The organism is Cupriavidus laharis (assembly GCF_914271435.1).
Lineage (GTDB): Bacteria > Pseudomonadota > Gammaproteobacteria > Burkholderiales > Burkholderiaceae > Cupriavidus > Cupriavidus laharis.
Genome location: NZ_CAJZAI010000007.1, coordinates 168,567 through 281,393, shown reverse-complemented (window position 1 = coordinate 281,393; position 112,827 = coordinate 168,567). Strand labels below are relative to the sequence as shown.

The 112,827-nt window shown below is 65.3% G+C and carries 104 protein-coding genes and 1 pseudogene (2 of these 105 running past the window's edge); 55 read left to right on the top strand and 50 right to left on the bottom strand.

The window, feature by feature from the left end:
- From LDO29_RS16535 to LDO29_RS16525, 3 genes are all read left to right on the top strand, one after another.
- Positions 1 to 1,048 carry the 3' portion of a vWA domain-containing protein gene (locus LDO29_RS16535; RefSeq protein ID WP_224080901.1) on the top strand. 590 nt of this gene lie to the left of the window's left edge, so the window shows 1,048 of its 1,638 coding nt (coding positions 591–1,638); its start codon lies beyond the left edge, outside the window; the stop codon is at positions 1,046 to 1,048.
- Positions 1,045 to 2,400, top strand: a complete 1,356-nt coding sequence (locus tag LDO29_RS16530; RefSeq protein ID WP_224080865.1) for a BatD family protein — start codon at positions 1,045 to 1,047, stop codon at positions 2,398 to 2,400. The genes LDO29_RS16535 and LDO29_RS16530 overlap by 4 nt, the downstream gene beginning before the upstream one ends.
- A gap of 122 nt (positions 2,401 to 2,522) precedes the next feature.
- Positions 2,523 to 2,966, top strand: coding sequence for a thioesterase family protein (locus LDO29_RS16525; RefSeq protein WP_224080864.1), 444 nt, complete (start codon positions 2,523 to 2,525; stop codon positions 2,964 to 2,966).
- A gap of 3 nt (positions 2,967 to 2,969) precedes the next feature.
- On the opposite strand, the gene LDO29_RS16520 is transcribed toward LDO29_RS16525, so the two are convergent.
- From LDO29_RS16520 to LDO29_RS16510, 3 genes are all read right to left on the bottom strand, one after another.
- Positions 2,970 to 4,589: an MFS transporter gene (locus LDO29_RS16520; protein ID WP_224080863.1), complete on the bottom strand. Its 1,620-nt coding sequence runs from the start codon at positions 4,587 to 4,589 to the stop codon at positions 2,970 to 2,972.
- Between the two features lie 110 nt (positions 4,590 to 4,699).
- Complete coding sequence (locus LDO29_RS16515; RefSeq protein WP_224080862.1) at positions 4,700 to 5,599, bottom strand: recombination-associated protein RdgC; 900 nt, start codon at positions 5,597 to 5,599, stop codon at positions 4,700 to 4,702.
- An 82-nt stretch (positions 5,600 to 5,681) separates the two neighbouring features.
- Positions 5,682 to 6,260 carry a BPSL1445 family SYLF domain-containing lipoprotein gene (locus LDO29_RS16510; RefSeq protein WP_224080861.1) on the bottom strand — a complete coding sequence of 193 codons (579 nt, stop codon included), beginning with the start codon at positions 6,258 to 6,260 and terminating at the stop codon, positions 5,682 to 5,684.
- Between the two features lie 169 nt (positions 6,261 to 6,429).
- Between LDO29_RS16510 and LDO29_RS16505 the strand changes: the two genes are divergently transcribed.
- A complete protein-coding gene (locus LDO29_RS16505) occupies positions 6,430 to 6,858 on the top strand; it encodes a hypothetical protein (protein WP_224080860.1) in 429 nt (142 codons plus the stop codon).
- A 12-nt stretch (positions 6,859 to 6,870) separates the two neighbouring features.
- Here LDO29_RS16505 and LDO29_RS16500 read toward each other — a convergent pair whose 3' ends face one another.
- Complete coding sequence (locus tag LDO29_RS16500; RefSeq protein ID WP_224080859.1) at positions 6,871 to 7,704, bottom strand: aldo/keto reductase; 834 nt, start codon at positions 7,702 to 7,704, stop codon at positions 6,871 to 6,873.
- Between the two features lie 212 nt (positions 7,705 to 7,916).
- The gene (locus LDO29_RS16495) at positions 7,917 to 8,309 is read right to left on the bottom strand and encodes a tautomerase family protein (protein WP_224080858.1); all 393 of its coding nucleotides are present in this window, start codon (positions 8,307 to 8,309) and stop codon (positions 7,917 to 7,919) included.
- Between the two features lie 124 nt (positions 8,310 to 8,433).
- On the opposite strand from LDO29_RS16495, the gene LDO29_RS16490 reads away from it, so the two are divergent.
- Both LDO29_RS16490 and LDO29_RS16485 read left to right on the top strand, forming a co-directional pair.
- The gene (locus LDO29_RS16490) at positions 8,434 to 9,312 is read left to right on the top strand and encodes a LysR family transcriptional regulator (RefSeq protein WP_224080857.1); all 879 of its coding nucleotides are present in this window, start codon (positions 8,434 to 8,436) and stop codon (positions 9,310 to 9,312) included.
- A 160-nt stretch (positions 9,313 to 9,472) separates the two neighbouring features.
- Positions 9,473 to 11,614, top strand: a complete 2,142-nt coding sequence (locus LDO29_RS16485) for a TonB-dependent receptor (protein WP_224080856.1) — start codon at positions 9,473 to 9,475, stop codon at positions 11,612 to 11,614.
- 87 nt (positions 11,615 to 11,701) lie between these two features.
- Here LDO29_RS16485 and LDO29_RS16480 read toward each other — a convergent pair whose 3' ends face one another.
- From LDO29_RS16480 to LDO29_RS16465, 4 genes are all read right to left on the bottom strand, one after another.
- On the bottom strand, positions 11,702 to 12,388 hold the full coding sequence (locus LDO29_RS16480) for a Fe2+-dependent dioxygenase (protein WP_224080855.1): 687 nt from the start codon (positions 12,386 to 12,388) through the stop codon (positions 11,702 to 11,704).
- 11 nt (positions 12,389 to 12,399) lie between these two features.
- Entirely contained in the window at positions 12,400 to 14,610 is a 2,211-nt protein-coding gene (locus LDO29_RS16475) for a TonB-dependent receptor (RefSeq protein WP_224080854.1), read from the bottom strand.
- A 359-nt stretch (positions 14,611 to 14,969) separates the two neighbouring features.
- Positions 14,970 to 15,968 (bottom strand): Bug family tripartite tricarboxylate transporter substrate binding protein, encoded by a 999-nt coding sequence (locus LDO29_RS16470; RefSeq protein ID WP_224080853.1) that lies wholly within the window; start codon positions 15,966 to 15,968, stop codon positions 14,970 to 14,972.
- A gap of 279 nt (positions 15,969 to 16,247) precedes the next feature.
- Complete coding sequence (locus LDO29_RS16465) at positions 16,248 to 16,721, bottom strand: DUF2147 domain-containing protein (RefSeq protein WP_224080852.1); 474 nt, start codon at positions 16,719 to 16,721, stop codon at positions 16,248 to 16,250.
- A gap of 1,541 nt (positions 16,722 to 18,262) precedes the next feature.
- Here LDO29_RS16465 and LDO29_RS16460 point away from each other — a divergent pair.
- Positions 18,263 to 18,460, top strand: coding sequence for a hypothetical protein (locus LDO29_RS16460; protein WP_224080851.1), 198 nt, complete (start codon positions 18,263 to 18,265; stop codon positions 18,458 to 18,460).
- Positions 18,461 to 18,735: 275 nt separating this feature from the next.
- Here LDO29_RS16460 and LDO29_RS16455 read toward each other — a convergent pair whose 3' ends face one another.
- The 10 genes from LDO29_RS16455 to LDO29_RS16410 form a co-directional block, all read right to left on the bottom strand.
- Positions 18,736 to 19,203, bottom strand: a complete 468-nt coding sequence (locus tag LDO29_RS16455; RefSeq protein ID WP_224080850.1) for an outer membrane lipoprotein — start codon at positions 19,201 to 19,203, stop codon at positions 18,736 to 18,738.
- 37 nt (positions 19,204 to 19,240) lie between these two features.
- Positions 19,241 to 20,188 carry a carbohydrate kinase family protein gene (locus LDO29_RS16450; protein WP_224080849.1) on the bottom strand — a complete coding sequence of 316 codons (948 nt, stop codon included), beginning with the start codon at positions 20,186 to 20,188 and terminating at the stop codon, positions 19,241 to 19,243.
- Positions 20,189 to 20,297: 109 nt separating this feature from the next.
- Positions 20,298 to 20,798 carry a thiol peroxidase gene (gene tpx, locus LDO29_RS16445; RefSeq protein WP_224080848.1) on the bottom strand — a complete coding sequence of 167 codons (501 nt, stop codon included), beginning with the start codon at positions 20,796 to 20,798 and terminating at the stop codon, positions 20,298 to 20,300.
- An 84-nt stretch (positions 20,799 to 20,882) separates the two neighbouring features.
- Entirely contained in the window at positions 20,883 to 22,523 is a 1,641-nt protein-coding gene (locus LDO29_RS16440; RefSeq protein WP_224080847.1) for a zinc-ribbon and DUF3426 domain-containing protein, read from the bottom strand.
- 9 nt (positions 22,524 to 22,532) lie between these two features.
- Complete coding sequence (prmA, locus tag LDO29_RS16435; protein WP_224080846.1) at positions 22,533 to 23,426, bottom strand: 50S ribosomal protein L11 methyltransferase; 894 nt, start codon at positions 23,424 to 23,426, stop codon at positions 22,533 to 22,535.
- Positions 23,427 to 23,464: 38 nt separating this feature from the next.
- On the bottom strand, positions 23,465 to 24,817 hold the full coding sequence (gene accC / locus LDO29_RS16430) for an acetyl-CoA carboxylase biotin carboxylase subunit (protein ID WP_224080845.1): 1,353 nt from the start codon (positions 24,815 to 24,817) through the stop codon (positions 23,465 to 23,467).
- Between the two features lie 199 nt (positions 24,818 to 25,016).
- The gene (gene accB, locus LDO29_RS16425) at positions 25,017 to 25,481 is read right to left on the bottom strand and encodes an acetyl-CoA carboxylase biotin carboxyl carrier protein (protein ID WP_224080844.1); all 465 of its coding nucleotides are present in this window, start codon (positions 25,479 to 25,481) and stop codon (positions 25,017 to 25,019) included.
- A 175-nt stretch (positions 25,482 to 25,656) separates the two neighbouring features.
- On the bottom strand, positions 25,657 to 26,145 hold the full coding sequence (aroQ, locus tag LDO29_RS16420) for a type II 3-dehydroquinate dehydratase (protein ID WP_224080843.1): 489 nt from the start codon (positions 26,143 to 26,145) through the stop codon (positions 25,657 to 25,659).
- A gap of 215 nt (positions 26,146 to 26,360) precedes the next feature.
- Positions 26,361 to 26,909 carry a TlpA family protein disulfide reductase gene (locus tag LDO29_RS16415; RefSeq protein ID WP_224080842.1) on the bottom strand — a complete coding sequence of 183 codons (549 nt, stop codon included), beginning with the start codon at positions 26,907 to 26,909 and terminating at the stop codon, positions 26,361 to 26,363.
- Positions 26,910 to 26,992: 83 nt separating this feature from the next.
- A complete protein-coding gene (locus LDO29_RS16410) occupies positions 26,993 to 27,700 on the bottom strand; it encodes a UDP-N-acetylmuramate--alanine ligase (protein WP_224080841.1) in 708 nt (235 codons plus the stop codon).
- A 184-nt stretch (positions 27,701 to 27,884) separates the two neighbouring features.
- Between LDO29_RS16410 and mpl the strand changes: the two genes are divergently transcribed.
- The 15 genes and pseudogenes from mpl to LDO29_RS16335 all read left to right on the top strand — a co-directional run bounded on the left by mpl (position 27,885) and on the right by LDO29_RS16335 (position 47,515).
- Positions 27,885 to 29,258 (top strand): UDP-N-acetylmuramate:L-alanyl-gamma-D-glutamyl-meso-diaminopimelate ligase, encoded by a 1,374-nt coding sequence (gene mpl / locus LDO29_RS16405; RefSeq protein ID WP_224080840.1) that lies wholly within the window; start codon positions 27,885 to 27,887, stop codon positions 29,256 to 29,258.
- 10 nt (positions 29,259 to 29,268) lie between these two features.
- Complete coding sequence (locus tag LDO29_RS16400) at positions 29,269 to 29,877, top strand: YqiA/YcfP family alpha/beta fold hydrolase (protein ID WP_224080839.1); 609 nt, start codon at positions 29,269 to 29,271, stop codon at positions 29,875 to 29,877.
- Positions 29,874 to 30,479: a chorismate--pyruvate lyase family protein gene (locus tag LDO29_RS16395; protein ID WP_224080838.1), complete on the top strand. Its 606-nt coding sequence runs from the start codon at positions 29,874 to 29,876 to the stop codon at positions 30,477 to 30,479. Before LDO29_RS16400 ends, LDO29_RS16395 begins: the two co-directional genes overlap by 4 nt.
- A 37-nt stretch (positions 30,480 to 30,516) precedes the next feature.
- The gene (gene fabG, locus LDO29_RS16390; RefSeq protein WP_224080837.1) at positions 30,517 to 31,257 is read left to right on the top strand and encodes a 3-oxoacyl-ACP reductase FabG; all 741 of its coding nucleotides are present in this window, start codon (positions 30,517 to 30,519) and stop codon (positions 31,255 to 31,257) included.
- A 182-nt stretch (positions 31,258 to 31,439) separates the two neighbouring features.
- Positions 31,440 to 33,542, top strand: a complete 2,103-nt coding sequence (locus tag LDO29_RS16385) for a ribonuclease catalytic domain-containing protein (protein WP_224080836.1) — start codon at positions 31,440 to 31,442, stop codon at positions 33,540 to 33,542.
- 194 nt (positions 33,543 to 33,736) lie between these two features.
- The gene (locus LDO29_RS16380) at positions 33,737 to 34,606 is read left to right on the top strand and encodes an energy transducer TonB (protein WP_396022677.1); all 870 of its coding nucleotides are present in this window, start codon (positions 33,737 to 33,739) and stop codon (positions 34,604 to 34,606) included.
- Positions 34,606 to 35,493 (top strand): shikimate dehydrogenase, encoded by an 888-nt coding sequence (aroE, locus tag LDO29_RS16375; protein ID WP_224080834.1) that lies wholly within the window; start codon positions 34,606 to 34,608, stop codon positions 35,491 to 35,493. The genes LDO29_RS16380 and aroE overlap by 1 nt, the downstream gene beginning before the upstream one ends.
- Positions 35,494 to 35,559: 66 nt before the next feature.
- Complete coding sequence (mtgA, locus tag LDO29_RS16370; protein WP_224080900.1) at positions 35,560 to 36,261, top strand: monofunctional biosynthetic peptidoglycan transglycosylase; 702 nt, start codon at positions 35,560 to 35,562, stop codon at positions 36,259 to 36,261.
- Positions 36,262 to 36,611: 350 nt separating this feature from the next.
- Positions 36,612 to 38,931 (top strand): annotated as a pseudogene (locus tag LDO29_RS16365) (type VI secretion system Vgr family protein).
- Between the two features lie 9 nt (positions 38,932 to 38,940).
- The gene (locus tag LDO29_RS16360; protein ID WP_224080833.1) at positions 38,941 to 41,475 is read left to right on the top strand and encodes a glycoside hydrolase family 19 protein; all 2,535 of its coding nucleotides are present in this window, start codon (positions 38,941 to 38,943) and stop codon (positions 41,473 to 41,475) included.
- Positions 41,427 to 42,008, top strand: a complete 582-nt coding sequence (locus LDO29_RS16355; protein WP_224080832.1) for a hypothetical protein — start codon at positions 41,427 to 41,429, stop codon at positions 42,006 to 42,008. Before LDO29_RS16360 ends, LDO29_RS16355 begins: the two co-directional genes overlap by 49 nt.
- Positions 42,009 to 42,056: 48 nt before the next feature.
- Positions 42,057 to 42,299 carry a hypothetical protein gene (locus LDO29_RS16350; RefSeq protein ID WP_224080831.1) on the top strand — a complete coding sequence of 81 codons (243 nt, stop codon included), beginning with the start codon at positions 42,057 to 42,059 and terminating at the stop codon, positions 42,297 to 42,299.
- A gap of 213 nt (positions 42,300 to 42,512) precedes the next feature.
- Positions 42,513 to 42,833, top strand: coding sequence for a PAAR domain-containing protein (locus LDO29_RS16345; protein WP_318035505.1), 321 nt, complete (start codon positions 42,513 to 42,515; stop codon positions 42,831 to 42,833).
- Entirely contained in the window at positions 42,834 to 44,072 is a 1,239-nt protein-coding gene (locus LDO29_RS16340; RefSeq protein ID WP_224080830.1) for a hypothetical protein, read from the top strand.
- Complete coding sequence (locus LDO29_RS16335; RefSeq protein WP_224080829.1) at positions 44,069 to 47,515, top strand: ImcF-related family protein; 3,447 nt, start codon at positions 44,069 to 44,071, stop codon at positions 47,513 to 47,515. The genes LDO29_RS16340 and LDO29_RS16335 overlap by 4 nt, the downstream gene beginning before the upstream one ends.
- A 50-nt stretch (positions 47,516 to 47,565) precedes the next feature.
- Here LDO29_RS16335 and corA read toward each other — a convergent pair whose 3' ends face one another.
- Together corA and LDO29_RS16325 are read right to left on the bottom strand one after the other, a co-directional pair.
- Complete coding sequence (gene corA, locus LDO29_RS16330; RefSeq protein ID WP_224080828.1) at positions 47,566 to 48,528, bottom strand: magnesium/cobalt transporter CorA; 963 nt, start codon at positions 48,526 to 48,528, stop codon at positions 47,566 to 47,568.
- 476 nt (positions 48,529 to 49,004) lie between these two features.
- Positions 49,005 to 49,919: a DMT family transporter gene (locus LDO29_RS16325; RefSeq protein ID WP_224080827.1), complete on the bottom strand. Its 915-nt coding sequence runs from the start codon at positions 49,917 to 49,919 to the stop codon at positions 49,005 to 49,007.
- Positions 49,920 to 50,113: 194 nt separating this feature from the next.
- Between LDO29_RS16325 and pyrF the strand changes: the two genes are divergently transcribed.
- Complete coding sequence (gene pyrF, locus LDO29_RS16320) at positions 50,114 to 50,932, top strand: orotidine-5'-phosphate decarboxylase (RefSeq protein WP_224080826.1); 819 nt, start codon at positions 50,114 to 50,116, stop codon at positions 50,930 to 50,932.
- Between the two features lie 67 nt (positions 50,933 to 50,999).
- Here the strand turns inward: pyrF and LDO29_RS16315 are convergent, their stop codons facing one another.
- From LDO29_RS16315 to thiL, 3 genes are all read right to left on the bottom strand, one after another.
- A complete protein-coding gene (locus LDO29_RS16315) occupies positions 51,000 to 51,497 on the bottom strand; it encodes a CinA family protein (protein WP_224080825.1) in 498 nt (165 codons plus the stop codon).
- A gap of 67 nt (positions 51,498 to 51,564) precedes the next feature.
- Positions 51,565 to 52,131: a phosphatidylglycerophosphatase A family protein gene (locus LDO29_RS16310; RefSeq protein ID WP_224080824.1), complete on the bottom strand. Its 567-nt coding sequence runs from the start codon at positions 52,129 to 52,131 to the stop codon at positions 51,565 to 51,567.
- 124 nt (positions 52,132 to 52,255) lie between these two features.
- Positions 52,256 to 53,236 carry a thiamine-phosphate kinase gene (thiL, locus tag LDO29_RS16305; protein WP_224080823.1) on the bottom strand — a complete coding sequence of 327 codons (981 nt, stop codon included), beginning with the start codon at positions 53,234 to 53,236 and terminating at the stop codon, positions 52,256 to 52,258.
- Between the two features lie 311 nt (positions 53,237 to 53,547).
- On the opposite strand from thiL, the gene LDO29_RS16300 reads away from it, so the two are divergent.
- The 3 genes from LDO29_RS16300 to LDO29_RS16290 all read left to right on the top strand — a co-directional run bounded on the left by LDO29_RS16300 (position 53,548) and on the right by LDO29_RS16290 (position 57,207).
- Positions 53,548 to 55,872: an NADP-dependent malic enzyme gene (locus LDO29_RS16300; RefSeq protein ID WP_224080822.1), complete on the top strand. Its 2,325-nt coding sequence runs from the start codon at positions 53,548 to 53,550 to the stop codon at positions 55,870 to 55,872.
- 325 nt (positions 55,873 to 56,197) lie between these two features.
- Complete coding sequence (locus LDO29_RS16295; RefSeq protein ID WP_396022676.1) at positions 56,198 to 56,599, top strand: ribonuclease domain-containing protein; 402 nt, start codon at positions 56,198 to 56,200, stop codon at positions 56,597 to 56,599.
- A complete protein-coding gene (locus LDO29_RS16290; protein ID WP_224080821.1) occupies positions 56,596 to 57,207 on the top strand; it encodes a barstar family protein in 612 nt (203 codons plus the stop codon). Before LDO29_RS16295 ends, LDO29_RS16290 begins: the two co-directional genes overlap by 4 nt.
- A gap of 106 nt (positions 57,208 to 57,313) precedes the next feature.
- On the opposite strand, the gene LDO29_RS16285 is transcribed toward LDO29_RS16290, so the two are convergent.
- The 3 genes from LDO29_RS16285 to LDO29_RS16275 are packed head-to-tail and all read right to left on the bottom strand — an operon-like array spanning position 57,314 to position 59,134.
- Positions 57,314 to 57,916 (bottom strand): YidB family protein, encoded by a 603-nt coding sequence (locus LDO29_RS16285; RefSeq protein WP_224080820.1) that lies wholly within the window; start codon positions 57,914 to 57,916, stop codon positions 57,314 to 57,316.
- A gap of 37 nt (positions 57,917 to 57,953) precedes the next feature.
- The gene (locus LDO29_RS16280) at positions 57,954 to 58,703 is read right to left on the bottom strand and encodes a 16S rRNA (uracil(1498)-N(3))-methyltransferase (RefSeq protein WP_224080819.1); all 750 of its coding nucleotides are present in this window, start codon (positions 58,701 to 58,703) and stop codon (positions 57,954 to 57,956) included.
- Positions 58,703 to 59,134 (bottom strand): VOC family protein, encoded by a 432-nt coding sequence (locus LDO29_RS16275; protein WP_224080818.1) that lies wholly within the window; start codon positions 59,132 to 59,134, stop codon positions 58,703 to 58,705. Before LDO29_RS16275 ends, LDO29_RS16280 begins: the two co-directional genes overlap by 1 nt.
- Positions 59,135 to 59,402: 268 nt before the next feature.
- On the opposite strand from LDO29_RS16275, the gene tkt reads away from it, so the two are divergent.
- The 3 genes from tkt to LDO29_RS16260 all read left to right on the top strand — a co-directional run bounded on the left by tkt (position 59,403) and on the right by LDO29_RS16260 (position 63,886).
- On the top strand, positions 59,403 to 61,436 hold the full coding sequence (gene tkt / locus LDO29_RS16270) for a transketolase (protein ID WP_224080817.1): 2,034 nt from the start codon (positions 59,403 to 59,405) through the stop codon (positions 61,434 to 61,436).
- Between the two features lie 62 nt (positions 61,437 to 61,498).
- Positions 61,499 to 62,497, top strand: a complete 999-nt coding sequence (gene gap, locus LDO29_RS16265; RefSeq protein ID WP_224080816.1) for a type I glyceraldehyde-3-phosphate dehydrogenase — start codon at positions 61,499 to 61,501, stop codon at positions 62,495 to 62,497.
- Positions 62,498 to 62,899: 402 nt separating this feature from the next.
- On the top strand, positions 62,900 to 63,886 hold the full coding sequence (locus tag LDO29_RS16260; protein WP_224080815.1) for a LysR family transcriptional regulator: 987 nt from the start codon (positions 62,900 to 62,902) through the stop codon (positions 63,884 to 63,886).
- 91 nt (positions 63,887 to 63,977) lie between these two features.
- On the opposite strand, the gene fur is transcribed toward LDO29_RS16260, so the two are convergent.
- Complete coding sequence (gene fur, locus LDO29_RS16255; RefSeq protein WP_011298983.1) at positions 63,978 to 64,409, bottom strand: ferric iron uptake transcriptional regulator; 432 nt, start codon at positions 64,407 to 64,409, stop codon at positions 63,978 to 63,980.
- A gap of 186 nt (positions 64,410 to 64,595) precedes the next feature.
- Between fur and LDO29_RS16250 the strand changes: the two genes are divergently transcribed.
- The 9 genes from LDO29_RS16250 (at position 64,596) to LDO29_RS16210 (ending at position 74,424) form a co-directional block, all read left to right on the top strand.
- Positions 64,596 to 65,210, top strand: coding sequence for an outer membrane protein assembly factor BamE (locus LDO29_RS16250; RefSeq protein ID WP_224080814.1), 615 nt, complete (start codon positions 64,596 to 64,598; stop codon positions 65,208 to 65,210).
- Between the two features lie 102 nt (positions 65,211 to 65,312).
- A complete protein-coding gene (gene dapB / locus LDO29_RS16245; RefSeq protein ID WP_224080813.1) occupies positions 65,313 to 66,110 on the top strand; it encodes a 4-hydroxy-tetrahydrodipicolinate reductase in 798 nt (265 codons plus the stop codon).
- A 172-nt stretch (positions 66,111 to 66,282) separates the two neighbouring features.
- The gene (gene leuS / locus LDO29_RS16240; RefSeq protein WP_224080897.1) at positions 66,283 to 68,904 is read left to right on the top strand and encodes a leucine--tRNA ligase; all 2,622 of its coding nucleotides are present in this window, start codon (positions 66,283 to 66,285) and stop codon (positions 68,902 to 68,904) included.
- 45 nt (positions 68,905 to 68,949) lie between these two features.
- The gene (locus tag LDO29_RS16235) at positions 68,950 to 69,456 is read left to right on the top strand and encodes an LPS-assembly lipoprotein LptE (RefSeq protein ID WP_224080812.1); all 507 of its coding nucleotides are present in this window, start codon (positions 68,950 to 68,952) and stop codon (positions 69,454 to 69,456) included.
- A 23-nt stretch (positions 69,457 to 69,479) separates the two neighbouring features.
- A complete protein-coding gene (holA, locus tag LDO29_RS16230) occupies positions 69,480 to 70,538 on the top strand; it encodes a DNA polymerase III subunit delta (RefSeq protein ID WP_224080811.1) in 1,059 nt (352 codons plus the stop codon).
- 72 nt (positions 70,539 to 70,610) lie between these two features.
- Positions 70,611 to 71,891, top strand: a complete 1,281-nt coding sequence (locus tag LDO29_RS16225; RefSeq protein ID WP_224080810.1) for a glutamate-5-semialdehyde dehydrogenase — start codon at positions 70,611 to 70,613, stop codon at positions 71,889 to 71,891.
- 142 nt (positions 71,892 to 72,033) lie between these two features.
- Positions 72,034 to 72,456, top strand: coding sequence for a CopD family protein (locus LDO29_RS16220; protein WP_224080809.1), 423 nt, complete (start codon positions 72,034 to 72,036; stop codon positions 72,454 to 72,456).
- A gap of 37 nt (positions 72,457 to 72,493) precedes the next feature.
- Positions 72,494 to 73,099 carry a 2-hydroxychromene-2-carboxylate isomerase gene (locus tag LDO29_RS16215; RefSeq protein WP_224080808.1) on the top strand — a complete coding sequence of 202 codons (606 nt, stop codon included), beginning with the start codon at positions 72,494 to 72,496 and terminating at the stop codon, positions 73,097 to 73,099.
- A 71-nt stretch (positions 73,100 to 73,170) separates the two neighbouring features.
- Positions 73,171 to 74,424 (top strand): THUMP domain-containing class I SAM-dependent RNA methyltransferase, encoded by a 1,254-nt coding sequence (locus tag LDO29_RS16210; protein ID WP_224080807.1) that lies wholly within the window; start codon positions 73,171 to 73,173, stop codon positions 74,422 to 74,424.
- A 27-nt stretch (positions 74,425 to 74,451) separates the two neighbouring features.
- Here LDO29_RS16210 and LDO29_RS16205 read toward each other — a convergent pair whose 3' ends face one another.
- The 6 genes from LDO29_RS16205 to LDO29_RS16180 all read right to left on the bottom strand — a co-directional run bounded on the left by LDO29_RS16205 (position 74,452) and on the right by LDO29_RS16180 (position 80,182).
- Positions 74,452 to 75,498, bottom strand: coding sequence for a response regulator (locus LDO29_RS16205; RefSeq protein WP_224080806.1), 1,047 nt, complete (start codon positions 75,496 to 75,498; stop codon positions 74,452 to 74,454).
- 117 nt (positions 75,499 to 75,615) lie between these two features.
- Positions 75,616 to 77,091: an NAD(P)(+) transhydrogenase (Re/Si-specific) subunit beta gene (locus tag LDO29_RS16200; RefSeq protein ID WP_224080805.1), complete on the bottom strand. Its 1,476-nt coding sequence runs from the start codon at positions 77,089 to 77,091 to the stop codon at positions 75,616 to 75,618.
- Positions 77,091 to 77,414 (bottom strand): NAD(P) transhydrogenase subunit alpha, encoded by a 324-nt coding sequence (locus LDO29_RS16195; RefSeq protein WP_211945740.1) that lies wholly within the window; start codon positions 77,412 to 77,414, stop codon positions 77,091 to 77,093. Before LDO29_RS16195 ends, LDO29_RS16200 begins: the two co-directional genes overlap by 1 nt.
- Positions 77,415 to 77,498: 84 nt before the next feature.
- Positions 77,499 to 78,632, bottom strand: coding sequence for an HAD family hydrolase (locus LDO29_RS16190; protein ID WP_224080804.1), 1,134 nt, complete (start codon positions 78,630 to 78,632; stop codon positions 77,499 to 77,501).
- 4 nt (positions 78,633 to 78,636) lie between these two features.
- A complete protein-coding gene (gene panD, locus LDO29_RS16185) occupies positions 78,637 to 78,999 on the bottom strand; it encodes an aspartate 1-decarboxylase (RefSeq protein WP_224080803.1) in 363 nt (120 codons plus the stop codon).
- A 61-nt stretch (positions 79,000 to 79,060) separates the two neighbouring features.
- Complete coding sequence (locus LDO29_RS16180) at positions 79,061 to 80,182, bottom strand: Re/Si-specific NAD(P)(+) transhydrogenase subunit alpha (RefSeq protein WP_224080802.1); 1,122 nt, start codon at positions 80,180 to 80,182, stop codon at positions 79,061 to 79,063.
- A gap of 244 nt (positions 80,183 to 80,426) precedes the next feature.
- Between LDO29_RS16180 and LDO29_RS16175 the strand changes: the two genes are divergently transcribed.
- Positions 80,427 to 80,918 (top strand): NUDIX hydrolase, encoded by a 492-nt coding sequence (locus tag LDO29_RS16175; protein ID WP_224080801.1) that lies wholly within the window; start codon positions 80,427 to 80,429, stop codon positions 80,916 to 80,918.
- A complete protein-coding gene (mnmA, locus tag LDO29_RS16170) occupies positions 80,915 to 82,003 on the top strand; it encodes a tRNA 2-thiouridine(34) synthase MnmA (protein WP_224080800.1) in 1,089 nt (362 codons plus the stop codon). The genes LDO29_RS16175 and mnmA overlap by 4 nt, the downstream gene beginning before the upstream one ends.
- A gap of 59 nt (positions 82,004 to 82,062) precedes the next feature.
- Here mnmA and LDO29_RS16165 read toward each other — a convergent pair whose 3' ends face one another.
- Positions 82,063 to 82,677 (bottom strand): glutathione S-transferase family protein, encoded by a 615-nt coding sequence (locus LDO29_RS16165; RefSeq protein ID WP_224080799.1) that lies wholly within the window; start codon positions 82,675 to 82,677, stop codon positions 82,063 to 82,065.
- Between the two features lie 367 nt (positions 82,678 to 83,044).
- On the opposite strand from LDO29_RS16165, the gene purB reads away from it, so the two are divergent.
- The 8 genes from purB to LDO29_RS16125 all read left to right on the top strand — a co-directional run bounded on the left by purB (position 83,045) and on the right by LDO29_RS16125 (position 91,888).
- The gene (gene purB, locus LDO29_RS16160) at positions 83,045 to 84,421 is read left to right on the top strand and encodes an adenylosuccinate lyase (protein ID WP_224080798.1); all 1,377 of its coding nucleotides are present in this window, start codon (positions 83,045 to 83,047) and stop codon (positions 84,419 to 84,421) included.
- A 256-nt stretch (positions 84,422 to 84,677) separates the two neighbouring features.
- Complete coding sequence (locus LDO29_RS16155) at positions 84,678 to 85,229, top strand: cytochrome b (RefSeq protein WP_224080797.1); 552 nt, start codon at positions 84,678 to 84,680, stop codon at positions 85,227 to 85,229.
- A 103-nt stretch (positions 85,230 to 85,332) separates the two neighbouring features.
- The gene (locus LDO29_RS16150; RefSeq protein ID WP_224080796.1) at positions 85,333 to 85,905 is read left to right on the top strand and encodes a YceI family protein; all 573 of its coding nucleotides are present in this window, start codon (positions 85,333 to 85,335) and stop codon (positions 85,903 to 85,905) included.
- A gap of 85 nt (positions 85,906 to 85,990) precedes the next feature.
- Positions 85,991 to 86,581: a YceI family protein gene (locus LDO29_RS16145; protein ID WP_224080795.1), complete on the top strand. Its 591-nt coding sequence runs from the start codon at positions 85,991 to 85,993 to the stop codon at positions 86,579 to 86,581.
- Between the two features lie 374 nt (positions 86,582 to 86,955).
- Positions 86,956 to 88,347 carry a class I SAM-dependent methyltransferase gene (locus LDO29_RS16140; RefSeq protein WP_224080896.1) on the top strand — a complete coding sequence of 464 codons (1,392 nt, stop codon included), beginning with the start codon at positions 86,956 to 86,958 and terminating at the stop codon, positions 88,345 to 88,347.
- 64 nt (positions 88,348 to 88,411) lie between these two features.
- Positions 88,412 to 89,743, top strand: a complete 1,332-nt coding sequence (locus LDO29_RS16135; RefSeq protein ID WP_224080794.1) for a sensor histidine kinase — start codon at positions 88,412 to 88,414, stop codon at positions 89,741 to 89,743.
- A 7-nt stretch (positions 89,744 to 89,750) separates the two neighbouring features.
- Positions 89,751 to 90,884 (top strand): hybrid sensor histidine kinase/response regulator, encoded by a 1,134-nt coding sequence (locus tag LDO29_RS16130; RefSeq protein WP_224080793.1) that lies wholly within the window; start codon positions 89,751 to 89,753, stop codon positions 90,882 to 90,884.
- Positions 90,881 to 91,888 (top strand): response regulator, encoded by a 1,008-nt coding sequence (locus LDO29_RS16125; RefSeq protein WP_224080792.1) that lies wholly within the window; start codon positions 90,881 to 90,883, stop codon positions 91,886 to 91,888. The genes LDO29_RS16130 and LDO29_RS16125 overlap by 4 nt, the downstream gene beginning before the upstream one ends.
- Before the next feature lie 71 nt (positions 91,889 to 91,959).
- Here LDO29_RS16125 and LDO29_RS16120 read toward each other — a convergent pair whose 3' ends face one another.
- The 7 genes from LDO29_RS16120 to queA form a co-directional block, all read right to left on the bottom strand.
- Complete coding sequence (locus tag LDO29_RS16120; protein WP_224080791.1) at positions 91,960 to 92,274, bottom strand: type II toxin-antitoxin system RelE/ParE family toxin; 315 nt, start codon at positions 92,272 to 92,274, stop codon at positions 91,960 to 91,962.
- Positions 92,271 to 92,549 (bottom strand): ribbon-helix-helix domain-containing protein, encoded by a 279-nt coding sequence (locus tag LDO29_RS16115; protein ID WP_224080790.1) that lies wholly within the window; start codon positions 92,547 to 92,549, stop codon positions 92,271 to 92,273. The genes LDO29_RS16120 and LDO29_RS16115 overlap by 4 nt, the downstream gene beginning before the upstream one ends.
- A gap of 190 nt (positions 92,550 to 92,739) precedes the next feature.
- Complete coding sequence (gene secF / locus LDO29_RS16110; protein ID WP_224080789.1) at positions 92,740 to 93,711, bottom strand: protein translocase subunit SecF; 972 nt, start codon at positions 93,709 to 93,711, stop codon at positions 92,740 to 92,742.
- Positions 93,712 to 93,735: 24 nt separating this feature from the next.
- Entirely contained in the window at positions 93,736 to 95,601 is a 1,866-nt protein-coding gene (secD, locus tag LDO29_RS16105; RefSeq protein WP_224080788.1) for a protein translocase subunit SecD, read from the bottom strand.
- A gap of 196 nt (positions 95,602 to 95,797) precedes the next feature.
- Complete coding sequence (yajC, locus tag LDO29_RS16100; protein WP_224080787.1) at positions 95,798 to 96,124, bottom strand: preprotein translocase subunit YajC; 327 nt, start codon at positions 96,122 to 96,124, stop codon at positions 95,798 to 95,800.
- A 187-nt stretch (positions 96,125 to 96,311) separates the two neighbouring features.
- Positions 96,312 to 97,442 (bottom strand): tRNA guanosine(34) transglycosylase Tgt, encoded by a 1,131-nt coding sequence (tgt, locus tag LDO29_RS16095; RefSeq protein WP_224080786.1) that lies wholly within the window; start codon positions 97,440 to 97,442, stop codon positions 96,312 to 96,314.
- 47 nt (positions 97,443 to 97,489) lie between these two features.
- Complete coding sequence (gene queA / locus LDO29_RS16090) at positions 97,490 to 98,539, bottom strand: tRNA preQ1(34) S-adenosylmethionine ribosyltransferase-isomerase QueA (protein ID WP_224080785.1); 1,050 nt, start codon at positions 98,537 to 98,539, stop codon at positions 97,490 to 97,492.
- 146 nt (positions 98,540 to 98,685) lie between these two features.
- Here queA and recG point away from each other — a divergent pair, with 146 nt between their 5' ends.
- From recG to ubiA, 4 genes are all read left to right on the top strand, one after another.
- Positions 98,686 to 100,848, top strand: coding sequence for an ATP-dependent DNA helicase RecG (recG, locus tag LDO29_RS16085; protein WP_224080784.1), 2,163 nt, complete (start codon positions 98,686 to 98,688; stop codon positions 100,846 to 100,848).
- Between the two features lie 110 nt (positions 100,849 to 100,958).
- Positions 100,959 to 101,909, top strand: coding sequence for a LysR substrate-binding domain-containing protein (locus LDO29_RS16080; protein WP_224080783.1), 951 nt, complete (start codon positions 100,959 to 100,961; stop codon positions 101,907 to 101,909).
- 246 nt (positions 101,910 to 102,155) lie between these two features.
- Positions 102,156 to 102,641 (top strand): Dps family protein, encoded by a 486-nt coding sequence (locus LDO29_RS16075; RefSeq protein ID WP_011298950.1) that lies wholly within the window; start codon positions 102,156 to 102,158, stop codon positions 102,639 to 102,641.
- Positions 102,642 to 102,793: 152 nt separating this feature from the next.
- Positions 102,794 to 103,651, top strand: a complete 858-nt coding sequence (ubiA, locus tag LDO29_RS16070; RefSeq protein ID WP_224080782.1) for a 4-hydroxybenzoate octaprenyltransferase — start codon at positions 102,794 to 102,796, stop codon at positions 103,649 to 103,651.
- An 83-nt stretch (positions 103,652 to 103,734) separates the two neighbouring features.
- Here the strand turns inward: ubiA and proC are convergent, their stop codons facing one another.
- Together proC and LDO29_RS16060 are read right to left on the bottom strand one after the other, a co-directional pair.
- On the bottom strand, positions 103,735 to 104,571 hold the full coding sequence (gene proC, locus LDO29_RS16065) for a pyrroline-5-carboxylate reductase (protein WP_224080781.1): 837 nt from the start codon (positions 104,569 to 104,571) through the stop codon (positions 103,735 to 103,737).
- Between the two features lie 48 nt (positions 104,572 to 104,619).
- A complete protein-coding gene (locus LDO29_RS16060) occupies positions 104,620 to 105,309 on the bottom strand; it encodes a YggS family pyridoxal phosphate-dependent enzyme (protein ID WP_224080780.1) in 690 nt (229 codons plus the stop codon).
- Positions 105,310 to 105,387: 78 nt separating this feature from the next.
- On the opposite strand from LDO29_RS16060, the gene LDO29_RS16055 reads away from it, so the two are divergent.
- From LDO29_RS16055 to LDO29_RS16045, 3 genes are all read left to right on the top strand, one after another.
- On the top strand, positions 105,388 to 106,431 hold the full coding sequence (locus LDO29_RS16055; RefSeq protein ID WP_224080779.1) for a type IV pilus twitching motility protein PilT: 1,044 nt from the start codon (positions 105,388 to 105,390) through the stop codon (positions 106,429 to 106,431).
- A 61-nt stretch (positions 106,432 to 106,492) separates the two neighbouring features.
- The gene (locus tag LDO29_RS16050) at positions 106,493 to 107,632 is read left to right on the top strand and encodes a PilT/PilU family type 4a pilus ATPase (protein ID WP_224080778.1); all 1,140 of its coding nucleotides are present in this window, start codon (positions 106,493 to 106,495) and stop codon (positions 107,630 to 107,632) included.
- A 39-nt stretch (positions 107,633 to 107,671) separates the two neighbouring features.
- Positions 107,672 to 108,166, top strand: a complete 495-nt coding sequence (locus tag LDO29_RS16045) for a glutathione peroxidase (protein WP_224080777.1) — start codon at positions 107,672 to 107,674, stop codon at positions 108,164 to 108,166.
- A gap of 2 nt (positions 108,167 to 108,168) precedes the next feature.
- Here the strand turns inward: LDO29_RS16045 and LDO29_RS16040 are convergent, their stop codons facing one another.
- The 6 genes from LDO29_RS16040 to glcE form a co-directional block, all read right to left on the bottom strand.
- Complete coding sequence (locus LDO29_RS16040; protein ID WP_224080776.1) at positions 108,169 to 108,858, bottom strand: helix-turn-helix transcriptional regulator; 690 nt, start codon at positions 108,856 to 108,858, stop codon at positions 108,169 to 108,171.
- 21 nt (positions 108,859 to 108,879) lie between these two features.
- On the bottom strand, positions 108,880 to 109,251 hold the full coding sequence (locus LDO29_RS16035) for a VOC family protein (RefSeq protein WP_224080775.1): 372 nt from the start codon (positions 109,249 to 109,251) through the stop codon (positions 108,880 to 108,882).
- An 85-nt stretch (positions 109,252 to 109,336) separates the two neighbouring features.
- The gene (locus LDO29_RS16030; protein ID WP_224080774.1) at positions 109,337 to 110,062 is read right to left on the bottom strand and encodes an LrgB family protein; all 726 of its coding nucleotides are present in this window, start codon (positions 110,060 to 110,062) and stop codon (positions 109,337 to 109,339) included.
- Positions 110,059 to 110,451, bottom strand: a complete 393-nt coding sequence (locus LDO29_RS16025) for a CidA/LrgA family protein (RefSeq protein ID WP_224080773.1) — start codon at positions 110,449 to 110,451, stop codon at positions 110,059 to 110,061. The genes LDO29_RS16030 and LDO29_RS16025 overlap by 4 nt, the downstream gene beginning before the upstream one ends.
- Before the next feature lie 84 nt (positions 110,452 to 110,535).
- Positions 110,536 to 111,789, bottom strand: coding sequence for a glycolate oxidase subunit GlcF (gene glcF, locus LDO29_RS16020; RefSeq protein WP_224080772.1), 1,254 nt, complete (start codon positions 111,787 to 111,789; stop codon positions 110,536 to 110,538).
- Between the two features lie 43 nt (positions 111,790 to 111,832).
- Positions 111,833 to 112,827, bottom strand: partial view of a glycolate oxidase subunit GlcE gene (glcE, locus tag LDO29_RS16015; protein WP_224080771.1) — the 3' portion only. It continues 109 nt past the right edge of the window; 995 of the gene's 1,104 nt are visible here — the last part of the coding sequence; the start codon falls outside the window, past its right edge; its stop codon occupies positions 111,833 to 111,835.

Sequence of the window (112,827 nt, the reverse complement as noted above, 5' to 3'; positions counted from 1 at the left end):
GTTCCTGACCGACGGCGTGGAAACTGCCGCCGTGCGTGCGTTCAAGGCCCAGGCAAGCAGCGGGCGCAGCCAGCCGGTGGTGCTGGCGATCGGCACCGAACGCGGTGGCCCGCTGCGCAGCGGCACCGAGGGCTTTGTCGAGAAAGATGGCGTGCGCGTGTTCGCGCGCATGGACACCGCCGCGCTCAAGCGCTTCGGCGACGACACCGGCGTGCCGGTCGCCACCTTCACGCCCGACAGCGATGACGACGTCGCCTGGGTGCAGCGCCATGTGCAGTCGCACCTCGCGCAGAAGCAGTCGGCGGACAACACGCGCTGGAAGGATGAAGGCTGGTGGTTGACGATCCCCATTGCACTGCTCGGCGTACTGTGGTTCCGCAAGGGCTGGACCGTGCGCTGGATCGCGGGCGTGCTGCTGGCGGTGGTGCTGGCGGCGCCGCAGCAGGACCTGCACGCGCAGGCTTCGGCGCCCGATGCCGCGGCGCCGCCCGCGTGGCGCTTTGTTGACCTGTGGCTCACGCATGACCAGCAGGGCCGGCTGGCGTTCGAGCGTGGCGATTTTGCCGGCGCCGCCGCGCTGTTCGACGATCCCATGTGGCGCGGCGTGGCGCAGTATCGCGCGGGGCAATATGCGCAGGCGGTGCAGAGTTTCGCGCTGATAGATTCGCCCGAGAGCGACTTCAACCAGGGCGATGCGCTGGCGCGGCTGGGCAAGTACAAGGACGCGGCGGCGCGCTACCGGGAGGCCTTGAAGCACCGCCCACAATGGCCGGCGGCGGTGGCCAACCTGGCGCTCATGGAGAAACTGGCCGCGAAGGCCGAAAAGCCGAAGGAAGGCGAGGAGCCGCCCGACATCAAGCCTGATGAGGTGAAGGTCGACAGCGAGTCCAAGCCACCTGAGGGCGAAGGCAAGAAGATGGAAATGGGCGCGGTTGAAAGCGCCGAGACCTGGATGCGCGCGATCCAGACCACGCCGACCGAGCTGCTGCAGCGCAAGTTCGCGCTGCAGCAGAGCCAGGCCCAGCCAAGCGCCGGAGCCAAACCATGATGCGCGCAGGCAAGGGTTTCGGCGTCTGGCTCGCCGGCCTTGCGCTGTGGCTGGCCAGCGCGCTCGCGCTGGCGGCCGATCCCGTCGTGCGCGTCAACGTGGCGGCGCAGCAGCCCGTGCTGCCGGGCCAGCAGATCCGCATCGAGGTGACGGTGCTGGCGCCCAATTTCTTCCTGTCGGCGCCGGTCTTTCCCACGCTGCAGGTGCCCGGTGCGATCGTCACCATGCCGGACGACCGCGGCCAGAACACGGTCGAGACCATCAACGGCGTGAGCTACGCCGGTATCCGGAAGACCTACCTGTTTGCTGCGGAGCAGGGCGGCGACTTCCAGCTGCCGCAGGTCTCCATCGCCTTCACCTATTCCGGCGACGACGGCAAGCCGCGCCAGGGCAGCGTGACGCTGCCGGTCACCACGATCCGCGCCGCGGGCGCAGCCGGCGCGCCGGCCGGTGCCACGCTGCCAGTGGCTCGCCTGAATGTCACGCAGCGCTTCGACCGCCCGGTGAGCGGCCCGCAGGCGCAATTCCATGCCGGTGATGCGCTGGTGCGCACCATCATCACGTTCGCGCCGCAGACCCAGGCCATGATGATCCGCCCGCCCAAGGTCGAGGCGCCTGCCGGCGTGCGCGTGTTCGCGGGCGATCCGCAGCTCAGCGACGCTGCGCACGACAACGCCGGCAATACGGGCGGCAGCCGCACGGACCGCATCACCTATGTGTTCGAGCATGCGGGAACCTATACGCTGCCGGCGATCAAGGTGGAATGGTTCGATCCGGTCACGCGCAAGCCCGGCGAATCGGAAGCGCCCGAGGTGAAGGTGGACGTGGCCTCTGCGCCGCACCTTGCAGGTCTATCCCCGACCGGTCCCCACGCTGCGCCCTTGCCCGGGGAGGGTGGCGGCACCGCGTGGCGCCTGTGGCTGTGGGCGGCCGGTGGCGCTGTGGTGCTGCTGCTGGCGTGGCTGTTGCTGCAATGGGCGCGGCCGCGCCTGGCACGCCTGCGCCGGGCGCTCGCCGCACGGCGCAGCGCCCGGGCGGCTGGCAGCGAGGCCAGGCTCGCGGCGCTGCTGCAGGCCTGCCGCGCCAATGACGCGGCGGCGGCATATCGTGCCTTGGGCGCGTGGTCGCGTACCGCGTGGGGCAAGGCGCCGTCGGACTGGGCCGCAGGCACCGGCGATGCGGCGCTGGTTGCCGCTGTCGGCGGACTCGAACGACGCCTGTTCGGCGTCGGCGCCAGCCAGGGGCAGTGGGACGGCAGCGAGCTGGCGCGCCTGTTGCCGGCATACGCCCCCGCACACCAGCCTGTCCGTGCGCATCGCACGCCGGCAGCCCTGCCGCCGCTCAATTCCTGAGCCCTGCCGGCCGAACCAGCCGGATCGACTATGATGGGCGCCTCGCCGTCAGCCTGCCCGGAATCGGATGACCCGTGCGCGCGCCCGGCGGCGGCTTCCTGTCCACTTTGCCCGATGCCGCCATGGCCCGTCTTCAACTCGACCTTCCCGACGACCAGTTCTGCTATTCGACCCACCTGACCGTGCGCGTCACCGACATCAACTCGGCCAACCACCTGGCCAACGATTCGATGATCTCGATGATCTCCGAGGCGCGCGCACGCTTCCTCTTTGAATTCGGCAGCGAGGGCGACCAGGTGGAGGGGCTCGGCATCATCGTCACGGACCTGGCCACCATGTACCGCAACGAGGCGCATGCGCGCGACCAGCTGCTGTTCGAAGTCGGCGTGATGGACTTCAACAAGTACGGCGGCGACATCATCTTCCGCATCACGCGCCCGCAGGACGGCGCGCTGATCGCCATGGCCAAGTCCGGCTTCGTGTTCTTCGACTACCACCAGAAGAAAGTGATGCCGATGCCGGCCGGCTTTGCCGGCCGCTTCCCCAAGGTCAACTGGCTCGGCTAAGCGTCACGATGCCGCGGCTGGCGCGATGAAGTGCGACACCACCGGCGGCTGCTCGCCGCTGTGGAAGGCCAAGGCGCGTTCCTGGATGTCGCGGTCATGCAGCGTCACGCGCTCGTGCTGGCGCAGGTGTTCCAGCCAGGACACCACCTGGAAGCATTCCACGTAGCGCCCGGGCCGGGCGGCATCCTCGAACAATCCCCATGAGAACGCGCCGTCGCGCAGGCGCGCCTGGCTCAGTTCGTCCAGCGTGGCGACAAAGCGCGCCGCGTCTTCGGGCCGCACCTGGTATTCGATGGTGATCAGCACCGGGCCGCGGTCATGGCCGACTTCGTTGCTCACCTCCGGCGCCGGCCAGTGCATGGACGGTGCCAGATGTGACGAATCGCCCTGCTGCAGCTTGTAGCGCCAGGTCAGCGCGATGGCCAGCAACGCGCCGGCGCTGGCGATCAGCAGCGCCGCGGGGATGCCCAGATGGCTGGCGGCCTGGCCCCAGACGATGCTGCCGGCGCTCATCGAGCCAAAGAACACGGTGACGAAGATCGACAGGCCGCGTGCGCGCACCCATTCCGGCAGCGAGGTCTGCGCCGACACGTTCAGCGTGGTCAGCACGGCAATCCACGAGGCACCCGCCACCAGGCTGGCGATGCCGGCAGCTACCGGATTGTGGACCGTGGCAAAGAGCAGCAGCGCGACCACTGTGCCCAGCGTGCCGAGCGCCACCACCCGGTCCGGCCCCAGCCACTGGCGCAGCCGGCCCAGGCCCAGCGCGCCCAGCACCGCCCCCACGCCCACGCAGCCGAGCAGCACGCCGTAGAGCTGGGCGCCGCCGGCCAATACCTGCCGCGCGATCAGCGGCAACATGGCCCAGTAGGCGCTGGCGAACAGGAAGAACGCGGTGGCACGCGCCAGCGTGGCCTTGAGCGCCTGGCTGTGCCAGGCAAAGCGCACGCCGGCGCGCATGGCGCCGAGCAAGTCTTCGGTGGGCAGGCGTCGCTCGGCCGGAACCGGCGGGTGCCACCAGGCCAGCGCGGCCACCACCGCCAGGAAGCTGGCGGCATTGATCAGGAACGGCGCGGCCACGCCGATGCCGGAAATGATGAAGCCCGCCAGCGCGGGCCCGATGGCGCGGCTGATGTTGATGCCCACGCTGTTGGTGGCCACGGCCTGCTGCAGCGCCTGGCGCGGCACCAGGCTCGGCACGATGGCCTGCCATGCCGGCGCCGTGATCGCGGCGCCCACGCCCATCGCGAACGTGAACAGCAACAGCAGCACCGGCGTGGCAGCGCCCAGCAGCACCACCGCGCCCAGGCCGGCCGCCACGACGGCCATCACAACCTGCACCACCAGCAGCATGCGGCGCCGGTCCAGGATGTCGGCGAGCGCGCCGGCCGGCAGGGCCAGCAGGAACACCGGCAGCGACGTGGCGGTCTGCACCAGCGCCACCCAGGCCGGCGACGGCGCGAGCGAGGTCATCAACCAGCCGGCGCCCACATCGTGCATCCAGGTGCCGATATTGGACAGCACGGTGGCCATCCACAGCACGCTGAAGGCGGGGTAGGCAAACGGGCCGGAGGCGCCTGAAGGGGATGGGGCGGGAGAGGGGGTGGCCTTGGAATTGTCCACGGGCGGCTCCGGAAAAAAGGGGGGCACGTCAGTCGGGCAATTCCAAGGCTAGACAGAAAAACGGCCGCGTGGGCGGCCGTCGAAAGATTTCAGATCGGGCTGGGCTGGCCTCAGGCCTTGCGCTCGCCGCCGAGCGCTTCGGTCAGGTCGCCGAGCATGCCGGCCAGTTCTCCGGCCATCAGCGTGAAATCGGCGTCGAAACGCTCGTCTTCGTCGCTGACCGTGTTGTCGGCCTGCTCCTTGATCACATCCAGCGGCGCTACGCGCTTGATCGCGAGCGAATCGGTCAGCACGAAGGACACGCGGTCGTTCCAGGTCATGGCCAGGCGCGTGCAGCGCTTGCCGCCGGAGATATGGCGGCGCAGGTCTTCAGCATCGAGCGGATGACGCACGTAGCGCACCGTGGCCTTGCTTTCGGCGCCGGACTGGAGCTCGATCTCCTGGTCCACCGAAAAGCCGGCGGGCGCGATGTCGCTGGCCAGCCAGTCCGTCATGGCGGCCACGGGCGACTGATTCACGTGCAGGTTCGCGAGCGGCAGCGGATCCAGTGCCTTGAACAGCATGCCGCGCACTTCGTCGGCCTTGGCTGCGCTGGCGGCGTCGATGGCCAGCCAGCCATTGTCCGGGTCGATCCATACGCGCGTGTCGCGGCGGATGCTGAACGCGCGCGGCAGCAGTTCTTCGGTGACCTGCTCCTTCAGTTCCTTCATTTGCTTGCGGCCCGGCTTGTAGCCTTGCTGCTCCTCGACCTCGGCGGCGCGCGCCTTGGTCACCTGGTTGACCACGGTGGCAGGCAGCAGCTTTTTCTCGGTGCGCAGCGTCAGGAGCATCTGGCGGCCCACGGTGTGGACCAGCTGGCCATTGTCGCGCGGCGAGGCCCAGCCCTGCGTCTGCATTTCAAGGCTGGTGCCGGGAAAGAAGGCATGCTTGGCCAGGCTGGCTTCGACTTCGTCGGCGCCGGGCGACCATGGAGCGGAAAAACGGTGGAGCTGCAGGTTCTTGAACCACATGGGAGGAATTCGGCCAAAGGGACGAATTCTATCCGGTCGCGCGGTGCCGCCGGAAAATGCAGCGGCACCGCGGCATGGAACGCTACAGGTCGAGCTTGGTGATCTTGCTGCCTTCCAGGCTCAGTCCGGCCATCAGGCCGGCATTGGTCATCACGAAACCGACGATCGGATGCTGCGCGGTGTTGGTGTCCAGCACGCCGTTGGCGCCCACCGTCGCCAGCGCCACGGTGGCGTCCACGCCGGCGGTCCAGCCGCTGCTGCGCACGAACTTGTCGTAGGCGTCCTGCGTCAGGAACATCAGGATGACGGACTTGGACTGTGCGCCGATCTGCCAGCCGACCGAGCCCGAGATCAGGCGGTAGTAGCCGCGCGTGGCACCGCCCGAGCGCAGCGCGCCGTCACCATACTCGCCGCCGACGACGAAGCCCGCCGAGAGCGTCTTCGGGAACACCAGGATGCCGCGCGCCTTGTTGGCGAGGTCGCGCGAGCCGTTGACGCTGCCGTACAGCTTGGCGAGCGTGGCATCTACGCCGGAATCCAGTTCGCGCCGCCGCGCAGCCTTGTCGCTTGGCACGTCGGGGCCCGTGGTGGTGCAGGCGGCCAGAGACAGGCTGCCCAACACGAGGCCGGCACCGGTTTGGAGGAATGAGCGGCGCTTCATGGGATCTCCTTCTGCTTGTTTGTGTACTTTGAAGCATAGTGCCCGACCGCTTGCGGACCAATGGCGGACCGTATGCAACACGTTGAAGTCGTTTCCATTTGTTAACGTTGAGGCGAATGAGGCACTTGTGCGCGGCAGGGCCGGTCATGCTGCGGTACAGTCCGGACCCATGAAGCCGATCCTCCAAGCCCCTAAACTTTCCATCCTGCTGGTTGCCGCGCTGCTCGGCGCCTGCGGGTCGCAGCCGCCGGCACCTGACGCGGGCGAGGCCGCCAACGCAAGCACGAACGCCGACAGCGGCTGGCAGGCGCTGCGCGCCCGCTACATGGACTGCGTGCAGCACCAGGCCGACGAAGGCGTGTCCGGCAAGGCGCAGACGAAGGACGTGGTGTCCTCGGCGCTGGCTGCATGCAACGGTGAACTGAAGGCGATGCACGATGCCTTCGGCGCGTATCTCGCGGGCCAAATGTCGTCGTCACACGGCAAGTCCGGCGCGCGCCAGGCGGCTGACCGCGTCACCACCGACACGCGCGAGAAGGCACGCGCCTACCTGACGAAATACGTCGAGCGCGAGCGCTACATCGCGCGCACGCAATAAGCCCGGTAGTCGCTACAGCATTTCCAGCGGTCCCGGCCTGGTCGGCGGTGGGAACAGGCGGTCGAGTTCCTGCAGCTGATCTGGCGTGAGAGGGCGCTCCAGCGCGCCCAGGTTCTCGCGCAACCGTTCGCGGTGCCCGGTCTTCGGGATCGCGATGATCCCGTCGCGCGCGAGCAGCCAGGCCAGCGCGACCTGCGCCGGCGTCATGCCGTTGGCCCGAGCAAAGCGCATGAGCTTCGGATGCCGCACCAGCCGCGCCTGTTCGATGGGCGAGTAGGCCATCACCGGCACGCCGCGCGCGTGCAGCCAGGGCAGCAGGTCCCACTCGATGCCGCGGCGGGGGAGGTTGTACAGGAGCTGGTTGACCGCAACCTGGTCGCCGCCCGGAACCGCCCACAATTCCTCCATATCGGACAGGTCGAGGTTGCTCACGCCATAGTGGCGGATCTTGCCGTCGCGCTGCAGGCCTTGCAGCGCTTCCACCGTTTCCTCCAGCGCGATGCCGCCGCGCCAGTGCAGCAGGTAGAGGTCGATGCGGTCGGTGCCGAGCCGGCGCAGGCTGCGCTCGCAGGCGGCCACGGTGCCGCGCCGGCTGGCGTTGTGCGGGTAGACCTTGCTGACCAGGAAGACCTCATCGCGCCGGCCGGCGATGGCTTCGCCGATCAGTTCTTCGGATTGGCCTTCGCCGTACATCTCGGCGGTATCGATCAGGCGCAGGCCCAGGTCCAGGCCCAGTCGCAGCGTGGCGATCTCCTCGGCACGCGTGGCGCGACGCTCGCCCATATTCCACGTTCCCATGCCAAGCGCGGGCACGCGCTCGCCATCGGGCAGGGTGACATGTTTCATGGTGGCTTTCCGTTGGGGCGGGCGGTGCTGGCATGTGCCCGCACTAGTTAACAAGCTACCAATCTACAAGAACATCCCGGCGGGATTAAGGCTGGAATTGTCGGGTCAGCCGGAACATGGCTGGCGGGCTATGTATGAGCCCCGGTTCCTCCCCTCTCCCATGCGTGGGAGAGGGGAGCCAGCCTGGCGGAAGACTGTACCAAGTAGCCCACTCACCCATGCTGATGCCGATACTCCTGCGTCAGCCCGCCATACCCATAGGCCGCGGCACGTGCGTCGATCACGTGGATATACGAGACCGGATGCACGTTGCCAACCAGTTCTGACAGCGCTTCGAACACGGCTTTCAGGTATGCGGCCTTCTCCGCCTTCGTATTGGTCTCATCGGTCACGCTGATATCGAGATGGAAGGCATTTCGCCCCGTTTCGGACAGCGGTTCGCCGCCGATGATCCACTGCTCGCGCGGCACGTACTGGACCGCGATGGCGATGACATCAGGCTTCTTGCCGAGCACGCGCTGCGTAAGTTCGGCCACGGCCGCGGCGCTGCGGCGGGTGAGGGCGGCATCGGGCTGGCCGGAGATCTGCAGGTTGATGTGGGGCATGGCTGGCTCCTGTTTGATTGCGTTGGTGATGCCATGGTAGGTGCCGGTGTAATATCGGAAAAGCCGGAAGTTACGATATGAACCATCGGATTCTCCGAATCATCAGGATCCTCGGGAGATCGCCATGCGCGGATTCGACACCGACCAATTGCGCACCTTCGTCACGGTGGCCGACAGCGGCAGCCTGTCCGCCGCCGCGCCCAGGCTGTTCCTGTCGCAATCTTCGGTCAGCGAGCAATTGCGCAAGCTCGAGGAGCGCGCCGGCGTGCCGCTGCTGACGCGCGGCCGGAAAGGCGCGGTGCCCACGCCTGCGGGGACCCGGCTGCTGGAGCATGCACGGCGCATCCTGGCTCTCAACGACATGGCGTTGCAGGAACTGCGCGGCCGCGCGCTGGAGGGCGAGTTGCGGCTGGCGGTAACGGATTACTTCCGGCCTGCCGAGATTGCCGGCATGCTGCGCCGCCTGCGCGAACGCCACCCGCTGCTGCGCCTGCACGTCACGGTGATGAAGAGCGCCGTGATCGATGCGACGGCGGACATGGACGCCTTCGATATCGGCCTGAGCATGCGCATCGTCGGCACGCGCGGTCAGGCGGCGGCGCGGCGCGGGACACTGCTGCGGCGCGAGTCGCTGTCATGGGTGATGGCGCAGGGCGAGGCCGGTGCCTTGCCGCCGACGCTGCCGCTGGTGCTGCTGCCCGATTCCTGCTCGCTGCACCAGTTCGTGGTGAAGCTGCTGATGCGCAAGCGCAGGTCATTCGAGATCGCGCACTCTGCCTCGGGCGTGGCGGGACTGCACCTGGCGCTTGCCGCGGGGCTGGGTCTTTCCTGCCTGAATGCGTCGGCGATCGGCCCGGGCGTGGCGCCGCTGGATGCCGCCAGCCAGCGGCGGCTGGGCCTGCCCGCGCTGCCGGAAGCGGAGTTCTTCCTGCTGCCGGCAAGGCGCGGCGAAGCCGATTTCATTGCCGCAGCGCGCGACGCGCTGGCAGAACAGTTCGGCTGATTGCCGCACAGCAGCGAATGGCTGACGTGCCAGAAATGTGATGTATCGCGCCCCTAACCAATGATGCAAATGCGGATATTTCGCCGCAAATTTGACCTTATTCGTCTTGTAAATGATAATGCGTCGCATTTTGCTTCGTATTACAAGAAATTACAGGGAAATGAGCCTCAAATTGCATCCGGTACGCCGCGCCGTTTTTGCGGTATTCGCCTGCCAGCCGATGCTGGCCGGCATGGCCCATTCACAGGAGCGCAGCCTCGCTACGGCGTCCCAGCAGAGCCTGCCAGAAGTCACGGTCAGGGCCGATGCCAGCCAGGACCTCGGCACTGGCTACAACCCTTCCAGGACCGTCAGCGCCACCAAGACCGAGGCGCCGCTGCGCGACGTACCGCAGACCGTCAACGTGGTCACGGCCGATGTCATGCGCGACCAGCATGCCACCTCGATGCAGGACGCGCTGAAGAACGTGCCGGGGGTTTCGTTCTCCACGGGCGATGGCCAGCGTGACCAGGTGTCGATCCGCGGCTTTACCGCGATTGCCGACCAGTTCGTCGATGGCATCCGTGACGATGCGCTGTATTTCCGCGACCTGTCCAACGTGGACCGGGTCGAAGTCATCAAGGGGCCGGCCGCCGTGCTCTATGGCCGTGGCTCGTCGGGCGGCCTGATCAATCGCGTGACCAAGAAGCCGGGCATCGACGTGACTGACTTCGCGCTGAGTTACGGGATGTGGGCCGACCGCCGCGCCGAGGCCGACGTCGGCCGCGTGTTTGCGGATGGCGCTGCTGCATTCCGCGTGACGGGCGCCGTGGAGAAGGCCAACAGCTACCGCTCGCAGCAGTTTCTGGATCGCAAGGCGATTGCACCCTCGCTCGAGCTGCGGATTGCGCCCGAGACCACCGTGCTGTTGCAGGCCGACTATCTCGAGGATCGCCGCGTGACCGACTTCGGCATTCCGGCCTACAAGGGCCGCCCGGTCGACGTACCCGCGTCGCGCTACTACGGCGCGGCCAACGCGCGCGATGCCGACTACTCGCAGTCGCGCGTGTACTCGGGCACGGCCACGATCAATCATCGCTTCAACGACAGCTGGTCGATCCGCAATGCCACGCGCTATTACCATTATTCGCTGGACCGCAACAATACGCTGACCAGCACGGTCAATGAGGCGGCCCAGACCTTCACCATGAACCACGGCAATGTCGACCGCGAGGAGCATGGCTGGTTCAACCAGACCGACCTGACGCAGAAGGCCAGCTTCCTCGGCATGCAGCACGAGCTGCTGTACGGCATGGAGATCGGCCAGCAGAACAAGAACCAGGTCAACAACACCAGACCGGTGCTCGGTGCCAACGGGCAAGTGGCGAACTTCGACCTGTTCAATCCGGTGCTGCCCACGCTGGCGCGCGTGGTGCCGGGCACGCCGGGTACCAACAACCTGGGCGTGTTCAACACCCTGGCGTTCTACACGCAGGACATGCTGACCTTCAGCGAGCAATGGAAGGCGCTGCTGGGCGTGCGTTACGACCGTTTCGAGCAGGAGACGCGGCAGAACATCGCCGGCCAGCCGAACCTGTCGCGCACCGACAATGCGTGGAGTCCGCGCGCCGGCCTGGTCTGGCAACCGACGAAGGCGCAGTCCTACTACGTGTCGTGGAGCAAGTCGTTCCAGCCGTCGGGCGAAGCCTTCGCGCTCGCGGCCAACAATACGCAGCTCGCGCCCGAGACGACCAATAACACGGAAGTCGGGGCCAAGTACGACTTCCTGGACGGCAAGGCTAGCGCCACGGTATCGGTGTTCCGCCTGGAGCGAACCAATATCAAGGTCGCCAATGCCACCGGCACGGCACTGATCCCGATCGGCGAGCAGCGCACCGATGGCGTGGAAATCTCGGGTGCGGCCGAACTGGGTGGCGGCTGGCGCTTCCTGGCCGGCTACGCTTACCTGGACGCCGAAGTGACCAAGTCGACGGCGGCGTTGCAAGGTAAGCGCGCCACGATCACGCCCAAGCATTCGGGCAACGTGTGGTTGACCAAGAGCCTGGGCCACGGCTTTGGCGTGGGCGCCGGCCTGAATATGGTGGGTGCGCGCTACGCCGACCCGGCCAACACCGTGACGCTGCCCGGCTATGTCACGGCCGACGCCATGGCCTGGTACCGCCGCGGTGCCTTCGAGGCCCAGCTGAACCTCTACAACCTGTTTGACAAGAGCTACATCGTCTCCGCGCACGGCAGCAGTCCCAACCTGAACATGCCGGGCGCACCCCGCAGCGTCATGGCGACCATCCGCTACCGGATGTAAGGACGTATCGAAGCCGGCATCCGGCAAAAAGGCCGGGCGGTTCCACACCGCCCGGCCTTTTCCTTCTCAGTAACGGCGACGACCCGCTCAGGTCTCGCTCCACTGCCTCAGCAGGTTGTGATAGCAGCCCACCAGGGTCCGGCGCGCGTCTTCATCCGCGCCGGTCTGGTTCAGCCGCTGGATGGCGTTGTCCATGTCGAACAGCAGCGCGCGCTGCGTGTCGTCGCGCACCAGGCTCTGGATCCAGAAGAAGCTGGCCACGCGCGTGCCGCGCGTGATCGGCGTGACCTGGTGCAGGCTGGTGGCCGGATAAACCACCATGTCGCCGGCATCGAGCTTGACGGCGTGCATGCCGTAGGTGTCCTGCACTTGCAGCTCGCCGCCGTCATAGCTGTCGCGCGGCGAAAGGAACAGCGTGGCCGAGATGTCGGTGCGCAGCTTGCGCCCGTCGTGCGGATGGATGCGTACGCTGCCGTCCACATGCGCGCCAAAGGTCATGCCCTCGCTGTAGCGGTTGAACATCGGCGGGTAGACGATATTGGGCAGCGCGGCGCTGATAAACCGCGGGTTGCGCTCGAGCATGCCCAGGATCAGGCGCTGGCACTCCAGCGCCACGTCCGAGCGTTCGTCGATCTGCTGGTTGAACTTGACCGGCGCCCCCGAGTAGCCGGCCGTCACCCGGCCGTCGACCCAGGCTTCGTCCGCCTGTTCCAGCCGTTCGCGTACGGTGCAGACCTGCTCGGCGGTGAGGACCTGGGGGATGACGACCAGCATGGCGGCTTTCCTTACATGCGATAAGAGAACGACAGCATCGCGGTTCGGCCCGTGCCCGGCACCGAGCGCCCGCCGTCGGACTGGATCAGCGCATCGTAATACTTCTTGTCGAAGATGTTGAACAGGTTCAGGCGCACATCGTACTTCGGCTGATGGTAGGCCACCATGCCGTCCCAGCGCACGAAGCCGCCAACCTGCGTGGTATTGGTGTTATTGGCATAGCGCTGCGACATATAGAATGCGCCGCCGCCGACTTCCCACTCGGGTGTGACGGCGTAGCTGGTCCACGCTGTGGCGGTGTGCTTCGGCGTATTGCCCGGCACCTTGCCCTGGGTGCCGGCGGCGACGCCGTCGACGATCTCGGCGTCCAGGTAGGTATAGCCCGCGAACACCTGCCAGCGGCTCGTAATGTGTCCGGTTGCCCCGGCGCGGAAGCCGTTCACGCGGATCTTGCCGGCCAGCGTGTAGGTGCCGTCGGTGTTCTGGCTGCGCGCATTGTCCTTGGTGATCTGGAAGATGGCCGAGGTCAGCGACAGGTCGCCGTTCATCAGATCCCACTTGCCGCCCAGTTCGTATGACTTGTTCTTCTCGGGCTCGAGCTGCTGCTGGCTGGTGACCGTACCGGTCGTGTTGGTCAGCTGTTCCAGCGACGGATTGAACGAGGTGCCATACGACAGGTAGTAGGATTGGGCTTCCGTCGGCTGCCAGATGCCACCCAGGCGCACGCTGGTGAAGTTGACGCTCTGCTGAAGGCTGCGCGGCTGGCTGATCGAGTTGGTGACGCTGGCGTTGAAATAGTCATAGCGCAGGCCGGCCACGGCCTTCCATTGCTTGGTGAACTCGATCGTGTCGTTGGCATAGACGCCAATCGTATTGGCCGAGCCGCCCGCGACATTGCCGCGTCCGGTCACTGCGCTGGCCGGCGAGTCGACATAGGGCGGATCGATCACCGGCACGCACGCGACAAAGCCGCTGCAAGGACCGGAGGCTGCGGCCCGGGTGATGCCCTGGTTGTTGTAGCCGTCGTGGCCGAATTCGGCGCCCGCCAGTACCGTGTGCTTGACCGAGCCGGTGTCGAACTTCACGGTCAGGTCGGTCTGGTTGTAGATCGAATAGTCACGGATCTTGCGGTCGTGGCTCTGCTGGCGCACGAACAGCTGCGACAGCGGCAGGCTGCTCGTCGTCAGCGGTGAATAGACGCCGTTGACGATGGCGCCGACCGACTGCGGCGCGGTCTGGCGCGCGTCGGTCTGTACCCAGTTGTACTGCGTCTGGTTGCGCAGCCGCACGTTGGGGTTGAACTTGTGGTCGATGGTCGCGTTCAGCGACGCGATGTCCTGGTTGGTGCGGTCGTCGGTGTTGCCGTAGAAGGTATTGCGGTCCACATTGACCGGATGCCCGTTCAGCGGCGGCAGGCCGTAGTCAGGCATGTCGTGGTTGTGCTGCAGCAGCGCCGACAGCGTGATCTCGGTCGGCGTGCCGATGCCGAGCTTCCACGACGGCGCGATGCCGAAGTCCTGCACGGTCATCTCGTCGCGCGTGCTCGGCTTGCCGTCCTGTGCCATGGCGGCGATGCGGAACGCCGAGGTGTCGCCGGTCGGCGTGTTGACGTCCGCCGTGGCGCGCACCAGGCCGTTGGTGGTGACCGAGCCGGTGACCTCGGTGGCCGCCTTCATCGAAGGCTTCTTGCTGACCTGGTTGATCACGCCGCCGGTGGACCCGCGTCCGAACAGCATCGACGACGGACCCATCAGCACCTCGACAGAATCGAGCGCGAAGGTATCGCGGTAGTACTGGCCGCGGTCGCGGAAGCCATCCAGGTAGATATCGGTGCGGGCCGAGAAACCGTTCAGGTTGATGTTGTTGCCGATCTGGCCGCCTTCGGCCCCGCCGATGGTGATGCCCGGCACGTTGCGCAGCGCGTCGGCGAGCGAGCTCACACCCTGGGAATCCATGACGGCCCGGTTCACCACCGTGACCGACTGAGGCACGTCGCGCAGGTCTTCGGGCAGTTTGCTGATGGAATTCCTGACCGCATTGAAATCGTCGCGCGAGGCAGCGCCCTTGACGACCACCTCCTGCAGCGTCGTGGCGGGTGCCGCTGCCTGCTGCACGGGTGCGGCGGCCGGGGCAGGCGCCTGCTGGGCAAGGGATGCGGCGGGGGCGGCAAAGAGCGCGATCAGTGCGGTGGCGATGGGCGTGCGTTGGGAGCGGCGGTTCATGGCGTATGTCTCTCGTTCGACCCCCGGTGCGGGCCCGTCCGGCGCCGCCGCCAGCGCGAATGCACGGGAATCGACGATGCGGTCATGGGGGCGATGATTTGGGCTGGGCGAATATAAATGCGAATGATTTGCGTTGCAATTCGCGTTGCGGACACGACACAGACATGGTTTGCCCTGCCATGATGTCTTTAATAAAAAACAATAGAACGAAAAATAGTGCGTAAAACGCCACAAATAGCGACAACACAAGGCCCGGCAGACTTGCCGAACGATTCCCGGAAAAGAAAATGGCCCTTCGCAGGAAGGGCCATCTCAATACATTCGAAAAAATGACCGGCAGGTCAGTTTGAAAATTTTTCTCAGTCGGCGCTCATATTGGCGTTCTTTGCAATCCGGCCCAGGCGTTCGCGTTCGGACTTGATGAACGCGACAAAACTCTCCTGCGAGCCGCCGGCAGGCTCGATGCCGTTGGGCAGCAAGCGTTCACGTGTTTCCTGCGTCTGCATGGCCGCGGTCATTTCCGTGTTCAGCTTCTTCAGGATGGCGGGGTCGGTGCCCTTGGGCGCGAAGATGCCTGCCCAGTGTCCGATGCGGACATCAGGCATGCCTTGTTCCGCGGTGGTCGGGATGTTCGGCGCGGCGCTCATGCGCTTGTCCCACGTTGCACCAAGCGCCTTGAGCTTGCCCGCCTTGATATGCGGCAGCACCACCACGCTCGCTTCGGACGTGGCGGCAACCTGGCCGCCCATCACCGCGGTGATGCTCTCCGAACCGCTCTTGTAGGGCACTGGTGTCAGCGACGCGCCTTTCTCCTTGAGCATCTCTTCGACGAAGTGCGGCGTGCTGCCGCTGCCCGCCGTGGCGAAGTTCACGCCGCCACCTTGCTTCTTCGAGTAGTCGATCAGCTCCTTGAGATTGTTTGCGGGCAGCGACGGCGATGCCACGATCACCGAAGGGCTCACGGCGATCAGCGACACCGGCACCAGGTCGTCCGGCGCGTACGGCATCTTCGTGCGGATCAGGCTGTTGGTCACGGTGCCGACCGCGCCGACGAGAAAGGTGTAGCCATCGGGTTTGCTCTTGGCCACAAAGTCGGCGCCGACCACGCCGCCGGCGCCGGGACGGTTCTCGATCACGACAGGCTGGCCCAGGCGCTTGCCGACGGCATCGGCCGCGGCGCGTGCCACCAGGTCATTGGCACCGCCCGCCGTGAACGGCACCACGAACTTGATGACGTGGCCGGGCCAGGCATCGGCGGCGCGCGCTTGCGAAGGGAGGGCTGTAAAGGTGGCCGCCGCAGCCGCGGCAAGAGATGGCAAGGCAAGCGCCAGCGCGCGGCTGGCAGGAATCTGTCGCATGGTTGTCTCCGACTGGACTTGTTGGATCGATCCGCGGCGCGACGGCGATCGCTTCTGCCGCGGATGCCGGATGATGTTACCGGGACTGGCTGTCAATTCGCTTAACGTGCATCTTGCGGTGCTTCTCGCAGAGCGAGAGATCGCACGTCGCGCGCCGTCGCCGGCGACGTTGCCGGCGCGGCTGGCCGGTGATGGGAGAAACCCTGACGTGCCAGCGGACGGCTGTGGCGCCCCATCAATGCTCTGCCATCGCGCCGACCATGCACCGGCTGCACACCATCAGCGCTCGCGTTCCCAGGTCTGTGTGCGGCCCAGCAGGCTGATGCCGATGAAGCCGCGCACGCTGAGCTTGCTGCCATCCTCGGACAGCGACATCTTGCTTTTGTAGATCTTGCCATTCTCGGGGTCGAGGATCTCGCCGCCGCTCCATTCGTTGTCGCCGGTCTTGCGCAGGCCGGAGAGGATGGTCATGCCGATGATGGGCTGGTCCTTGCGTGCGTCGGTGCATTTGTCGCACACCTTCGGCTTGCCGTCGCCCTCGACGAAGCTCTTCACCAGGCGGCCGCTGTAGACGCCGCTCTTCTCGGTGATCTCCACCAGGCCGCGCGGCTTGCCGGTGGTGTCGTCGATGGTCTTCCAGTTGCCGCTCGGCGTGGCCTGGGCGAGCGCCGCGGCGCTCGCGAACATGACGGCGGCGAACATGCCGGCGCGCAGCAGCGTGCGCGTGACGATGGCCTGGGGGTGAATGCGCATGAAGTCTCCTCTCGGGTGGTGGTGGCTGCCTGAACCGATGCCGGCAGCGATGCCGCGTGGGCTGTTGCACGGTCTGGCGGTGCCGGGGCGTGCTCGCCAATCTACTGGCGCGGTTGCCGCTGCGCAATCGGCGGCCCGGCGCACACAGGTCCCGCGACATGGCAGCGCGCTTCCCGGAAAACCGCATGCACGCGCCGTTTGCGGGAATTCTGTGTCGCAGCAAAGCGCGCCGCGCGCGTGCCCGAAGCAATCCTCTAGGTGCCGCCTGGCGCTGCGTCGCCGACATCCTTCGCGCGGGATGAATGGGTTGTGCGAAGCGTCGACCTTCAAGGACATCGGCATCGATGGATGGGTGTGAATGCGCATGCCGACCGTTGCCTTCGGGCATCGCGACGCGCGTTCATTGCGAAAGCTTTGCCAGATCGCAACGCTTCGGAGGGCGTCGGGTTGTTGCGTCGATGCAAATCGTTGCGTTGGCGCATCACTGTCGCGAGCAGTCGGAGACATCGATGCGCGAGACCGTCGCGTGCATCATCGCCACGCGTGATCGATCGCGCGTGGCGCGCGTCGCATCCGGTGCCGGGACCGTGGCTGCGATGGCAGGCCGCCTGGCGACAAGCTTGCGATGCGTGCATCGGAACGCGCCTCTTGCGGTTTTGCTTCGCTTGCCGGAAAGCCTTTATTCATGCGGGTTTCCAGTCAATGCGATGATCATCTCGCGTATGTTTCCGCGCCGTGCCGCACAGCCTTCGCGATGCTTTCGTGCATGACACGAGGTGCATGCTGATCGTGTCGGAGCGCGCGCATTCGCGCGCGTCGGGCAGCGAGTTCGCGCCGCCGGTCAGGGCGTGCGTCGATGCATGCGGACGTCGTTGCGCGATGGTGTCGGCGATGTCTTCGCGAAGCGGTGCGCGCTAACTAGATCGACTCGCGCGAGCACGCAAGTTTTTTTGCACTTTTTTCTTAACATCATCGTGCAAACGAATTATGATTCGCCTTGACAAGAGTCCCACTTCATTGCAGCGAAGCAGGAAGCAAGATTGAACGATGAGCGCGATGCGCGCTTCGATGCAGTGACACAGTGATGCAGGTAGCTGAGGAGCACGAGAACTTTGACGCAGACCAGGCCGAACCGGCTTCTTAAAACGCGTGCAGTCTCCTTTGGCCCAGCGACGGGATGGGCAAGCTACCTCCAGATGATGAATGCCGTCTGCCGTGCGCGAGGCCAGGCCCGCACCGCAGGCAAGCCGTCCGATATCTCCTCATTGCTGGCTGCGCGCCGACTCGACGGGCGGCGTGGGCTGATCGAATATTCCGGGGCGCGGCAAGTGCCCGGAGCCCGCATGCGGGCCTGCCTTGCCGCCAGTGCGTCGCCATGGGCGACGGCCCTGCTACCGAATTCATTAGCGTGCGGCGGAGGTAGTGCCGCGCGCCGATGAATCGCTCGCTCGACTGGGGTAGCGGCAGTACGCCGCGCCTCGGGTCGGTCGGGTCGCCAACCTAGGTCATTCGATATTCACTCTCTAGTGAAGGAGTTATCCATGGCAACGACTGCGAAGAAGAAGCCGGCGGCCAAGAAGGCCGCCAAACCGGCAGCCAAGAAGGCTGCACCGGCCAAGAAAGCCGCTGTGAAGAAGGTAGCCGCCAAGAAGGCAGCACCGGCCGCCAAGAAGGCCGCTGCCAAGACCGCGCTGAACCCGGCCGCTGCATGGCCGTTCCCGACGGGCAACCGCCCGTAAGCCTCGCTCGGTCGAGTGGGGACCACGACTTCCGCAAGGAGTCACCCGGGCACGTACAGCGTGCCATAGTGGCCGGATACGCCGTATCCGGCCTGCAAGACACCAGTCTTGCCAACCCGCCGACGGCGCATGCCCGGCGGGTTTTTCATTTGGGCCTGTCACTGGGAGTGGGCGATGGGATCGCTGTCCCGGGCAACCTGAACTGTGTGCTGCCAAAAGAAAAACGCCGCATCCTCTCGGACGCGGCGCTTTCAATAAACCGGGACGCAGGCGAATCAGTGCGTGACCCGCGTCACGCCGCCGGAGGTGAGCAAGCGCACCTGGTCCCCGGGCCGGAACAGCTCGTCCGCTTCCTGCGTGATCGCGCGCATCTCGCCATTTTCCAGCCGGACGGTGATTTCGAGCCCGCGCCGCTGGTTGACCTTGTTCTCGGCCGCGCTGCCGGCAATGCCGCCGAGCACGGCGCCGAGAATGCCGGCTGCCACCGAGCCGTTGCCGCTGCCGATCAGGCTGCCCGCCGCAACGCCGCCGATCGCGCCGCCGGCGATGGTGCCGGCGCCGGTCTGGCCGCCCTGGATCATCACGTCGCGCACGCCTTCGACCACGCCGTAGCGCACGGTTTGTTCGCGCTGTGCCTGTCCGGTCGAGTAGACGCTGTTGGAGCTGGAATCCGTGGCGCAGCCGCTGACCAGTGCAGCCACGGCGAAAATGGCGATGACACCGGTTCGGAGCTTGTTGTTCATGTCAATTCCCGTCAATGTGCCACGCCCCGGCCGCAGATCAGGCGTAGCGGTAACCGAATGCAGACTGGAAACGATTGCCGATTTCGTCGAGCGGCAACCAGTGGTTTTGCGGACCCTGCTGTGCGATCTTGATCGATCCCATCAGCGATGCCAGGCGGCCAGTGGTTTCCCAGTCTAACCCGTTTTCGATGCCGAACAGCAGGCCGCCGCGGAAGGCGTCGCCACAGCCGGTCGGGTCCACGATGCGCTCCGCCGGAACGGCCGGGATCGCGTACTGCTGACCATCGGCAAAGATGCTGGCGCCGCGCTCGCCGTGCGTGACGATGAAGGCACGAACCTTGGCGGCAACCTCGGCGCTGGTCCAGGCGGTGCGGGACAGCAGGACCTGCGCTTCGTAGTCATTGACCGTCACGTAGCTGGCGAGTTCAACGAACTCCCGCAGGTCTTCGCCGTTGAACAGCGGCATTGCCTGGCCCAGATCAAAAACAAACGGAATCCCGGTCTCGGCGAACTGGCGCGCGTGGTGCAGCATGCCCTCGCGGCTGTCCGGGGCGACAATGCCAAGCTTCGGCGGCGCGTTGCCGCCGAGCGCGTCCTTCACGTTGGAGAGCTGCGACTGGCTCATTGCGCCGGGGTGGAAGGCGGTGATCTGGTTGTTGTCCAGGTCGGTGGTGATCATGGCCTGCGCCGTGAAGGTATCGGGCAGCACGCGGATATGGCCGGTGTCGATGTTCAGCCCGCGCAGGTATTGCAGATAGGGTTCGGCGTCGGCACCCACGGTGGCCATGACCACGGGTTCGCCGCCGAGCATCTTGAGCGTGTAGGCGATGTTGCCGGCGCAGCCGCCGTACTCGCGCCGCATGCCGGGCACCAGGAACGAGACGTTCAGCATGTGGATCTGGTCCGGCAGGATGTGTTCGCGGAAGCGTCCGTCGAACGTCATGATGGTGTCGTAGGCGACGGAGCCGCAGATCAGGCTGGCCATGCTCTCTCCAGGTACTTGGGATGGTCGGGCTGCGTGCAGCCCGCGGGGTTCAGAAACGGAAGCGGCCGCCCCGGGAATGCAGGCGGCCGGTGCTAGTTGCCGGTGCGGCTTACTTCAGTGCGGCCAGCGCGGCGTCGTAGTCGGGTTCGGTCTTGATCTCGGGCACGAGCTGGCTGTACTTGACGACGTTGTTCTCGTCCAGCACCACCACGGCACGTGCGGTCACGCCGGCCAGCGGGCCGCTCTTGATGTCCACGCCGTAGTTGCCCTTGAACTCGGCGCCGCGCATCGTCGACAGCGGTACCACGTTGGCCAGGCCTTCAGCGGTGCAGAAGCGGCCCATCGCGAACGGCAGGTCGGCCGAGATGGTCAGCACCACGGTGTTGGCCAGGCCGCTGGCGGCCTCGTTGAACTTGCGCGCCGAGGCCTGGCACACCGGGGTGTCCAGGCTCGGTACGATATTCAGCACTTTGCGCTTGCCGGCGAAGTCGGCCAGCGTCACGTCCGCCAGGTCCTTGCCGACCAGCTTGAAGTCGGCGGCCTTGTCGCCGGGTTGCGGGAACTTGCCTGCCACTTCAATGGCGTTGCCGCCGAGGGTCACGTTGCTCATCTCTGCTCCTTCCTGTTCAGGATCTTCGGGGGGCGCAGCTCGCGGCCGGGCTCGATTCGGCCCTTGGCAGCAAGCCTGCGGAAATCAGGGATAGAAAATCAGCACGCGGTAGTTGGCCGCCGCATGCTGAGTCCGGAATCGTACCCGAACCGGCAGTTCCATGCCCGCTCGAAGACCGTGCGTGGCGAAGGCCTTCTGCGCCGGCTCCAGGTACTCGGACGGTTCCAGTACGCGCCGCAACAGCAATTGGTCCTGCAGGTCGGTCATGACCAGTTCGATGGCCGGCAACGCCGTGGTGGCGCGGCCCTGGTTGCGCAGCGTAACGGCGAGCAGGTAGGCGTCGCTGCCTTCTTCCTGCTTCTGCAACTGCGAGGTATCGATGCGCAGCGCGTCGATGTCGCGCCACGGCGGTACTTCGCAGCCGAGCGGCGCGCACGCGGCTTCGAGCACGGGACGCAGGGCCGGGAAGTGGCCCGCAAGCTGCCCGCGCATCAGGTACAGTCCTTGCGTGACCACGCCAAGGGCCAGCACGCCGGCAGCGATATGCCAGCCGTAGCGAAAGCGTGGCGGCGCCGGCATCGCAGCGGCCTCGCGTGCGCGTTCGCGTTCCCGCTCGCGCGCCTGGCGCAGGAAGTCCGGGGCGAATGCAGGCCCCATCTGCGGCTCCTGCCGTGCCCAGCGCCGCGTGGCGTTCTCGCGCGCAATGGCGCCGGCGGTTGCACTGAAGGCGTCGCCGGTGCTCGGGCCATAGGTGGGGCCGTAGTTGCGGCCGTAATCGAGCCCGGACGCGTGATCAGCGTCATGGCCTGATTCGTGCGGTGTTGCCGGTGCGTCGGCCATGGCCGGCACTTCGGTGCTGTCGCTGGACTGGGCACGCAGGAACTCGCTGGCGCTGCGCAGCAAGGGTTCGGAAGGCGGCTCCGATGGCGACTCGGCGGGCGATTCGGCAGACGATTCCGCAAGCGGCGCGCTGGCCGGTTCATCGGCCGCATCTTCCTGTGGTTCAGCTTGCACCGTGCCTGGCGCAGCCGGAGATGGCTCCTCGCCTTCAAAGGCGGAGCGGTCCAGCGCAGGCCACGAGTCGTGAGCGGCCACGATGGTGGCAGATGCCGCCTCGTCGTCCTGCTTGGCATGATGCGTGCCGTTGGCGGCGGCGACCGGCCCGGCTTCCGGCTGTTCGGCTTCAACAGGCTCGGGTTCAGCCCCAGCTTCGGCAGCTTGGGTCTGCCCGTCAGTACTTTCGGTCCCGGCTGGTACTTCGGGCAGGGCTTCCTGCAGCGTGGGCTGCGCAATGTTCTCTGGAGCGGGTTCCGGTTCTTCGTACGATGGAGTTTCGCCCTGTGCGATCGGCTCTTCCACCTCGACGGACGCTTCTTCGTCCTCGACGGGGGCCATCATCATGGTGGGCGAATCGAGCGCGGGCACGTCGTACCCGGGGTCGTAACCAGGATCGAACGCGCCGATGGATGACGCCGACGCAGCTTTGGCCCCGGCGTCGGCTTCCGGCGCGCTCGCGGACGTCGCTGGTTCAGGCTGCTGGTATGGCGACGGCGCCGCGGGCGAGGCCGCCGGCGCCGGCACTTCGATCAGGTGTTCACGCGCGTCGAAGACGGTTTCGCAGTGTCCGCAACGCACCAGCCCCTGGCGCAGCCGCAACTGGTCGGCAACAAGCCGAAAGGCGGTGCGGCAGGCCGGGCAGCGTGTGACAAGTTTGGCGGCGGCCATGGGCACACCTCAGGGACGCGTGCCGTGCAGGCAGACCCAGCCCTCCTCGCTGCGCCAGACGGTCAGCGGCAGCCAGGCGGCATAGGCGGCCGCAACTTCCTCGGCCTGGCGCTCGAGCACGCCGGACAGCACCAGGCGACCGCCCGGGCGTACGCGGGCGCTGAGCATGGCGGCCATCAGCTTGAGCGGGTTGGAGAGGATATTGGCCACGACAAGATCGTAGCTCGCTTCGGAAACCGACTCCGGCAGCGCAAACGTCGCCTGGACCTGGTTGCGTTCGGCGTTGTAGCGCGACGCTTCCACAGCGTTCGGGTCGATGTCGATGCCAAGCGTGTCGCCGGCGCCGAGCTTCTTCGCGACGATGGCGAGGATGCCGGAGCCGCAGCCGTAGTCGAGGACGGTTTCGCCAGCCTTCAGGTTCTGCTCCAGCCACTGCATGCACAGCCGCGTGGTCGGATGGCTGCCGGTGCCGAAGGCCAGGCCCGGGTCGAGTTCGAGCACCACGGCATCGGGCTCCGGTGCGTCGTGCCACGACGGCACGACCCAGATGCGCTCGCCGATGCGGATCGGCTCGAACTGGGACTGCGTGAGGCGTACCCAGTCCTGGTCCTCGACCTCGCGCAGGACATAGGCCGGCACCGGATCGATGCCGAGCGCATTCGACGCGGCCGCGACGACCAGCGCCGGGTCGGTATCGTCGCCGAACAGCGCCACCACGCGCGAGCGGTTCCACGCGAGCTTCGTGGGCTCCAGCCCGGGCTCGCCGAACAGCGGCTGCTCGTCCGGCGTGTCGGCATCGGCATCTTCCACCGACACCGACAGCGCGCCAAGGTCGAACAGGGCGTCAGACCAGGCTTCGGCCTGGTCCTGCGCCACTTCGATCACACATTCCTGAAAGGCCACGGGCTTCCTTTTGTACAGCAGGTGCGGCGGCTGCCGCGTCAGGCTTTCTCGCGCTGCGCCAGGCGGTGCTCGAGATAGTGGATGCTGGTGCCGCCTTCGACGAAGTTGGCGTCCATCATCAGCTCGCGGTGCAGCGGGACGTTGGTCTGGATGCCGTCCACCACCATCTCCGACAGCGCGATCCGCATGCGGGCGATGGCCTGCTCACGGGTGGCGCCATAGCTGATGATCTTGCCGATCATCGAATCATAATTCGGCGGGACGAAGTAACCATCATACGCGTGCGAGTCCACGCGTACACCGGGGCCGCCGGGCATGTGCCAGGCGGTGATGCGGCCCGGCGACGGGATGAACTTGAACGGGTCTTCGGCGTTCACGCGGCATTCGATCGCGTGGCCACGGAACTGCACATCCTTCTGGCGGAAGCGCAGCTTTTCGCCGAAGGCGATGCGGATCTGTTCCTGCACGATGTCGATGCCGGTGATCATCTCGGTAACCGGGTGCTCCACCTGCACGCGCGTGTTCATCTCGATGAAGTAGAACTCGTTGTTCTCGTACAGGAACTCGAACGTGCCGGCGCCACGGTAGCCCATCTTGCGGCAGGCTTCGGCGCAGCGGTCGCCGATGCGCTCGATCAGGCGGCGCGGAATATGCGGCGCGGGCGCTTCCTCGATCACCTTCTGGTGGCGGCGCTGCATGGAGCAATCGCGCTCGCCCAGCCAGATGGCCTGCTTGTGCTGGTCGGCCAGGATCTGGATCTCCACGTGGCGCGGATTCTCCAGGAACTTCTCCATGTAGACCTCGGGGTTGCCGAAGGCGCGGCCGGCTTCTTCGCGCGTCATGTTGACGGCGTTGAGCAGCGCGGCCTCGGTGTGCACCACACGCATGCCGCGGCCACCACCACCGCCGGCAGCCTTGATGATGACCGGGTAGCCCACACGGCGCGCGGTGGCGACGATTTCGGCCGGATCATCGGGCAGGGCACCGTCAGAACCCGGCACGCACGGCACGCCGGCCTTGATCATGGCCTGCTTGGCCGAGACCTTGTCGCCCATCAGGCGGATGCTTTCGGCAGTCGGGCCGATGAAGACGAAGCCGGACTTCTCCACGCGCTCGGCAAAGTCGGCATTCTCCGACAGGAAGCCATAGCCAGGGTGGATGGCCTGCGCGTCGGTCACCTCGGCGGCCGAGATGATGGCCGGCATATTCAGGTAGGACAGCGGCGAAGGGGCCGGGCCGATACATACGGCTTCGTCGGCCAGCTTGACGTACTTGGCTTCCTTGTCGGCTTCCGAGTACACCACCACGGTCTTGATGCCCAGCTCGCGGCAGGCGCGCTGGATGCGAAGGGCAATTTCACCGCGGTTCGCGATCAGAATTTTTTCAAACATGGTCTCTCTCTGCGAGAACGGGAGCGGTCCCGCCAGGTGCCGCTGCGGCACGCGGGGTGCGCGGCCGGGAAACTGGCGGTGTCAGGGGCCGCTTCATGGCACGGGATGCGGGCTGCAACGTGCGAACATCCACGAGATCCGGCAGGCCGCGCAGGCCTCTGCCGCGATCGGGCAGGGCGGCGCGGCATGCCGGACAGCATCAGCCGATGACGAACAGCGGCTGGCCGTATTCCACTGCCTGGCCGTTCTCGACCAGGATTTCCTTGATGATGCCGGCCTTGTCGCACTCGATCTCGTTGAGCAGCTTCATGGCCTCGATGATGCAGACGGTCTGGCCTTCCTTGACGGCGTCGCCAACGTTGACGAACGGCGCGGCGCCCGGCGACGGGGCGCGGTAGAAGGTGCCGACCATGGGCGAGGTCACCACGTGGCCGGCCGGAACCTGCGCGGCGGCCGGCTCGGCGGCGGCAGCCGGGGCGCTGGCTACCGGAGAAGCGACGGGCATGGCCGGCAGTGCCTGCATCTGCGGCATGGCCATCGGGGCGATGACTTGCGGCGGTTGCTTGACGATGCGTACCTTGCCATCGCCTTCAGTGACTTCCAGCTCCGAGATGCCGGATTCGGCCACCAGGTCGATCAGCGTCTTCAGCTTGCGCAGGTCCATCTTCTATCCTCCTGAATCAGGTTGTCCGGGCGCGCCCTGGTGGGCAGCGGCGGAAGAAATCGTCGGTACGGCCACCGGCTGTCCACGCCCGCGGTGCTTGCCGCACACGCTGCAGGCGCGGCCGCCAGGCGGCGCGCATCATGTTTTCGGGTAACGCCCTGTACGTCGGCGGGTCTCAGCCCTTTGGCGGCGGCTGCTCCAGCCCGAGGACGTAGTCCAGCGCCAGCAGGTATCCATGCCAGCCCAGTCCGCAGATCACGCCGACCGCGAGATCGGAGAAATAGGAACGGTGACGGAAGCTTTCGCGGCGATGCACGTTCGACAGGTGCACTTCGACAAACGGAATGGCCACGCCGGCCAGTGCATCGCGCAGCGCCACGCTGGTATGCGTATAGGCGGCCGGGTTGATGATGATGAATTCCACCCCTTCCGTCCGCGCGGCATGGATGCGGTCAACCAGCGCCCCTTCGTGGTTGGACTGGAACGACGACAACGCGATACCGGCGTCGGCGGCATGTTTCGCGAGTGCGGCGTCGATATCGGCCAGCGTGGTATGCCCGTACGTCTCCGGCTCGCGCGTGCCCAGCAGATTGAGGTTTGGCCCATGCAGGACCAGCACCTTGCGGTAGCGGGCAGAGCGACGGATGGAGCGGGTTGCAGTCACGGCGGCTCGACCAGTTCAACGAAATTGCGCGGAGATTACCGTAGCTTAGAGGGATTTGTCTAGCACGCGATACAAGCCTTCACGTGCCGGTACGGTTACGGCGCGCTGATTAGGCCACATTGAGCTGTTCCGGGCAATATGCGCTTCGTTTCAGTGCAATTTCGCCACGATTGGACGAACTTGGCAGAAAAAGCTCGTTATGCAGCGGACTGCACCTATGAACGGGGCAGAACTGAGCGCAACTCGTCCGAAGTGATCCGGCCCATCTTGCGGTACTTGACGGACCCGTCCGGGTTGATCACCACGGTGTAGGGCAGGCCGCCGGCGGCATTGCCAAAATTGCGCGACAACTCCGTGCCCGCGAAGCCGGCGACCGCGAGCGGGTAGGCGACCGGCACCTTCTTGATGAACTGCTGGATATTGGCGGCTGAATCGATGCCGATGCCGACAAACTCGACCTTCCGCGCCGCGTACTCGGCATGCAGGGCGGTCAACTCCGGCATTTCTTCCACGCAGGGCCCGCACCACGGCGCCCAGAAGTTGACCACCACGGTCTTGCCGCGCAGCTTGCCCAGATCGATATCGCTACCGCTCGGATCGGGCAGGCGGGTCTGGAAGAAGGTTTCCACGGCCTGCTCGGAGGCGGGCTTCGGCGAGAACAGGAAATGGCCGGCCAGCACACCGGCGGCGCATGCCACCACGGCGACGGCAATCCACAGCCACAGGCGGGAACGGCGGGCAGGGTTCTGGGTGGGAGTGTTCATGGGGTCTCGGTAAGCGGGCGGCGGTGCAGCGCATTCGGCGCAGATGCCGGCAAACGGTGATTTTCTGACAGGACGGACCGGCTTCAGTTCGAATCGTCAGTTTCGCCGGCCTCGCCGGTCTCGTCGGCTGCCAGCAGTGCCTGCACGGCCTGCAGGTCGGCCCTGGCTGCGCGGCCGCTCGCATCGGTGCGCACGGCGCCGCGCTCGTCGTCGGCATCATACAGAGCAATATGAATACCGACCGGGGCGCTCAGTTCTGCCCGCACTTCGCCGGCCAGCAGGCGCGCCTCGCGGCGGTCGGGCCACTGGCCTTTCCAGAGGAAGCTCAGGGTTTCCACTTCACCGCGGCCGCCGAAGTGGCGAGTCTCGCTGGTTTCGAAGTCCACGCCGGCATTGAGCAGGTGCAGTGTGGCGTCCTTGGTACTGTCGCAGAAGCACTGCAGATAGATATCCGAATGCTCGGTGGCGGTGCCATTGAGCACGGCGCCCACGAGATACGGCCGGAACGCCGCCAGGTCCTCCATTGCCAGCACCGCCACGCGGCGCAGCAGCGCCAGGATGCGCGGCTGCGTGTCGGCGTGGAAAAGCGCCTGATAAGCGCGCACTTCGGCCTCGATCATCTCGTTATCGGGCAGCCATTCGCCAGCGACGCGCTGATCGCCAAGCAACTGGCGCGCAGCCTTGCGTTTCGCGGTGGCGTAGTCGGCGCCGTCTTCGGCGATCATGCGTGCCGCGGCCTGGGCGATCTCCTCGCGCAGTCGGACGGGGTCGGAAAGGGTGCGTCGGGACATGTCCGGATGATACCGGAGCAGGGCGGGGAACCGGTGTGACAACCGGTGCGGCAAGCGCTGCCGCAGTGCAGCGAAGCGCGGAAGCGCTCGGGTACAATCAGGGGCTTCCTGCCCGGCATGGTCCGCCGGACCATCGCTGGCATGCCGACCGGCCCGGCCGGTCTCAAGTCTTTCCGGGAACCCCATGCATATACATATCCTTGGCATCTGCGGCACTTTCATGGGCGGCCTGGCGGTACTCGCCAAGCAGGCGGGCCATCGTGTCACCGGCTGCGATGCCAATGTCTATCCACCGATGAGCACCCAGCTCGAGGCCCAGGGCATCGAGCTGATCGAAGGCTTTGACCCGGCCCAGCTCGCGCTGGAGCCGGACCTGTTCGTGATCGGCAACGTGGTGTCGCGCGGCAATCCGCTGATGGAAGCCATCCTGAACCGGAACCTGCCCTATGTGTCGGGGCCGCAATGGCTTGGCGAACACGTGCTGGCGGGCAAGTGGGTGCTTGCCGTGGCCGGCACCCACGGCAAGACCACCACCACGTCGATGCTCGCGTGGATCCTGGAAGATGCCGGCTACAACCCCGGCTTTCTCGTGGGCGGCGTGCCGCAGAACTTCGGTATCTCGGCGCGCGTGACGGAGTCGGACTTCTTCGTGATCGAGGCGGACGAATACGACACTGCCTTCTTCGACAAGCGCAGCAAGTTCGTCCACTACCGCCCGCGCACAGCGATCCTGAACAACCTGGAATACGATCACGCTGACATCTTCCCGGATCTCGACGCGATCGAAACGCAGTTCCACCACCTGGTGCGAACGGTGCCGGGGCAGGGCCGTCTGGTCGTCAACGGCCTGGAAGCCAGCCTCGCCCGCGTGCTCGAGCGCGGCTGCTGGAGCGAGGTCGAGCAGTTCGGCGTCGGTGACTGGCGCGAAAGCGATGCGGGCTCCGACGATGGCAAGGACGCTTTCGACGTCTGGTTCGGCGAGGCCGTGCAAGGCCGCGTGACGTGGGACCTGCAGGGCACCCATAACCGCCTGAACGCGCTGGCCGCCATTGCCGCCGCGCGCCATGTCGGCGTGCCGCCGGCGCAGGCCATCGAATCGCTGGGCCGCTTCGCCAATGTGAAACGACGCATGGAAGTGCGCGGCGTGGCGGGCGGCGTGACCGTCTATGACGACTTCGCGCACCATCCCACCGCGATCCAGACCACGCTGGACGGCCTGCGCCGCCGTGTCGGCGGTGCCCGCATCCTGGCCGTGCTGGAGCCGCGCTCCAACACCATGAAGCTCGGCGTGATGAAGGCGCAGCTCCCGGCCAGCCTCGAGCAGGCCGACCTGGTATTCGGCTACGGTGCGCCAAGCGGCAAGGATGCGCTCGGCTGGGACCTCGCCGGTGCGCTGGCGCCGCTCGGCAAGAAGGCGGCGGCGTTCCACGATCTCGGCGCGCTGGTCGAGGCCGTGCGCGCCGCGGCACAGCCGGGCGACCACGTGCTGGTCATGAGCAACGGCGGCTTCGGCGGCGTGCACCAGAAGCTGCTGGACGCGCTGGGCGCCGCGGGCTGAGGGCGCCGACATGCTGCTGTACCTGCACGGATTCCGCTCCTCGCCGCAGTCATTCAAGGCGCGGCTGGTGCAGGAGCGCATGCGCGAGTGGGGCGTGGGCCGCTACTACGCCTGCCCCTTGCTCAATGTTTCGCCCGACCGGGCCATCGCGCAGGCCGAAGCCGCCATCCACGCGGCGCGCGCGGGCGGCGACCAGGAAATCGCCATCGTCGGCTCCTCGCTGGGCGGCTTCTATGCACGCTGGCTCGGCGAGCGCCATGGCTGCCGCACGGTGCTCCTGAACCCGGCCATCCATCCGTGGACCGACCTGCAGCAATACATCGGCGAACAGCCGCTGTGGCATGGTGGCGGCTCGATCACGGTCGAGCCGCGCCACATGCAGGAACTGCTCGACTTGCGCGTGGATACCCTCGCGTATCCCGAACGGTATTACCTGCTGGCGACGACCGGCGACGAAGTGCTCGACTACCGTGAGATGGTGGCGGCCTGTCAGGGCGCGCATATCCGCATCATCTCCGGCAGCGACCACGGCATCAGCGAGTTCGCCGACTACGTCGACGACGTGCTGGCCTTCTGCGGCTATGGGCCCGGCGGCGTGGTGCCGGGCCGCGCGGCATGAGCGCGCAATACGCGCGCCGCTGCGGCTGGACCTGCCACCTGCCCTTCGATACGGCAATTCCGCCCAACCTGAGGCACTGGGTCACAGGCGAAGGGTCGCTGACCGCGCGGCTGGTGGCTGCCTCCGAACGTTTCCGCGTGCGCCGCCTGTTCCAGGCCTCGGCGCAGCCCTATCTCGATGAATGGCAGGCGCTTGGGCAATGCTGCCGTGAACCGGCGCTGACGCGCGAAGTGCTGCTGATCTGCGACGAGCAGCCGGCTGTCTACGCGCACACCGTCGTGCGCGAGCGCCATGCGCGCCGCGACTGGCCGTTCCTGCGCGGCCTGGGCGAGCGCCCGCTGGGCGGGCGCCTGTTTGTGGATCCGGCCGTGCGGCGCGATCCGTTCCAGTTTGCGCGGCTGCTGCCGCACCACCCGCTGCGCCAGGCGCTGCAGCGGGTCCTGCCGGCCATGGCGCCGGTGCCGATGCTGCCGGCGCGCCGCTCCGTATTCCGGCGCGGCGCCGGCGTCATGCTCGTGACAGAGGTCTTTTTGCCGGACCTGCTGGCACGGCCCTCACGGGGACTCCGGCAAAGCCGTCCATCAGACCGGGGCCCCGACTGACTTACACACTACCCAGAGATAAATAAGAGAAAACATCATGAAATTGCAGGGTCGCGTTGCCATCATCACCGGCGCAGCCGCCGGCATCGGGTTTGCCACGGCCGAGCGCTTTGCCGCCGAAGGCGCCATTGTCATCCTGTGCGACGTCCAGGAAGCGCGTGTGCGCGAGGCTGCGGCGAAGCTGGCCGCCGCGGGTGCCACCGTCGCAGCCTATCGTGTCGACGTGACGCGCCGCGACGAGGTCGATGCCATGGTCGCCGCGGTGCTGGCCACGCATGGCCGCATCGATGTGCTCGTCAACAACGCCGGCATCACCAAGGATGCGCGCCTGGCCAAGATGACCGAGGCGCAGTTCGACGCGGTCATCGACGTCAACCTGAAGGGCGTGTTCAACTGCGCGCAGGCCGTCGCCAGCGTGATGACCGAGCAGGGCAAGGGCGTGATCCTCAACGCGTCGAGCGTGGTCGGCCTGTACGGCAATTTCGGCCAGACCAACTACGCGGCCAGCAAGTTCGGCGTGATCGGCTTCACCAAGACCTGGGCGCGCGAACTCGGCCCCAAGGGCGTGCGCGTGAACGCCGTGTGCCCGGGCTTCGTCAACACCGAGATCCTGCAGACCGTGCCGCAGAAGGTGCTCGACGGCATGAAGGAATCGTGCTGGCTGCGCCGCCTGGCCGAACCGTCGGAAATTGCCAGCGTGTACGCCTTCCTGGCCAGCGACGACGCCAGCTATATCAACGGCGTCGCCATCGAGACCAGCGGCGGCATGTCGCTCTGACATCACCCGGCGTTCGGCCACCATTCCGGTTCCCGGCAAGCGGCCGGAACCGGTGCGGTATCATTCTGACTTTGGCACTTGCGGCCAGCGGCCCCGTCAGGGGCACTCACACTATCTCCCCGGAACCCGTGTCGTTGCCGCCTGAGCGGCAGGGTTCCCGGCATTTCTGAAAGTACCGATCGATGCAGTTGCTGTTCGAAGAAGGCGGCGAGATTCGCGCCGGCACCGTGCTGACCCAGCAAGGCGAGGCCTACCAGGTCGAATTGCCGGCCGGCAAGCGCACCAAGGTCAAGTCGCGCGACGTGCTGCTGCAGTTCGCGCAGCCGTCGGCGATCGAACTGGTGCGCCAGACCGGCGAGATGACGGCCGAGATCGACCTGGACTTCCTGTGGGAATGCGCGCCGGAAACCGAGTTCGGCTTTGCCGAGCTGGCCACCGAGTACTACGGCGCCGACGCCGGCCCGGTGCAGCAGGCGGCGCTGGCCATGGCCCTGCATGGCAACCCGGTGTACTTCCGCCGCAAGGGCCGCGGGCGCTACCAGCGCGCGCCGGAAGACCAGCTCAAGGCCGCACTGGCAGCGCTGGAGCGCAAGAAGCAGCAGGCGCTCGTGCAGGCCGAATACGAGGAACAGCTCAAGGCGCTGACCTTGCCGGAATCGTTCCGCAATAAGGTGCTGCAACTACTGTTCAGGCCTGACAAGAACAGCCTCGAATACAAGGCGATGGACGCCGCCTGCACGGCGCTGGGCATGTCGCCGATGCGCCTGATGGTGGCCGCCGGCGGCGTGGCCAGCGCGCGCGCCCTGCACGAGGCCAAGTTCCTCGCCGAGTGCTTCCCGAAGGGCACGGGCTTCCCCGAAGTCGACGTGCCCGAGCCATCCGGCGACCTGCCGGTGGCGGACGTGGAAGCGTTCTCGATCGATGACGTGACCACCACCGAGATCGACGACGCGTTGTCGGTCACCGAACTGCCTGGCGGCAACCTGCGTATCGGCATCCACATCGCCGCGCCCGCGCTTGGCATCCGCCGCAGCGAACCGCTCGACGCGATCGCGCGCCAGCGCCTGTCCACGGTCTACTTCCCGGGCGACAAGATCACCATGCTGCCCGACGCCGTGGTCGACCGCTACACGCTGCAGGAAGGCCGCCGTTGCCCGGCACTGTCGCTCTACGTGACGGTAGAGCCATCGCATTGGCAGGTGCTGGGCAGCGAGACCCGCGCCGAGATGGTGATGATCGCGGCCAACCTGCGCCACAACCTGCTCGACGACGTCATCACCGAGGCCTCGCTCGCCGACGGCACCGGCGATTACCCGTTCCGCGCCCAGCTCACGCGGCTGTGGCATTTCGCCGGCTACCTCCACGACGAGCGCCAGAAGGCCCGCCTGGCCAGCGGCCTGCGGCCCGAATCCCACAATCGCGCGGACTACAACTTCTACCTGGACGACCAGTCCGACGGCAGCCAGCGCGTGCGCATCGAGCAGCGCAAGCGCGGTTCGCCGCTGGACAAGATCGTCGCCGAGCTGATGATCCTGGCCAACAGCATGTGGGGCAAGCTCCTGGCCGACAACGGCGTGCCCGGCATCTACCGCACGCAGAAGGCCTGGGGCATGCACCGCACCCGCATGCAGACCTACCCGGCCCCGCACGAAGGGCTGGGCGTGGCGCAGTACGCATGGAGCACTTCGCCGCTGCGCCGCTACGTCGACCTCGTCAACCAGTGGCAGATCCTGGCGGTGGCGCAGCATGGCATCACGGCCAAGCTGGTGGCGCCGTTCAAGCCGAAGGATGCCGACTTGCTGGCCGCCGTGGCGGATTTTGAAGGCACCTACGCCGCCTATGCCGACCACCAGTCCACCATGGAGCGCTACTGGTGCCTGCGCTGGCTGCAGCAGGAAGGCCGCGAGCGCATGATGGCCACGGTGCTCAAGGAGGGCGCGGTGCGCTTCACCGAGATCCCGCTGGTCACGCGCGTGCCGGAGCTGGCGCAGGCCCTGCGCGGCACCCAGGTGCTGCTCGAGATCGGCGCCATCGACGAGATCTCGCTCGATGTGTCGTGCCGGGTGCTCGAAGTCTTTGCCGGTGAGGGCGCGTTGCCCGAAGAAGAGCTCGAAAGCGACGAGGAAGCCGCGGAGGTCTCGGCCGAAGCGGCAGCGGAGATGGCGGCCGAGCAGGCCGCGGAGCAGTCGGCCGAAGGCGGCGCGCCCACGGAAGAGGGGGCCGGCGACGGCAAGGGCGACGAGGCGTCTGCCGCGCGCGACACCATTGTTCCCGGCCAGGGCTGATTCCTTCGGAAAAGCCGGCGGCTCACATACAATGCCCTTCTGACCCGGTCCAGCCGCCGGGCCGAGGGTGCAGCATGACGCCATGCTGCCCCGGCGAATCTCCCTAGCGATTCCTCAAGCCATTGTCCAGCCAGCTCTCCATCGTGAACGCCGCTCTCGTCGATCCCCGCCACTGGTGGCATGCCAGCAGCACGCTGGCCAAGGCGCTGGCCATCTCGGTAGCCGTGCATATCGTGCTGCTGATGGTGCGGATTGCAGCGCCCGAGGTGTTCGAGATCAAGCGCCCCGATGCGGCACTGGACGTGGTGCTGGTCAATTCCAAGTCCGCCCAGAAGCCGCGCAACCCGACCGTGCTGGCGCAGGCCAACCTCGACGGCGGCGGCGACCATGACCAGCAGCGCGCGACCACGCCGCTGCCCGCGCAGACCGCATCGCAGGACGGTGACCTGGTGCGCCAGGTGCAGCGCCGCGTCGAGCAGCTCGAGCTGGAACAGCAGCGCCTGATGACGCAGTCGCGCGAAGCCGCGCCGGCCGTGCGCAGCCAGCCGCTCAAGCCCGGCGAGCAGCGCCAGGACAACCTGCTGCGCGGCCAGGACGAGCGTACTTCCACGGACGAGATGGCCAAGCTGGAAGCGGAGATCGGCCGCAACCTGGAGCACTACGCCAAGCGGCCCAAGCGTTACCAGCTCACCGCCACGAGCGCGCGAGCCGTCGACTACGCCCAGTACTATGACCGCCTGCGCCGCAAGATCGAGGCGCGCGGCACCAGCGATTTCCCGCAACGCAACGGCAAGCCGTTGTACGGCCAGCTGATCCTGGTGATCAACGTGAACCGCCTGGGCAAGCTCGGGTACAACCGCGACGGCTACAACGTCGATGCCATCGACGTGGTCAAGAGCTCGGGCGATCCGGCGCTGGACCGCCAGGCCGTGGCCATCGTCCGCGCCGCCGCGCCGTTCGGCCCCTTTACGGCCGAGATGGCGGCGCGCCAGGACATCCTCGAAGTCATTTCCACATTCAAGTTTTCGCGCAGCGGGCTGGAAACCCGCTTGCAGGCCCGCTGATGACCTCCACTGAATCCTCTTCCCAGCCGGCTGACCGCTACGTCGTGGTCGGCAACCCGGTTGCGCACAGCCGCTCTCCCTTTATCCATGCTGCGTTCGCGCAGCAGACCGGCGAGGCCATCGAGTATGGCCGCCTGGAAGCGCCGCTCGACGCGTTCGCCGATACCGTGCGCGCCTTCCTGGCCGAAGGCGGCCATGGCTTCAACGTGACCGTGCCGTTCAAGCTGCAGGCCTACGACCTGGCAGATCGCCTGACGCCGCGCGCGGAAGCGGCCGGCGCCGTCAATACGATGTGGATCGAGGACGGGCTGATCCACGGCGACAATACCGACGGCATTGGCCTGGTGCGCGACATCCAGGACAACCTCGACACGCTGCTGGAAGACAAGCGCGTGCTGCTGCTGGGCGCGGGCGGCGCGGCCATGGGCGCGATGCTGCCGCTGATCGAATGCCGGCCGTCCCGCATCGTGGTGGCCAACCGCACGGCCTCGCGCGCGAGCGACATGCTGGAAGAGTTCGTGGAAGCCGCTGATTCCTTCGGCGTGGAGCTGTGGGGCGGCGGCCTGGATGCGCTGGAGCAGCTGTCCGAGGATGAGGCCTGCGACGTGGTCATCAACGCATCTTCGAGCAGCCTGCATGGTGAACTGCCGCCGGTGCCGGCGTTCCTGCTTGGCGACGGCGTGCTCGCTTACGACATGATGTACGGCGCCGAGCCGACCGTGTTCTTGCGTCATGCCGCGCAGTGCGGCGCGCGTACGGCCGACGGCCTCGGCATGCTGGTCGAACAGGCGGCCGAAGCGTTCTACATCTGGCGCGGCGTGCGTCCGCGCACCGCGCCCGTGCTGGCCGACCTGCGCGCTGCGCTGCAGGCCGAGCACAAGGGCTGAACGCCGCCGGTGCCCGTGGCCACCCGACAGCGCACCACGCGCGCCGCCGGCACGGCATTCGCCCCGATGCGGTGGGTCGGCTACCTGATCGGTTGCGTGCTGGCCGGCGTCGTCGCGATGCAGGCCTACTTCTTCCTGCAGATCGCGGCCTGGCAGTACGTGACGCCTTCGTCCACGTCATTCATGCGCGCCGAGCGCTGGCGCCTGTGCGGCTTCAATGTCTGGAACTGCGGCATCGACCGCCGCTGGGTACCGTACGACCAGATCTCGCGCAACCTCAAGCGAGCGGTCATCGCGAGCGAGGACGCTGACTTCGTCAACCATCCCGGCTACGAGATCGATGCCATGCTCGACGCGTGGGAACGCAACAAGAAGCGCGGCCGCGTCGTGCGCGGCGGTTCGACCATCACGCAGCAGCTCGCCAAGAACCTCTTTCTCTCACCGGAGCAGCATTACCTGCGCAAGGGCCAGGAACTGGCCATCACGTGGATGCTCGAATTCTGGCTGGACAAGCAGCGGATCTTCGAGATCTACCTGAACTCGGTGGAATGGGGCGAGGGCGTGTTCGGTGCCGAGGCCGCGGCCCAGCATTATTTCCGCACCAGTGCCGCCAAGCTCGGCGTAGGCCAGGCTGCGCGCCTCGCGGCGGCGCTGCCGGCGCCGAAGTGCTTTGACAAGAAGGCGTACTGCGCGAATGTGCACGTCAACTTCAAGGTGAAGGCAGGGATTATTGCCAGGCGGATGGGGGCGGCTACGTTGCCCGATTGAACGCCGGCGAACCGGTTGGCTCCTACATCATCCCCTAACCCCCGTTGCGCTCCGACCTGACGGGCAGCGTCGATCTGTCGCTGTTGCAAATCGCCTTGCCGCACGAGGCGGGGTATCGGCGATATCGACGACAACCAGTCGTCAATCGTCCGGCTCTTTTGCGATACATCATCTGCTGATCGGAAGGACGAAAATTCCCAAACCAAGTTCGGATTAACTCTATATCCGCCCTAAGTCGATTGCCTTAGTTTGCGCTGAGGTTGGGCGCAGTGGTCCGCGATCCTCGCGCCCAAGATTGCCTGATATCCGCGTGCTCCCATCTGGGGCGTGCCTGACAAAAGGAATCGACGATGGCCGAGGGATGGGGTGATCCAGCAGCGCTGGTCACGGGAAGACAGGCGTATTTTCTCGACATTCCCGGCGCACCGAGTGCCAGTGGGCTCTCGGTGGTGTCGTTCAGGGCCGTGGAGCGTCTCGGCGAACCATACGAGGTGACGATCCAGCTGACCCACCCGCTGGAACTGGATCGTGCGGAATACCTCACCAAGGCGGCGGCCTTCGTCATCCAGCCCGCGGATGACAGCGAGCCGCGGCGCTTCGCCGGACGCATCACCGGCTTTGCCAAAACCCGGCAGACGCGCGACTTCTGCGCGTACGAAATCGTGGTGCAGCCGGAGGTTGCGCTACTCGGGCTGACCCGGCGAAGCCGCATCTACCAGCAGAAAACCGCCCCGCAGATCATCGAGGCGATCCTGCGCAGCCATGACCTCAGGGGTCACCAATTCGCGTTCAAGACGCGGCGGCAGTATCCCGAGCACAAGTTCCGCCTCCAGTACCAGATGTCCGACTGGGACTACATCCGGCTGCTGATGGAGCAGGAGGGACTGTACAGCTATTCTGTGCCCGGCAAATTTGGCGAGATGATTGTCTTTGGCGACGATATCGACCACTACATCTATCAGCCGGAACTGAGGGTGCCCTACCGGGAGACGGCGGGGCTGGAGGCCGGCATTGAAGCGGTGTTCGCCCTTCAGACTCGTGCGAAAACGGTGCCGGAGTCGGTCCTTGCGGCCGACTACAACCCTGACAACGCCTACGAGCGCTTCAAGGCCGAGGCCAACATCGCGCGCAAGGACCGCACGACTTACGGCCAGCCCTACGTCTATGGCACGCACCACCTCGACCAGGACAGCGCCAAGTGGGAGGCGCAACTGCGCCACGAAGCCGCGCTGGCCGGACAGGTCGTCTACGAGGGCGAGAGCAATGTGCTGGAGCTGCACCCGGCGCGCATCCTGCGCATGGATGTCACGCTACCCGATGCGCCGAACGGACAGGTCATCACCGAAGTTATCCACAGCGGCGCACGGGATCAGGCATACCGCAACACATACAAGGCGATTCCCTCGGACCGGCGCTTCCGCCTGCCGATGGATGATTCGAAATGGCCTCGTATCGCCGGAACGCTCAGTGGTCGGATTACCTCGCCGGGCCAGTATAAATATGCCTACCTGACGCAGGACGGGCACTATGTCGTCCGCTTTGACCTGGACTTTGACGCGCGGCCCAAGGGTGGCGAAAGCGTGCCGCTGCGCCTGGCCAAGCCTTTCGCTGGGGGCTTGCAGACGGGTTTTCATTTTCCACTGATCGATGGGACCGAGGTGGCGATCGCCTTTCATGATGGCAATCCGAACCGGCCGTATATCGCGCACGCGCTGCACAACAGCTGGCAGGACGACCTGATCACTAACCAGGACCGTTGGCTGTCGCGAAATGTCATTCGTACACAGAGCAATAACAAGCTGCGGATGGAGGATTGGGAGGGTCAAGAGAGCATCAAGCTGTCTACGGAGTATGGGGGCAGAACTCAGCTCAACTTGGGCTATCTGGTTGACGGCAGCAAGAAGAAGCGTGGAGATGGGTTTGAGCTGCGGACGTCGGGATACGGCGCCCTACGCGGCGGCAAAGGACTCTATCTGTCGGCGGATGACCAGCCGGGCGCTGGCGGCCAACAGCTCGACATGCAGAACGCCGACGAGACGCTACGGCAAGCCGTAGATCTGCTGCGCAACCTGAACGAATCCGCCAATGCCGCGAAGGCGTGGCTGGCAGAGATCGACCAGCAGCGCGACCTGATTGAGCAGCGGTTATCACGACTGCAGAAGCCTGTCCTCCTCGCCAATGCCCCCGATGGGGTCGGCGTTGCAAGCGGTCAGAACTTGCAGTTGGCAGCTCGCCAACAGATGTTCATGACCGCCGGCAATGGGCTCGATATCGGAGTGCTCAAGCGCCTCTCCCGCCGCGGCGGGAGAGGCCATCTCCCTATTTGCCGCGAGACTCGGCATCCGGATTTTTGCCGCGAAAGGCAAGGTCCAGGTCCAGGCCCAGGGTGATGCGCTGGAACTGATGGCATTGAAAGACGCCACGCTGAGTTCCACCGAGGGCAAGGTCCTGATCACGGCTGCCAAAGGCATCATGCTGGGCGATGGCTCCGGCGCATACATCTCGATCGAGAACGGCAAGATTGTCCTCGCCAGCCCAAGCGGCGAGATTGCAGCCAAAGGCAACCTCAATGTCGAGGGTCCGGCCGGAGGAGGCTTCACGTTCCCGAACTGGACGAATGCGCCCGTCAAGGGCATCAAGGGCGATATGAACTTCGGATTCTCTGAGTAGGGCGAACCCATGGCGAAAAACACCCCGACCAACCCGCCCAATCCACCACTGAGGCCGTTGCGGTTTGCCTTTCCCTTCCGTAAAAAGGCAGAAGGCGAGGGCAAGAATCCCGTCGAGATTACCGATGAGAATGAGTTCCACAAACTGCTGAAGAAAGAGCCCTCGGGCTCCTATTCGGTCAGCAGCAAGGGGATGTGGCATGGCGGTATCCACATCACCGAAGCCGGGGCCGGCCGGTCTCTTGACATCAAGGGCGGCGTGCGCTGCATTGCCGATGGCGAAATCGTGGCGTGGCGCATGAATCGGTCGTACCCGGTGAGCGAATTGCCTGCGCAGGCCGGCCAGCCTGCCATCACCGCCCCTTATAGCACTGGCTTCGCTCTCGTGCGCCATGCCATGGAGTTTCCGCGTGGCACGAAGCTGACCTTGTTCAGCCTGTACATGCATCTGCAGGATTTCGAAGGGTATGAGAGCGAAAAGACACTGCCAAGACCCCCGTACTGGGTCCCGGAATTCAAGGTCTCTGAATTTGCCAGGGATAAGCCATCCGCAAGCCCCCATGGCCGGGCCGCACCTGCTGATCAGCAAGGACTACGGATCCGCGCGACCCATCCGCACGGCACACCTCTTTGCATCCTGCCGCACGGAACGCAGTTCAGCATCAGTGAACGCACGGGCGACTGGGGGAAGATCAAGGATACGCACGGCGCGCAGCCATACCCGCCCCAGGCGGGCGGCTTCGTGGCGCCGGCCGCGCCCATCGGGGGCTGGGCGTTCCTGGGCAAGGAGCACGGCGGCAAGGTGGTCGAGGAAATCATGCCGGACACTTCCCTTGACCAGGTGGTTATCCCGCCCACGCCAGTCAAGGTCAAGGCGGGCGACCTGATCGGCCACCTGGGGCGCTACGATTCGCTCAACCAGCGCACCTCGAACCGCATGGTTCATATCGAGGTGTTCTGCGGGGACGACATCAAGCCGTTCCTGCAGAAGGGGCGTGCATGGATTGCCGAACACGCATCCAGGCCCCAAGACTGGAAAGAACTGGGCCTGCCCAGCGAACCCACGATCCTGCGGGTTGCCAAGGGGACGAAGTTGTACCGCGAGGCATTCAACGAGGGGCAGGATGCGCCCCGCACGGATGTCACCCTGGTGGCCACTCTGGCCGAACTGGGCAAGCGTCCAAACAATCCACGCACGGAAACCACGCCGGGGAACGACAGCCTCAAGCAGAACTGGTGGAAGGTGGACGGTGCAAACATGCTGCACAACGACATCAGCGGCTGGGTACGCGAGCAGAACTTCACAGGCGGTCGGGTGACCCGCGAGTTCGCGCAATCCTGGATCGATTTCGATACGTTCGAAGACGCACACGATCCCACGCACACGATGTTCGCTACCACCAAGGCATACGTGGACTACGTAATGGGCGCGAACGTGCCGGAGCCGGGCGCGCTCGGCAAGCTGAGCCCCCTCATGGCCAAGGTCTATCGCGCCATTTATTCAACCGGGGATGGCAGCCGCGCTGCCGATGAACTGTGTGACGCCGCCAATAGTCCGTGGCGGGCGCTACGCATGTCCCGGCTCATCATCAAGCATGAGACCGAATGGGCCAAGCCCGCCAAGTGGCAGCAGTTGATTCAGGAAATTGAAAGGCAGACGGGGGTGAAACCCCAGCACGAGGCTGAGAAGAGGCGAATTGAGAAACTGGTCTGGTGGGATGAGGTGAAGCGGGGCGTATCCAATCTGCCTGCATCGGATGTGTTTCATATTCATCCGATTGGGTTGGTGGGGAATTTCAAAGTGGAGGGTTTGGTATGCGTGCACTGCGGCAGCGATCTTTCTGTTACACCCGAGGTGCTTAAGGAAATATTTCCGAATATAAGCAATGACAATGCGGAAAAATTTTCCCCGATAATAAATGAGATTTTTAAGAAATATGAAATAAATACATGTAATCGTGTATCCCATTTTTTTGGTCAATGCGAAGTCGAGTGCACTGGGTTTACAGCCTTTCGCGAAAGCTTGTATTACACAAGTGGGGACCGACTGTGGGGGACATATCCCACAGCTTTGAAGGCAGGCCTTCATCGATTGCATCCTCGGTGGACACCGTCACAGATAGAAGATTATTCGAAGAATAATTTGACCCACAATGACAGCGAACTCGGTGAGGTATTGTTTGGTGACGATGGTTATCCCGGGCGAGACTATCGGGGGCGTGGTTTGCTCCACATGACATGGCTCGCTACGTACAAGGAATATAAGCGAGCTAGTGGCAATGACGTGGTGATAGATCCGAGTAGAGTCCAAAACGAACCGTATATTGCGACAGACTCATCGGTGTGGTTTTGGAGTTCGCGATCGATTAATGGATATGCTGATGCTAATGATGTCAAGGGTGTAACGAGGGTAATTAACCCAGCACTAAAGGATTTTGATCGACGAAGAGTTGCGGCGAAACGATCTTTTGACCGATTGAATAACGGGAGACAACCTTGTCTATTGAATTGGGACGCGAACTTGACTGCGGAGAAAGGGTGGTGAAAAGGATAATAATTTATCTGATCTTGATGCTCAGGGCATTTACTATGTCGGGCCTATCCTTTGCTGAAGATGGACGACAAAAGGAAATATCCGCTGATGTAATAAGGAGTGGTTGTTCAGTTCTATTTTCGACGCATCCCCACCCCTACCTCGATGATCCGCTGAGTTCGGCGCCAATTGATGTGATTGCGTCATGGCGCTGTCTTGATGGTGAAAATTTGCCTATTGATAAATATGAGATTAATGGGGTAAGCCCGGAGATTGTAACCGTGTTTTTCTGGAGGGATAGTAGTATTGTGGTGTTGGTGAGATGGTCCATAAATTCTCTGGCTGCTGATTATGTGGGTAATTATTACAAGGTTTTTATTTACAAATACCTAAAAGATAATCATCAGTTCGTAGTGGGTGATGAGGCGATGAAGGGTTTTCCCGCCGGTTGGGATGGTCGAACCAAGAGCGGAGTGAGGGTGAGATATCCGTTCAAGGATGCGGCATCTATAAAAAGAAGATTTGCGGCAATGGGTTTTGAGTGATGCTTCATGAAACCTATTGCTAGGTAAGCTGAGAATCAGCATCGATCCATGATTGCAGCAGAAAGTGTGGGTGGTGGTCGCGAGGGTAATGCGTGCGTCGTCAAGTTGTTATACGTATGGGCGACAAACAATTATTTCGTGAGAAAATTTATTATATTTGCTTTTGGATTTATGTTATTTGTACCAATAACAGCTCAAGCGGCGTCGTTTGCCGGAATATGGGACTGGACGATGGCCAGAGAAATGCGGGACTTTTTCCGTATTTATGAAGCGAGGCGGAAAAAAGATTAATGGCAATATTGTGCGATTTCGTTGAGTGTGGCGAGAGTTGATTGTGATGATGAGAGCAACCTCAACATTCATGGCGAGATCGATCGACCCAAAAAAATGCGACTGTGAAGTTTTTTCATATTTTGGTGCAAAAGAGGGTGGAGCTACGATGCGAATTTGAGGTGGATTTTTTTTGGGGGGAGATTACAGTCGATCCGCTTAGCGGTGATTTTTATGCCCCGCATGACGCGGTGTTGGATCGAAAAAGATGAAGCTAAATGGGATGTCTCTAGCCATATGACTAACTTCGCAGATGAAGGTGACGTCACGACCCACGGCGGGAAGATTCTGACGGGCTCCGGCCGAATCAAGGTGAATGGCCGGCGTGCGGCCCGCGCCGGTGATCTCGTTTCTTGCCCGATTCACGGCGACAACCCGATCGTATCGGGAAGCTCTAGGATGACGGACGCTGGCGTGCCGCTGGTTCGGGACGGCGACGTCACCCAGTGCGGAAGCGTCCTAATTGCCCGCACCAGCGACGCGACGGTGCGATAGATGCCAGTTGATTTCTGCCGGGTACCTCCTCGGGTGACAGTGCCGGCACCGCCACATCCGTCGGTGCTCTTCTGGTCAGCATTACTCGCTGTTTTCCTGGGCGCGGCCATTGCACTCACAATCGTCATGTGGCCGCCTGGCAGGCCGACCAACGTGCCTTTGTTCTGGCTCTGTTGCCTCGTTTATCCCTGTGCGCTCTGGGCGTTCTTCCTCGCCCTTTCGCTGGGCTACGGCCACATGCGGTGCGATACTGCGCGAGCCGACAACCTGGCCAGCGACGAGATCGAATCCCAATGTCACGACGAGGCCAGCGTACCGCTTGCCGTGCTGGGGCATGCGTGGCGCTTTGCCGGTGATAAGGACGCCAACGATGTCACAGACATCGTCAGTGGCGCCACACAACTAGGTCTCCGGCCAAGTGGGGCAGAGCCGGACAGCGATGTTCGCGCCCGCTGGCTGGAGATACCAGGCAAGCCGTTCTATCCAGGCAACGCGTTGGGGGAGCACCAGCGTCATCTTGTGATAAGTGAATGGCTGCTCGCCGAATTGATCGAGGATATGGCGCCGGGCTTGGACGCATTGCCCGCGGGCTGTTCCCTGCAAGTTCACTTGAGCCTTCAATCCATGCTGGACTTGGACGACGTATGCAAGGATTTGGAGACGCGTCTCCAGGCCAGGGTGCCGGCGCTGCGGATCACTACGACATCGAGCGCGGACGATCTACCGCTTTCCGAGGTGGACACATGGCACGACACGATGACGAACAGTGATGCGCAACTGCTCATCGCCATTCAGCTGCGCCGTGCCATTAGTCAGCGCCTGGTGGACGGCGAAGCCGAAGTCGGTGTCGCCCTGCTGTTGGGGCACCCGGGGAGCTCCTGTGCGCCTTTTTCATCGCCGGGTCTGGCGTTGCATCGGCCCGCCGTTGAAATACCCGATGCTGCGGCCAAGGCCGTAAGTCTCGCCACACGATGGGGACAGACCGAAGCGGCGCGAGTCAGGACGATCTGGTGCCACCTGCCGAGCGAAGAACTGGTCCGCGAGGTCAAGTCCTTGCCTGAGTACCAGCCGGCGCTGTGGATTGATGTTGGCGCATCCGTCGGGAATTGCGCTGGCGCCGGTGCATGGCTGACCACCGCACTCGCCATCGCCCACGCATCGCGCGATCCATCTCCTCAGATCGTGCTTTCCCAGCACGATCACAACGTGATTGCCCTGGTATGCAAGAAGCAAGTATGAGTGACAACAAGCCAATAGCGTCGGCAGGTGTCTTTCTTGGGATTGCCCTGTTTTTCGTCTACGTAACGTTGGCTGTCAGCGCATGGGCTCTGCGGCCTGCGCAGGGTTGGTCGATCGAGTGGCTGACCATCATTGAGCTGGGGCTGTTGGTGGGATTCCTGCTCGGACTGGTGTTCCTCAAGCCGATGCAAGCCATCATCCTGTGGATGTCCAATCTGAAGGCGGCCAGATTCGTGGCAGAGCAATTCCGGAAAGAGACTGCCTCTGATCGCCAAAAGAATGCCGCTCAGACCGGTCAGATTCCTCCCCAGGAACAGTTCCGCGCACTGCGCGAAGCCCTGCGTACGCATTACGGCTGGCGTTGGCGGTATCGGCAGCCGTGGTTGCTGATTACCGGAGACGACAGCGCTATTGTCCGCCTGCTGCCCGGGCTCGCCACATCCGGATGGCTGCTGACCGTCGATGCCATTTTGCTCCGGTCCACGAACGGGCCGAATCATCAACCGGATACCGCCTGGCTCAAACAACTGTACAAACTGCGCCGCTCGCGCCCGATCGACGCCATCGTGGTCGTGACGGATGGTGAAGCGACACTGCCCAAGGATCGCCTCGGTACACACAGTATTGCGCTTGGCCTGACCCGCATCACCGAGGCCTTGCGATGGTCGGCGCCGATCTACATTCTCGATGCGGTGCCAACGAAACCGGCACCGTCCGCCATGATTCCGGTTGTGGCTTGTGACGTGCCATCTCATGGTGATGCATCGACCGTCGAGACGGCCCTGCAGGTCCTGCGTAGCGATCTGTCGTTCCGTTACATCGCATCACTGACCAAGGATGCCCCCAAGCGTCACCTCGGAGAGCTTTCCCATCACCTGGACAGCCGCAGCCCGGTGTTGGCGGAGTGGATAGCCGGGTTGCTGGGTCGGCGGTATCCGGTGCGCGGGGTCGTGTTTGCCCCTGGTGCGATTGCGACCACCGACACCGCGGAGGATGCCAATGCCGATCTGCCGCTCTGGCAGTATCTGGGCGATTCGGCGCGGCTTCACAGGGGTCGCAGGACCGCTGGGCACCCGATTACGTGGGGGACAGGGCTGATACTGTGTGCCATCGCGTTCTGGACGTCCGGTATGCTGCTTTCCGGCTGGAACAACACGCGGGACGTAAGCGCCGCAAGGCAAGCCGTCAGTGGTATCCAGTCGGCGCCCAACGCCGCCGCGCGCCTGCGGGCGCTGATGGCCCTGCAACAGGAGATCGAGCGCTTCGAATACCGTACGCAATACCACGCGCCATGGCTGACCCGTTTCGGCCTGAACCGCGACCCGGAAGTGCTGGCCGCACTGTGGAAGCCTTATACGCAAGCCGCCCGGCAACTCCTGATCACGCCCGTGCAGCAGAACCTGGAGGCTTCGCTCGTCGATCTCGGCCAACTGCAGACCACTTCGCTCGATGACCAGACCAGCAAATGGGCCATGGGCGGTCGCGATGGCCTCAAGGCCTACCTGATGTTGTCCAATCCGGACCGGACGGCCCCCGGCTTCCTGGCTTCGCAGCTGGCAAGCCAATGGTCTACAGAGGCCCGCATCGCGCCCGGCGAGAAGCAGGACCTCTCCGAGCGCCTGTTCCGGTTCTACGCGGAACACCTGAAGGCGAACCCCGACTGGAAGATCGACGCCCGACCCGAACTCGTCGCTGGTGCGCGCCAGACGCTGCTGGCGGTGATCGGCGCACGCAACGCGCAGGACACGGTGTACCAGCAGATCCTCGACGGCGTGGGCAGTAAATATTCGGACCAGACCCTGGCGTCGCTGACCGTGGGCACAGACACGCATGGCCTGCTGCATGCATCGGCCATCGTGCCCGGGGTATTCACCCGCCAGGCTTACGAGGGTTACATCGCGGATGCCATCGAGGAGGCCGTGAAGCGTCGCGACGTGAGTACCGACTGGGTACTGGTCGATGGCCACGCCAGCGGCAGCGAGCCGCGCCTGTCCGCTGACGAACTGCGCGCGGCGCTCACGCAGCAGTACTTTGCCGATTATGCCGAGCACTGGCAGGACTTCATGAACGCGCTGCAGTGGGAGCCGGCTCCTGCGCTGCCCGCGGCAATCGGCCAGCTCAAGCTGTTGGCCGATGCACGCCAGTCGCCCGTGATCGCACTGATGAAGTCACTGGAATACCAAGGCGGCGCGGGCAGGCAGAAGGCATCGCTGTCGGACGCACTGGTGACCAAGGCGAAGGATATCTTCAGCAACAAGGGCGAGGCACCGCAAACCGCCAAGCCAGAACCCACAGGCCCGCTTGATGCCGCCTTTGGGCCGGTGCTCCGTCTTGTGGGCCTGTCCAGTCAAGGCACAGCCAACAGCGACCTGAGCCTGCAACGCTTCCTCGACCGGGCCACCGCGCTGCGGTTGCGCCTGCAACAGGTCAATGCCAGTCCCGACGCTGACGCACAGGCGCGCCAGATGGCTCAGGCGCTGTTCCAGGGCAAGGGCTCGGAGCTGGCCGACACCCAGGCCTATGCGCAACTGATGGCAGCCAGCCTCGGCACGGAATGGGCGGGGATGGGCGAAACCCTGTTCGTGCGGCCCATCACCCAGGCGATGCAGACCATCGTGCTGCCCGCGCAGGCAAGCCTCAATGAGGGCTGGCAGCGCTCCATTCTGGTGGTCTGGAATCAGCTCTTCGCCGGGCGCTATCCATTCACCGATACCCCCAACGATGCATCGTTGCCCGAGTTTGCGCAGTTTGCGCGCCCGCAAGGTGGCCGAATCCAAATGTTTCTGTCAACGCAGCTTGCCGGCATGCTGGAGTTGCAGGGCGATCAATGGGTGCCAACGGCTGCCGCGCGAGACGTCAGGTTTGATCCGGAGTTCCTCAAGTTCATAAACATTGTGCAACGCATTGGCAGCCGAATGATGGCGCAGGGCGAGCCGCAATACCGTTTCGAACTCAAGCCGGTTCCTACCCCTGGTCTGACCGATACCGTGCTGATCATCGACGATCAGAGGCTGCACTATTACAACCAGCGGGAAACGTGGCAACGGATGACCTGGCCCGCCAGCAACCTGCAAGATCCAGGCGCTCGCCTCCAGTGGCAATCTGAAACGGCCATGACGAACAAAAGCTATGAGTTTGGTGGGCGCTTCGGGCTCCTGCGCATGCTGGCGCGTGCGCACATCGAGCAGGTCGATGGCGCCACCTACCAGATCGGATGGCGTGCAGTGCCCGATACCGGTGCCTCGGCTGACGGATCAGACGCAGCCAAAGCCCCCGAAATCCGCTTCCTGCTCCGCAGCGAGGCAGGGCCGGGGGCGCTGGATATGCTGACCTTGCAGGGTCTCAACGTACCGCAGCGCGTCTTCATGACCGGCAAGGCGAGCACCGCGGCTGATGCCGCACCTTCCCCGGCCAATCGTGACACGCACAAGGGGAGCCGGTGAAGGCTGGCCAGTGGGAGGGAGAATGCCGGCGGCAGGCTTGACTCAGCCTCTCAACTCAACCACCCCTTGCGCCGGAAATACACCAACGGAATCGCCGCCGACACCGCCATCAACGCAATCGCCCACGGATACCCCGCGGCCCAGTCCAGTTCCGGCATGATCTTGAAGTTCATGCCGTAGATGCTTGCGATCAGCGTGGGCGGCATCAGCGCCACCGACACCACCGAGAACAGCTTGATGATCTTGTTCTGGTTGATGTTGATGAAACCGACGGTCGCGTCCATCAGGAAGTTGATCTTGTCGAACAGGAACGCGGTGTGGTTTTCGATCGAGTCGATGTCGCGCAGGATCTGGCGGGCTTCGTCCTGCTGCTCGGCCGACAGCAGCTGGCTGCGCATCAGGAAGGACACCGCGCGGCGCGTATCCATGACGTTGCGGCGGATGCGGCCGTTCAAATCCTCCTCGCGCGCGATGGTTTCCAGCACGTCGGCGGCGGCGGCATCGGTCACGTTCTCGGCCAGCACGCGGCGGCTCGCTTCTTCCAGGCGTTCGTAGATTTCCTCGATGGAGTCGGCCGAGTATTCCGCGTCGGTGGCATACAGGTCCATCAGCACGTCCTTGGCGTTGCGCACCGAGCCCGGGCGCATGCGCGCGCGCAGCCGCACCAGGCGGAACACGGGCAGGTCTTCGTCGTGGATGGAAAACAGCACGTCGCGCGTGAGCACGAATGCCACGCGCACGTTGCGTGAAGCCTCTTCCTCGTCGAGCAGGAAGTCGGTGCGGATGTGGATGTTCTCGTCCTCGCCTTCAAAATAACGCGCGGACGCTTCCAGGTCGCCCAGGTCTTCCAGTTCCGGCAGGGCCACGCCGTACGCTTCCTTGATCCAGGCGAGTTCCTCGTCGTCGGGGCTGACGACGTCGATCCAGATCGGCTTGTGCTGCAGCAGCTCGTTGCGCTCGTCGACCTGCTCCTGGGCAAGCCGGCCTTTCTGCAGGACGAACAGGTTGATCATCCCCGGGATTCCTTATTGCTAATGCTGATTGCGACGAAAAACAAAGACAAGCGCGAAGACCAGCGCAGGCGGGCTCGCCGCATCCCAGGGTGGTCCGGACCGGTTCAGTGCGGAATCACGGGCAAGCGTGATCGCGCTGCGCATGCGGCGGCGGGCCGGTGGGCGCAAGGCGATGGCGTTTGCCTGGGGTGGCTGGCAAGCCGGGAGAGGGAAGATCCGCAATGGCACGGCACGCGCTCCGGCGGCCGTTGGCGATACGGAAAAACACTCGCCCGCATGGATTTCTGCGGGCGATGCGACGAGGCGGGAGCGCGTGGCGGCTCCGGCGGTTCGTCTACGCAGCCCGCAGTGACATGGCATCCGACGAAGCTGCGTAAACGGCGTTATCGCGGCAACTCGAACACCCGATGCTACTGCCCACGTAGTTTCTCCGGGATTGTGATGGCCGCGAGTGTAGCCCAACGCAGGGGGGCTTGTTAAGTGAAATCTCCACGCGCCGCGCTGGCCCGCAGGCGTCGCCGCAACAGAGGCACGAGCATCACCGAGGACAGTGCCGCGAACATCAGCACGATGGCTGTGTAGTCCTGCCAGTGCGGCTGCTCGCCAAGCATCCACATACCCGAGAACACGCCGATCACGGGAATGAACATGACCGACAGGCTCGACACCACCGGCGGCAGGTTGCGCGCGAGCGAGAACCAGACCAGGTGGCAGTAGGCGAACACCACCACGGCGTTGTAGGCGATGGCACCCCATTCGGCGGCATTCGGCATGCGCCAGCCGGTCTCGAGCAGCAGCGTGCCGGCCGCAAGGAAGGGCAGGGTGACGGCCAGCATCCAGAACGTGAGCGTGCCGATGGGAATGTCGATCTGCGTGCGCTTCATCAGCTGGGTGCCGAAGCCCCAGCCGGCCGCCGCCGCGAGCATGAGCAGGGTGCCGGCCGGACTGCCGGTCAGCGCACGGATTTCCCCGGACAGCAGCAGGACGGTGCCGGCCAGCGCGCAGCCGATGCCGACCCAGGCCGATACGCCAATGCGGTCGCGGTACAGCACCAGGCCCCACACCACGGCCCAGATCGGCATGGTGTAGCCGAGGATCGCCGCGCGCCCCGACGACAGCATCTTGACCGCGCAGATCGCCAGCAGGTGCCAGAACACCATATTTGGGATGGCCAGCTTGACGATGGCAGCCCATTGCGCGCGCGGTACCCGCAGCGATTCACCGCGTACGCGCAGCGCCAGGCCAAGTGCCGCGACGCCGCCGGCCATGCAGAGCAGCCGGAAGCCCATGGCCGGGAAGTGCGCCACGCCGATCTTCATGATGGGCCAGTTGATGCCCCAGGCAATGGTGAGGATGACCAGCAGGACGAGGCCGCGTCGATCGAGAGACATGTCGTGGGTGGCGGCTGTGCGCTACGCCGCTCTTTGTTTTGACTTTGAGCGCGAAACGATAGCACGCAGCGGGTAAAATTGCCGGAAACGACATATGCTGCGATACAGGAGGGGCGCATCCGCCCCAGCCCGCAGCGACCGGGTCGCCCGCCACGCGCCGGCGGCGCCGGAGCCACCAGGATATCGAGCAACCCATGACCTTCATCGAGCAGCTGTCTGCCGCCTGGCAGCGCAACGATTCCCTACTCTGCGTCGGACTCGATCCTGATCCGCAGAAGCTGCCGCTGTCCCTGACCGGGGCCGGCGGTGCCATTTTTTCCTTCTGCCGCGAGATCGTCGATGCCACCGCCGACCTGGTCTGCGCGTTCAAGCCGCAGATTGCCTACTTCCATTCGCAGCGCGCCGAAGACCAGCTCGAGCAGCTGATTCACTATATCCATGACGCGCACCCGGGCATTCCGGTGATCCTGGACGCCAAGCGCGGCGACATCGGTTCTACCGCCGAGCACTACGCGATCGAGGCGTTCGAGCGCTATAAAGCCGATGCGGTGACCGTGAGCCCCTATATGGGCTTCGATTCGATGCAGCCATACCTGGCCTATCCGGACCGCGGCGTGATCGTGTTGTGCCGGACGTCCAACCCCGGCGGGTCGGACGTGCAGTTCCTGCAGGTGGACGGCAAGCCGCTTTACCAGCTGGTGGCGGAAGCCGCGAAGGAGCGCTGGAACACCACCGGCCAGATGGGCCTGGTGGTTGGCGCCACGTTCCCGAACGAGATCGCGCGCGTGCGGCAGATCGTTGGCGATATGCCGCTGCTGATTCCGGGCATTGGCGCGCAGGGCGGGGATATCGAGGCGACGGTGAAGGCTGGCCGTACCGCTGACGGCACCGGGATGATGATCAACTCCTCGCGTGCCATTCTCTATGCCAGCGGCGAGAAGGATTTTGCGGTTGCGGCGCGGAATGTGGCGATGCAGACGCGGGATGCCATCAACCGCTACCGTCACGGGTAAGCTGCGCCGCCCGGGCGGACAGCATCACGACAAAGGCCGTGCCCGACCGGGCGCGGCCTTTGCCATTTCAGGCCTCGTTGCGTACCAGTTCCAGCAGCCCGCGCATGGCGTGCTCGGCCGCCTGCCGGCGGATCTGCGCGCGGTCGCCCTTGAAGCGCTGGGTTTCGGTGCGGGTGGTGATACGGTTGCTCCAGCCGAAACAGACCATGCCGACCGGCTTCTCGGGCGTGCCGCCATTGGGCCCGGCCACGCCCGTGATCGACAGCGACACCTGCGCGCGGCTGTTGAGCAGCGCGCCTTCCGCCATCGCCTTTGCGACTTCCTCGCTGACGGCGCCGTGGTCGCGGATCAGCTTGGAGGGCAAGCCGAGCATCGTGCTCTTGGCCTCATTCGAGTAGGTGACAAAGCCGCGCTCGAACCATCCGGACGAGCCGGATACATCGGTGATGGCCGCCGCCACCAGCCCGCCGGTACAGGACTCGGCCGTGGCCAGCATCAGCGATTTTTCGGCGAGGGCTACGCCGGCCTGGATGGCCAATTGATCAAGCAAGCGGCTGATGGACATAGATGAAAATTGGCTGGCGATTGGATGAATTTGGCCGGTGAAGCCAAGTGAATGCGAGGCGAAGGCGTCAGAATGAGCGCCACAGCGCGAACACCAGCAAGGTGTAGAACGCGGCGAAGATGTCGTCGAACATCACGCCGAACGCGCCGCGCAGCCCCGGGCCTTTCAGCGTGCGGTCGTAATACGCGATCGGCGCCGGCTTGGCGATATCGAACAGCCGGAACCACAGGAAGGCGGCGAACTGGCCCCAGAGGCCGGTGGGCGTGACAAAGGTCAGCACCAGCCAGAACGCGATGATCTCGTCCCAGACCATGCTGCCGTGGTCGTCCACGCCCATGTCGCGTGCCGTGCGCGCGCAGGCCCACAGCCCGATCAGGAAGCCGGCGCCGATGATCCATAGCCAGGTCGTCGGCTCGATCCACAGCGAGACGACGACAAAAGACAGCCAACCGTAGAGAGTGCCCACGGTGCCCGGACTGACCGGCGACAGGCCGGAGCCGAAGCCGAACGCGATCAGGTGCGCGGGGTGCGCCAGCATGAAGCGGGCCGTGGGCCGGCTGACCTTGACAGTCTGCCCGGCTTCGAGGGTCATGGCGGGGTCGCGCGGCGCGGCCGCGGGAGGAGAGGTCGACATCAGGAATTGGCTCGTGTGCTTATGTTTTATGTCCGCAGCGCCCGGCCTGCCAGTTTCCCGGGTTCCCTCCCGGGCATGCCGGCGTTGCGAATGCCGGCATCATGACACGCCCGCGCGCCGCTTGTCAGGGCGAGGCGAAATGGTCGAAGCTCGCGCCGGCATAGGTCACCGGGTCGCCGCCGCCGTCGACCAGCCGCAGGCCGGGCTCGGGCGTGATCGCGCCGACCCGGGTCAGCGGCAGCTCTAGGCGGTCCGCGATGGCGGCAATGGCTTCACGGTTGCCGATCGGCGCGGTAAAGCAGAGTTCGTAGTCGTCGCCGCCCGCCAGCGTGCATTCGCGCTGCAGGGCGTCGGGCTGGCTGGCGAGCACGGCCGAGCGCGGCAGCGCATCGACATCGAGCAGCGCGCCCACCTGCGAGCGCGTGAGGATGTGGCCCAGGTCGCCGATCAGCCCGTCGGAGATGTCCAGTGCGGCATGCGCCACGCCGCGCAGGGCCATGCCGAGCGCCACGCGCGGCGTGGGCATTTCCATGCGCGGGCGCACGCGGCTGAATTTTGGCTCGGGCAGCAGCCATTCGCCGCGGAAGTCGCCGAGCGCTAGGCGTGCGTCGCCGAGCGTGCCCGACACCCAGATATCGTCGCCGGGACGTGCGGCATCGCGTCGCAGCACGGCGCGCGGTGGGACGTCGCCGAATACGGTCAGGCTGAGCGTGAGCGGCCCGCGCGTGGTGTCGCCGCCGATCAGCTCGCAGCCGTGCGCGTCGGCCAGTGCCAGCATACCTTCGGCCATTTCTTCCAGCCAGGCGGGGTCGGCCTCGGGCAGCGCGAGCGCAAGCGTGAACGCGCGCGGCTCGGCGCCCATGGCCGCCAGGTCGGACAGGTTGACTGCCAACGCCTTGTGGCCGAGCGCGCGGGGCGGGACATCGGCAAAGAAATGGCGGCCGCTGACCAGCATATCGGTGCTGATGGCCAGGTGATGGCCAGGCCGCGGATCGATCAGCGCGCAATCGTCGCCCACGCCAAGCACGGCCTTGCGTACCGGCCGGGTAAAGAAGCGGCGAATCAGGTCGAATTCGGAGAGCTGCGCGCGGCGGATCGTGGACATGGGGCAAACCGGGCCAGGGCGGCGCCGGCGCAAAAATGGCGGAACGGGACAACCATGGTGCCGTGCCTGAGGCTCGGCAAGATACCGCAGCGGGTGGCAGCATTGACTGTTGCTTGCTGTTCAAGGCCTGCGGCTTGGGGCATATTGTACCGAAACACAATGCTGGTCCCCGTAACACGCTTATTGTGAAATAGTATTTCACAATATAAAATGCTGGGTCCAGAGGAAGAGATGGGTGGGCACGTGGAGCCGGTCCGCCGATCATCCGAAGCCATGTCAAATGACGGCTCCACCGATTGGAATATGCGCCGATGACCAGCCCTCAGCAGTCCCCGTCCCAAGACGATCTGAAACAGCAGCAGCGTGAGGCGCTGCGTAAAGCGGCGCTCGAGTACCACGAGTTTCCGACCCCTGGGAAGATCTCCGTCACGCCGACCAAGCCGCTGTCCAACCAGCGCGACCTGGCCCTCGCCTATTCGCCCGGCGTCGCCGCCGCCTGCGAGGAGATCGTCGCCGACCCGGCCAATTCCTTCCGCTACACCGCTCGCGGCAACCTGGTGGCCGTGATCACCAATGGCACCGCCGTACTGGGCCTGGGCGACATTGGCGCCGCGGCGTCCAAGCCGGTCATGGAAGGCAAGGCCGGTCTGTTCAAGAAGTTCGCCGGCATCGACGTCTTTGACATCGAAATCGACGAAAAAGACCCCGAAAAGCTGGTGCAGGTCATTGCCGCGCTGGAACCTACCTTCGGGGGCATCAACCTTGAAGATATCAAGGCGCCCGAATGCTTCTACGTGGAGCGCACGCTGCGCGACAAGATGAAGATCCCGGTCTTCCACGATGACCAGCACGGCACCGCCATCGTGGTGGCCGCCGCGGTCATCAACGGTTTGAAGGTCGTCAACAAGGACATCAAGAGCGTCAAGCTGGTGGCCTCGGGCGCCGGTGCTGCCGCGCTGGCCTGCCTGGACCTGCTGGTCGACCTGGGCCTGCCCATCGAGAACATCTGGGTGACGGACCTGGCCGGTGTGGTCTACGAAGGCCGCACCGAGTTGATGGACCCGGAAAAGGCCCGCTTCTGCCAGAAGACCGACAAGCGCAAGCTGGGCGAGGTGATCGACGGCGCCGACATCTTCCTCGGCCTGTCCGCTGCCGGCGTGCTCAAGCAGGACATGGTCCAGCGCATGGGCGACAGGCCGCTGGTGCTGGCCCTGGCGAACCCGAACCCGGAAATCGCGCCCGAGCTGGTCAAGGAAGTCCGCCCGGACGCCATCATGGCCACCGGCCGTACCGACTACCCGAACCAGGTCAACAACGTCCTGTGCTTCCCGTTCATCTTCCGCGGGGCGCTCGACTGCGGCGCGACCACCATCACCCGCGAGATGGAGATTGCCGCCGCCAACGCGATCGCCGAGCTGGCGCGCCAGGAGCAGAGCGATATCGTGGCCAGTGCCTATGGTATCCAGGACCTGTCGTTCGGCCCGGAATACCTGATCCCGAAGCCGTTCGACCCGCGCCTGATCGTGTGGGTGGCGCCGGCCGTCGCGGAAGCCGCCATGAAGTCCGGGGTGGCCTCGCGTCCGATCGAGGACATGGACGCCTACCGCCTGCAGCTCCAGCAGTTCGTGTACCACTCGGGCACGCTGATGAAGCCGATCTACGCCGCTGCCCGCAAGGTCGAGATGGCGAAGAAGCGCATCGTCTTCCCCGAGGGAGAGGAAGAGCGCGTGCTGCGCGCCGTGCAGGTGATCGTCGATGAAAAGCTGGCCAACCCGATCCTGATCGGCCGTCCGGCAGTGCTGCAGCACCGCATCGAGCGCTTCGGCCTGCGCCTGCGCCCGGGCGTGGACTTCACCGTGGTCAACCCCGAGCACGACGACCGCTTCCGCGATTACTCCGATGCCTACTACCGGATGATGGCGCGCGAAGGCGTCACGCCGCAGTACGCCAAGCTCGAACTGCGCCGCCGCACCACGCTGATCGGCGCCATGCTGGTCAAGAAGGGCGAGGCCGACGGCATGATCTGCGGCACGGTCAGCAACACCGCGGCGCACCTGCGCTATATCGACCAGGTGCTGGGCGGCACCAACAAGGTCTACGCGGCCATGAACGGCCTGGTGTTGCCGGGCCGCCAGATCTTCCTGGTGGACACCCACGTGAACGTGGATCCGACCGCCGACGAACTGGCCGAGATCACGCTGATGGCCGCCGAAGAGCTCAAGCGCTTCGGCATCGAGCCCAAGGTGGCACTGCTGTCGCACTCGAACTTCGGCTCGTCCGAAGCCCCTTCGGCACGCAAGATGCGCGATACGCTTGCTATCCTGCGCGAACGTGCGCCGGAACTCGAGATTGACGGCGAGATGCACGGCGACAGCGCGCTCGATCAGAAGCTGCGTGACAGCCTGGTGCCGGACGGCTCGCTCAAGGGCGAGGCCAACCTGCTGGTCTGCCCGAACATCGATGCGGCCAACATCTCGTACAACCTGCTGAAGGTGGCGGCGGGCAACAATGTTGCGATCGGGCCGATCCTGCTTGGCGTGAAGGCGCCGGTCCACATCCTGACGCCGTCCGCGACGGTACGCCGCATCGTCAACATGACCTCGCTGGTCGTGGTGGACGCAGCGGCCAAGCGTTAAGCTGGGACACGGCTTAACGTGGCGGAAAAGCCGGGCGTGCCCGGCTTTTTTTGTGTGTTGCTACCAACAGTTAGTATGCGCACACATCCTATTAACATGTTGAAACAATTGAGGAATTTGCGTTGGCGCTGGCCCGGGATTGATTAATTGCTTGCATGCGCGTACCCTTACGCCTTTGATACAGGCGCTCGCCACGGGCGCTCCGGTGCGGTCGGCAGCATACAAGCCGGCCAGGGTGGCCCGGACAACTTGTCTACCCAACAGGCGGCAGGCTCGATTTCCGGTTCAACCAAGACAGACCAACGTGGGTTCCCAGATTCACTTGATGCAGCAGCAGTCCGTGCGTGCCCGGCGCATGGTGGCGCGGGTTCTGTCGAGCGCGATCCTGGCGTTGGCGCTCGTGCAGCCTTCGCTGGCCCGGGAGCAGCCCGAGGGACTGGCGGGAACCATTGCGGCGCAGCAGTTGCCCAATGAAGCGCGGCAGACGCTGGAGCGTATCGAGGCCGGCGGCCCGTTTCCCTATGACAAGGACGGCTCGCGGTTCGGCAATTACGAACGCATCCTCCCTCAACAACAACGCGGTTATTACCGTGAATATACGGTCAAGAGCCGGAGCAGCCGGAACCGGGGAGCAAAGCGGATCGTTTGCGGCGGCGACCAGCGCGCGGCGAACGATTGCTACTACACAGAAGACCACTACAACAGCTTCAAACGGATAACCAAATGATGACTGACATTTTCGGATTGGGCGACGCCCTTGCCGCCCGCGAGGAGCGCGGCGCCGGAGATGGCTGGCAGCGGGCGCAGCATCAGGCCCAGAACCTTTACGACAACGTGCTGATGATGCCGCGCCAAGAGCTCACGCACAGACTTCCGCCCGCCGCCCCGGCCACCGTGCCGGCCGTCGCGAGCTGGGCCGACGGGGCCGAGGGAGCCATGAACCTGTTCAAGTCGGTGCGCCCGAACATCGTCCAGTCGATCCGCGCATTCCGCGTACCTGACCTTGCCCAGGCGGCGGCCGAACTTGGCCAGCATTTCCTGTATGCGAACTGCGCCCATTGCGCGAGCAAGGCGGAGATCCTGGAAACGATTGCCACCTCGTTCACGTTCCCCAAGCATTTCGGCAAGAACTTCGACGCGCTGGCGGACTGCCTGACCGACATGATCCACAAGGCCGGCCAGCAGCCCGGTTTCGTGATCGTGCTGGAAGGCCTGCCGATCGCGCAGAAGTTCGACAAGGAAGCGCGCGAGGTGCTGCTGGACGTGTTCCGCGACGCGGCCGAATTCTGGGCCGAGCGCAAGGTCCAGTTCCGCGTGTTCTATTCGTTTGCCTGATTACTGATCATTTTCCGGGATCGAATGTCCCGGCAGTGAAAAACAAAGCCCGCGATCGTCGCCGACGTCGCGGGCTTTGGCTTTAACGGGCCTGGCTGCGGACCGTTCAGGACTGCGATGGCAGGTGGCCGTGCGGAGTCAGGCGGTCGATCAGTTCGGGCAGGCCTTCGCTGAGCTGGGCTGCCACGTCTTCCTGCGACATGCCTGTGGAGCTGGCCAGCGAGGCGAGGGCGCCCGTGTCGCCAAGCGCACCGCTCAGGGCCGAGGGCGTGACCGGCTGGTTGCTGCCCGCGCCAATCCACGAATCGACCTGTTCGCCCAGGCCGGCCTGCGCCAGCACGTCGCGCAGCGCGCCGATGCCGCCGGTCGCGGCACCGAGCGCCTGGCTGTTGGCCGGAGCACCACCCTGGCCGCCAAGCAGGCCGCCGAGCAGCGACCCCAGGTCCAGCCCGCCGCTGGCTCCGCCCCCACCACCGGTCAGTCCGCCGAGCAAGCTTCCCAGGCTGCCCAGCCCGCCAAGTCCGTCATCCTGGCTGGCCTGCGCCGTGTCTTCCGATGCGCCGCCCTTGTGGCGCATCGCCATCATGGCCAGCAGCCCGAGCGCCATCATCAGCTTCGGGTCGAGGCCACCCGCACTTTCGCCTTCGCCCTGCCGTGTGCCGCCAAGTTGCCCGAGCACCCCGCCCAGCACGCTATCGAGTAGTCCCATGGTCGACTCCTTTTATAAAGGATGGCGTGTGCCGCCATCAGAATCCGCCAAGCAAGGCGTTCAGGGTTGCCAGGCAGGCCAGCCCGGCGGTTTCAGTGCGCAGGATGCGCGGGCCGAGTGACACGGCGGTGAAGCCGGCATGCAGCGCCGCGTCTTCTTCTTCGGGCGCCAGGCCGCCTTCCGGTCCGATCAGCAGCGTGACACTGCCGGCCAGCAGCGCTTCCCTGTGCGCCGCGGCGTAGGCAGGCAGCGACTGGTCGGCGCGCGGCGACACTAGCAGCCGGGCGCCTTCGCCCTTGGCACGCAGCCATGTATCCAAGTTAGCTACCGGCGCGACCGCCGGCAAGCGATTGCGCCCGCATTGCTCGCAGGCGGCCTCGACGAGCGCCTGCCAGTGGGCTTGCCGCTTCTGCGCGCGCTCGCCGCTCAGCCGCACGACGGAGCGGGCAGCCTGCAGCGGCTGGATGGCCGCCACGCCCAGCTCGACCGCCTTTTCGATCAGCCAGTCCATCTTGTCGCCGCCGGCCAGGCCTTGTGCGAGCGTGATGCGGAACGGCGGTTCGGTTTCCGTCGTGTCGTGCTCGCCCACGCGCGCCAGCGCATGGCGCTTGCCCAGCTCCAGCAGCGTGGCATCGTGGCTGCCGCCACGGCCGTCGAACAGGGTGATGGCGTCGCCGGGCGCCAGGCGCAGCACATGCGCGTGGCGGAGCACGGCTTCCGGAAGCTCGAGATCGGTGCCGGCGGCAAGTGCTGCACCGGTGTTGCCGACAAAAAAACGCGGTGGCATCAGCTGGCCTTGCCTTCCTGGCCGCCGGCCACGGGGCTGGCGAAGCCCCAGCGGTAGCCATCGGGGTCTTCCACCATGCAATAGCGGTCGCCCCAGAACTGGTCGGCCGGCTCCATCAGGCTGACGGCACCCGCAGCCACGGCCTGCGCATGCATGGCGTCGACGTCGTCGCAGTACACGTAGAAGGTTTGCGGGCACTCCACGCCAAGCGAGCGCGGCGTGCGTGCCGTGCTGCCCCAGGCGCCCTCGGGCGCGAACATTACGATGAGTTCGCCCTGGTAGGACATTTCGGCATGGGTCGGCACGCCGTTTTCATCGACGACATTGCCGGCCGCGAAGCCGAAGGCGCGCTGGTAGAAGTCGAGAGCGGCGCGCGCGTTGCTGACGGTCAGGTAGGGGGTGAGCCTCGGGGTATTGGCCGGTCTCGTCATGATCGTCTCCTGTCGGGGAAACCTCGCGCTGCCCGAAGGAGCGCGGTGCGAGTGTGCATCTTACGCGTGCGGGACGGCGCTGTCGAAGTCCGCGCCCTAGCACGCCGAAGTGCGGCAACGGCAATATGCAGTCGATTCCGTGCAACGGTTCGTGCGATTATCGACCCATGCCCGGTCCGTTTGCCGGCACCGCCACGCCCGGTTTTGCCTCTTACATCTGCTAAAATTGCGGTTTTCCTGCCGCCAGGCCCAGCGCCATTACGCCCGCATGTCCGCCCTTGCTCATCCTGCCACAAGTCCCTTTGCTTCCCAGCCTGCCAAGCTGATGGCCGATGCCATTCGCGTGCTTGCCATGGATGCCGTCCAGCAAGCCAACTCCGGCCACCCTGGCGCGCCGATGGGCATGGCCGATATCGCGGTGGCACTCTGGGGCCGGCACCTGAAGCACAACCCGGCCAACCCGAAGTGGGCGGATCGCGACCGCTTCGTGCTGTCGAACGGCCACGGCTCGATGCTGATCTACGCGCTGCTGCACCTGACCGGCTATGAGCTGCCGATCGAAGAGCTGAAGAACTTCCGCCAGCTCCACAGCAAGACCGCCGGCCATCCCGAATACGGCATCACTCCCGGTGTGGAAACGACCACCGGCCCGCTGGGCCAGGGCATTACCAACGCTGTCGGCATGGCGCTGGCCGAACGCCTGCTGGGCGAGGAGTTCAACCGCCCCGGCTTCGACATCGTCAACCACTACACCTATGTCTTCCTCGGCGATGGCTGCCTGATGGAAGGCATCAGCCACGAGGCCTGCTCGCTGGCCGGCACGCTGAAGCTCAACAAGCTGATTGCGCTGTGGGACGACAACGGCATCTCGATCGACGGCGACGTGGTGCACTGGTTCAACGACGATACCCCGAAGCGCTTTGAAGCCTACGGCTGGAACGTGATCCGCGGCATCGACGGCCACGACGTAACCGCCGTCGACCTTGCTATCGCGCAGGCCAAGGCCAGCGACAAGCCGACCCTGATCTGCTGCCGTACCAAGATCGGCAAGGGCGCGCCGAACAAGGAAGGCGGCCACGACGTGCATGGCGCCCCGCTGGGCGGCGCCGAAGTGCTGGCCACGCGCGAGGCGCTGGGCTGGGTCCATGCCCCGTTCGAAGTGCCGGCCGAGGTCTACGACGCCTGGGACGCCAAGGCCAACGGCCTGGCCCTCGAAAAGGCCTGGAACGCGCTGTTCGAAGGCTACGCCGATCGCCACCCGTACGAAGCCGGTGAATTCCAGCGCCGCATGCGCGGCGAGCTGCCGGCCAGCTTTGATGCAGCCGTCGACGCTTTCATCGCCAAGTGCGAGGAAAAGGCCGAGACCATTGCCACCCGCAAGGCCAGCCAGAACACCATCGAAGCTTTTGGCCCGGTGCTGCCTGAGTTCCTGGGTGGCTCGGCCGACCTGACCGGCTCGAACCTGACCAACTGGTCGGGCAGCCAGCCGGTGCGTGTCGATGCCTGGGGCAACCACATCAACTATGGCGTGCGCGAGTTTGGCATGAGCGCCATCATGAACGGCATCGCGCTGCATGGTGGCTACATTCCTTATGGCGCCACGTTCCTGACGTTCTCGGACTACAGCCGCAATGCGCTGCGCATGGCGGCGCTGATGAAGATCCGCTCGCTGTTCGTGTTCACGCACGACTCGATCGGCCTGGGAGAGGACGGCCCGACCCACCAGTCGATCGAGCATGTGTCCAGCCTGCGCCTGATTCCGAACATGGACGTCTGGCGTACCGCCGACACCACCGAAACCGCCGTGGCCTGGGCCCAGGCCGTGCGCCGCGAGAACGGCCCGAGCTGCCTGATCTTCAGCCGCCAGAACCTGCCATTCCAGCAGCGTGACGACGCCACCCGCGCCAATATCGCGCGCGGCGGCTATGTGCTGCGCGATGGCACGAACCCGAAGACCGGCCGTCCGGATGCAGCGATCCTGGCCACCGGCTCCGAAGTCGGCCTGGCAGTCGGCGCCGCAGACCAGCTCGCAGCCGAAGGCGTGCACGTGCGTGTTGTGTCGATCCCGTCGACGAGCGTGTTCGACAAGCAGGACGCCGCCTACAAGGCCAGCGTGCTGCCGGCCGGTGTGCCGCGCGTGGCGGTGGAAGCCGGTGTGACGGATTTCTGGTGGAAATACCAGGTCCAGGCTGTTGTGGGCATCGACACCTACGGCGAATCGGCCCCGGCGGGCGTGCTGTTCAAGCACTTCGGCTTCACTGTCGAAAACGTCGTCCGGACCGTCAAGGACACGCTGCAATAAGATTCGCGGCGGACAACCCCGGCGCCCCAGTTTTCTAGCATCAGGCATCACAGGAGATAGACATGACCATCAAGATCGGCATCAACGGCTTCGGCCGCATCGGGCGCATGGTGTTCCGCGCCGCCGTCGCAAACTTCAAGGACATCGAAGTCGTTGCCATCAACGACCTGCTCGAGCCCGACTACCTCGCGTACATGCTGAAGTACGACTCGGTGCATGGCCGCTTCGACGGTGAAGTGTCGGTCGACGGCAACACGCTGGTCGTCAACGGCAAGAAGATCCGCCTGACCGCCGTCAAGGACCCGGCCGAGCTGAAGTGGGGTGAAGTCGGCGCCGACGTGGTGGTCGAGTCGACCGGCATCTTCCTGACCAAGGAAGGCGCACAGAAGCACATCGACGCAGGCGCCAAGAAGGTGATCATGTCGGCCCCGTCCAAGGACGACACCCCGATGTTCGTGTACGGCGTGAACCATGACACGTACAAGGGCGAAGCGATCATTTCGAACGCCAGCTGCACCACGAACTGCCTGGCTCCGGTGGCCAAGGTGCTGAACGACAAGTGGGGCATCAAGCGCGGCCTGATGACCACCGTTCACGCTGCCACTGCCACGCAGAAGACCGTTGACGGCCCGTCCAACAAGGACTGGCGCGGCGGCCGCGGCATCCTGGAAAACATCATCCCGTCGTCGACCGGCGCTGCCAAGGCCGTTGGCGTGGTGATCCCGCAGCTGAACAAGAAGCTGACCGGCATGTCGTTCCGCGTGCCGACCTCGGACGTGTCCGTGGTCGACCTGACCGTCGAACTGGAAAAGTCCGCCTCGTACGAAGAAATCTGTGCCGAGATGAAGGCCCAGAGCCAAGGCGCGCTGAAGGGCGTGCTGGGCTACACCGAAGATAAGGTCGTGGCCACGGACTTCCGCGGCGACGCACGCACCTCGATCTTCGACGCTGAAGCCGGCATCGCGCTGGACGGCACCTTCATCAAGGTCGTGAGCTGGTACGACAACGAGTGGGGCTACTCGAACAAGTGCCTGGAAATGGCACGCGTGGTGGCCAAGTAATCCAGCCAGCCTGTCACGAAAAACGCGCCTTCGGGCGCGTTTTTCTTTACGCGCGTCTCAGTCGGCGCGTCGTGCGGCAAGCGGCCGCGCATCCGCGGCGGCGCCGTCCGGAAGGCGATGCGATGACATGGACGCATGACTTGGATCCGGAGAAACCCGACTATACGCCGACCTTGGTGTGCTTGCTGGCCCACCGCAAAAGGCGGAATCTCTACGAAATGGGGCGGAATTTCCTCATATGATCGCGAAAATGCCGACCATTGCCGGGAGCGAAATGCTGAATGGGCTTTCCGCTGTCGTTTTTTCCACTTACACTAATAACGAGCCGTTGATATCTGATGTGCAGCCGGTGCAAGTCGCGGGGCCATCTATGATGAGAATAAATCGGAACAGAGCCTGATCATGGTGAATGTAGACACCAAGCTTCTTGTGATTTTCACCGAACTGCTGAGCAAGCGGAACGCGACCTATGTCGCGGAGAAAATGCACATGACGGCCCCGGCCGTGTCGCATTCGCTGGGCCGGCTGCGCGAGATCTTCGACGATCCGCTTTTCATCCGCGTGCCGCACGGGCTCACGCCCACGCCGCGCGCGCTTGAACTGGGCCCCAAGATCCGAGACATGCTGGACCTGTGGTCGTCGATCAATGAAGGCGATGCGGACAACTTCGATCCGGCCGTGGCTACGGGCACGCTGAGTGTCGGCTTTGCCGCCGAACTCGGCGACACGGTGTTCAACCGCTTCGTGCTGCGCATCAAGCAGCTGGCGCCCGAGCTGCATATCAAGCTGGTCGAATCCCATTCCTGGGAAAGCGACGTGGCATCGATGCGCGCCAATGAGCTCGACCTGGCGTTTTCCCCGTTCCCGACGCGGCATCCGGAAATCGTCGAGGAGATGGTCACGTCGCTGAGCCTGTGGGTGTGCGCGCGCAAGAACCACCCGGTGCTCAAGAACCAGTGCACGCTGGAGCAGTATCTGGATTGCGGCCATATCTTCATGGCGCACTCGGGCGGCGCAGGCCGGCCGGCGCCGTCGCTGATTCCGCTGGACTACGCGCTGCAGCAGCGCGGGCTGAAGCGCAACGCCACGCTGACCGTGCATTCGTGGCGCGCGCAGGCCGAACTGGCCGCGCAGACCGACATGATCTTCACGGTCAATGCACTGACCAAGGATATGGCCTGCGAAACCTACGGCCTCAAGGCGTTCCCGCTGCCTGCCGAGCTGAACACCACGGTGGGCCTGAACATGTTCTGGCACCGTAGCCGCAACACGCATCCGATGCTCGTGTGGGCGCGCGGCTTGTTCCGCCAGGTCGTCGGCGAATTTGTCGGCATGCCGGCGACGAGGCCGCTGCGCATGGTCGCCGAACAGGACGTCGAGACGCCCTGACCGGGAGCCGCACGAGGCCTCATAAAAAGACCGGCGTTGAGGCGCCGGTTTTTTCTTGCTTCCGTTCCGCCGCGCACAGGCGGCGGCCGGCTTATCGTTTTGGTCTGTGGGGACAGTCAGTCTTGGTGCAGTTGCCGTACAGCGACAATGCGTGTTCCTGCAGCGCGAAGCCGCGTTCGCGCGCGATGCTCTGCTGGCGTTGCTCGATCTCGCCATCGAAAAACTCTTCCACGCGGCCGCAATCGAGGCATACCAGGTGGTCGTGGTGCTTGCCTTCGTTGAGCTCGAAGATGGCCTTGCCGGATTCGAAGTTGTTGCGCGAAAGCAGGCCGGCCTGCTCGAACTGTGTCAGCACGCGGTAAACGGTCGCCAGCCCGATATCCATATGCTCGTTGAGCAGGATTCGGTAGACGTCTTCGGCGCTCAGGTGGCGCTGTTCACTGGTCTGAAAAATCTCAAGGATTTTCAGCCGGGGCACGGTCGCCTTCAGGCCGATATTCTTGAGTTCTGCCGGACTCGGCATGGGCGTGACTCCCTAGAGTACAATGTCTGGATAGTTGAATCATAAGGGTTTTGGCGACAAAAGTCGCCCGGTGCCAGGGCCAGCGAAGGCGGCTTCAGCCCGCCGGATGCCGTCGCAGCCCAGACAGCCGCCGCGCGGCGGAAATGTCCCTGTCGGCACTTTCCTTTCCCTCTGGAAGCGAGATACATGCGTTCATTCCGTTCGTCTGCCATGCGTCCGACGCTGGTGTTTTCCCTGCTGGCCGCGGCGCTTCTTGCCGGTGCCTGCTCGACCTACGATGCCACCTCGCGCAAGGTCGCAAACGCCATCACGCCGTACCGGATCAATATCGTGCAGGGCAACTTCGTCTCGCGTGAGGCGGCTTCGCAACTGCACGAGGGCATGACCCGCGACCAGGTGAAGTTCCTGCTGGGCACGCCGCTGCTCACGGACGTTTTCCATGCCGACCGCTGGGACTACGTGTTCTCGTTCCGGCGTGGCAATGCGGCGGTTGTCCAGCAGCGACGCTTCACTGTTTACTTTGACGGCGACAAGCTGGTGAAGTTTGGCGGCGACGAGTTGCCGTCCGAATATGAGCTGATTGCCGAAATCGACGGCATGAAGAAGGCGCTGAAGGACCAGAGACCGGGCGTTGGCGGCACTCCGGGCAGCCAGGCCGCAGCGCCGGCGCCTGCGGCGGCACCCGCTGCGCCGCAAGACGTTCCGGCCGCATCGGCTGCGCAGGCTGAAGCGGCTCCGGCAACGTCGGCCGCCACGCCGGCTGCCGGCACCCAGCCTGAATCCACTGCGCAGTCGAACTGAAGCGCGCCCAGGCGTGCCGCAGCGGCCGAAGCCGGCCGCTATCCTGATTCCCGGCCGGCGCTTCGCGACCGGCCGTTTTCCGATATCGCCAGGTAAAACACCATGAACATCGCCATTGCTGGCGCATCCGGCCGCATGGGCCGTATGCTGATCGAACACGTTCTAGCCACCGAAGGCGTCGCACTGTCGGGGGCGCTTGACGTGCCGGGCTCGCCCGCGCTGGGCCAGGATGCCGGCCTGCTGCTGGGCCGCAACACTGGCGTTGCGATCACCGCTGACCTGGAGGCTGGCCTGGCCGGCGCCGACTGCCTGATCGACTTCACCCGCCCCGAGGGCACGCTGGCGCACCTGGCCGTGGCCCGGCGCCTGGGCGTGAAGATGGTGATCGGCACCACAGGTTTCGACGACGCCGGCAAAGCCGCGCTGGCCGAGGCTGCCAAGTCGATCGGCATCGTTTTCGCCGCCAATATGAGCGTCGGCGTCAACGCCACCTTCAAGCTGCTGGAAGTGGCGGCCAAGCTGCTTTCTTCCGGCTACGATATCGAGATCATCGAAGCCCACCACCGCCACAAGGTCGATGCCCCGTCGGGCACGGCGCTGAAGATGGGCGAAGTGGTGGCACAGGCGCTCGGCCGTGACCTGAAGACCTGTGCGGTCTATGCGCGCGAAGGCCATACGGGCGAGCGCGACCCCAGTTCCATCGGCTTTGCCACCGTGCGTGGCGGCGACATTGTCGGCGACCACACCGTGATGTTTGCCGGCATCGGCGAGCGCATCGAGATCAGCCACAAGTCGTCAAGTCGCCAGTCGTACGCGGATGGCGCCGTGCGTGCCGCCCGTTTCCTGGCCGACAAGCCGAACGGCCTGTTCGACATGCAGGATGTGCTGGGCTTGAAGTAAGCGCCGCCCGGCACGCCCGTGATGGCATTGCCGCGCGGTTATAATCAGCTTCTTTCGCATTGCACGACAGGCGGGCGCCGCGCAAGCGGGCGCCCGCCGTCTGCATTCCTGTCCCCCGGATGCGGGCATGCCAGACGCCGCGCAGACCGTTGTCCTGAACGTTGTCCCGACCATGCAAGACAAATATCTTCCTTCCGCCGTTGAACAAGCCGCTCAGCAGCACTGGCAGGCAGTCGACGCCTACCGCGTGCCGGAGCACGCCACCGGCCCCGACGGCAAGGAAAAGCCCAAGTTCTACGCCTGCTCGATGCTGCCGTATCCGTCGGGCAAGCTGCACATGGGACACGTGCGCAACTACACCATCAACGACGTGATGGCGCGCTATCTGCGCATGAACGGCAACAACGTGCTGATGCCGATGGGGTGGGACGCCTTCGGCATGCCGGCGGAGAACGCGGCGCTCAACAACGGCGTGGCACCGGCCGCCTGGACCTACGACAACATCGCTTACATGAAGAAGCAGATGCAGTCGATGGGCCTGGCGATCGACTGGTCTCGCGAAGTCGCCACCTGCAGCCCGGACTACTACCGCTGGAACCAGTGGCTGTTCCTGAAGATGCTCGAGAAGGGCATCGCTTACCGCAAGACCGGCACCGTCAACTGGGACCCGGTCGACCAGACCGTGCTGGCCAACGAGCAGGTCATCGACGGCCGCGGCTGGCGCTCGGGCGCCATCGTCGAGAAGCGCGAGATCCCGATGTACTACCTGCGTATCACCGACTACGCAGAGGAGCTGCTGGGCGACCTGGACGGCCTCGGCTGGCCCGAGCGCGTCAAGATCATGCAGCAGAACTGGATCGGCAAGAGCGTGGGCGTGCGCTTTGCGTTCACGCACGACATCCAGGGCGATGACGGCAAGCTGATCCATGACGGCAAGCTGTACGTATTCACCACGCGCGCCGACACCATCATGGGCGTGACCTTCTGTGCGGTAGCTGCCGAGCACCCGCTGGCCACGCATGCCGCCGCGAACAACCCCGAACTCGCTGCCTTCATCGACGAATGCAAGCACGGCTCGGTCATGGAAGCCGATATGGCGACCATGGAGAAGAAGGGCATGCCGACCGGCCTGCAGGTCACGCACCCGCTCACCGGCGAGAAGGTCGACGTGTGGGTCGGCAACTACGTGCTGATGAGCTACGGCGACGGCGCCGTCATGGGCGTGCCCGCGCACGACGAGCGCGACTTTGCCTTCGCCAACAAGTACAAGCTGCCGATCAGGCAGGTCATTGACGTCAAGGGCCAGCCATACTCGACCGAAGCGTGGCAGGAGTGGTACGGCGACAAGGAAAACGGCGTCTGCATCGAGAGCGGCAAGTACAACGGCCTCGGCTATCAGGCTGCGGTGGAAGCGATCGCCGCCGACCTGGGCGCCATGGGCCTGGGCGAGAAGAAGATCACCTGGCGCCTGCGTGACTGGGGCATTTCGCGCCAGCGCTACTGGGGCACGCCGATCCCGCTGATCCACTGCGAGAATTGCGGCGTGGTGCCGGTGCCCGAGCAGGACCTGCCGGTGGTGCTGCCGGAAGACCTGGTACCGGACGGCACCGGCAACCCGCTGAACAAGGACCCGCGCTTCCTGCAGTGCACGTGCCCGTCCTGCGGCAAGCCGGCGCGCCGCGAGACCGACACGATGGATACCTTCATCGATTCGTGCTGGTACTACATGCGCTATACCTGCCCGGACGCGGCCACCATGGTCGATGCACGCAACGACTACTGGATGCCGATGGACCAGTATATCGGCGGCATCGAGCACGCGATCCTGCACCTGCTGTATGCACGGTTCTGGACCAAGGTCATGCGCGACCTGGGCCTGGTCAAGTTCGACGAGCCGTTCACCAACCTGCTCACGCAGGGCATGGTGCTGAACGAGACCTTCTACCGCGAGGACGCCTCGGGCAAGAAGCACTGGTACAGCCCGGCCGACGTGGATGTGCAGACCGACGAGCGCGGCCGCCCGCTGGGCGCCACGCTGAAGGCCGACGGCCAGCCGGTGGTGATCGGTGGCGTCGAGAAGATGTCGAAGTCGAAGAACAACGGCATTGACCCGCAGGCGCTGATCGACCAGTACGGCGCCGACACCGCGCGCCTGTTCGTGATGTTCGCCGCGCCGCCGGAGCAGCAGCTCGAGTGGAGCGGATCGGGCGTGGAAGGCGCGTCGCGCTTCCTGCGCCGTGTGTGGAACTATGGCTTTGCCAATGCTGCCGCCGTGCGCGACGGTGCCGGCGCCGCGCCGACCGCGGGCGATGCGGACCTGCGCCGAGAGATCCATGGCGTGCTCAAGCAGGCCAACTACGACTATCAGCGCATCCAGTACAACACCGTGGTGTCCGCCACGATGAAGATGCTGAACGCGCTCGAAGACGCCAAGAACGCCTCGCCGGCCGCCCGCCGCGAATGCTTCGGTATCCTCCTGCGCGTGCTGTACCCGGTGGTGCCGCACATCACGCACGGCCTGTGGGATGCGCTGGGCTACGCCGCGCAATACGGCGACCTGCTTGACGCCCCGTGGCCGCAGGTGGACGAAGGCGCGCTGGTGCGCAGCGAGATCGAGCTGGTGCTGCAGGTCAACGGCAAGGTGCGCGGCAGCATCACCGTGCCGGCCGACGCCGACCGCGCGGCCATCGAGGCCGCCGCTGCCGCCAGCGAGACCGTGGCCAAGTTTGCCGAGGGCAAGGCGCCGAAGAAGATCGTGGTCGTGCCCGGCCGCCTGGTCAACGTAGTGCTGTAAGCGCAGGCATCGGAAACCGACAAGCGGATGAAGGAATCGCCGAGAATGGATCGACTGGACAAGGGCCGCCGCAAGCTGCTCGCCGCGATGCTGGCCACGGGCCTGCTGGCGGGCTGCGGCTTCCACATGCGCGGCAATGCCGATTTCGCGTTCAAGCGGCTCTATATCGGAATTCCGCCCAATACGCTGATGGGTTCGGACCTGCGCCGCGCGATCCGCGGCGGTTCCGACACCACGGTCGTGGCCGACCAGAAAGAGGCCGACGCGCTGCTCGACGTGCTGCAGGACACCCGCACCAAGACCATCCTGTCGATCACGACCGAAGGCGTGGTGCGCGAATACCGCCTGACGCAGCGCTTCAGCTTCCGCCTGCGCGATGCCGCCGGCAAGGAGCTGATCCCGCCGTCGCAGCTCATCCTCACGCGCGACCTGACCTATAACGAAGCCAATACGCTGGCCAAGGACTACGAAGAGCAGCAGCTCTACCGCGACATGCAGCGTGACATCGTGCAGCAGCTGATGCGCCGGCTGGCCGCGGTCAAGGTCATCTGAGCGCGTCCACGTCCCGCACCGGCATGCAGCTCAAGCTCGACGGACTCGACGCCCACCTGCGGCAGGCCAAGGCCAAGGGCCTGGCGCCGCTGTACGTGGTCCATGGCGACGAGCACCTGCTGGTGCTCGAGGCGGTCGACCGTCTGCGCCAGACCGCGCGCGAAGCCGGTTTTTCCGAGCGCGACGTGCTCGTGGCGGAGCGCAATTTCCACTGGGGCCAGCTGGTCGAGGCGCAGCAGTCAATGTCGCTGTTCGGCGATCGCAAGATCGTCGAACTGCGCATTCCATCCGGCAAGCCCGGCAAGGACGGTGGCGAGGCGCTGCGCGCCGTGGCCGCCCAGCCATCGCCCGACGTGGTGATGCTGGTCACCCTGCCGCGGCTGGATTTCGCTACGTCCAAGTCGGCCTGGTTCCAGGCGCTGGAATCGGCGGGCGTATCGATCAAGGTCGACTCCGTGGACCGCACCCGGCTGCCGGCCTGGGTAGGGGAGCGCCTGGCGCTGCAGCAGCAGCGCGTGGAAGGCGGTGAGCCCGGCCGGCGTGCCCTGCAGTTCATTGCCGACAAGGTGGAAGGCAACCTGCTGGCGGCCCACCAGGAAATCCAGAAGCTCGGCCTGCTGTATCCGCCCGGCGAACTCACGTTCGACCAGGTGCACGATGCGGTGCTCAACGTGGCCCGCTACGATGTATTCAAGCTGTCCGAAGCGATGCTGGGCGGCGACGTGCCGCGCCTGGTGCGCATGCTCGAAGGGCTGCGCGGCGAGGGCGAGGCCACGGTGCTGGTGCTGTGGGCGCTGACCGAGGAAATTCGCGTATTATCCAAGGTCCGGCAAGGCATCGCGGCCGGCAAGCCAGCCGCCGTGCTGATGCGCGAGCTGCGGGTCTGGGGCCCGCGCGAGCGGCTGGTGCCGCAGGCCGCGCAGCGGCTCACGCAGGCGCGGCTGGATGCAGCGCTGTCCATGGCCGCGCGGCTGGACCGGCAGGTGAAGGGTTTGTCCGACCTGCCGCCGCCGGGCAGCGGCCCGTTGCCGGCAGAGCCATGGGATGGCCTGCAGCAGCTGGCGCTGATGATCGCGCGCTGATCCTTGCCCCGCTCTCCCGCTTGCGGGAGAGAAGAAACATTCTCAGACGGCCGTCGTCTGAAGGCCACGAACATGACCGAGCTCGACCTCAACCAATACATGGACCGCGTTGGCCGCCAGGCACGCGCGGCATCGCGCGCGATGGCGCGCGCCTCCACCGCCGACAAGAACCGTGCGCTGCTGACCATTGCCGCGGCGATCCGGCGTGATGCCGACAAGCTCAAGGCCGTCAACGCGCGCGATGTCGAGCGCGCCCGTGCCCACGGGCAGGATGCTGCCTTTGTCGACCGCCTGACCCTGTCGGACAAGGCCATCAAGACGATGGCAGAAGGCCTGGAGCAGATCGCCGCGCTGGCCGACCCGATCGGCGAGATCTCGAACATGAAGTTCCGCCCGACCGGCATCCAGGTCGGCCAGATGCGCGTGCCGCTCGGCGTGATCGGCATCATCTATGAGTCGCGTCCGAACGTGACCATCGACGCGGCGGCGCTGTGCCTGAAGTCGGGCAACGCCACTATCCTGCGCGGCGGTTCGGAAGCGATCGAGTCGAACACCGCGCTGGCCGCGCTGGTGGCAGAGGGCCTGGCAAGCGCCGGCCTGCCTCCCGAGGCCGTGCAGGTCATCGAAACCACGGACCGTGCGGCAGTCGGCCGCCTGATCACGATGACCGAGTATGTCGACGTGATCGTCCCGCGTGGCGGCAAAAGCCTGATCGCGCGGCTGATGGAAGAAGCGCGCGTGCCGATGATCAAGCACCTGGACGGCATCTGCCATGTGTTCATCGACGCCGACGCCGACCTCGACAAGGCCGTGCGCGTCTGCGACAACGCCAAGACCCAGCGTTACGCGCCGTGCAACACCATGGAGACGCTGCTGGTGTCGCAGGACATCGCCGCGCGCGCGTTGCCGCCGCTGTGCCGCATCTACCAGGAGAAGGGCGTCGAGCTGCGCGTCTGCCCGGCCACGCGCGCCACGCTGGAAGCCGCGGGCTTCAGCGGGCTCGTCGATGCGCAGGAGGAAGACTGGCGCCTGGAATACCTGGCCCCGATCCTTGCGATCAAGACCGTGCCGGGGCTGGACGAAGCCGTTGCGCATATCAACGAATACGGCTCGCACCACACCGATTCGATCATCACCGAGAACTACTCGGCTGGCATGCGCTTCATCCGCGAAGTCGACTCGGCCAGCGTGATGATCAACGCCTCGACGCGCTTTGCCGACGGCTTCGAGTACGGCCTGGGCGCGGAGATCGGCATCTCCAACGACAAGCTGCACGCACGCGGCCCCGTCGGGCTGGAGGGGCTGACGTCGCTGAAGTACGTGGTGTTCGGCCACGGCGAGATCCGTACCTGAGGCGTGGTTCACCAAGATCTGAGCGTCGTCATTCCCGCGCAGGCGGGAATCCAGCGTCTTTTGACGTCGCTGGGTCCCCGCCTGCGCGGGGACGACGGTGTTTACTCAGGCCTTGGCGCGTTCGCGTAACACAAGAAAACCAATGCTCTGGGTCAAAGCACTTCACATCGTCTTTGTCGTGTCCTGGTTTGCCGGCCTGTTCTACCTGCCGCGCATCTTCGTCAACCTGGCCATGGAGACCGAGCCGGCCGGCATGCAGCGCCTGCTGCTGATGGCGCGCAAGCTCTACCGCTTCATGACCATGCTGGCCGTGCCGGCGGTGGTGTTCGGCCTGTGGCTGTACCTTGGCTACGGCATCGGCCGCGGTCCGGGGCAGGGCTGGATGCATGCCAAGCTGGCGCTGGTGCTGGTGTTGATCGGCTACCACCACGGCTGTGGCAGGCTGCTGAAGAAGTTCGAGGCGGGCGGCAACACCCGCTCGCATACCTTCTACCGCTGGTTCAACGAGTTGCCCGTGCTGGTGCTGCTGGCGGTAGTGATCCTGGTGGTGGTCAAGCCGTTCTGAAACCCGGTCCTAAGGGACTCTCCCAATCGAGCGCAAGATGAGCAAGCAGGTCGATTACTATTTCTCGCCGCAGTCTCCCTACGTCTACCTGGGGCATGAGCGCTTTGCCGCCATCACAGCCAACCACGGCGCCCAGGTCAACCTGAAGCCGTGCGATCTCGGCAAGGTGTTCTCGGTGTCCGGCGGCCTTCCGCTCGCGCAGCGTCCGCCGCAGCGCCAGGCCTACCGGCTGGTCGAACTGGCACGCTGGAGCGAATTCCTGGGTAAGCCGCTGAACGTGCAGCCGACGTATTTCCCGGTGTCCGGCGACCCGGCCAGCAAGCTGATCATTGCGACCCAACTGGCGCACGGCACCGCGCGCGCCATGGAGCTCCTCGGTGCCATTGGCACGGCGCTGTGGGCGCAGCAGCGCAATATCGCGGATGCCGCCACGCTCGCGCAGCTTGCCGACGAGGCCGGTCTGGATGGCGCCAGCCTGCTCAAGGCCAGCGAGGGGCAGGCCGTGCAGGCCGCCTACGCGCAGAACACGCAGGACGCGATCTCGGCGGGCGTGTTCGGCGCCCCGTGGTACGTCTACGATGGCCAGCCCTACTGGGGCCAGGACCGGCTCGACTTCCTCGACCGCGCACTGGCGGCCAGTTGAACCGTCGCATAGATTAATCTGATCGTCCCGTCCGCCACGGCGGACGTTTTTGTTTGCAGGAACCCGAATCCATGACCCAAGCTTTCTTTGCTCCCTGCCCGCGCGGCCTGGAGGGCGCGCTCGCCGAAGAACTGCGCGAGATCGCCGCGCGGCCCGGAATGGCGGCGCTGGCCCCGTTCGAGGTGCATCGCGAGGTGCCGGGCGGTGTCAGCTTTTCGGGCGAAATGGCGGCCGCGTACGCCGTCAACCTGCATTCGCGCATTGCCAGCCGCGTGCTGATGCGCGTGGCCGCCCGCGGCTACCGGCACGAGGACGATATCTACTCCCTGGTGCGCAGCCAGCGCTGGGAGCAGTGGTTCTCGCCCGACGAGTCGATCCGCGTGGATCTGACCGCCACCAAGTCGCCGCTGCGCAGCCTGAACTTCACCGCGCTGCGCATCAAGGACGGCGTCTGCGATGCCATGCGCGAACGCCTGGGCGCGCGGCCGAGCGTGGATACCGTCAGTCCGGATGTGCGCATTTATGCCCACCTGACCGAACACGACTGCACGTTGTACCTCGATACCACCGGCGAGCCGCTGTTCAAGCGCGGCTGGCGCATGGAGAAGGGCGAGGCACCGCTGAAGGAGAACCTTGCGGCGGGCATCCTGCGCCTGGCAGGCTGGGTGCGCGGCCAGACGAACCGCCCGTTCTATGACCCGATGTGCGGCAGCGGCACGTTCCTGATTGAAGCCGCTCAGGTGGCCTTGGACATCGCGCCGGGTGGCAGCCGCAGCTTCGCGTTCGAATGGTTGAAGGGGGCGGACACCAAGGCCTGGCAGAAGCTCAAGGCCGATGCCCAGCGCGCGCGCATGCTGGCGTCGGCGGACGGCCTGCAGATCGCCGGGTCGGACATCTCCACCGATATGCTCGCCATGGCGCAGGCCAACTGGACACGCGCCGGCCTGCCGGGCGAGGCGCGCACCAAGCAGGTGGATGCGCGCTTCACGCAGCCGCCGTTCGCCGAGCCAGGCCTGTTGCTGATGAATCCGCCGTATGGCGAACGGATCGTGGTGCGCGGCGAGCGCCGCCAGGCCCAGGCCGAAATGCCGCGCGACGAGGCCGAGGAGGCCGCCGCCAACCAGTTCGCCAGCGCCTTTGCCACCACGCTCAAGCAGAGCTTCGCTGGCTGGCAGGCGTGGGTTTTCACCGGGGACCTGTCGATGCCCAAGCGGCTGCGGCTCAAGGAATCGCGGCGCACGCCGCTCTACAACGGCAACATCGAATGCCGCCTGTTCCGCTTCGACATGGTGCGGGGCGGCAACCGCGGGCCCCAGCCCGCCTGAGTGGCCCGGGCGCCGGCCGCCTGACAGTCAGGGTCGCTTGCGGCCTGTCAGTACGTCGGGATTGCGCGCGAAGTCGGCCAGGAAGGCCTGCTGGCTGACTACCGGCTCCTGCAGCAGGTGGCGCGGCAGGTCGAACAGGGCGTAGAAATACTCCTCGCGCCCCTCGCAGCGTTCGGCCGGCAGGCAATATTGCTCCCAGTCGACGCAGGCCGGCGTGTACATGCCGTTGCCAGGCCAGAAGAAGGGCACCAGGCGGCCTTCGCGCAGGCCTTCGACCAGCGCGGCCGGCGCGTCGTAGGCCTCGGCCGATTCGACCTGGCTCATCAGCCCGGCGTGGGTTTCGATCACCATCAGCGTGGCATGGCCCTGCGCCGTCAGCATCAGGATGCCGACCGGATTGGGGTACAGGTAGTACTCGACAAAGCCATAGCGCGCGGTGATCTGCCGTACGCGTTCGGTCATGGCCGGATCCGACAGGAACGAGTACGAATGCCGCGTCAGCAGTTCGCGCAATGTGCGCGACAGTGTGGCGAAATACTGCTGCTGCAAGGCATCGATTTCCTGGCCCAGGCGCTCGACCATGTTGGCTTCGTGCTTCTTCACATAGCGGTCGATCAGGCCGTGGTTGAAGCCCTGCACGGCAATACTTTCGTCGGCGGTGCCGGTCAGCAGGATGGTCTTGCACGGCAGGTCCTGCAGCGCCTGGCAGAACTCCAGCCCGTCCATCTGCGGCATCGAATAATCCACCACGATCACGCCGGGCTGCAGGAAGCGGTTGACGTCATGGATCTGACGATGGATGCGGTCGATATCAAGCTGCACTGTGCGCCGCTCGGTGAGGAAGGTCAGGTCGTCGTGCGTGACCCGCACCGGCAGGAAGGCGGGAAACCGTGTGGCGTAGGCGTCGCGAATCCACTGCAGGGCTTCGCGCGGGTCCGTGAATGTGACCACCGCGCGCGAGGCATCCATCTGGAATGCCAGGCTGTCGATGAACGACTTGCTGTCATCGACCAGGACGGTCAGGATCGGGTGATGGAAAACCGACAGGTTCCTGTCGTGCGGGTTGAATGTCATGGTGCGTCCGGGCCATGCAGCAACGCTGGGAATTCAGCGCAGGCCAGTATAACGCGCTGCCGCCCCGAAGGGCGGCAGCGTGGCGCATCGTGCACGGATCCGGGGGACTGCCCGTGGTTATTCCACCGCCTTGAACATGTCCTCGACCACCTTCTTGGCGTCGCCGAACACCATCATGGTCTTGTCCATGTAGAACAGTTCGTTGTCCAGCCCGGCGTAGCCGGCGGCCATCGAACGCTTGTTGACGATGATGGTCTTGGCCTTGTAGGCCTCCAGGATCGGCATGCCGGCGATCGGCGACTTCGGATCGGTCTTGGCCGCCGGGTTCACCACATCGTTGGCGCCCAGCACCAGCACCACGTCAGCCTGACCGAACTCGCTGTTGATGTCCTCCATCTCGAAGACCATGTCGTACGGCACTTCGGCTTCGGCCAGCAGCACGTTCATGTGGCCTGGCATGCGGCCGGCCACCGGGTGGATCGCGTACTTCACGGTCACGCCCTTTTCGGCCAGCTTTTCGGTCAGTTCCTTCAGCGCGTGCTGGGCGCGTGCCACGGCCAGGCCATAGCCCGGCACGATGATCACGGTCTCGGCATTGCCCATCAGGAAGGCCGCGTCGTCGGCGGAGCCCGACTTCACGTTGCGCTGGGCCTGCGCACCGGCCGCGCCGGCGGCTGCCGCGTCGCCGCCGAAGCCGCCCAGGATCACGTTGAAGAACGAACGGTTCATCGCCTTGCACATGATGTACGAGAGGATGGCACCGGACGAGCCCACCAGCGAGCCGGCGATGATCAGCATCGGGTTGTTCAGCGAGAAGCCGATGCCCGCCGCCGCCCAGCCCGAGTACGAGTTCAGCATCGACACCACCACCGGCATGTCGGCGCCGCCGATCGGGATGATGATCGTCACGCCGAGCACGAAGGCGATGGCCAGCATCACCAGGAACGGCATCCATTCCTGCGTCATGAAGAACGCGATGCCGAAGCCGATCATGGCGACGGCCAGCGCCAGGTTCAGCATGTGCTGCCCCGCGAACACCACCGGCGCGCCCTGGAACAGGCGGAACTTGTAGCGCCCGGCCAGCTTGCCGAATGCAATCACCGAGCCCGAGAAGGTAATGGCGCCGACGAAGCAGCCGATAAACAGCTCGACCCGGTTGCCGGTCGGAATCTCATGCGAGCCCGCCGGCGAGATGCCGAAGGCCGAGGGCTCCGCCACGGCGGCCACCGCGATGAATACCGCAGCCAGGCCGATCAGCGAGTGCATTGCCGCGACCAGTTCGGGCATCTTGGTCATCTCGACCTTTTTCGCCACGTAGGCGCCGATGCCGCCGCCCACCACCAGCGCGCCGAAAATCAGCGCCAGGCCCGAGCCGACCGAGGACTGCGCCGTGCCGGCCGCCAGGAACTCGTTCTTGAGCTTGACGATCAGCACCAGCGTGGTGACCACGGCAATGGCCATGCCGATCATGCCGAAGGCGTTGCCCTTGCGGGCCGAAGCCGGGTGCGAGAGCCCCTTGAGCGCCTGGATGAAGCAGACCGAGGCGATCAGGTAGAGCAGGGTGACAAGGTTCATGCTGACGAGTTCGGTCATCACGCACCTCCCTTGGCGCCGGCCTTGGCCTTGGGCTCTTTCTTCTTGAACATCTCCAGCATGCGCTGGGTCACCAGGAAGCCGCCGAACACGTTGACGGCAGCGAGGGCCACTGCCAGTGTGCCCATGATGCGGCCCGTGGCGCCCTCGGTCAGGCCGGCGGCCAGCATGGCGCCGACGATGATGATGGCCGAGATTGCATTGGTCACGGCCATCAGCGGGGTGTGCAGCGCGGGCGTTACCGTCCACACCACGTGGTAACCCACGTAGATCGCCAGCACAAAGATGATCAGGTTGATCACCGTGTGGTTCACCATCTCCATCGACTTCTCCTCCCTTGCATTGAATCCTGGATGCCGCCTGCGTTGTCTGTATTGGAATGCGAACGACCGGGATATCGCCGGCCGTTAAGGCGCCTGCGCCCGCACCGGTGGCTGCGATGTCGCCGCCGCGCCAGGGGCCGGGAACACACGGGCCCAGTCGCGCTTCATGCTCACCACCGTCCAGCCGCGCTCGGACGCCGCGCGCAGCGACCCGCCGTCGCTTTCCGCATACGCCGATTCGCGCTCGGCATCGTCATGGTTGACCAGCAGCTGGAACGACGGCCCCTTGCGCGCCTGCGAGTACGACAGCATGGCGATATCGCCCTTGCCGCCGACATTGCCTGCCGCGAACACGGGCCGCTTGCCGATCTGCAGCGCAATATTGACCGGCTTCATCTGCTTGTCGTTGAAGCTTTCGATCTTCGGCTCGCGCCAGATCTCGTTGTCGCGGCCGTGTTCGCGGAACTGGGCGGCAAGACGGGAGCCAATGACTTGCTGCGGAGGAATGCCGTAAAAGGACTGGGACACGACGCGCATGAAGTCCGTCGTGCCGCCCGAGCAGATCCACGTCTGGTAGCCATGGGAGCGCAGCAGTGCCAGCAGCTCCAGCATCGGTTGGTAGGTGCCTTCGCGCAGCGAAGCCTTGGATTTTGGATGGCGCGCGTTGGCGACATAGCGCCGCGCGTCTTCCTGAAAGGTATCGAGGGAGGTGTTGCCGTAAAGCTCGTTGAGCAGGCGCACGGCACCTGCTTCCCCGGTGGATTTGAAATAGGCCGCGGGGTCGGCCAGGAATTCCTTGTAGGGCGAACGTCCGGCCAGTGCCGGCTCGGCCCGCGCGCGCTCCTGCGCGCGGTTGACCACGAACAGCAGCTCCACCACCGGGTCTTCGCGCCACAGCGTGCCGTCGTTGTCGAACACGGCGATGCGGTCTTCGGGCGCGACGAACTCGGGGCTGCCCGGTGTGGTGGTCTTGCTGACGAAATTCAGGATGGATTGCTTGGCCGCCCCGTCACGCCAGGCGGGCAGGGGATCGAGGAGCTTGGGGCCGCTGGTGGCAACAGCATTGGCCGTATCGGCCTTGCTGCCGCCGCCCGATGTACCGCAGGCCGCGCACAGCGCCAGCAGCCCGATGCCGGCCGCCTGCGCGAACCGCATGCCAAGGCGGGCACGCCACGGTGCCGCCTTCGCTACGGAATCCCGACACAGGCTGGCCGTCATGGGCTTAGACCTTCTTGATTTCCTTGATGCCGTTCTTCTCGTCGACCAGGATGATCTTCGGCTTGTACGTGGCGATCTCTTCGTCGGTCATCGGCGCGTAGGTGCAGATGATCAGATGGTCGCCGATGTGCGCGCGGCGCGCGGCGGCGCCGTTGAGCGAGATCTCGCCGCTGCCGCGCCGGCCCTTGATGATGTAGGTGGAGAAGCGCTCACCGTTTTGCACGTTGTACAGATCGATCTTCTCGAACTCCTTCATGTCGGCAGCTTCGAGCAGGTCCTCGTCGATGCCGCACGAACCCTCGTAGTGGAGGTCCGCCTGCGTCACGGTGACACGGTGGAGCTTGGCGCGGAGCATGATGCGTTGCATGGGTGATGCGTCCTTATCTTGATGCGGAATGCAGCCGGCGCCCGCCGGGCGCCGGGAAGACTTACGCCGCCTTGCGCACGACTTCGCCACCGTTGCACATCAGGCAGGCCGCGACGATGTCGTCTTCGAGGTTCAGCGTGAACTGGCCTTCCTTGTCGATGACCAGCTTGAGGAAGTCCAGTACGTTGCGGGCATACAGCGCCGAAGCGTCGGCTGCGACCATGCTGGCCAGGTTGGTATGACCGATCAGGATGACGCCATGGCGCTCGACCACCTCATCAGCCACGGTCAGCGGGCAGTTGCCCCCTTGCGCGGCGGCCAGGTCGACCACCACCGAGCCGGGCTTCATCTGCTGTACCGTGGCTTCCTGCAGCAGCACGGGCGCCTTGCGGCCGGGGATCAGCGCAGTGGTGATGACGATGTCGGCCTGCTTCGCGCGCTCATGGACCAGTTCGGCCTGGCGGCGCATCCAGTCCGGCGGCATCGGGCGGGCATAGCCGCCTACGCCCTGCGCGATTTCGCGCTCTTCGTCGGTGACGAACGGCACGTCGAGGAACTTGCCGCCGAGCGATTCGATCTGCTCCTTCACGGCCGGGCGCACGTCCGAGGCCTCGATCACGGCACCCAGGCGCTTGGCTGTGGCGATCGCCTGCAGGCCTGCCACGCCGGCGCCCAGAATCAGCACGCGAGCGGCCTTGACGGTGCCCGCAGCGGTCATCAGCATCGGCATGAAGCGCTGGTAATGGTGCGCGGCCACCAGCACGGCCTTGTAGCCGGCGATATTGGCCTGCGAGGAGAGCACGTCCATGCTCTGCGCGCGCGTGGTACGCGGCGCGGCTTCGAGCGCGAAGGCGGTGATCGACGCGGCGGCCATGCGCGCGTTGTTCTCGACATCGAACGGATTGAGCATGCCCACCAGCACCGAGCCCGGCTTCATCTGCGCCAGTTCTGCGGCTTCCGGCGCGCGCACCTTCAGCACCAGTTGCGCGCCGAGCGCCTCGGCGGCGGTGCCGATGGTCGCGCCGACGGCCTCGTAGGCGCTGTCAGGCTGGCTGGCCCGTACGCCGGCACCCGCCTGCACCACCACCTTGTGGCCTTGTGCGACATACTTCTTGACGGTTTCCGGGGTGGCGGCGACGCGAGTCTCGCCGGCCCGCGTCTCCTGCGGGATGCCGATGTACATCGTCAATTTCTCCTTTTGCTGGCGTCATATCTGATGGACGAGCCGACGTCTGGCCCGTTGCGCGCCAGGGTTGTTGACACCTGCAGCGCACAATTTTTCACGCAGCTTACAGGAATCTGACGATTGTTGGTGACTGATCGGTCGGGTTTTGGCGGAGCGTCACGAGACCGCCGAAGCGCCGTCGCCGCGCTGCACAATGCCCTCGCAACCGGTAAAATGCCGGATTGCCTAAAAAATGTGCATCATGCCACGTGACTGGAATGCCAGCGTGACGGTTGCCGCGGTCATCGAGCGCGGCGGCCGGTTCCTCCTGGTGGAAGAAGAAACCCGTGACGGCCTGCGGCTGAACCAGCCGGCGGGCCACCTGGATCCGGGCGAAAGCCTCATCCGCGCCGTCATCCGCGAAACGCTGGAAGAGACCGCGCATACCTTCGAGCCGCGTGCGCTGCTGGGCTGCTACATGGGCCGTGCGCTGTCGTCGCGCACCGGCACGGATGTGACTTATGTGCGCTTCGCGTTTACCGGAGACCTGGGCTCGCTCGACGCAGGCCGCCAGCTCGATACCGGCATCGTGCGCACTGTATGGATGAGCGCCGAAGAGATCCGCGCCTGCCCCGAGCGCCACCGTACGCCGCTGGTGCTGGCCTGCGTGGAAGACTACCTGGCCGGCAAGCGCTTTGCGCTCGATGCGCTCTACACGCACCCGTCGGTGCTGGCTGCCGGAGACGCATCGTGAGTGGCAAGCGGGTCGTCGTCGGCATGTCGGGCGGGGTCGATTCGTCGGTCACCGCGTGGCTGCTCAAGCAGCAGGGCTATGAGGTCATCGGCCTGTTCATGAAGAACTGGGAGGACGATGACGACAGCGAATACTGCTCCACGCGGCAGGACTGGCTCGACGTGGTGTCTGTGGCCGACCTGATCGGCGTGGACGTCGAAGCGGTGAACTTTGCCGCCGAGTACAAGGACCGCGTGTTCGCGGATTTCCTGCGCGAGTATTCCGCTGGCCGCACGCCGAACCCGGACGTGCTGTGCAATGCCGAGATCAAGTTCAAGGCCTTTCTCGACCACGCCATGTCGCTGGGCGCCGAGACCATCGCCACGGGTCACTATGCGCGCGTGCGGCAGAACGCGGCCGGCCGTTTCGAACTGCTCAAGGCGCTGGACCACACCAAGGACCAGAGCTATTTCCTGCACCGCCTGAACCAGGCCCAGCTTTCGCGCACGCTGTTCCCGCTGGGCGAGATCCCGAAGACCCGCGTGCGCGAGATCGCCGCCGAGATCGGGCTGCCCAATGCGAAGAAGAAGGACTCGACCGGCATCTGTTTCATTGGCGAGCGGCCGTTCCGCGATTTCCTGAACCGCTACCTGCCGACCAAGCCGGGCCCGATGAAGACGCCCGACGGCAAGGTGGTCGGCGAGCATATCGGGCTGGCCTTCTATACGCTCGGCCAGCGCAAGGGTATTGGCCTCGGTGGCAGCCGCGACGGCAATGGCGACGCGTGGTACGTGGCGCGCAAGGACATGGCGGCCAATACGCTCTATGTCGTGCAGGGCCACGACCACCCGTGGCTGCTCACGCCCACGCTGGTCGCCGCCGACCTGTCCTGGGTGGCGGGCGAGCCACCCGCGGCCGGTGCCGCCATGGCGGCGAAGACGCGCTACCGCCAAAGCGATGCACCTTGCGTGGTCGATACGGTCGACGGCGACACGCTGAAGCTGGCGTTTGCCGAAGCGCAGTGGGCCGTCACGCCGGGCCAGTCGGCGGTCCTGTATGACGGCGATGTCTGTCTCGGCGGCGGAATCATTCAGTCGGCGCAGTAAGCGCGGCCTGAAAGAGAAAACGCCCGCATGCGCGGGCGTTTTGGTTTCCGGGGCCGGGCTCAGGCCTTCGGCGGTTCCGTGTCGATGAACGACTGGCGCTTGGCCAGCTTTTCATGGTACGCCGCCAGGTTCGGGTGGCGCTCGCGCCAGTTGATTTCCGGGAAGCGGAAGTCCAGGTAGGACAGCGCACAGCCCACGGCCACGTCGGCGAGCGAATAGTGGTTGCCGCTGCACCACGGGCGATCCGCCAGGCCGTTCGACATGGCGGCCAGCGCGGCGTTGATCTTGCCGAGCTGGCGCTGCACCCAGCGCTCGCTGCGCTCGTGCGGTTCGCGCTGGGTGTTTTCCAGGCGCGCCAGCAGCGCGGCATCGAGCAGGCCATCGGCCAGCGCTTCCCAGCAGCGCACTTCCAGGCGCTCGCGCCCGCCCTGTGGAATCAGGCGGCTGACCGGCGTGAGCGTGTCGACGTATTCGACGATCACGCGCGAGTCATAGATCGAGCTGCCGTCCTCCATGACCAGGCAAGGGACCTTGCCGAGCGGATTGTATTGGCCGATCACCGTATCGGCTGACCAGACGTTCTCTTCGATCAACTGGTAGTCGATCTTCTTTTCCGCCATCACTACGCGCACCTTGCGCGCGTAGGGACTGGTTTGGGACGCGAACAGCTTCATTTTCTCCCCTCGAGCTTGTTATGAAGTGCATCGACGCTCGGCGGCAAGCGGCGCAGGAGCCTCTGGCCCTGTGCTTGCCCAATGCACTTCATAACAGGCTAGCGGAACGGCGAGCGCGAGTATACCCGCGCCGCATGGCGAATGAGGCCTCCCGAACGGATGTCCCATGGCGCTGCTGGAGCGTTGCACCGGTTCCGGGGCATGGATGGTAAAATCGCCAGTTGCGCGGCGCCGGCCCGTCAGCGCCGTCAGCCGCAGGACCAGCGCGGTGCGGCGTATCGGCCGCTTGCCAGCTGCCCGCGGGGCGCCCCCCGCGCATGGCGCGCCTGCGATCCATCCCGTACCCCCATTCTCCCCGGTTGCCAGCATGTCCACCTCTTCGCTTTCGCCGCTCACTGCCCTGTCCCCCATCGATGGCCGCTATGCCTCCAAGGCCGATGCGCTGCGCGAATGGCTGTCCGAAGCGGCCTTCATGCGCAACCGCGTCAAGGTCGAAGTGCACTGGCTGATCGCGCTGGCCCAGGCCGGCCTGCCCGACATGCCGAAGTTCTCGGCTGCCTCGGAAGCCGCGCTGCTGGCCCTGGTGGACAAGTTCTCTGAAGCCGACGCTGCCCGCATCAAGGAAATCGAGGCCGTGACCAACCACGACGTCAAGGCCGTCGAGTACTGGCTCAAGGAACAGGTCAAGGGCAACGCCGAGCTGGAAGCGGCGAGCGAGTTCATTCACTTCGCCTGCACCTCGGAAGATATCAACAACACCTCGCACGGCATGATGCTCAAGGGCGCCCGTGAAGGCGTGGTGGTGCCGGCGCTCAAGCGCGTGCAGGCGCGCCTGGTGGAACTGGCGAAGGCCAATGCGGCCCAGCCGATGCTGTCGCGCACCCATGGCCAGCCGGCCAGCCCGACCACGCTGGGCAAGGAAATGGCCAACGTGGCCGCGCGCCTGGCGCGCGCCATCGAACGCATCGAGCGCGTGGAACTGCTTGGCAAGATGAACGGCGCCGTGGGCAACTACAACGCGCACCTGTCGGCCTACCCGACGTTCGACTGGGAGGCGTTCTCGAAGCAGGTCATCGAAACCCGCCTGGGCCTGACCTTCAATCCGTACACCATCCAGATCGAGCCGCACGACTACATGGCCGAGCTGTTCGACGCCGTTGCGCGCGCCAACACGATCCTGCTGGACCTGAACCGCGACGTCTGGGGCTATATCTCGCTGGGCTACTTCAAGCAGAAGACCAAGGCCGGTGAAATCGGCTCGTCGACCATGCCGCACAAGGTCAACCCGATCGACTTCGAGAACTCCGAAGGCAACCTGGGCCTGGCCAACGCGGTGCTGCGCCACCTGTCGGAAAAGCTGCCGCTGTCGCGCTGGCAGCGTGACCTGACCGATTCGACCGTGCTGCGCAACATCGGCGTGGCCTTCGGCTACAGCCTGCTGGCCTACGAGGCCTGCCTGCGCGGCCTGGGCAAGCTGGAAACCAATCCCGAACGCCTGAACGAAGACCTCGACAACTGCTGGGAAGTGCTGGCCGAGCCGGTGCAGACCGTGATGCGCCGCTTCGGCGTGCCCAACCCGTACGAGCAGCTCAAGGAACTGACCCGCGGCAAGGGCATCTCGCGCGAGGCGCTGCAGACCTTCATCACTGGCCTGGCCATTCCGCAGGATGCCAAGGACCTGCTGCTGGCCATGACGCCGGCCAGCTACATCGGCAAGGCTGTGGCGCTGGCCGAGCGGATCTGACGCTCGACCGGTCCCGCCGATACGAAGAAGCCACCCGAACGGGTGGCTTTTTTGCTTGATACGGGGTCGGATCGCGGGGCTGCGCCTTGCGACACAATGCCGCTTCAAATCATTTGAATAACTTAATTAAGGACTGTCCTGCATCTGCGCACATTCCGCCGCAATAATGCGAGAATTCAAAGCGCGGGGGCCGGATTCCCCGTTGCGGACTTGCCCAAAGATTGTGAAACGCCCGCGATACGGGCGGAGGAACTGGATGCGTTCGAATGCCACTGCCGCCGGCTACAGCGCCACGGCCATCAGCTTGCACTGGATCATTGCCTTGCTGATCTTCGCCGCCTTCGGGCTCGGCCTGTACATGACCGGCATTCCGGGACTGACGCCGACCAAGCTCAAGCTGTTTTCGTGGCACAAATGGCTCGGTGTGACCGTCTTCGCCATCGCCGTAGTGCGTGTGCTCTGGCGGGCGACGCATGCCGCGCCGCCGGTGGCCGCCGGCACGCCGGCGTGGCAGGCGAAGGCGGCTGCGGCTGCTCACCACCTGCTTTACGTGCTGATCCTCGTGGTACCCATCACGGGCTACCTGTACAGCCTGGCTGCGGGCGTGCCCGTGGTCTACCTGGGGTTGTGGAAGATGCCGGTGCTGATCGAGCCCAGCGACGAACTCAAGGAAGTCTTCAAGGTCGCGCACATCTGGCTGAACTACCTGATGGCGGCCGTGGTGACGGTGCATGCGGCCGCTGCCATCAAGCACCAGGTGGTCGATCGCGACGGCACGCTTGGCCGCATGCTGCCGTTCTTGCGCTAGGCCATGCATCCGGAGGCCGGCCCCTCCGGTAGTTACTGTTCGAGAAATCCTTTTTCGGTTCTGATGTGCGGCGCATGGCGCCGCCCACTGACAGGAGTCATTGATGAAACGCATTCCCCGCCCCGGTTCACTGTTGCTGGCCGCCGTGCTGGCCACCACCGGTGTTGCCGCCAACCTTGCCTGGGCGCAGATCGACGCCGCCAAGAGTTCGGTGACCGCAGTGGCGCGCCAGATCGGCGTCCCCATGGAGGGCAAGTTCAGGAAGTTTGATGCGAATGTCGACTTCGATCCGGCCAAGCTGGCAACGTCGTCGGCCAAGGTCGAGATCGACGTGTCGAGCTTCGAGATCGCCGACGCCGAGACCACCAGGGAAGTGAAGGGCAAGGACTGGTTCGACGCGGCGAAGTACCCGAAGGCCGTGTTCCAGTCCACCAGCATCAAGAACGGCACGCCGGGCAAGTATGAAGTGGCCGGCAAGCTGACCATCAAGGGCAAGTCCCAGGACGTCGTCATCCCGGCCACGTATCGCCAGGACGGCGGCGCCCAGGTGTTCGAAGGCGTGCTGCCGATCAAGCGCACGGCTTTCAATATCGGCGACGGTGAATGGAAGGACACTTCCGTGGTGGCCGACGACGTGCAGATCAAGTTCCGAATCGTGATGGCAGCAAAGAAGTGAAACCTGGCATCGCCGGACTTCACGTACTGAACAACTGTTGCCATTTCTGTTGATGTTCCTCTCCAACCTTTTGTCGGGAGATCCCATGAAACTGCGTACCCTCATGACCGCCGTGGCGGCCATTGCCGCAACCGCCGCCTTTGGCGTGGCCTCGGCCAGCACCGTGACCTACAACCTCGATCCGACCCACACCTACCCGAGCTTCGAGGCCGACCATCTCGGCGGCCTGTCGACGTGGCGCGGCAAGTTCGACAAGTCCAGCGGCGTCGTCACGCTGGACCGTGCCGCCAAGTCCGGCACGGTAGAGGTGAAGATCGACCCGGCCTCGATCGACTTCGGCAATGCCAAGCTGAACCAGCATGCGAAGAGCCCCGACATGTTCGACGTCGAGGCCTTCCCGGAAGCCAGCTACAAGGGCAAGTTCAGCAAGTTCAAGGGCGATGTCCCGACCGAGGTGGACGGCGTGCTGACCCTGCGCGGCGTGTCCAAGCCCGTGAAGCTGGAAATCCGCGACTTCAAGTGCATCCAGCACCCGATGCTCAAGCGCGAGGCCTGCGGCGCCGACGCGGTCGGCCAGTTCAACCGTGCCGACTTCGGTCTCGACTATGGCGTGAAGATGGGCTTCAAGCCCGAGGTCAAGCTGGCGATCCAGGTCGAAGGCGTCCGCGCGGAGTAAGCCGGGTAGCCGCGGCCGATATCCGCCGCTGTCCGCAGTACACCGAGAAAGCCGGCATCTGCCGGCTTTTTTCATGCGCTGGCTGGCAGGTGCGGGACGCACTGTGCACTTGGTTGTACGACATGCGGCAGCCACAGTACAATGGTCCGAGGCATTTCACCACCACCGGTGCAGGCAACGGCGCCCGCCCGCCTGCGAGGCGAGCCAGCCCTCGCGCCAAACTCAGGCAATCGCGCATTACTATGAGCTTTCGCAGTCGTTCCCCGTTCCGGTAGCCGTTCCCGCGTCCCACTCGCCCCTGCATGCCGTACCCGGCCGATCTGCCCAGGCTGTATGGCCCGCAGCGTTTCTCGGATTTCCCCTGGCGCAATACCGTGTATTCCAAAACGCAAATCGATCCGGTGGTCAGTTTCCGCAACTCGCAGGGTGAGCAGGTGCGGGGCACGATCATCAATCTCCAGAGAAAGTCTCTGGTGATGGAAATCTACAATCCGTATTCGATCGTGCAGGTCAGCGAGGTGCTGAGCGAGCTCAGTGTCCGGATGGGGGCAAAGAACGCCTACCTTGGCAAGGCCGTGGTCATGAGCCTGGTGAATACCGGCCTGACCGCGGTGGTGTCGCTGACGCTGATCGACGAATGGCGCGAACTGACCGACCTGAACAACGAGCCCAAGTCCGTGGCCCGTGAGGCCGAGCTCTTCGTGCAGGACTGGGACGCGCGCTTCAATATCCGGCGCGACTACCAGATCGTGGTCAACGAGATGCGCGCCTTCCTGTCCGAAGTGTCGCGCTGGGTGGAGCAGGTCGACCTGACCGAGTCCTTGCCCAAGGTGGAGGGCCGCCTGCGCGAAGACGTGTTCTACGAACTCGCCACGCCGATCATGGGCCGCACCAAGCGCTATCTCGACTGGCTCGAGGGCGAGGCGCAGCGCGTCGATCCGGAGATTGCCCCGGTGCATCGCACCTATGCCCAGGCGGCGCTGCATCCGCTGCTGCTGCGCGCGCCGTTCGTCTACCGGACCTTCACCAAGCCGCTTGGCTACGCCGGCGACTACGAAATGGTGAACCAGATCCTGAGCGATCCGCAGCAGGGGCCTACCACCTACTTCCAGATCGTCAACACCGCCTTCCTCAAGGCGGCGGTGGCCACGGCCCACCGCAACCGCATCGACCTGCTGATCGATTTCCTGAAGCGGCAGGCCGATCGCGCCAGGCAGGCCGGGCGCCCGTTCCGCGTGCTGAACGTAGGCTGTGGCCCGGCCTTCGAGATCCAGCGCTTTGTCCGCGAATACGAGCACGCGGAAATGCTGTCGTTCCAGCTTGTCGACTTCAGCGAAGAGACGCTCGAATACACCAAGGCCTCGATCGAGCGCGCCGCCGCGCAGGCCGGGCACAAGGTCTCGGTAGAGATGGTGCACCAGTCGGTGCACGAACTGCTCAAGCGCCGCATCGCCCCGGACGATATCGATGCCAGGGAGTTCGATGCCGTCTATTGCGCGGGTCTCTTCGACTACCTGTCGGACAAGGTGTGTTCGCGCCTGCTGTCGTACTTCGCATCGCGCACCCGGTCTGGCGGGCAGGTCCTGGTCACCAACGTGCACGCGGACAATCCCGAGAAGTTTGGCATGGAGCACCTGCTCGAGTGGTACCTGATCTATCGGGACGACCCGGGCATGGCGGCGCTGCTGCCCGAGAACTCGCACGGGCACCGGATCTATGTCGATGCCACCGGCGTCAACGTGTTTGCCGAAGCGACCATTCAATGAGGCACTGACCGTGCACCGTTCCGCGCCAGCCGGCTGGCGCGACGGCGCCCCACCGGACCAGGTCATGAGTACGAACCAACTATATGCGGGCTACCAGTCCGAACTGGCGGATTTTCGCCTCGCGTTCAGCCGCGGCGGCGCTTATACCGCCATCGTGCTCGTCCTGCTCGGGGTAGGGCTGGACTACGGGCAGTATCCGCAGCAGCAGCTGGCCTTCGGGCTCGCGCGCGTGGTGGTGTCGCTGCTGATCGCCGGCGTGGTGGTCATGCTCTACAGCGCGGCCGGGCGACGCTTTGCGCCCTGGCTCACGCTGACGTGGCTGCTGCTGCCGCAGATCATGATCGCCTGGATGATCTCGCAGACCGAGGGCGTGGAGTCGCCCTATTACGTGGGCCTCAACCTGGCGATCTTTGCCTCGGGCATCGCGCTGCCGTTCGGGCTGTGGCAGAACCTGGTGTTCGGCATCCTGTCGTACCTGTTGTACGCACTCGCCTGCCTGCTGCATCCCGGCGGGATCGAGCCACTGGGTACCTTCATCGTCAATTCGCTGTTCCTGCTGTTCGCCGCGGCCGCCAGTGGGGTCTACACCTTCTTCAACGAACGGGCGCGCTTCATGCTGTTCCGGCTCAAGGCCGAGGTGGCTGAAAAGAATGCCGAGCTCGAGGTGATCAACCGCAAGCTCGTCGATATCAAGGGCCAGATGCTGCAGCAGGAGAAGATGGCCGCCATCGGCACGCTCGCCGCCGGCCTCCTGCACGAGGTGAACAACCCGGTGAACTTCTGCCTGATGGCCATCGAGGTGGCCATGGAAGAGCCGCAGGCCAAGGAAAACCCATCGCTGGAGGAGTGCCTCGTCGATGCCAAGCAGGGCATGCAGCGCATCCAGCATATCGTGTCCGACCTCAAAACCTTTGCCTACCGCAAGCCCGGTGCCGAGGTCGAAGGCACGCCGTTCCTGTTCGAGAAGGCGCTGGATTCCTCGATCCGCCTCACGGCCCACGAATTGCGCGGCGTGAAGGTGACGCGCGACCTGCCGGACGACACCCTGGTGCTCGGCGACGAAGCCGCCGTCATCGGCGTGCTGATCAACCTGTTCTCCAACGCCGCGCTGGCCATGCGCAAGGCAGGCACGGCGGCGCCGGCCATCCATACCACGGTCAAGTGGGCGAAGAACCGGCTGCATGTGCGTGTCCAGGACAACGGTCCGGGCATTGCGCCGGAGAACCTGGCCCGCGTGTTCGAGCCGTTCTTCACGACCCGTGACGTGGGGCAGGGCCTGGGCCTGGGCCTGTCGATCAGCTACGCGGTGATCGAGCGGCACGGCGGCCAGTTGTATGCCGAGAGCGAACTCGGCCAATGGGCCGCCTTCAGCTTTGACCTGCCGCGCGCGGAGTGAACAGGCCATGACTGATGTCCAGCAGGCACGGCCCACCGTGCTCTACGTTGACGATGAAGACATGGCGCGCAAGTACTTTGCGCGCGCCGTGGGCAATGAGTACGAGGTGCTGGTGGCCGCCGGCGCCGATGAAGCCATTGACATGCTGCGAGGCATGGGTGCGCGCACGGTCATCCTCGTGACCGACTTCCGCATGCCCGGGCGCGACGGCGGCGACCTGCTGCGCCAGGTGGCGGAGGAATTCCCGCAGATCGTCCGTATCCTCGTCACGGCCTATGCCGACAAGGACGTGCTGCTGCAGACGGTCAACACCGGCGAGGTGTTCCGTATCCTGGAAAAGCCGCTGAGCGTCGGCGATGTGCGCAATGTGCTGCGCCTTGCCGTGGAGCGTACACGCGAGCGGGCGCTGCGGCAGCAGCGACTGATGGCCATCGACGAGACGCTGGCCTTCCTGGCACACGAACTGAACACGCCGCTGGCGGCCATCGCCAATTTCGCGCGCGGCATCGAAGGCCGCGTGGCGGCCGGATACAGCGCACAGCGTCAGGGCGAGATCGGCCAGGCCGCCAGCGCCATGCACGACAACGCTCAATATTGCCTTGCGGTGCTGTCGTCCTTCCTGCAGTCCGTGCGCAGCAGTGCGGGCAGTGCGCCGGCGCGGCAGGAACCGGGCGCCGAGGTGAGCGCGGGTGCGCTGGTCGCGTCGCTGCTCGATACCTATCCCTTCACCGGCGACCAGCGTAGCTGGGTCCAGGTCGAGATGCACGGCGACTTCCCCGTGCAGACGCTGCCCAACTGCGTGGCGCTGGTGCTTTCCTCGGTGATGAGCAATGCATTGCGCGCGCTCGGCGACGTGGCCGCGCCGTCGCTGCGTTTTGTCGTGGTGGCGCAGCCACACCAGGAGATCCGCATCTGCGACAACGGGCCAGGCATTCCGCCCGAAGTGATGGACCGCCTGCTCGTGGATCCTGTTACCACCCACGCCGGGGCCGGCGGCAGCGGCCTCGGCATGATTTTCTGCAACCGCGTCATGCAGTCGTTTGGCGGCGGCATCCGGATCGCCTCAGCGTCCGGAGCCGGCACGACGGTGACGCTGGACTTCCCAAGTTTCAAGAATCGAATGCACAGGAGTGACCGATGAGCGAACCGAATGCCACCCAGGCACCACCCCCGGCGATTCTGTTCGTCGACGACGAGGCGACAGCCGTCAAATATTTCCAGCGCGCGATCGGTGCGTTGGCCCCTGTCGTGACCGCCGGCTCCGTGGAAGAGGGCAAGGCGCTGCTCGAGGCGCACGCCGACAGCCTGGCGGTGCTGGTGTCCGACCAGCGCATGCCGGGCGAGTACGGCAATGAGCTGCTGCGCCATGCGCGCGAGCGCTATCCGCATATTGTGCGGATCCTGACCACGGCCTATTCGGAGCTGGACCAGACCGTCGAGGCGGTCAACCAGGGGCAGATCCACCGCTACATCAAGAAGCCGTGGGACATCACCGCGCTGCGCATGGAGCTGAAGCAGGCGCTGGAAATGGCGGGCCTGCGCAAGGAGCGCGACCAGCTCGTGCGCGAGAAGCTGAGCGTGCTGCAGACGCAGACCGTGGCCACGCGCATCGGCATGGTGCACGCGCTGTGCGCGAGCCTGATCGGGCCAGGCCGTTTCCAGCCCGTGGAAACGTACCTGGCCGCCACCGAGCTGGCCGGTGCGCGCAACGCCGAGCCCGACTGGCAACGCATGGACTATGCCGACCTGGTGCGCGCCGAGAGCGAGCGTAGCGGCAGCTTCGGCCACGCTGTAGCCACGCAGCTCGCGGGTTTGCGCACGCGTTATGCGGGGCGCGGTGCCGCCGACGCGGTGCAGGTCATTGCCGAATCGCTCGGCGACAGCACCGTGCGCCGTGACGGCGAAGCCGTGGTGTGGACATCTCCGTCCGCGCTCAGCGAGTTCGTTGCCAAGCCCGTAGGCGAAGCGGTTTCGGCGCAGCATGCGACATGGCTGGCCTGCCTGCTGTGGCTGGAAGAGGCCGGCGGCGCGCTGCAACTTGTGCGCGAAGGCGAGACCATTGCCTGCCGCAACGGTGAACGCGCGGCCAGCTTCTCGACGGACCGGTTGGCGATCTGGATCGAGCGGTTTTCGGAACTGGCCTGAATGGGGGCTTCCGTCGACAGGAATTGCTGCCTTCGGGGGCATTCCCATCGGAAAGCGCGAAAGGAGCAGGATCAGCCGCCCATTCCCAGCTTCGTTTCGTAGTCCTGGCCACCGTGGAACAGGCCAGTCATGAATACCTGGTCCCCATCCACGACGAACGCGATCACGGTGCGGCCCCTGTAGTGGGTGATGCGCAAACCTGGCTGCAGGTCATCGCGCATGGTGCCCCGATGTGGAAAGGCGCCAAGGCTCTCGCAGTAGCTGACGATCGCATCCGTGTACCGCGCCGCGACCACTGGAGAGCCGGCTTCCTCGGTAATGTAGTGGAACAGATCCGCGAGCCGCTCTTCGAACTCGGGGGTAAAGATGACCTGACAGGTTCTCATCCTGTGTGGGTCTTCCTGGCAAGCTCTTCGGCCAGGCGGGTGCGGATCTCCTCGGCAGTGCGGCCTCGCGAGGGATCTGCCTTGATGGCCTGATAGGCCGGTACAACTTCTTCGCGCAGCCAGTTCTCCACGGCCCGGTCGCGTGCGAAGAGCGTGCGAAGGCCATCACGAATGACCTCGCTTTCGCTGGCGTACTCGCCACTACGCACCTTTTCCTTCACGGCGTGTGCCATTTCGGTAGGGAGTGTGACGCTTAGTTGTTGGGTGGTTCGCATGGTAGCCTCCGTGCGCAAGTAGGATTCAATCCTACTCTCGGGTCCTAGTGGCGTCCAGCTTAAGTGCCTTAAATACCGCTTTTTCGATGCAGCCAGCCAGAGGGGACTGCATGGCGCCGAACCCGGCCGAACCGTCGGCCAAAAAAAACGGGGGCATACTTGCCCCCGCGTCGATCTAGTGTGGTGGTGTTCAGGCCTGAGCCCCGTAGTTCGGATCGTCGCGATCCGTACCACCAGCCTTTTTCTCGCCCTTGACCAGGTCCTCACGCTTGACGCCGAACCACATGGCCAACGCCGCGGCGACGAACACCGACGAGTAGATACCGAACAGGATGCCGACCGTCAGCGCCAGTGCGAAGTAGTGCAGGGTAGGGCCGCCGAAGAAGAACATCGACAGCACCATCATTTCGGTCGAGCCGTGGGTAATGATGGTCCGCGACATCGTGCTGGTGATCGCGTGATCGATGACCTCGTGCGTGGTCATCTTGCGGTACTTGCGGAAGGCCTCGCGGATCCGGTCGAAGATCACGACCGACTCGTTCACCGAGTAGCCGAGCACCGCCAGGATGGCCGCTAGCACCGACAGCGAGAATTCCCACTGGAAGAACGCGAAGAAGCCCAGGATGATCACCACGTCGTGCAGGTTGGCGATGATGCCCGCCACAGCGAACTTCCACTCGAAGCGGAACGACAGGTAGATCACGATGCCGATCACCACGCACAGCAGCGCCAGCAGGCCGTCGGTAGCCAGTTCCTTGCCGACCTGTGGGCCGACGAACTCCACGCGCTGCAGCTTGACGTCAGGCGTGGCGGCCTGCAGTGCGCCCATGACCTGCTCGCTCTGCTGGGCCGAGGTGACCTGCTTGCCGTCCGGACCCTTCTGCAGCGGCAGGCGGATCATGACGTCGCGCGAGGTGCCGAAGTTCTGCACCTGCACGTCGGTATAGCCGAGCTTGCCCACCTGGCCGCGGATCTTTTCAAGATCGGCCGCCTGCTGGTAGTTGACCTCCATCACCGTGCCGCCGGTGAATTCGATCGACAGGTGCAGCCCCTTGTGCCACAGGAAGAACACGGCGGCGGCAAACGTCAGGAAGGAAATCACGTTGAAGACCAACGCGTGCTTCATGAACGGAATGTCGCGCCGGATGCGGAAGAATTCCATGATGTTGTCCTGATGATTCCGTGCTTACTTGGCGACCGGGGTGTCCGCACCCGGCTTCCAGATCTGGCCGATGGCCACGCTCTGCAGCTTCTTCTTGCGGCCGTACCAGAGGTTGACCAGGCCGCGGTTGAAGAACACCGCCGAGAACATTGAGGTCAGTATGCCCAGGCAGTGCACCACGGCAAAGCCGCGCACGGGGCCGGAGCCAAAGGCCAGTAGCGCCAGGCCGGCAATCAGCGTGGTCACGTTGGAGTCCAGGATGGTGGCCCAGGCGCGCTCGAAGCCGACGGCGATGGCCATCTGCGGCGAGGCGCCGGCGCGCAGTTCTTCGCGGATGCGTTCGTTGATCAGCACGTTGGCGTCGATGGCCATGCCCAGTACCAGGGCGATAGCCGCAATGCCCGGCAGCGTCAGCGTGGCCTGCAGCATCGACAGCACGGCTACCAGCAGCAGCAGGTTGATGCCCAGCGCCGCCACGGAGAACACGCCGAACAGCATGTAGTACAGGACCATGAATACGGCGATGGCACCGAAGCCATAGGCCACCGAGTCAAAACCCTTCTGGATGTTGTCCGCGCCCAGCGATGGGCCGATCGTGCGTTCCTCGATGATCTCCATCGGCGCGGCCAGCGAGCCGGCGCGCAGCAGCAGCGCGAGGTCGTTGGCGGCTTCGGTCGAGTAGGAACCGGTGATCTGGAAGCTCGAGCCCAGTTCGGACTGGATCGTCGCCACAGTCAGCACCTCGCCCTTGCCCTTTTCGAACAACACGATGCCCATCGGCTTGCCGATGTTCTCGCGCGAGACGTCGCGCAGCACGCGGCCGCCCTGGGCGTCGAGCTTGATGTTGACCGACGGGCGCTGGTTCTGGTCGAAGCCGGCCGAGGCGCTTTCGATGCGGTCGCCGGTGAAGATGACCTGCTTCTTCAGCACCACCGGGGCGCCGTTGCCCTGCGTGAACAGCTCGCTGCCGAACGGGATCGGGTCGCCCGGGCGCGGGTTGCGCGGCGCGTCGGGGTCGGCCAGGCGCGCTTCCAGCGTGGCGGTGCGGCCGATGATGTCCTTGGCCTTGGCGGTGTCCTGCACGCCGGGCAGCTGCACCACGATGCGGTCGGCGCCTTGCTGCTGGATCACGGGCTCGGCCACGCCGAGTTCGTTCACGCGGTTGTGCAGGGTGGTGATGTTCTGCTTGACGGCGGCGTCCTGCACGGCCTTGCGGGCGGCATCGGTGAAGGTGCCGACCACGTTGTTGCCGTCCATGGCGAAGGCCAGTTCGCGCAGGTTGTCGGCCAGGATGGCGCGTGCGCGGTTGGCGTCGTCGGCATTGTTGAAGCGCACGGTCAGGCGGTCGCCGTCGCGGTCGATGCCGCCGTGGCGGACGTTCTTGTCGCGCAGCAGGGTACGGGCATCGCCCGACAGGCTGTCGAGCTTCTTGTCGACGGCGCCCTTCATGTCCACCTGCAGCAGGAAGTGCACGCCGCCGCGCAGGTCCAGGCCCAGGTACATCGGCAGCGCGTGCATCGCGGTCAGCCAGCGCGGCGAGCCCGACAGCAGGTTCAGCGCAACCACGTAGGTCGGGTCGGCTGCGTCGGGGTTGAGCGCGCGAGACAGGACGTCCTTGGCCTTGAGTTGTTCATCGGTGGTGCGGAAGCGCGCCTTGACCGAGCCGGACTGGCCGGAAACATCGAAGAACACGCCGTCAGGCTGCAACTGGTTCTGGGCCAGGATCTCTTCCACATGCTTCTGCATGGAAAGGTCCACCTTGACCGTGGCCTTGCCCGAGGAAACCTGCACGGCAGGCGCCTCGCCGAAGAAGTTCGGCAGGGTATAGATGATGCCGATGGCCAGGGCCACCAGGATCACGAGATATTTCCAAAGCGGATAACGATTCATCTCTGGCCAGTCATTCTGCGGTTGGCGGGCCCGCCGGGGGCCTCAGGGGCACTCTGGCGGGACCGGACCGGTTGGCAAACAGCCGCCTGGCCGCCGCGAAGGGCACCTTGCGGGCCCACGGGCTGATCAGGCGGCTGCCAGGGCATGCACGGACAGGCATGCCGGAAAAGACAAAGGGCAGTGTCGCGAACGGGGATCAGAGCGACTTCAGCGAACCCTTCGGCAGCACAGTGGTCACGGCGTTCTTCTGCACGGTGACTTCCGTGCCTTCGGCGATTTCCAGGCTGACGTACTGGTCGGTCACCTTGGTCACCTTGCCCAGGATGCCGCCGGCCGTGACGACTTCGTCGTTCTTGGCAAGTGCTTCCAGCATGGCCTTGGCTTCTTTCTGGCGCTTCATCTGCGGGCGGATCATGATGAACCACAGCACCGCAAACATCAGGATGATGGGCAGGAAGCTCATCAGGCCGCCCGCGGCGCCGCCGGCACCGGCAGTCTGGGCGAATGCGTTAGAAATCAGCACGTTGATTCTCCGTCACAAAAGTCATTCAAGTAATCGACCATTCTATCACCCGTGCAAGGCCCGCCCTGGCATTCTAGGGCGGGAATCCGGGTTTGTTCGGGGTGCGTTCCGGGCGACTCGGCGCAGATGCATGCAAGACCTGCCGCTGCCCCCGGTATTCGACCGCGCCGGGCCGGAAAGTTCGGGCTCAGCGCGTGCCGCGCGCACGGTCGCTGGCGAACTGGCGGCGGAAGTCGTCGAAGCGGTGGTGTTCGATGGCCTCGCGCACCTCGCGCATGAGCTGCAGGTAGTAGTGCAGGTTGTGAATGGTGTTCAGCCTCGCGCCCAGGATCTCGCCGACGCGGTGCAGGTGGTGCAGGTAAGCGCGCGAGAAATTGCGGCAGGTGTAGCAGGCGCAGCTTTCGTCGAGCGGGCGCGGGTCGTTGCGGTGCGCGGCGTTCTTGATCTTGACGTCGCCGAAGCGCGTGAAGAGCCAGCCATTGCGCGCGTTGCGGGTCGGCATCACGCAGTCGAACATGTCGACGCCCGCGGCCACGCCTGCCACCAGATCTTCGGGCGTGCCCACGCCCATCAGGTAGTGAGGCTTGTCGGCCGGCAGGCGCGGTGCCACGTGTTCCAGCACGCGCATCATGTCTTCCTTGGGTTCGCCAACCGACAGGCCACCGATGGCGAAGCCGTGGAAGTCCAGCTCGGACAGGCCCGCCAGCGATTCGTCGCGCAGATCCTCGAACATGCCGCCCTGGACGATGCCGAACAGCGCGTTGGGGTTGGCGAGGCGCTCGAACTCGTCGCGCGAGCGCTTGGCCCACCGCAGGCTCATGCGCATCGACTTTGCGGCCTCTTCGTGCGTGGCGGGACGGCCCTCGATCTCGTACGGCGTGCATTCGTCGAACTGCATGACGATGTCGGAGTTCAGCGTGCGCTGGATCTGCATGGAGATCTCCGGCGAAAGGAACAACTTGTCGCCGTTCACCGGCGATGCGAACGTGACGCCATCTTCGGTGATCTTGCGCAGATCGCCGAGCGAAAACACCTGGAATCCGCCGGAATCGGTCAGGATCGGCTTGTCCCAGCCGATAAAGCGGTGCAGGCCCCCGTGGGTGTTCACCACGTCCAGGCCCGGACGCAGCCACAGGTGGAAGGTATTGCCGAGAATGATCTGCGCGTCGATCTCGTTCAGTTCCAGCGGCGACATGGCCTTGACCGAGCCGTAGGTGCCGACCGGCATGAAGATGGGCGTCTCGACCACGCCGTGGTTCAGGGTGACGCGGCCGCGGCGCGCGTTGCCGTCGGTGGTGATGAGTTCGAAATTGAGCATGGCGGGATTCGGTTCTGGCTTCAGGGCTTGCGCTTGTCTGGCGGATTTCACTGGCGGGTCAGGAACATCGCGTCGCCATAGCTGAAGAAACGGTAGCGCGCCTCGACCGCATGGCGGTAGGCGGCGCGGATGGCTTCCACGCCGGCCAGCGCCGACACCAGCATCAGCAGCGTCGACTTGGGCAGGTGGAAGTTGGTGATCAGGGCATCGACCAGGCGGAACTGGTAGCCCGGCGTGATGAAGATGTCGGTGTCGCCGCTGCCGGCCTCCAGCGTACCGTTCGGCTTCGCGGCCGATTCCAGCGCGCGCAGCGAAGTCGTGCCCACGGCGATGACGCGGCCGCCGCGTTCGCGCGTTTCGTGCACCGCCTGCGCTAGCGCAGGCGAGATGGAGTACCACTCCGAGTGCATCTTGTGTTCGGCCAGGTTCTCCGTGCGCACTGGCTGGAAGGTCCCGGCGCCGACGTGCAGGGTCAGGAAGGCCCGGCGCACGCCTGCTGCATCGAGGCGGGCGAACAACGCGTCGTCGAAATGCAGGCCAGCGGTGGGCGCCGCGACCGCGCCCGGGTTGCGGGCATAGACGGTTTGGTAGCGGGTTTCGTCGTAGGCGTCGGGATCGTGCGTGATATAGGGCGGCAGCGGCAGGCGGCCGTACCGCTCGATCAGGTCCAGCGCGGGTTCCGGAAAGCGCAGCGTGAAGAACTGGTCGACGCGCGGGCCAACGGTGACGGCAAAGGCGTCCTCGGCCAGGTGCAGCTGGCTGCCCTCGACGGGCGTCTTGGAAGCGCGCACCTGGGCCAGCACGGTGTGCGTATCGACCACGCGCTCGACCAGTACTTCAATCTTGCCGCCGCTGGGCTTGTGGCCGAAGAAGCGCGCCTTGATCACACGGGTGTCGTTGAAGACCAGCAGGTCTTCAGGCCTGAGGTATTCGGTAATGTCGCTGAAGGCGCGGTCGGCCAGCCGGATCGCGTCGGGCTGCTCGCCGGGCGCCAGGCGCTCGACCACCAGCAGCCGGCTGGCGCTGCGGTCGGGCAGGGCGCTCTGTGCAATCAGTTCGGGCGGCAGCGGGAAATCGAAATCGGACAGCGTCAACATGAGGACAGGCAATGCCCCGGCATGGCGCCGCGCGAAGCGGCAACCGGGATAGGTACAATCGGCGAATCCGATATTGTAAGGCTTGGGCGCCAGGCGCCGCCCGGCCCTGTGTGATACCCCTTATTTCCCCGCCTGCCCGACCGCCGATGCCCGGAACCGCCCCCGAACCGACCCAGGACAAAGCCGAAGCCCCTGACTCAGCGCCGTCTGCAAAGGGCAAGGCCGCGGGCAAGGACGGCAAGCCGTCGTCCGCGGTCGCGCGGCTGGCCAAGATGGGCCTGCGTCGCAGCGTCGACCTCGTGCTGCACCTGCCGATGCGCTACGAGGACGAGACCACGCTGATGCCGATCGCCGAAGCGATCCGCCGCGCCGGGCTCGGCCAGCCCGCGCAGGTCGAGGGCGAGGTCATCTCCAACGAGGTCACCTTCCGCCCGCGCCGCCAACTGGTGGTGAAGATTACCGACGAGAGCGGCGAGCTGACGCTGCGGTTCCTGAATTTCTACGGCAGCCAGACCAAGCAGATGGCCGAAGGCGTGCGCCTGCGCGTACGTGGCGACGTCCGCGGCGGCTTCTTCGGGGCCGAGATGGTGCACCCGACGGTGCGCCCGGTAGCGCCGGACGAGCCTTTGCCGGACCGGCTCACGCCGGTCTATCCGGCCACGGCCGGCATCTCGCAGGCCTATCTGCGCAAGGCGATCTCCGGCGCGCTGTCACGCACGCCTCTGCCCGAGACGCTGCCCGCGGCCGTGCTGCAGGGCCCGCTTGCAAAGCTGAAGCTGCGCCCGCTCGCCGAATGCCTGCGCCTGCTGCACACCCCGCCGCCGCAGGAGAGCGAGGCCGCGCTGGCCGACCGCTCGCATCCGGCCTGGCAGCGCATCAAGTTCGACGAACTGCTGGCGCAACAGATCTCGCTGCGGCGCGCGCACGAAGCGCGCCGCGAGAAGAACGCGCCTTCCATGCCGCGGCGCGAAGGCGGCTTGTTGGCGCGGTTCCTGGCAGCGCTGCCGTTCCGCCTGACCGGCGCGCAGCAGCGCGTGGTTGAAGAAATTGCAGCCGACATGACCGCGCAGCACCCGATGCACCGGCTGCTGCAGGGCGATGTGGGCAGCGGCAAGACCATCGTGGCGGCACTGGCCGCGTGCCAGGCCATCGATGCCGGCTACCAGGCCGCGATCATGGCGCCGACCGAAATCCTGGCCGAGCAGCACTACCGCAAGCTGTCGGCGTGGTTCGAACCGCTCGGCGTGCAGGTGGTCTGGCTCGCCGGCAGCCTCAAGGCGCGCGAGAAACGCGAGGCGGTGGCGCGCGTGGAATCGGGGGAGGCCCGGCTCGCGATCGGCACGCACGCGCTGATCCAGGACACTGTGCGCTTTGCCCGGCTGGGCCTTTCGGTGGTGGACGAGCAGCACCGCTTCGGCGTGGCGCAGCGGCTGGCGCTGCGCGGCAAGGCCGGCGGCGTGGAGCCGGCCCAGCCCGCGCCGGACACCGTCCCGCACCAGCTCATGATGTCGGCCACGCCCATCCCGCGCACGCTGGCCATGACGTACTACGCGGACCTTGACGTGTCGGTGATCGACGAACTGCCGCCGGGCCGCACGCCGATCGTCACGCGCCTGGTCAACGACGAGCGCCGCGACGAGGTGATCGGGCGCATTCACCATGCCGCCGCCGAGGGCCGGCAGGTCTACTGGGTCTGCCCGCTGATCGAGGAAAGCGAGGCGCTACAGCTGCAGACCGCCGTGGAGACCTATGAAACACTGGTTGCCGCGTTGCCAGACCTGCGCGTTGGGCTGGTCCACGGCCGCCTGCCGCCGGCCGAGAAGGCGGCCGTGATGGACGACTTCAGCGCCAACCGCCTGCAGGTGCTCGTGGCCACCACGGTGATTGAAGTGGGCGTGGACGTGCCCAATGCCTCGCTGATGGTGATCGAGCATGCCGAGCGCTTTGGCCTGGCACAGCTCCACCAGTTGCGTGGGCGCGTGGGGCGGGGCACCACCGAGTCGGTTTGCCTGCTGATGTACCAGGCGCCGCTGTCGCCCACCGCGCGCGAGCGGCTGGCCACCATGCGCGAGACGACCGACGGCTTCGAGATTGCGCGGCGCGACCTGGAGATCCGCGGTCCCGGCGAATTCCTCGGCGCGCGCCAGTCTGGCGAAGCCATGCTGCGCTTTGCTGACTTGAACTCCGATGCATGGCTGGTCGAGTACGCGCAGGAGGCTGCGCAGCTCATGCTGGCGCACTTTCCCGAGGCCGTGGAAGCGCACCTGTCGCGCTGGCTGGGCGGGCGCGAGCATTACCTGAAGGCCTGAACGGCCGGCGATCTTCACGTTTTGGTGCCCTATGCGCCGCATTCGTGCAGTGTTCTGACAGATTCCGGAATCGAAGGTAAAATCTATCGCCTACCGCAAATTGATTAGTCATGACGCTCACTGAACTGAAGTACATCGTCGCCGTGGCGCGGGAGCGCCATTTCGGCCGTGCTGCCGAGGCCTGCTTCGTGTCGCAGCCCACTTTGTCAGTGGCGATCAAGAAGCTGGAAGACGAACTCAACGTGCAGATCTTCGAGCGCGGCACCTCGGAGGTGTCCGTGACTGCCGTGGGCGAGCAGATCGTGGCCCAGGCCCAGCGCGTGCTCGAACAGACCATGGCTATCCGAGAGATCGCCAAGCAGGGCAAGGACCCGCTGGCCGGTCCGCTGCGTGTGGGCGTGATCTACACCATCGGGCCCTACCTGCTGCCGGCGCTGGTCAAGCAGATGATCGGGGCCGTGCCGCAGATGCCGCTGATGCTGCAGGAAAACTACACGGTCAAGCTGATCGAGCTGCTCAAGCAGGGCGAGATCGACTGCGCCATCATGGCCGAACCGTTTGCCGATTCCGGCCTCACGGTGCGCCCGCTCTATGACGAGCCTTTCGTCGTGGCGGTGCCGCGCGGGCACCAGCTTGCCGAGGTGAGCCACGTCGATCCGGACGAACTGAAACAGCAGACCATGCTGCTGCTCGGCAGCGGCCATTGCTTCCGCGACCACGTGCTGGGTGTGTGCCCGGAGCTGTCGCGCTTCTCGCAGGCCTCGGACGGCATCCAGAAGACGTTCGAGGGCTCCTCGCTCGAAACCATCCGCCATATGGTCGCCAGCGGCGTGGGCATTACCGTGCTGCCGCGCACCTCGGTGCCGGACATGAAGGCCAAGGGCGACATGCTGGCCTACGTGCCGTTCGCCGACCCGGTGCCGGACCGCCGCGTGGTGCTGGCCTGGCGCAAGAGTTTTACCCGCCTGCCCGCCATGGAGGCACTGGCCAGCGCGGTGGCGGCGTGCGAGTTGCCAGGCGTGCGGAAGCTCAATGCCAAGGAGTTGGCCAAGGCGGCCTGACCGCTTTCTTCATGCCGTGAATCGAGGGTTGCCATGAGCAGCCCTTTTTTATTGTTCGACGAGTTGTGGAAGCCGGGGGATGGATGGCGTGTTCGTTCCTGGCACCGCCACCATGATGGCCGGGCTGGCTCGGGGTTTGTCCGGACTTGCAGGGTAGTGCAATAATGTCGGGGCTATGCCGCATGGCCGGGCCCGGCCCAGTCGTGCGGCAATCCTCGTGCTTTCCCAGAATGGAGCGTACTTACCATGGCAAAGAAGAATGAGATGAGCGTGAATATCGGCATCTCCGACAAGGACCGCAAGAAGATCGCGGAAGGCCTGTCCAAGCTGCTGGCCGACACTTACACCCTCTACCTCAAGACCCACAACTTCCACTGGAACGTGACGGGCCCCATGTTCAACACGCTGCATCTGATGTTCGAGACGCAGTACAACGAGCTGGCGCTGGCCGTCGACTCCATCGCCGAGCGTATCCGCGCACTGGGCTACCCGGCCCCGGGCACCTACAAGGAATATGCACGCCTGTCGTCGATCCAGGAAGAAGAGGGCGTGCCGGAGGCCACCGAGATGATCCGCAAGCTCGTCGAAGGCCAGGAAGCCGTGGTGCGCACCGCGCGCTCGATCTTCCCGCTGGTCGATGCCGCCAGCGACGAACCGTCGGCGGACCTGCTGACCCAGCGCATGCAGACGCACGAAAAGACCGCGTGGATGTTGCGCTCGATGCTGGCCTGATGGCGGCCTGACTGCCATGCCGGCCCGACGCGCCGCAACCGTTCCGGCTGCGGCGCGTTTTCGTTCGGTGCCTCACTGCGCGCTGAACTCGTGTCCCTCCGATTTCTCCTGCCCCCGCTGCTGCCGTGCTGCTTTCCCGTCCCCGAGCTCCCATGTCTGAACGCCTCGCCCTGTATGCGCGCCTGGTGCGCATCGACAAGCCCATCGGCACGCTGCTGCTGCTGTGGCCCACGCTGTGGGCGCTGTGGATGGCAGCGGGCGGTCCGCCGGCTCTGGGCATCTTCTGCATCTTTTTTGTCGGCACGTTCCTGATGCGCTCCGCGGGCTGTGCGATCAACGACTACGCCGACCGCGACTTCGACAAGCACGTCAAGCGCACGAAGGAACGGCCGCTGACAGCGGGCAAGATCGCGGCATGGGAGGCGCTGGCGGTGGCGGCGGTACTGGCGCTGCTGGCGTTCGCGCTGATCCTGCCGTTGAACAGCCTGACCAAGTGGCTAGCGGTGGTGGCTGCCGTGGTGGCGGGCACGTATCCGTTCTTCAAGCGCTTCTTCGCGATCCCGCAGGCTTACCTGGGCATCGCGTTCGGCTTCGGCATCCCGATGGCGTTCGCGGCCGTGCAGGATCAGGTGCCGCTGGTGGCGTGGGTGATGCTCCTGGCCAACGTGTTCTGGGCGGTTGCCTATGACACGGCCTATGCGATGGTGGATCGCGACGATGACCTACTGATCGGTATCAAGACTTCGGCCATCACGTTCGGTCGCTTCGACGTGGCTGCGATCATGCTGTGCTACGCGGCCTTTCTGGGGCTGATGGGCTGGGCAGGCGTGATGCTGTCGCTAGGCTGGCCGTATTGGGTGGGGCTGGCCGCGGCGGCGGTCTGTGCCGGCTATCACTACACGCTGATCCGGGACCGCGACCGCATGCGCTGTTTTGCGGCATTCCGCCACAATAACTGGCTGGGGGCTTGTGTGTTTGCGGGAACGGCGCTGGCCTACGCGATCCGCTAGGTTTTCTCCCCTCTCCCGCTTGCGGGAGAGGGGAGCAGGCCAGTCGCATGGCAGGCGCCTGTCGCATCAAACCGAACGCCTGCTCAATCCTTCCCGAACTCCTCCCCCATCTCCTTCCCACGCGCCGCCGCCGCCCGCATGGCACGCACGAAGGCATCGCCAATACCAGCGCTTTCCATGGCAGTCAGCGCGGCATACGTCGTGCCGCCCTTCGACGTCACCCGTTCGCGCAGCGTGGCCACCGGTTCCGGCGACTGGCCGGCCAGCGTGGCGGCGCCCAGGAAAGTCTGCACGGCCAGTTCACGGCCTTGCTGCGCGCTCAGGCCGAGTTCCGTGGCGGCGCGTTCCATCGCTTCGATGAAATAGAAGACATAGGCCGGGCCGCTGCCCGAAATGGCGGTAACGGCGTCGATCTGGTCGTCGCCATCGACCCATGCGCACTTGCCCACGGCTTCGGCCACGGCGGTGGCAATCGCACGGTCCTGCTGCGACAGCCCGGCCGGAGCAGTCAGTCCCGTCATGCCCATGCCCGACAGCGCCGGCGTATTCGGCATGGCGCGCACCAGCCGAGTGCTGCCGCCCAGCCAGCGCTGCATGTCCTGCAGGCGGATGCCAGCAGCCACGCTGATGACGAGATTGCCGGCGCCGGTTCCCGGCAGATGCGGCAGCAGGCTGGCCGCGGCTTCGCGGAACTGCTGCGGCTTGACGGCCAGCACCAGCACGTCGGACGCGCCGAAGGCTGCGTCCGGCGCGCCGGACGCATGCACGCCCAGGTCGCGCGCCAGGCGCTGCTGCGCGTCGGGGAACGGGTCGACCACGCGGATCGAACCGGCGGGCACGCCGCGCGCGATCAGGCCGCCGATCAGGGCGGTGGCCATGTTGCCGCCACCAAGGAAGCCGAAGGTCAGGGTTTCGAGCATGTCAGTCTCAGGCTGGAATGGAATAGGGAAATGCTGCCGCAGCGGCGCTCACGTGCGTACACCGAAGATGGCCGTGCCGATGCGCACGATGGTGGCGCCTTCGGCGATGGCGGCGTCCATGTCGCCCGACATGCCCATCGACAGGGTGTCGAGCGGCAGCCCTGCTGCGCGCAGCGACTGCAACAGGGTGCGCATCGCGGCGAACGGCTGGCGCTGCGCGGCTGGATCGGTGGCCGGCTCGGGAATCGCCATCAGCCCGCGCAGGCGCAGCCCGGGGAGGGCGGCCACGGCGCGGGCCAGTTCCGGCACCTCGTCGGGGGCCACGCCGCTCTTGCTCGCTTCATCGCTGATATTCACCTGGAGGCAGACCTGCAGCGGCGCCATGCCGGCCGGGCGCTGGTCCGACAGCCGCTGCGCGATCCTGAGCCGGTCGATCGCGTGCACCCAGTCGAAATGCTCGGCTACCAGCCGTGTCTTGTTGCTCTGCAGCGGCCCGATGAAATGCCACGCGATCTGGCTGCGCAGGTCGGCCAGAGCGATGATCTTTTCCACGCCTTCCTGCACGTAGTTTTCACCAAAAGCGCGTTGCCCGGCCTCGAATGCCTCGCGCACGATGCCCGGCGAGACGGTCTTGGAAACGGCCAGCAGCGCCACGTCTTCCGGTGCCCTTCCGGCTTGTTGTGCCGCCGCCGCGATGCCGCGGTGCACAGCTTGCAAGTTGGCGGCAATTACAGACATAATCCGGCGGACATACAGAAGAAGTAAAAAGAAGTACGAAAAGTACTAACAACGATTATTCGGGTGGGGTCATTATAGATGGACATCGCGCAGCTATTGGCTTTCGCAGTCAAGAACAAGGCGTCCGATCTGCACCTCTCGGCGGACATGCCGCCGATGGTGCGTATTCACGGCGACATGCGGCGCATCAACGTCGCCCCCATGGCGCACAAGGATGTCCACGCCATGGTGTACGACATCATGAGCGACTCCCAGCGCAAGACCTACGAAGAACGGCTGGAAATCGATTTCTCGTTTGAAATCGCCGGCCTGTCGCGTTTCCGGGTCAATGCCTATAACACGCAGCGCGGTGCGGCCGCGGTGTTCCGTACGATTCCCTCGAAGGTTCTCACGCTCGAAGAATTGCGCGCGCCGGCGGTATTCGCCGACCTGTGCATGAAGCCGCGCGGCCTGGTGCTGGTAACCGGGCCGACCGGCTCGGGCAAATCCACCACGCTGGCGGCAATGGTGGACCACCGCAACGAAAACGACATGGGCCACATCCTCACGGTGGAGGACCCGATCGAATTCGTCCACAACTCCAAGAAGAGCCTGATCAACCAGCGCGAACTGGGTCCGCACACGCACTCGTTCGCCAATGCGCTGCGCTCCGCGCTGCGTGAAGATCCGGACGTGATCCTGGTGGGTGAGTTGCGCGACCTCGAAACCATCCGCCTGGCGCTGACCGCCGCCGAAACCGGCCACCTGGTCTTCGGCACGCTGCACACGAGCTCCGCGGCCAAGACCATCGACCGTGTGGTCGATGTGTTCCCGCCCGAAGAGAAGGACATGGTGCGCACCATGCTGTCCGAATCGCTGGAGGCGGTGATCTCGCAGACGCTGCTCAAGACGCGCGATGGCAACGGCCGTACCGCCGCGCACGAGATCATGATCGCCACGCCCGCGATCCGCCACCTGATCCGCGAGAACAAGATCGCGCAGATGTACTCGATGATGCAGACCAGCAGCGGGCTGGGCATGCAGACCCTGGACCAGTGCCTGTCGGACCTGATCAAGCGCAGCCTGATCAGCTACAGCGACGCGCGGGCCATCGCCAAGAACCCCGACGCCTTCATGGGCTGAGGCCCGCGCCGTGCCGTCCGGCCGCGCCATCCGGGCGGTCGCTTCTACGCAGGACCATGCCATGCTCGATCGCGAATCCACCGCCAAGTACATCAACGACCTGCTCGAGCTCATGGTGAGCAATCGCGGGTCGGACCTGTTCATTACTTCTGACTTCCCGCCGGCCATCAAGGTCGACGGCAAGATCACGCCCGTCTCGCAGCAGCCGCTCAACCCCACGCAGGCCCTGGGCCTGGTGCGCTCGATCATGAACGAGCGCCAGGTCAAGGAGTTCGACGACAGCCGCGAATGCAATTTTGCGATCTCCGCGCCCAAGGCCGGCCGCTTCCGCGTGTCGGCGTTCATCCAGCAGGGCAAGGCCGGCATGGTGGTGCGGACCATCAACACGCGCATTCCGTCGGTGGCGGACCTGGACCTGCCGCCAACGCTGCATGAGATCGTCATGTCCAAGCGTGGCCTGGTGATCGTGACCGGCGCCACGGGCTCGGGCAAGTCGACCACGCTGGCGGCGATGCTGGACCACCGCAACGCGCACTCCTATGGCCACATCATCACCATCGAGGACCCGATCGAATACGTGCATGCGCACCAGAACTGCGTCGTCACGCAGCGCGAGGTGGGCATCGACACCGAGTCCTGGCACATTGCGCTGAAGAACACGCTGCGCCAGGCGCCCGACGTGATCCTGATCGGCGAAATCCGCGACCGAGAGACCATGGAATACGCGATGCAGTACGCGGAAACCGGCCACCTGTGCCTGGCCACGCTGCACGCCAACAACGCCAACCAGGCCATCGACCGCATCGTCAACTTCTTCCCCGAGGAAAAGCGCCAGCAGCTGCTGATCGACCTGTCGCTGAACCTGAAGGCCATGATCTCGCAGCGCCTGCTGCCGCGTGCGGGCCGCAAGGGCCGCGTGCCGGCCGTGGAAATCATGATCGGCACGCCGCTGGTGGCCGACCTGATCTTCAAGGGCGAGATCCATGAACTCAAGGAAGTGATCAAGAAATCGCGCGAGCAGGGCATGATTTCCTTCGACCAGGCGTTGTTCGACTTGCACGAAAGCGGCAAGATCACGTACGAGGACGCGCTGCGCAATGCCGATTCGCTCAACGACCTGCGGCTGATGATCAAGCTGCACAGTGCCACCAGGAAGGAATCCGACCTGGGTGCAGGCACCGAGCACCTGAATGTGATCTGATCCGCGCGGCCCGCGTCCGGTCCAGGAGCCAAGTCCGCCATGAGCAATGTCTACCAGTTCGAAGCCAACTCCCTTGCCGGGCAGCCGGTGCCGCTGTCGCAGTTTCGCGGCAAGGTGCTGCTGATCGTCAACACCGCCAGTGAATGCGGCTTTACGCCGCAATATGCGGGCCTGCAGGCGCTGCACGACGCCTATGCCGCGCGCGGGCTGGAGGTGCTCGGCTTCCCGTGCAACCAGTTCGGCAAGCAGGAGCCCGGCGACGCGCAGCAGATCGGCCAGTTCTGCGAATCGCGCTTCGGCGTCACGTTCCCGATGTTTGCCAAGATCGACGTGAACGGCCCCGATGCGCATCCGCTGTACCAGTGGCTGACAAGCGAGAGGCGCGGCGTGCTCGGCACGCAGGCCATCAAGTGGAATTTCACCAAGTTCCTGTTGCGGCGCGATGGCACGGTCTACAAGCGCTACGGGTCGATGACCAAGCCGGAAGAGATCCGCGCGGACATCGAGATGCTGATGGCCGACCCCGCCGCCTGACACTATGTTCCACTGGCCCGCACCGCGCGCAGGAAGCCATTGAGCGAGCGGTCCGGCGTTTCGTGGAAATGGTCGTCGAGCATGCGGATCGCGCGGCAGCGGTCCAGCCGGAAGCTGCGATAGTCGGTGCGTGTCGTGCACCATGCCGCCAGCAGCCAGGCATTGCCCCAGAAGAACAGTCCCAGCGGCTGCACCACGCGTTCGGTAATGCGCTGTTCGGCGTCGCAATAGTCGAGCAGCAGCAGCTTCTGCGCGCCCAGCGCGCCGTGCACGACGTCGAACGCTTCGCGCACCTGCGCGCGGTTGACATACTCCGGCGCGAACACGCGGCTTTGCTGCGCGGCCAGCCGGCGCGGCGGCGGCAGCGCGGCCATCAGCTTTTCCAGAGCGGGATCGGCCGCGGCGGCCAGCGCGCCGCCGCCCCAGGCCTTGAGCAGGCGCAGGCCGGCTACCAGCGCTTCGACTTCGAGTGATGTGAACATCAGCGGCGGTACATCGAAGTCTGCACGCAGGCGGTAACCGATGCCGGCCTCTCCCTCGACCGGCACGCCCGACAGCGACAGCGCCTGGATGTCACGGTAGACGGTGCGCTCGGACACGCCGAGCCGCTGCGCGAGCAGTGCCGCCGTGGTCAGGCGGCGTCCGCGCAGGACCTGGACGATCTGGAACAGGCGGTCGGCGCGGCGGCTCATCGGTCCTCGGGGTGGCAGGCCTCAGCCCGTGAAGGGCTCGTGCAGGCCGATGCGGTTGCCTTCGCTGTCGGCGATATGTGCGATGCGGCCGATGTCGCCGGGCAACTGCAGCGGACCGAACACAGTCTTGCCGCCGGCATGGGCTACGCGCTGCAGCAGGGCATCGAGCCCAGGCGCATGCAGGTAGGGCAACGGACCGTAGTGCTGGCTGGGCCGGTAGTCCTCGCCAGCCACCAGCGCACCGCCCGGGTCGGGGTTCGGGAACACCGCCATATCGACCTGGCTCATGGTTTCGCGCCTGAGTGTCGTTTCGAATACCTGCTCGTAGAAGTGGATCGCACGCTTCATATCGACAACGGGGATTTCCAGCCAGTTGATCAGGCCATTGCTCATGATGGACTCCTTGGTCATGGGGAAAGGAGTCCACATCTTGCGCGGGGGCTGCTGACAGCGTCCTGTCAGGAGCCTGGCAGCATGGTCAGTGCGGCATCCACGTCGCCAGCACGGGCACCATGATGGCCGTCAGCACGCCGTTCAGCCCCATGCCCAGCGCGGCGAACGCACCGGCCTCCTGGTTCACCTGGAATGCGCGCGCGGTGCCGATGCCGTGCGCCGCCACGCCCGTGGCGAAGCCGCGCACGGTGTAGTCGCGGATCCGCAGCAGGTTCAACAGGCCAGTCGCGCTGACGGCGCCGATGATGCCGGTGGCCATCACCAGCACCGCAGTCAGCGAAGGCAGCCCGCCGATCTTCTCGGCCACGCCCATCGCGATCGGGATCGTCACCGACTTGGGCGCCAGCGACAGCACCGTCTCGCGGGTCGCGCCAAGCAGCCATGCAATGCCTACGGCCGACACCACGGCGACCAGCGATCCGGCCACCAGCCCGACCAGCAGCGGGAACACATGCGTGCGCAGCTTGGGCAGCTGCAGGTAGAGCGGCACGGCCAGCGCCACGGTGGCGGGGCCGAGCAGGAAGTGCACGAACTGCGCGCCGTCGAAGTAGGTCTTGTACGGCGTGCCGGTGACCGTCAGCACGGTGACCAGCAGCGCCACGGCGATCATCACGGGATTGGCGAGTGGCGAGAAGCGCGAGCGCTCAAAGATGCGGAACGCGAACACGTAGGCCAGCAGCGTGGCGGTCAGGCCCACCAGCGGGCTGGCGGCCAGGTAGACCCAGATCTCATTGAGGCGGGGTGTCATCATGCCTGTTCTCCGCTGTTGTCCACGGCATCGGCGGCGTGCGGCACCGGATCCCTGGGCTTGCGCATCAGCATGCGCGTGACCACGGCGGTGGTGGCGATGGCCAGCCACGTCGATACCACCAGCGCGACCACGATCGGCAACCATTCGCCTTCGATGCGGCGGGCATGGACCATGATGCCGACGCCGGCCGGCACGAACAGCAGCGACAGGTGCTTGAGCAGTTCGCTGGTGGTGCCCTGGATGATGGGCAGCAGGCGGTCGTCGAAGACGAGCCAGCCAAACAGCATGATCATGCCCAGCACGGGGCCGGGGACCGGTAGATGCAGCGCGTAGCTGATCACCTCGCCGACGGATTGGAAAACCAGGAGGATGGCAAAGGTCTGGAGCATGGGGCGTCTTGGGTTGTACTGTTCCGCCCCTCTCCCGCAAGCGGGAGAGGGGAGACAACCACACCGCCCCGATTCCGGGGCTGTTCAGCCCAGCATGCGGTCCACCAGTTCGATCCAGTGCATGACCGGCGTCTCGGTGCCGCCCTGCAGGTGGGTGATGCAGCCGATATTGGCCGACACGATGGCTTCGGGCTCGGTGGCCTGCAGCTTGGCGAGCTTGTCGTCGCGCAGGCGGTAGGACAGTTCCGGCTGCAGCACCGAATACGTGCCCGCCGAGCCGCAGCACAGGTGGCTGTCAGCGCAGAGTTTGACTTCCACGCCAAGGCCGGTCAAGAGCGCCTCCACCTTGCCGCGGATCTGCTGGCCGTGCTGCAGCGTGCACGGCGGGTGGTAGGCCACGCGGCGGCCGTCGCGCGGCACTGCGCCGGCGCGTGCGTGCAGCGCGTCGGCAAAGTCGGGCAGGATCTCCGACAGGTCGCGCGTCAGCGCCGAGACGCGGCGCGCGCGCTCGGCGTACTTCGGGTCGTTGCGCAGCAGGTGGCCGTAGTCCTTCACCATGGCGCCGCAGCCCGATGCGGTCATGACAATGGCTTCCGCGCCGGCTTCGATATGCGGCCACCACGCGTCGATATTGCGGCGCATATTGTCGAGGCCGCCGCCGTGGTCGCCGGTGTGGAAGCGGATGGCGCCACAGCAACCGGCTTCGCGCGCCACGACCAGTTGTACGCCGACACGGTCGAACACGCGTGCCGTCGCGGCATTGATGTTGGGCGACATCGCCGGCTGCACGCAACCGTCGAGCAACAGCATCTTGCGCGCGTGCGCGGTGCGCGGCCACTGGCCGGGCTCGGCGGTCTTGCTGAGCTCGGGCACCTTGTTGCGCAGCGCGGCCGGCAGCATCGGCCGAACCATCTGCCCGAGCTTCATCGCCGTGCCGAACAGGGCCGGGCGCGTCAGGCCTTCGCGCAGCGCCCAGCGTGTCACGCGCTCGCGTGCGGGGCGGCGGATGCCGCGGGCTTCGAGCTGGTCGTCCACCACCTGCCGGCCGATGTCCACCAGCCGCCCGTAGCGCACGCCGGAAGGGCAGGTCGATTCGCAGTTGCGGCAGGTCAGGCAGCGGTCCAGGTGCAGCCGCGTGCTTTCGCTGACGGGGTTGCCTTCGATCACCTGCTTCATCAGGTAGATGCGCCCGCGCGGGCCGTCGAGCTCGTCGCCGAGTAGCTGGTAGGTCGGGCAGGTGGCAGTGCAGAAGCCGCAGTGCACGCATTTGCCGATGATGGACTTGGCTTCCTCGCCCTCGGGCGTATTGCGGAGAAAATCGGCCAGGGTCGTTTGCATGGTGTGGGGTGGGTTTGCCTTGGCGTTGAACGGTGCACGCGGCTCAGAGGCCGGGATACATGCGCTGCGGATTGAAGATGCCGGCCGGGTCGAAGGTGGCCTTCAGCCGCGCGTGGATCGCGGCCAGCGGCGAAGCCAGCGGCGTGAACACGCCCACCGACTTGTCGCCGTTGCGGAACAGCGTCGCATGGCCGCCGGCCGCCTGCGCAATGCCGCGCACCAGCCCGGCATGGTTGCCGTCCAGGCCCGTATCGGGCAGCCACCAGCGCTGTCCGCCGCCCCATTCGACGAGCTGCGAACCGGGCAGGTCCAGCGGCGCCGAGGTCGGCGGCACTGCCAGGCGCCACAGCGTGCGGCCCTGCAGGGCCGGGGCGAAGAACGCATGCGTCTGCTCTCGCAGCGATTGCCAGAAGGCCACGCCTTCCTCCTGGCCGACGGCCTCGCCGCCCAGCCGGGCGCGTGCGGCCTGCACCGCGGCTGTGGCGCCTGACAGGCGCACGTGCAGCACGCCTTCATGCCACGCCGATGCCGCGATCGGCAGCGGCTGGCCGCCCCACTGGTTGATGCGGTCGATGGCCTCGGCCTGGCTCATGGCGAAGCGCAGCGTGGCGTCGTCGAACGGGGCCGGCAGCACCTTGAGCGAGACCTCCAGGATCAGCCCGAGCGTGCCGAGCGAGCCCGCCAGCAGCCGCGACACGTCATAGCCGGCGACGTTCTTCATCACCTGGCCGCCGAAGCTCATCACCTCGCCGTGTCCGTCCATCATCTGTGTGCCCAGCACGAAATCGCGCAGCGCGCCGACCGATTGCCGGCGCGGGCCTGACAGGCCCGCGGCCACCGCGCCGCCGAGCGTTGCGGCGCTGGGCTGGCCAGCCGCTGCAAAGTGCGGCGGCTCGAACGCCAGGATCTGGCGCTTCTCAGCCAGCGCGGCCTCGATCTCGGCCAGCGGCGTGCCACAGCGCGCGGTGATGACAAGTTCGGCCGGATCGTATTCGACGATGCCGTGATACGCGCGCGTATCCAGCAACTCGCCGTCCA

Excerpts from the sequence above, each read along its gene's own strand:
- LDO29_RS16325 (WP_224080827.1), bottom strand. The coding sequence starts at position 49,919 with ATGTCTCTCGATCGACGCGGCCTCGTCCTGCTGGTCATCCTCACCATT.
- LDO29_RS16510 (WP_224080861.1), bottom strand. The coding sequence starts at position 6,260 with ATGAAGCGCCGCTCATTCCTCCAAACCGGTGCCGGCCTCGTGTTGGGC.
- LDO29_RS16275 (WP_224080818.1), bottom strand. The coding sequence starts at position 59,134 with ATGACGAGACCGGCCAATACCCCGAGGCTCACCCCCTACCTGACCGTC.
- tkt (WP_224080817.1), top strand. The coding sequence starts at position 59,403 with ATGTCCGCCCTTGCTCATCCTGCCACAAGTCCCTTTGCTTCCCAGCCT.
- accC (WP_224080845.1), bottom strand. The coding sequence starts at position 24,817 with ATGTTTGAAAAAATTCTGATCGCGAACCGCGGTGAAATTGCCCTTCGC.
- LDO29_RS16460 (WP_224080851.1), top strand. The coding sequence starts at position 18,263 with ATGGCAACGACTGCGAAGAAGAAGCCGGCGGCCAAGAAGGCCGCCAAA.
- LDO29_RS16145 (WP_224080795.1), top strand. The coding sequence starts at position 85,991 with ATGAAACTGCGTACCCTCATGACCGCCGTGGCGGCCATTGCCGCAACC.
- LDO29_RS16310 (WP_224080824.1), bottom strand. The coding sequence starts at position 52,131 with ATGTCGACCTCTCCTCCCGCGGCCGCGCCGCGCGACCCCGCCATGACC.
- LDO29_RS16165 (WP_224080799.1), bottom strand. The coding sequence starts at position 82,677 with ATGAAGCTGTTCGCGTCCCAAACCAGTCCCTACGCGCGCAAGGTGCGC.
- LDO29_RS16400 (WP_224080839.1), top strand. The coding sequence starts at position 29,269 with ATGCTGCTGTACCTGCACGGATTCCGCTCCTCGCCGCAGTCATTCAAG.
- gap (WP_224080816.1), top strand. The coding sequence starts at position 61,499 with ATGACCATCAAGATCGGCATCAACGGCTTCGGCCGCATCGGGCGCATG.
- LDO29_RS16175 (WP_224080801.1), top strand. The coding sequence starts at position 80,427 with ATGCCACGTGACTGGAATGCCAGCGTGACGGTTGCCGCGGTCATCGAG.
- LDO29_RS16475 (WP_224080854.1), bottom strand. The coding sequence starts at position 14,610 with ATGAACCGCCGCTCCCAACGCACGCCCATCGCCACCGCACTGATCGCG.
- LDO29_RS16025 (WP_224080773.1), bottom strand. The coding sequence starts at position 110,451 with ATGCTCCAGACCTTTGCCATCCTCCTGGTTTTCCAATCCGTCGGCGAG.
- panD (WP_224080803.1), bottom strand. The coding sequence starts at position 78,999 with ATGCAACGCATCATGCTCCGCGCCAAGCTCCACCGTGTCACCGTGACG.
- mpl (WP_224080840.1), top strand. The coding sequence starts at position 27,885 with ATGCATATACATATCCTTGGCATCTGCGGCACTTTCATGGGCGGCCTG.
- LDO29_RS16030 (WP_224080774.1), bottom strand. The coding sequence starts at position 110,062 with ATGATGACACCCCGCCTCAATGAGATCTGGGTCTACCTGGCCGCCAGC.
- LDO29_RS16335 (WP_224080829.1), top strand. The coding sequence starts at position 44,069 with ATGAGTGACAACAAGCCAATAGCGTCGGCAGGTGTCTTTCTTGGGATT.
- LDO29_RS16125 (WP_224080792.1), top strand. The coding sequence starts at position 90,881 with ATGAGCGAACCGAATGCCACCCAGGCACCACCCCCGGCGATTCTGTTC.
- LDO29_RS16180 (WP_224080802.1), bottom strand. The coding sequence starts at position 80,182 with ATGTACATCGGCATCCCGCAGGAGACGCGGGCCGGCGAGACTCGCGTC.
- LDO29_RS16465 (WP_224080852.1), bottom strand. The coding sequence starts at position 16,721 with ATGCGCATTCACCCCCAGGCCATCGTCACGCGCACGCTGCTGCGCGCC.
- LDO29_RS16290 (WP_224080821.1), top strand. The coding sequence starts at position 56,596 with ATGATGACTGACATTTTCGGATTGGGCGACGCCCTTGCCGCCCGCGAG.
- purB (WP_224080798.1), top strand. The coding sequence starts at position 83,045 with ATGTCCACCTCTTCGCTTTCGCCGCTCACTGCCCTGTCCCCCATCGAT.
- LDO29_RS16440 (WP_224080847.1), bottom strand. The coding sequence starts at position 22,523 with ATGGCCGCCGCCAAACTTGTCACACGCTGCCCGGCCTGCCGCACCGCC.
- LDO29_RS16035 (WP_224080775.1), bottom strand. The coding sequence starts at position 109,251 with ATGAGCAATGGCCTGATCAACTGGCTGGAAATCCCCGTTGTCGATATG.
- LDO29_RS16480 (WP_224080855.1), bottom strand. The coding sequence starts at position 12,388 with ATGCTGGTCGTCATCCCCCAGGTCCTCACCGCCGAGCAGGTCTGCACC.
- queA (WP_224080785.1), bottom strand. The coding sequence starts at position 98,539 with ATGTTGACGCTGTCCGATTTCGATTTCCCGCTGCCGCCCGAACTGATT.
- thiL (WP_224080823.1), bottom strand. The coding sequence starts at position 53,236 with ATGTCCACGATCCGCCGCGCGCAGCTCTCCGAATTCGACCTGATTCGC.
- dapB (WP_224080813.1), top strand. The coding sequence starts at position 65,313 with ATGAACATCGCCATTGCTGGCGCATCCGGCCGCATGGGCCGTATGCTG.
- LDO29_RS16055 (WP_224080779.1), top strand. The coding sequence starts at position 105,388 with ATGGACATCGCGCAGCTATTGGCTTTCGCAGTCAAGAACAAGGCGTCC.
- recG (WP_224080784.1), top strand. The coding sequence starts at position 98,686 with ATGCCCGGAACCGCCCCCGAACCGACCCAGGACAAAGCCGAAGCCCCT.
- secD (WP_224080788.1), bottom strand. The coding sequence starts at position 95,601 with ATGAATCGTTATCCGCTTTGGAAATATCTCGTGATCCTGGTGGCCCTG.
- LDO29_RS16135 (WP_224080794.1), top strand. The coding sequence starts at position 88,412 with ATGAGTACGAACCAACTATATGCGGGCTACCAGTCCGAACTGGCGGAT.
- LDO29_RS16190 (WP_224080804.1), bottom strand. The coding sequence starts at position 78,632 with ATGACGGCCAGCCTGTGTCGGGATTCCGTAGCGAAGGCGGCACCGTGG.
- LDO29_RS16260 (WP_224080815.1), top strand. The coding sequence starts at position 62,900 with ATGGTGAATGTAGACACCAAGCTTCTTGTGATTTTCACCGAACTGCTG.
- LDO29_RS16525 (WP_224080864.1), top strand. The coding sequence starts at position 2,523 with ATGGCCCGTCTTCAACTCGACCTTCCCGACGACCAGTTCTGCTATTCG.
- fur (WP_011298983.1), bottom strand. The coding sequence starts at position 64,409 with ATGCCGAGTCCGGCAGAACTCAAGAATATCGGCCTGAAGGCGACCGTG.
- LDO29_RS16280 (WP_224080819.1), bottom strand. The coding sequence starts at position 58,703 with ATGCCACCGCGTTTTTTTGTCGGCAACACCGGTGCAGCACTTGCCGCC.
- LDO29_RS16300 (WP_224080822.1), top strand. The coding sequence starts at position 53,548 with ATGACCAGCCCTCAGCAGTCCCCGTCCCAAGACGATCTGAAACAGCAG.
- LDO29_RS16250 (WP_224080814.1), top strand. The coding sequence starts at position 64,596 with ATGCGTTCATTCCGTTCGTCTGCCATGCGTCCGACGCTGGTGTTTTCC.
- LDO29_RS16450 (WP_224080849.1), bottom strand. The coding sequence starts at position 20,188 with ATGGCCAGCCTGATCTGCGGCTCCGTCGCCTACGACACCATCATGACG.
- LDO29_RS16515 (WP_224080862.1), bottom strand. The coding sequence starts at position 5,599 with ATGTGGTTCAAGAACCTGCAGCTCCACCGTTTTTCCGCTCCATGGTCG.
- LDO29_RS16225 (WP_224080810.1), top strand. The coding sequence starts at position 70,611 with ATGACCGAGCTCGACCTCAACCAATACATGGACCGCGTTGGCCGCCAG.
- LDO29_RS16340 (WP_224080830.1), top strand. The coding sequence starts at position 42,834 with ATGCCAGTTGATTTCTGCCGGGTACCTCCTCGGGTGACAGTGCCGGCA.
- LDO29_RS16210 (WP_224080807.1), top strand. The coding sequence starts at position 73,171 with ATGACCCAAGCTTTCTTTGCTCCCTGCCCGCGCGGCCTGGAGGGCGCG.
- pyrF (WP_224080826.1), top strand. The coding sequence starts at position 50,114 with ATGACCTTCATCGAGCAGCTGTCTGCCGCCTGGCAGCGCAACGATTCC.
- LDO29_RS16050 (WP_224080778.1), top strand. The coding sequence starts at position 106,493 with ATGCTCGATCGCGAATCCACCGCCAAGTACATCAACGACCTGCTCGAG.
- LDO29_RS16130 (WP_224080793.1), top strand. The coding sequence starts at position 89,751 with ATGACTGATGTCCAGCAGGCACGGCCCACCGTGCTCTACGTTGACGAT.
- LDO29_RS16505 (WP_224080860.1), top strand. The coding sequence starts at position 6,430 with ATGAAGCCGATCCTCCAAGCCCCTAAACTTTCCATCCTGCTGGTTGCC.
- LDO29_RS16455 (WP_224080850.1), bottom strand. The coding sequence starts at position 19,203 with ATGAACAACAAGCTCCGAACCGGTGTCATCGCCATTTTCGCCGTGGCT.
- LDO29_RS16315 (WP_224080825.1), bottom strand. The coding sequence starts at position 51,497 with ATGTCCATCAGCCGCTTGCTTGATCAATTGGCCATCCAGGCCGGCGTA.
- LDO29_RS16115 (WP_224080790.1), bottom strand. The coding sequence starts at position 92,549 with ATGCGAACCACCCAACAACTAAGCGTCACACTCCCTACCGAAATGGCA.
- LDO29_RS16395 (WP_224080838.1), top strand. The coding sequence starts at position 29,874 with ATGAGCGCGCAATACGCGCGCCGCTGCGGCTGGACCTGCCACCTGCCC.
- tgt (WP_224080786.1), bottom strand. The coding sequence starts at position 97,442 with ATGCTCAATTTCGAACTCATCACCACCGACGGCAACGCGCGCCGCGGC.
- mtgA (WP_224080900.1), top strand. The coding sequence starts at position 35,560 with ATGCGGTGGGTCGGCTACCTGATCGGTTGCGTGCTGGCCGGCGTCGTC.
- LDO29_RS16075 (WP_011298950.1), top strand. The coding sequence starts at position 102,156 with ATGGCAAAGAAGAATGAGATGAGCGTGAATATCGGCATCTCCGACAAG.
- LDO29_RS16490 (WP_224080857.1), top strand. The coding sequence starts at position 8,434 with ATGCGCGGATTCGACACCGACCAATTGCGCACCTTCGTCACGGTGGCC.
- LDO29_RS16345 (WP_318035505.1), top strand. The coding sequence starts at position 42,513 with ATGCCCCGCATGACGCGGTGTTGGATCGAAAAAGATGAAGCTAAATGG.
- LDO29_RS16195 (WP_211945740.1), bottom strand. The coding sequence starts at position 77,414 with ATGGAGATGGTGAACCACACGGTGATCAACCTGATCATCTTTGTGCTG.
- LDO29_RS16285 (WP_224080820.1), bottom strand. The coding sequence starts at position 57,916 with ATGGGACTACTCGATAGCGTGCTGGGCGGGGTGCTCGGGCAACTTGGC.
- LDO29_RS16500 (WP_224080859.1), bottom strand. The coding sequence starts at position 7,704 with ATGAAACATGTCACCCTGCCCGATGGCGAGCGCGTGCCCGCGCTTGGC.
- LDO29_RS16235 (WP_224080812.1), top strand. The coding sequence starts at position 68,950 with ATGGATCGACTGGACAAGGGCCGCCGCAAGCTGCTCGCCGCGATGCTG.
- LDO29_RS16385 (WP_224080836.1), top strand. The coding sequence starts at position 31,440 with ATGCAGTTGCTGTTCGAAGAAGGCGGCGAGATTCGCGCCGGCACCGTG.
- holA (WP_224080811.1), top strand. The coding sequence starts at position 69,480 with ATGCAGCTCAAGCTCGACGGACTCGACGCCCACCTGCGGCAGGCCAAG.
- LDO29_RS16045 (WP_224080777.1), top strand. The coding sequence starts at position 107,672 with ATGAGCAATGTCTACCAGTTCGAAGCCAACTCCCTTGCCGGGCAGCCG.
- tpx (WP_224080848.1), bottom strand. The coding sequence starts at position 20,798 with ATGAGCAACGTGACCCTCGGCGGCAACGCCATTGAAGTGGCAGGCAAG.
- LDO29_RS16155 (WP_224080797.1), top strand. The coding sequence starts at position 84,678 with ATGCGTTCGAATGCCACTGCCGCCGGCTACAGCGCCACGGCCATCAGC.
- LDO29_RS16040 (WP_224080776.1), bottom strand. The coding sequence starts at position 108,858 with ATGAGCCGCCGCGCCGACCGCCTGTTCCAGATCGTCCAGGTCCTGCGC.
- glcF (WP_224080772.1), bottom strand. The coding sequence starts at position 111,789 with ATGCAAACGACCCTGGCCGATTTTCTCCGCAATACGCCCGAGGGCGAG.
- ubiA (WP_224080782.1), top strand. The coding sequence starts at position 102,794 with ATGTCTGAACGCCTCGCCCTGTATGCGCGCCTGGTGCGCATCGACAAG.
- LDO29_RS16530 (WP_224080865.1), top strand. The coding sequence starts at position 1,045 with ATGATGCGCGCAGGCAAGGGTTTCGGCGTCTGGCTCGCCGGCCTTGCG.
- LDO29_RS16200 (WP_224080805.1), bottom strand. The coding sequence starts at position 77,091 with ATGACCGAACTCGTCAGCATGAACCTTGTCACCCTGCTCTACCTGATC.
- LDO29_RS16485 (WP_224080856.1), top strand. The coding sequence starts at position 9,473 with ATGAGCCTCAAATTGCATCCGGTACGCCGCGCCGTTTTTGCGGTATTC.
- accB (WP_224080844.1), bottom strand. The coding sequence starts at position 25,481 with ATGGACCTGCGCAAGCTGAAGACGCTGATCGACCTGGTGGCCGAATCC.
- LDO29_RS16415 (WP_224080842.1), bottom strand. The coding sequence starts at position 26,909 with ATGAACACTCCCACCCAGAACCCTGCCCGCCGTTCCCGCCTGTGGCTG.
- leuS (WP_224080897.1), top strand. The coding sequence starts at position 66,283 with ATGCAAGACAAATATCTTCCTTCCGCCGTTGAACAAGCCGCTCAGCAG.
- LDO29_RS16205 (WP_224080806.1), bottom strand. The coding sequence starts at position 75,498 with ATGACATTCAACCCGCACGACAGGAACCTGTCGGTTTTCCATCACCCG.
- LDO29_RS16215 (WP_224080808.1), top strand. The coding sequence starts at position 72,494 with ATGAGCAAGCAGGTCGATTACTATTTCTCGCCGCAGTCTCCCTACGTC.
- LDO29_RS16080 (WP_224080783.1), top strand. The coding sequence starts at position 100,959 with ATGACGCTCACTGAACTGAAGTACATCGTCGCCGTGGCGCGGGAGCGC.
- LDO29_RS16470 (WP_224080853.1), bottom strand. The coding sequence starts at position 15,968 with ATGCGACAGATTCCTGCCAGCCGCGCGCTGGCGCTTGCCTTGCCATCT.
- secF (WP_224080789.1), bottom strand. The coding sequence starts at position 93,711 with ATGGAATTCTTCCGCATCCGGCGCGACATTCCGTTCATGAAGCACGCG.
- corA (WP_224080828.1), bottom strand. The coding sequence starts at position 48,528 with ATGATCAACCTGTTCGTCCTGCAGAAAGGCCGGCTTGCCCAGGAGCAG.
- LDO29_RS16150 (WP_224080796.1), top strand. The coding sequence starts at position 85,333 with ATGAAACGCATTCCCCGCCCCGGTTCACTGTTGCTGGCCGCCGTGCTG.
- LDO29_RS16060 (WP_224080780.1), bottom strand. The coding sequence starts at position 105,309 with ATGTCTGTAATTGCCGCCAACTTGCAAGCTGTGCACCGCGGCATCGCG.
- aroE (WP_224080834.1), top strand. The coding sequence starts at position 34,606 with ATGACCTCCACTGAATCCTCTTCCCAGCCGGCTGACCGCTACGTCGTG.
- LDO29_RS16410 (WP_224080841.1), bottom strand. The coding sequence starts at position 27,700 with ATGTCCCGACGCACCCTTTCCGACCCCGTCCGACTGCGCGAGGAGATC.
- LDO29_RS16220 (WP_224080809.1), top strand. The coding sequence starts at position 72,034 with ATGCTCTGGGTCAAAGCACTTCACATCGTCTTTGTCGTGTCCTGGTTT.
- fabG (WP_224080837.1), top strand. The coding sequence starts at position 30,517 with ATGAAATTGCAGGGTCGCGTTGCCATCATCACCGGCGCAGCCGCCGGC.
- LDO29_RS16360 (WP_224080833.1), top strand. The coding sequence starts at position 38,941 with ATGGCGAAAAACACCCCGACCAACCCGCCCAATCCACCACTGAGGCCG.
- proC (WP_224080781.1), bottom strand. The coding sequence starts at position 104,571 with ATGCTCGAAACCCTGACCTTCGGCTTCCTTGGTGGCGGCAACATGGCC.
- LDO29_RS16495 (WP_224080858.1), bottom strand. The coding sequence starts at position 8,309 with ATGCCCCACATCAACCTGCAGATCTCCGGCCAGCCCGATGCCGCCCTC.
- LDO29_RS16295 (WP_396022676.1), top strand. The coding sequence starts at position 56,198 with ATGCAGCAGCAGTCCGTGCGTGCCCGGCGCATGGTGGCGCGGGTTCTG.
- LDO29_RS16120 (WP_224080791.1), bottom strand. The coding sequence starts at position 92,274 with ATGAGAACCTGTCAGGTCATCTTTACCCCCGAGTTCGAAGAGCGGCTC.
- LDO29_RS16350 (WP_224080831.1), top strand. The coding sequence starts at position 42,057 with ATGATTGCAGCAGAAAGTGTGGGTGGTGGTCGCGAGGGTAATGCGTGC.